The organism is Streptomyces macrosporus (assembly GCF_039533145.1).
GTDB classification, from domain to species: domain Bacteria; phylum Actinomycetota; class Actinomycetes; order Streptomycetales; family Streptomycetaceae; genus Streptomyces; species Streptomyces macrosporus.
In genome coordinates, this window is sequence record NZ_BAAASZ010000052.1 from 112,560 (window position 1) to 215,313 (window position 102,754).

Genomic DNA, 102,754 nt, shown 5'->3' on the forward strand with positions numbered 1-102,754 from the left:
CCGGGATACAAGCAGGGGATCAACGAGGTGGCCTTCAAGGGGTACTGAGCCGTCCCCGCGTGTGTCGTCTCCGGAGGTCGGGAGGGGCGGCGTGCCCGACCGGATCCGCCGGGGACGACACCCTCCCCTCGGCCCGTGGGGCCCAGGGGAGCGGGCAGGGTCCGTAGGACGGCGAGGCCGTGCGTCAGGAAGCGCCGTCGTTCTCGCTGTCGTCCCCGTTGTTCTCGCCTTCTCCTGGCGCGCGGGCCCCGCTCCGCACCCGGGGCAACGGAGCCGTGGCCGGGGTCGGATTCGGATTGCCGCCGGTGCCGTTGCCGTTGTTCCGACGGCGGACATCGGCTCCCGGCGGGCGCTGTCCACGGCACGGGCGCAGGCGTCCGTCGCTCGGACCGCATCCATCGCCCGTGTTGATTGCCGCCCGCACCGTGGAGGCAGTAGAAATACTCACCACGAGCAGTGCAGTGGTGGCCACGGCAAGAGCCGCCTACTTCCGCAGGAAAGCCCTGACCAGCCCCTCTCCCTTGTATGGTTGATTAGCTTGATCCCCTTGCCCGGCATACGCGTTCCTCACACAACAGCGGGGGCGACCACGGCATGACCCGCGAAAACGCGTCGGACAGTCCGAGCGATCGGGAACTTCTCGCTCGCCATGTCGCAGGCGATCCCCACGCCTTCGGCGAGATAGTGCGGCGGCATCGCGACCGGCTGTGGGCAGTCGCCCTGCGGGTCCTGGGGGACCGCGAGGAGGCCGCCGACGCCGTCCAGGACGCCTTCGTCTCCGCCTACCGGGCCGCCCACACCTTCCGGGGCCAGTCGGCCGTCACCACCTGGCTGCACCGCATCACCGTCAACGCCTGCCTGGACCGCGCCCGCAAGGCCGCCAGCCGCCGCACCTCGCCCGTGGCCGAGCCCGAGCGACTGGAGCAGCTCCTGGAGCCGCACGAGTCCGCGGCCGTGCCGGCCGAGCGGTGGGATCTCCAGCGTCAGCTCATCGCCGCGCTCTCCGAGCTGCCGCCCGAGCAGCGAGCGGCGCTCGTTCTCGTCGACATGCAGGGCTATCCGGTCGCCGAGGCCGCCCGGATCCTCGGCGTCGCGGTCGGCACCATCAAGAGCCGCTGCGCCCGGGGGCGGGCCCGTCTGCTGCCGCTGGTGGCCCATCTGCGGTCCGGTGGGCCGAGAGGGGATACCCCACCGGGCAGCGGGGGAAGGAACCGGACGCTGGGGACGTCCGTCCCAGCGGCAAGAGAGAAGCCAGACACCGGGGCCGTGAAGGGCGGAGGTGAACACGCATGACATCCCCGTCTTCCGCGTCGTTCGGCACGGACGAACATCCCGAGGTCGCCGAGATCTCCGCTCTTGCCGAGGGGCTGCTCCCTCCGGAGCGCTCGGCCGACGTACGCGCTCACCTGTCCGACTGCGACCTGTGCGCGGACGTGCAGGTCTCCCTGGAGGAGATCCGCAGTGCCCTGGGCACTCTCCCGGGGCCGGTCCGGATGCCGTCCGATGTCGCGGGCCGCATCGATGCCGCCTTGGCCGCGGAGGCTCTGCTCGACGCCACGGCCCCCGATTCCGGCCCCGCCTCCGACGAGGACCGGACCGACGGACGGGATCGGTCCCCGGAGGGGGAGCCGGCCGCCGTTTCACGTGAAACGCCGGCCGCACGTGTCGTTTCACGTGAAACAACCTCCGCGGGGCGATCGTCCACCCGTCCCGCGGGACACGCCCGGGGCGCGGGCGGGCCGGGACGCTCCGCACGCCGATCACGACGTTGGCGCACGGCTCTGCTCGGCACCGCGGGCGCGGCAGCCCTCATCGCCTTCGGTGCCCTGCTCCTGCCCGAGCTGCAAGCGGGCTCCTCGGGCGCCCGAACCGACAGTGGAGTCGCCTCGGACAGCACGAGCCGCTCCGAGACCGGCGTGGCCGACGAGGCCCTGGAGGCACGGATAAGGTCCCTGCTCGCGGACGGCGGGACATCCGGGAAACCGAAGCAGGGGCCGGAGAAGGCCGGACCGGACGACACCCCGGAGTTCACCACCAAGGCGAGCCCCAATGCCCCCCTGAGCACCGGCACGCCCACGATGCCGTCCTGTGTCCGTGAGGGCATCGACCGCGACGAGGTGCCGCTCGCCGTCGACAAGGACGTCTACGAGGGACGGCAGGCGTACATCGTGGTCCTGCCGCACGGGTCGGACGGCACCCGCGTGGACGCCTATGTGGTTGACGCCGACTGCGTCGGGAAGACACCTTCCGAGCCGGGCACGGTGCTCGCCACCCGTACCTATGCGCGATGACTCTGCCCACGCGCGTTACCACGGTCGGGAATGCCTTCCTCCTAGGATTCGTTGGGTGAGATGAGCCTCCCCCGAGGCCCGTCTCAGACCCATCGGCAGACCCATCGGCAGACAAGGAAGACTCCCGTGAGCGACGTCCGCAACGTGATCATCATCGGCTCCGGGCCGGCGGGCTACACCGCAGCGCTCTACACCGCCCGCGCCTCGCTGAAGCCGCTGGTCTTCGAGGGCTCGGTGACCGCAGGCGGCGCGCTGATGAACACCACCGAGGTGGAGAACTTCCCCGGTTTCCGCGACGGCATCATGGGCCCGGACCTGATGGAGAACATGCGCGCCCAGGCCGAGCGCTTCGGCGCCGAGCTGGTCGCCGACGATGTGGTCGCCGTGGACCTGACCGGCGAGATCAAGTCGGTGACCGACTCCGCGGGCACCGTGCACCGGGCCCGCGCGGTCATCGTCGCCACCGGCTCCCAGCACCGCAGGCTCGGCCTCCCCAAGGAGGAGGAGCTCTCCGGCCGCGGCGTGTCCTACTGCGCCACCTGCGACGGCTTCTTCTTCCGCAACCACCACATCGCCGTGGTCGGTGGCGGCGACACCGCGATGGAGGAGGCCACCTTCCTGTCCCGGTTCGCCGACTCGGTCACCGTCGTCCACCGTCGGGACGCCCTGCGTGCCTCCAAGGCCATGCAGGAGCGCGCCTTCGCCGACCCGAAGATCAAGTTCGCGTGGAACAGCGAGGTCGCCGAGATCCACGAGACCGACGGCAAGCTCTCGGGGCTGACCCTGCGCGACACCGTCACCGGCGAGACCTCCGAGCTGCCGGTGACCGGTCTGTTCGTCGCCATCGGACACGACCCGCGCACCGAGCTGTTCAAGGGCACCCTCGACCTGGACGACGAGGGGTACCTGAAGGTGGACGCCCCCAGCACTCGCACCAACGTCCCCGGCGTCTTCGCCGCCGGGGACGTGGTGGACCACACCTACCGCCAGGCCATCACCGCCGCCGGCACCGGCTGCTCCGCCGCCCTGGACGCCGAGCGCTACCTGGCCGCGCTGAGCGACGGCGAGGCCGTCGCCGAGCCGGAGAAGGCCGAAGAGGCCGCGGCCGCCGCCGCTCTCTGAACGACCTGCTTCCGCTCCAGCCCACACACCCGAGAACTCAAGGAGAACACCATGGCCACCCTGACCGCCACCGACGCCGACTTCGAGGACGTCGTCCTCAAGAGCGACAAGCCCGTCCTGGTCGACTTCTGGGCGGCCTGGTGCGGCCCGTGCCGTCAGATCGCCCCGTCCCTGGAGGCGATCGCCGAGGAGCAGGCCGACAAGATCACCGTCGTCAAGCTCAACATCGACGAGAACCCGGCCACCGCCGCCAAGTACGGCATCATGTCCATCCCGACGATGAACGTCTACAAGGGCGGCGAGGTCGTGAAGACCATCGTCGGTGCCAAGCCCAAGGCCGCGATCGAGCGCGACCTGGCCGAGTTCATCGGCTGACGCGTTTCACGTGAAACAGGCCCGCCCCCCGTGGGGCGGGCCTGTTGGCGTTCCGGACGGCCGCGGCCCTGCGGCCGCGTCACCGCCGGCCACGAGACGGGCACGGCGGCCCAGAGCGGTTCACAGAGGCCTGAGAGCGGGCTCCTTCTGTACGGCTCCCAACAGCCGATCGATCGCCAACTCCACGTCCTGCTTCCACGAGAGCGTCGTCCGCAGTTCCAACCTCAGCCGTGGATAGGCGTGGTGCGGGCGCACCGTCTTGAAGCCGACCGCCAGAAGGTGGTCGGCGGGGAGCAGACAGGCGGGCTCTTTCCAGCGGGCGTCCCCGAACGCCTCGATCGCCTTGAAGCCCCGCCTCAGCACATCCTTCGCCACGGCCTGCACCATCACCCGCCCCAGCCCCTGGCCCTGGTAGCCGGGCATCAGCCAGGCGGTGATCAACTGCACCGCGTCCGACGACACGGGACTGGTGGGGAATGCCGTCGAACGCGGCACATAGGCGGGCGGTGCGTAGAGCACGAAGCCCACCGGCACATCGTCGACGTAGACGACCCGCCCACAGGATCCCCACTCCAGCAGTACGGCCGATATCCAGGCTTCCTTCTCCAGATCCGGCCGTCCTGCCTTCACCGCGGCGTCGCCGCTGACGGGATCGAGCTCCCAGAAGACACACCTACGGCAGCGTTTGGGGAGGTCCGGCAGGTTGTCCAGAGTGAGAGGAACGAGTTGACGCCCCATGGAGACATCGTATCCATGGGGCGTCACTTGTCCGGGTTCTTCCGCTCACTCGTCGGTGTCGTCGTCTCCCCTGGAGAGCTGCTGCTCCAGCAATTGGTCCTCACCCGGCGCGAACTGGCTCAGAATCCGCTCCAGATCCTCCATCGAGGCGAACTCGACGACGATCTTTCCCTTCTTCTGGCCCAGGTCCACCTTCACCCGGGTGTCGAAGCGGTCCGAGAGTCGGGTCGCCAGGTGGTCCAGCGCGGGGGAGACCCGCTTGCCGGCCCGCGGTCCCCTGAACTTGGCCCGGCTCTTCGGCTTCGAGCCCATCAGGGTCACGATCTCCTCGACCGCCCGAACCGACAGCCCCTCGGCCACGATGCGGTGGGCGAGCCGGTCCTGCTCCTCGGGGTCCTCCACCGACAGCAGCGCACGGGCATGCCCTGCCGACAGCACCCCGGCCGCCACCCGCCGCTGCACCGGCGGCGAGAGCTTCAGCAAACGCAGCGTGTTGGAGACCTGCGGGCGCGAGCGGCCGATGCGGTCGGCCAGCTGGTCGTGTGTGCAGTTGAAGTCCTTCAGCAGCTGGTCGTACGCCGCCGCCTCCTCCAGGGGGTTCAGCTGGGCCCGGTGCAGGTTCTCCAGCAAGGCGTCCAGGAGGAGCTTCTCGTCCTCCGTGGCCCGGACGATCGCCGGGATCTTCTTCAGCCCGGCCTCCCGGCAGGCCCGCCAGCGCCGCTCCCCCATGATGAGCTCGTAGCGCTCCGGCCCCGTCCGGCGTACGACGACCGGCTGGAGAAGACCGACTTCCTTGATGGAGGTGACCAGTTCCGCCAGCGCGTCCTCGTCGAAGACCTCACGCGGCTGCCGGGGGTTGGGGGTGATGGCATCGATCGGCACCTCGGCGAAGTGGGCACCCGCCACCTCGCCGCCCGCCGTCCCCTCCGCGGGCGCGGTTTCACGTGAAACCGCGTTCCCCTGCCGAGTGTCGCCTGCCGGCAGGGAGGCCACCTTGGCGGCCGCCACCCCACGCCCCGGTGTGAGCACCGGAACCGCGGTGGGCGAAAGCGCCCCGTTCTCTCCCACCAACGGGCTGACACTGTCGTCCGGTCCCGCCGGGGCCGCGGGGATCAGCGCACCGAGCCCTCGGCCCAGCCCTCTACGTCGTTCCGTCACTGATTCCCCTCCACCATGTGCTGTTCCTGCTGCTTACCGGCACCTCGCAGCGCGATCTCCCGAGCCGCTTCCAGATAGGAGAGCGCACCGCTGGAACTCGGATCGTAAGTGAGAACCGTCTGCCCGTAGCTGGGCGCCTCGGAGATGCGGACCGACCTCGGGATGTTGGTGCGCAGGACCTCCTTGCCGAAGTGGCCGCGCACCTCCTCCGCCACCTGGGAGGCGAGCCGTGTCCGCCCGTCGTACATCGTGAGAAGGATCGTCGAGACATGGAGCTTGGGGTTGAGGTGCCCCTTGACCAGTTCGACGTTCCGCAGCAGCTGCCCCAGCCCCTCCAGCGCGTAGTACTCGCACTGGATCGGGATGACCACCTCCGCGCCGGCGACCAAAGCGTTGACGGTCAGCAGGCCGAGCGAGGGCGGGCAGTCGATGAAGATGTAGTCCAGCGGCTGCTCGTATGCGGAGATCGCCTTGTGCAGACGGCTCTCCCGCGCCACCAGCGAGACCAGTTCGATCTCGGCGCCGGCGAGGTCGATCGTGGCCGGGGCGCAGAAGAGCCCCTCCACCTCCCGCACCGGCTGAACGACGTCGGAGAGCGGCCTGCTGTCCACCAGAACGTCGTAGATCGAAGGCACCTCGGCGTGGTGGTCGATCCCCAGGGCTGTGGACGCGTTGCCCTGGGGGTCGAGGTCGATCACCAGGACCCGGGCTCCGTGCAGCGCCAGGGACGCGGCGAGGTTCACCGTGGTCGTGGTCTTGCCGACCCCGCCCTTCTGGTTGGCGACCACCATCACCCGAGTCTCCTCGGGGCGGGGGAGGCCCTCACCGGCCCGGTTCATCGCCGCCACCGCCTGCTGAGCGGCCCGGCCGACCGGTGCGGAGACATCCCCGTTGTACCGGGGGGTGGCGTCCATCGGGGGCGGATTCTCGCTCAGCGTTTCACGTGAAACATCCGCCGTTTCAGAACGGGGGCCCGGGACCGGATCGGTCATCGGTCCCGCGATATGGCCGTCGGACCGCAACGGTTCACTCTCCTCGACATCAGGCTCGCAATGAAGAGAGCCTGCCATGCCATCGGGGTCGGGAACCAGCGAGCCCCGCTCACCTGTGGATGAATCCACTTCCGAGCGGGGCTTGGATGAGCGCGATGCACCGTTCGAACGCCCACGATGGATGATTCCGTGCAACAGGAAGCGACGTTTCACGGGAAGCACGATGCATCCACGCTCGACCCCGGACGTGGCGACACTCCGCAGAAGGCGTCTATGGCGACTCTACGGAGTAATGGAACCCCACCTCGGGGTCACCGTCGGCGCCGGGTCCCTCGAGAACGTCCCGTCCGAGCGGCCTTCGCCCGCTTGGCGGCGAACCGCACCCCGCCCGGGCTCTCTCCGACCTCGACCCGCACCACGGTGGCCGGCGGGTCCACCAGTCCCTCGCCGACGCGGAGCACCGACGACTCCACCGCCCCGAGCTTCTGGAGCGCGGACCGGGCCGCCTTCAGTTCCTCCTCGGCCGTGTCCCCCTTGAGCGCCAGCATCTCGCCGTACGGCCGCAGCAGCGGCACACCCCATCCGGCGAGCCGGTCCAGCGGGGCCACTGCCCGGGCCGTCACCACATGCACCGGGGAGAGCGAACCGAGGACTTCCTCGGCCCGCCCCCGCACCACGGACACGTGCTCCAGCCCCAGCAGCTCGACGGTCTCCTGGAGGAAGTTCGTCCGGCGCAGCAGCGGCTCCAGCAGCGTGATCTCCAGGTCCGGACGCACCAGCGCGAGCGGCACCCCCGGCAATCCGGCGCCCGAACCGACGTCGCAGACCGTCACTCCCTCGGGCACGACCTCCGAGAGCACCGCGCAGTTCAGCAGGTGGCGCTCCCACAGGCGCGGCACTTCACGCGGCCCGATCAGTCCGCGTTTGACTCCCACCTCCGCCAGCAGCTCCGCATAGCGGACCGCGTCGGCGAAGCGATCACCGAAAACCTCCCGCGCCACCTCGGGCGCGGGAGGGAGGGTCGACGACGCGGATTCCGTCACGGCAGCACGACCACGCAGCGCTGCGGTTCCTCGCCCTCGGACTCACTGCGCAGCCCGGCCGCGGCCACGGCATCGTGGACGACCTTGCGCTCGAAGGGCGTCATGGGCTTGAGCTTCACCGGCTCGCCGGTGCGCTTCACTTCCTTCGCGGTCTTGGTGCCCAGGGCCGTCAGCTCCTGGCGCTTGCGCGCCCGGTAACCGGCGATGTCCAGCATCAGCCGGCTGCGGTCGCCGGTCTCCCGGTGCACCGCCAGCCTCGTCAGCTCCTGGAGCGCCTCCAGCACCTCACCGTCCCGGCCGACGAGCTTCTGCAGGTCCCGGCTCTCGCCGTCGCTGATGATCGACACCGCGGCACGGTCGGCCTCGACGTCCATGTCGATGTCGCCGTCGAGGTCCGCGATGTCGAGGAGCCCCTCGAGATAGTCGGCCGCGATCTCCCCTTCCTGCTCAAGACGGGTCAGGGTGTCGGCGCCCTCTGCGGTCGTGTCCGTCACGAGTGGACTCCTTACTTACTTCTTGGACGGGTGCTTGGGACGCTGCGGGCCCTTGCGCTGCCCGGACTTCTTCTTGGGCTGCTGCCTGGTCCGCGCCGGCCGGTCGCCCCCGGAGGTCTTCTCGGCCGTGGAGGGCTTCCCCTCGGCGGCCTGCTCCTCGGCCTTCTTCGCCTCCGCCTGGGCCGCGGCGGCCTGGCGCTGGGCCTTGGTCATGCGCTTGGGCTGCTGCCGGTTGGCGCGGGCGGCCTCGACGGCCTTCCTCGCCTGGACCTCCGCCGGGTCCTCCTTGAGCTTGCCCTTGGCGCGCAGCTTCTCCTGGCGCTGCTTCCAGGCCAGCGAGCCCGGCGTCGGGTTGCGCTTGATGATGTACATCTGCTGCCCGAGGGTCCACACGTTGGTGGTCAGCCAGTAGACGAGGACACCGACGGGGAAGTTGATGCCGAAGACCGCGAAGATGATCGGGAAGACGTACATCAGCATCTTCTGCTGCTGCATGAACGGCGTCTTGACCGTCAGGTCGACGTTCTTCGTCATCAGCTGCCGCTGCGTGTAGAACTGCGACGCCGACATCAGCAGGATCATGATGACGGTGACCACGCGGACGTCGGTCAGCGAGGCGTTCAGCGTCTCGACCTTGTCGGCGCTGTCCATGAAGCGGGCGGCGATCGGTGCCCCGAAGACGTGGGCCTCACGGGCGCTGCTCACCAGGTCCTGGTTGAGGACACCGACCACCTGGTTGTTGGCGATCTTGTTCAGCACCTGGTAGAGCGCCAGGAAGAACGGCGACTGCGCGAGGATCGGAAGACAGCTGGAGAGCGGGTTGGTCCCCGTCTCCTTGTACAGCTTCATCATCTCTTCCGACTGGCGCTGCCGGTCGTTCTTGTAGCGCTCCTGGATCGCCTTCATCTTCGGCTGGAGCGCCTGCATGTTCCGCGTGGCCTTGATCTGCTTCACGAAGAGCGGGATCAGGGCGATGCGGATCACGATCACCAGCGAGACGATGGACAGACCCCAGGCCCAGCCGCTGTCCTCCCCGAAGGGGATGCTGTACAGCTTGTGGAACTGGACGATGATCCAGGAAACAGCGGTATAGAGAGGACCGAGGATCGTGTCGATCGTGTCCACGAGTCAGGCTCCTTGGGCATTGGACTGGGTCCGGTGCTGCCAGCGGGCACGCAGCCGCTGATGCCAGACCGGGTGCTTCCGGGCGGGGACGTGATCGACCCCACCGGACGACCATGGGTTGCAGCGCAGAATGCGCCAGGCGGTCAGCGCCGTCCCCTTCACCGCGCCGTGTCGGTTGACGGCCTCATAGCCGTAGTGGGAACACGACGGGTAGTACTTGCACACCGGCCCGAGCAACGGGCTGATGGTCCACTGGTACAGCTTGATCAACCACAGCAGCGGGTATTTCACGAGGGGCCTCCCAGCAGCCGCTGCAGTGCGGTGTCCAGATCACGGGCCAGTTCCTCGTGCTCCGCCTCACCCGCACCGGGCAGCGCCCGTACGACCATCAGGCTACCGGGCGGCAGCACGTCGAGCCTCTCCCGGACCAGATGACGCAGACGCCGCTTGACGCGGTTGCGGACGACCGCATTGCCCACGGCCTTGCTCACGACGAAACCCGCACGCACCGGAGGAACGACTCCCTCCGCGGCGTGCGGGTCCGTACGTCCCCCGGAATCGGGCCGAGGGGATCCCCTGCGCAGATGGACGACGAGGAGCGGGCGCCCGGCCCGCCGCCCCCGACGTACCGCGACCGCGAAATCCTCGCGCCGCCTCAGCCGGTTCTCGGAGGGCAGCACGTCACGGACCCGCGGTCTGACTGGTCAGGCCGACAGACGAGCGCGGCCCTTGCTGCGGCGGGACGCGATGATCGCACGACCGGCACGGGTCCGCATGCGCAGCCGGAAACCGTGGGTCTTCGCGCGGCGGCGGTTGTTCGGCTGGAAGGTGCGCTTGCTCACTCGGGGGCTCCAGGAATTCTTGTGTCTCTGGGAGACGTGTGGGGCGCCGAATGGCTGTCACCGTGCGCCCACGAGTAGCTCGCAACGCCCGAGTGCACCGCTTCTATGATCACTAGGATCTTGCCCATCGGAGGCAGGCGGCAGCAGCCATCGACAACTCGACCTCGACACGGTACGCGGGCGCACGCCATAAGGTCAAACCAGGTCCGGCCGGGGGGTTCTGTGCACAGCCTGTGGACAACGACTTGAACCGCACGCGTCGCGCTGACTACCGTGGCTGAACTCCCATTTCTTCCCGACCGTCCCGAGAACCACACATGGGTGGGGCTGTCGGAGCCCGACCGAACCCGAACAACCCCGATCACCCCGAACAACCCCCACCCAGCGAGTGAGAGAGCGTGCCCTGTGGCTGACCTACCTGCCGATCTTGCCGCAGTGTGGCCACGCGTGCTGGAGCAGCTCCTCGCCGACGGCCAGGGCGTCGAGGCCAAGGACCAGCGGTGGCTCAAGGACTGCCAGCCCCTGGTGCTGGTGTCCGGCACCGCGCTGCTCGGCGTGCCGAACGAGTACGCCAAGGGTGTCCTGGAAGGGCGGCTCTCCCCCCTCATCACCGAAGCGCTCAGCCGCGAGTGCCAGCAGCCCATCCGCCTCGCGATCACCGTCACCGGCCCGGTCCCGGAGTCACCCGCCCCGGCGCCCCCCGCGGCTCCCGCGTCGCCCGAGCCTCCTCGGCACCACCAGCCCACACCGCGTCGTCAGCCGCTCCACTACGACGAGCGGCCCTACGACACCTCCCACGGCTCCCACGGCCCCCAGCACGAGGGCCGGCCCGAGCTGCCGAACGCGCGCCCCGCGTACCCGGACTACCCGCACGCGCCCCAGCAGCACCAGCCGGGTGCCTGGCCGCGCCCGCAGGACCCCGACGCGTGGCAGCCGCCGCGCGACCCGTACCCGTCGCAGCCCTCGTCGTACGAGCCCCCCTCCTACGACGGCCGGCACCGCGCGTCGCCCTACGACCAGCCGCCCGTGCCGCGCTACACCGGCCCCCGGGCCACCGGCCGGGGGGACTCCCCGCAGCTCCCCGCCCCCAGCGGCGCGCCCGGCCCGCTCGCCGCGCAGCCGGCGCCCGCGTCCGGTCCGGGCGAGCCGACCGCGCGGCTGAACCCGAAGTACCTCTTCGACACCTTCGTCATCGGGGCCTCCAACCGCTTCGCGCACGCCGCGGCGGTGGCCGTGGCCGAGGCGCCGGCGAAGGCGTACAACCCGCTGTTCATCTACGGCGAGTCCGGGCTGGGCAAGACGCACCTGCTGCACGCCATCGGGCACTACGCGCGCAGCCTCTACCCGGGCACGCGGGTGCGGTACGTCAGCTCGGAGGAGTTCACCAACGAGTTCATCAACTCCATCCGCGACGGCAAGGCGGACGCGTTCCGCAAGCGCTACCGCGACATGGACATCCTGCTGGTCGACGACATCCAGTTCCTGGCGAGCAAGGAGTCGACGCAGGAGGAGTTCTTCCACACCTTCAACACCCTCCACAACGCCAACAAGCAGATCGTGCTCTCCTCCGACCGGCCGCCCAAGCAGCTGGTCACCCTGGAGGACCGGCTGCGCAACCGGTTCGAGTGGGGGCTGATCACCGACGTCCAGCCGCCCGAGCTGGAGACGCGCATCGCGATCCTGCGGAAGAAGGCCGTCCAGGAGCAGCTGAACGCGCCGCCGGAGGTGCTGGAGTTCATCGCCTCCCGGATCTCGCGCAACATCCGCGAACTGGAGGGCGCGCTGATCCGGGTCACGGCCTTCGCCAGCCTCAACCGCCAGCCCGTCGACCTGGGCCTGACGGAGATCGTCCTGAAGGACCTCATCCCCGGCGGCGAGGACGCGGCGCCGGAGATCACCGCGGCGAACATCATGGCCGCGACCGCCGACTACTTCGGGCTGACGGTGGACGACCTGTGCGGCTCCTCGCGCAGCCGGGTCCTGGTCACCGCGCGGCAGATCGCCATGTACCTGTGCCGTGAGCTGACCGACCTGTCGCTGCCGAAGATCGGCGCCCAGTTCGGCGGCCGGGACCACACCACCGTGATGCACGCCGACCGCAAGATCCGCTCGATGATGGCCGAGCGGCGCTCCATCTACAACCAGGTCACCGAGCTGACCAACCGCATCAAGAACGCCTGACCGCCGGGCGTCGCCGTCCACGGCGCGCCCGTCCTCCGCGGCGCGTCGCCCTCCCCACCGCTCGGCCGAGCGGCCATCCCAGCCCCCGGGACGTCTCCCGGGGGCTTTTCTCCGTTTCCGGGAGGGCTTCCCGCTGTTCGATTCCGTGGGCCCCGAGAGGTGTGGTCCACAGATTCTCCGACTTTCTTCCGTCCACACGCTGGGGACCGGGCGGTTGTCCCGATAGCGTCCACAGGGACGATCATCGACGACCGGACGGGGCAGGTCAGCCGGGTGTGGATCTGTGTCCAAACGTTTTCCACAGGCTGTGGACGAAGCCTGTGGCCACAGCGGGCGGATCGGGTTGTCCACCGCCGACCCACAGGCTCGGCCGGGTTGTGCACAGCTTTCCCCAGCTTCTCCACAGGGCTGTCCACTGTTCGACAACACAACGCACCGTGTCACCGGTCCGTGTGAAAGGCATCACACCAAGAGGCGGGGTTGGGCTGTTGAGAAGGTGGGTAAAACTGTGGGCGGCCCTGGGGAGAAGCCACGGATCGCTGTGCATCGGCTGTGCAGAACTTCCGGATGTCCACAGCCGGCCCCTCTCCGTCCACCGGACCGCCCACAGGGGCGGTGGATAAAAATCCCGCTCTGACCTGCGTGGATCGAGTTATCCCCGATATCCACAGGCCCTACTACTACGACCACGGATATCAAGCGGGAACTTCGCTCGGAAACGGGCCCTGTGCACAACTCGGCCCGACCGCGCCTCGGGCCTCGCCCCACGACTTGACCCCGACCCGCCCCGGCTGTCAGCGGTGTGCGTCAGACTGGTCCCCGGCGACAAGCCGACGACGAACACCAGCAAGGCGAGCAGCCAGCAACAGCAGGAGGCGGCTGAAGTGAAGATCCGGGTGGAGCGTGACGTCCTCGCGGAGGCGGTGGCCTGGGCGGCCCGCAGCCTCCCGGCCCGGCCTCCGGTGCCGGTCCTCGCGGGACTGCTGCTGAAGGCGGAGGAGAGCTCGCTGAGCCTGTCCGGCTTCGACTACGAGGTCTCGGCACGGGTCTCGGTGGAGGCCGACGTGGAGGAGGAGGGGACGGTCCTCGTCTCCGGTCGCCTCCTGGCGGACATCTCCCGCGCCCTCCCCAACCGGCCCGTCGAGATTTCCACAGACGGTGTACGAGTGAGCGTCGTCTGCGGCTCCTCGCGGTTCACGCTCCACACCCTGCCTGTGGAGGAGTACCCGGCCCTTCCCCAGATGCCGAGCGCGACGGGCACGGTCCCCGGCGAGGTCTTCGCGTCCGCCGCCGCCCAGGTCGCCATCGCGGCCGGACGCGACGACACGCTGCCGGTGCTCACCGGCGTCCGGATCGAGATCGAGGGCGACACCGTCACCCTGGCGTCCACCGACCGCTACCGCTTCGCGGTCCGGGAGTTCCGGTGGAAGCCGGAGACGCCGGACGCCTCCGCGGTGGCGCTGGTGCCGGCCAAGACGCTGCTGGACACGGCGAAGTCGCTGAGCGGCGGGGACGACGTGACGCTGGCGCTGTCGGGCTCGGGCGCCGGCGAGGGCCTGATCGGTTTCGAGGGCAACGGACGGCGGACCACGACGCGGCTGCTGGAGGGCGACCTGCCGAAGTACCGCACGCTGTTCCCGACGGAGTTCAACTCGATCGCCGTGATCGAGACGGCCCCGTTCGTGGAGGCGGTCAAGCGCGTCTCGCTGGTCGCCGAGCGGAACACCCCGGTGCGGCTCTCCTTCGAGCAGGGCGTGCTGACGCTGGAGGCGGGGTCGAGCGACGACGCACAGGCCGTGGAGCGGGTGGACGCGCAGCTGGACGGCGACGACATCTCGATCGCCTTCAACCCCGGCTTCCTGCTGGAGGGCCTGAGCGCCATCGACGCGCCGGTCGCGCAGCTGTCCTTCACGACCTCGACCAAGCCCGCCCTGCTGAACGGCAAGCCCGCGGTGGACGCGGAGGCGGACGAGTCCTACAAGTACCTGATCATGCCGGTGCGGCTGTCGGGCTGAGCCCGCGGTCCCGGCCCGCCCCGGGCGGCCGGCGGGGCGAATCCCGTCCGGCCGCCCGGGGCGCCGGCCGGACACGGGGAGGGACGTTCCCGCGAGGTCGCCGCGCGGCGGCTCCGGGGGTGGCCGGGTGCGCATTCGAGCGGGGAGTGGCCGCAGGTGTGCGCCGACCCCTCGGGCGTAGGCTCGTACCCGGGTACGCAACGCTAGGACACCGTAGAAAGGCCCCTTGATGGAGCTCGGTCTCGTCGGTCTCGGCAAGATGGGCGGCAACATGCGCGAGCGCATCCGCCGTGCCGGCCACACCGTCGTCGGATACGACCGCAACCCGGATCTCGCCGATGTCGGCAGCCTCGAGGAGCTGGTGGGGGCGCTGAAGGCCCCCCGGGTGGTGTGGGTCATGGTCCCGGCCGGCGCCCCCACCCAGTCGACCATCGACGCGCTGGGCGAGCTGCTCTCCCCCGGCGACGTGGTCGTGGACGGCGGAAACTCCCGCTGGACCGATGACGAGAAGCACGCCGAACAGCTGGCGGCCAAGGGCATCGGCTTCGTCGACTGCGGGGTCTCCGGCGGTGTCTGGGGCCTGGAGAACGGCTACGCGCTGATGTACGGCGGTGACGCCGAGCACGTGGCGAAGGTGCAGCCGATCTTCGACGCGCTCAAGCCGGAGGGCGAGTTCGGCTCCGTGCACGCCGGGCGGGTGGGCGCGGGCCACTTCGCGAAGATGGTCCACAACGGCATCGAGTACGCGATGATGCAGGCCTTCGCCGAGGGCTGGGAGCTGCTGGAGGCGGCGGACGCGGTGACCGACGTCCGCGAGGTCTTCCGCTCCTGGCGGGAGGGCACGGTCATCCGTTCCTGGCTGCTCGACCTGGCCGTCCGCGCGCTGGACGACGACGAGCACCTGGCGGCGCTGCGCGGCTACGCGGCGGACTCCGGGGAGGGACGCTGGACGGTGGAGGCGGCGATCGACCACGCCGTTCCGCTGCCCGCGATCACCGCGGCGCTGTTCGCGCGGTTCTCGTCGCGTCAGGAGGACTCCCCGCAGATGAAGATGATCGCCGCACTGCGCAACCAGTTCGGCGGCCACGCGGTGACCGCCGCCGCCGGCGACGAGAAGGGCGCCGACTCGCCGGGCGCGGACGTCGTCCCGCCCGTCGGCGGCTGATCGACCTCGACGGATCCGATGCACGTCACGCATCTGTCGCTCGCCGACTTCCGGTCGTACGCCCGGGTCGAGGTCCCGCTCGATCCGGGCGTCACGGCTTTCGTCGGCCCGAACGGCCAGGGCAAGACGAACCTGGTCGAGGCCGTGGGCTACCTCGCGACCCTGGGCAGCCACCGGGTGGCCTCCGACGCGCCGCTGGTGCGGACGGGGGCCGACCGTGCCGTCATACGCGCGGCGGTCCGGCAGGGGGACCGGCAGCAACTGGTGGAGCTGGAGCTGAACCCGGGCAAGGCCAACCGCGCCCGGATCAACCGGTCCTCGCAGGTCAGGCCGCGGGACGTCCTGGGCATCGTGCGCACGGTGATGTTCGCGCCGGAGGACCTGGCGCTGGTGAAGGGCGATCCCGGGGAGCGGCGCCGTTTCCTGGACGAGCTGGTCACGGCGCGGTCGCCGCGGATGGCGGGGGTGCGGGCGGACTACGAGCGGGTGCTCAAGCAGCGGAACACCCTGTTGAAGACGGCGGCGATGGCCCGTCGGCACGGCGGCGGCTCCGGTGGCGGGGCGCTGTCCACCCTGGACGTGTGGGACCAGCATCTGGCCCGCGCCGGGGCGGAGTTGCTGGACCAGCGGATGGCGCTGGTGGCGGCGCTGGGCCCGCTGGCGGACAAGGCGTACGAGCGGTTGGCGCCGAGCGGGGGCCCGGTGGTGTTGGAGTACCGCACCCCCGTGGAGGGCGGCACGCGCGAGGAGTTGTACCAGGGGCTGCTGGCCGCGCTGGCCGACGCCCGCCGCCAGGAGATCGAGCGCGGGGTGACGCTGGTGGGCCCGCACCGCGACGATCTGGTGCTCAAGTTGGGGGAGTTGCCGGCCAAGGGGTACGCGAGCCACGGCGAGTCGTGGTCGTACGCGCTGGCGCTCCGGCTGGCCTCCTACGACCTGTTGCGGAGCGAGGGCAACGAGCCGGTGCTGGTGCTCGACGACGTCTTCGCCGAGTTGGACGCCCGGCGGCGGGACCGGCTGGCGGAGCTGGTGGCGCCCGGTGAGCAGGTGCTGGTGACGGCGGCGGTCGAGGACGACGTGCCGAAGGCGCTGGCGGGGGTGCGGTACGCGGTCGGCGGTGGGGAGGTGACTCGTCTGTGACGGAGCACGAGGGACCGGACGGGGGAGCCGGCGGGGCGGCCGACCGGTCCGCCGAGGTGAGGATTCCGGGGCCGGCCGCGGAGCCGTCGGGTGTGGACCTGGCGAGGGTGGCGTTGCGGGCGGCCCGGGAGCAGGCGCGGGCGCGCGGCACCGCGGCGCGGCAGAAGCGGGAGGCCCGCGTGGGGGGCCTGCGGTCGGGGGCGCGGCGGGACGGCCGTGATCCGCTGCCGCTGGGCGCGGCGATCGAGCGGTTGAAGACCGAGCGCGGCTGGGAGATGCCGATGGCGGTCGGTGGCGTGATGGGCCGCTGGCCGGAGCTCGTGGGGCCGGACCTGGCGCGGCACTGCGTCCCGCAGTCGTACGACGAGCAGGAGCGGGTGCTGTCGGTGCGCTGCGACTCGACGGCGTGGGCGACGCAGGTGCGGCTGCTGGCGCCGCAGCTCGTGGCGCGGCTGAACGCCGATCTCGGGCAGGGGACGGTCAAGTTGATCAAGGTGCGGGGGCCGGAGGCCCCGGACACCCGGCACGGTCCGCTGCGCGCGCCCGGCAGCAGGGGCCCCGGGGACACCTACGGCTGAGGGGCCGTGCCACCCGTTCCGGGCGGGCGGTCCGGGGGTGGGTGCGGAGGCGGCGCCGGCCCGGGAGCAAACCGGACGGAATTGCTCATTCCGTGAGGGCGCTCACAGTGATGGACCATTGACATCCGGAAGCGCTGTGGGCCGTTGTGAGCGTCTTGGGGGGCCGGTCCGCATATAGGGAGTCGGCTCATGCCGGTTCAGGGCGGCACATGAGGAGCCAGGTACCTGCAAACCCCCATCGTTGTCAGTCGTACCGGTAGACTGGAAGTACACCCGCCTCATTGCGGAACAAGTCGAACGACGCAGCCGCTCCTGCTCGCCCGGACGGGGCCCAATCCCTCCGAACGCAGGGGAAGGCTTGTGCTGTGCCAGAAAGGGCGCTTCGTGGCCGATTCCGGCAACTCCAACGAAACCTTCCCTGCTACCGGCGGGGAGTCCCCTGTCCCGTCCTCGACCCCGCCCGTCTCCGACGCCGGTGGTGGCGAGTCGTCGTACGACGCCAGTGCGATCACGGTCCTGGAGGGCCTGGACGCGGTCCGCAAGCGACCGGGCATGTACATCGGCTCCACCGGCGAGCGTGGTCTTCATCACCTCGTCTACGAGGTCGTCGACAACTCCGTCGACGAGGCGCTGGCCGGTTACGCGGACAACATCGAGGTGACGCTGCTCGCCGACGGCGGTGTCCGGGTCGTCGACAACGGCCGCGGCATCCCGGTGGGCATCGTGCCCTCGGAGGGCAAGCCGGCGGTCGAGGTCGTGCTGACGGTGCTGCACGCGGGAGGCAAGTTCGGAGGCGGCGGCTACGCGGTCTCCGGCGGTCTGCACGGCGTGGGCGTCTCGGTGGTCAACGCGCTGTCGACCCGGGTCTCGGTCGAGATCAAGCGGGACGGCTACCACTGGACGCAGGAGTACAAGATGGGCGCGCCGGTCGCCCCCCTCCAGCGGGGCGAGCCCACCGAGGAGACCGGGACGTCGGTCACCTTCTGGGCCGACGGCGACATCTTCGAGACGACCGACTACTCCTTCGAGACGCTCTCGCGCCGCTTCCAGGAGATGGCGTTCCTCAACCGCGGTCTGACGATCTCCCTGACCGACGAGCGGGAGGCCGCCAAGAAGACGGCGGGCGCGGACACCACGGACGAGGCCGAGGACGACAAGCCGCGCTCCGTCCGCTACCACTACGAGGGCGGCATCTCGGACTTCGTGCGCCACCTCAACTCCCGCAAGGGCGAACCGGTCCACCCCTCTGTGATCGACATCACGGCGGAGGACAAGGAGCGCAAGATCTCGGTGGAGATCGCGATGCAGTGGAACACCCAGTACTCCGAGGGTGTCTACAGCTTCGCCAACACCATCCACACCCACGAGGGCGGCACCCACGAGGAGGGCTTCCGCGCGGCGTTGACCGGTCTGGTCAACCGGTACGCCCGGGAGAAGAAGCTGCTGCGGGAGAAGGACGACAACCTCACCGGCGAGGACATCCGCGAGGGCCTGACGGCGATCATCTCGGTGAAGCTGGGCGAGCCGCAGTTCGAGGGCCAGACCAAGACGAAGCTGGGCAACACCGAGGCCAAGACCTTCGTCCAGAAGATCGTCCACGAGCACCTGAGCGACTGGCTGGACCGCAATCCCAACGAGGCCGCCGACATCGTCCGCAAGGGCATCCAGGCGGCCACCGCGCGCGTGGCGGCCCGCAAGGCGCGGGACCTGACGCGGCGCAAGGGCCTGCTGGAGACGGCGTCGCTGCCCGGCAAGCTGAGCGACTGCCAGTCCAACGACCCCGCCAAGTGCGAGATCTTCATCGTCGAGGGCGACTCCGCGGGCGGCAGCGCCAAGTCCGGCCGCAACCCGCAGTACCAGGCGATCCTGCCCATCCGGGGCAAGATCCTGAACGTGGAGAAGGCGCGGATCGACAAGGTCCTGCAGAACCAGGAGGTCCAGGCGCTGATCTCGGCCTTCGGCACCGGGATCCACGAGGACTTCGACATCGCCAAGCTCCGCTACCACAAGATCATCCTGATGGCGGACGCCGACGTCGACGGCCAGCACATCAACACCCTGCTGTTGACGCTGCTGTTCCGCTTCATGCGCCCGCTGGTCGAGGCCGGCCACGTCTACCTGTCCCAGCCTCCGCTGTACAAGATCAAGTGGTCGCGCGACGAGTTCGAGTACGCCTACTCCGACCGCGAGCGCGACAGCCTGATCCGGCTCGGCCGCGAGCAGGGCAAGCGCATCAAGGACGACTCGGTACAGCGCTTCAAGGGTCTGGGCGAGATGAACGCCGAGGAACTGCGCGTCACCACCATGGACCCGGCCCACCGGGTGCTGCGACAGGTGACGCTGGACGACGCGGCCGCCGCCGACGACCTGTTCTCGATCCTGATGGGCGAGGACGTGGAGGCACGGCGTTCGTTCATCCAGCGCAACGCCAAGGACGTCCGCTTCCTCGACATCTGATCAGAGTCGGCCGAACGCCGCAGAACGAAAGGGATCGACCACCCATGGCCGACGAGACTTCCCCGACCTCCTTCGACGGGGACGCCCCGGCTCCCCTCTCCGCCCCCGCCGGCACCCCGGTCAACGAGGACGCCGGGCTCCGCGTGGAGCCCGTCAGCCTCGAGACCGAGATGCAGCGCTCGTACCTCGACTACGCGATGAGCGTGATCGTCTCGCGCGCGCTGCCGGACGTCCGCGACGGCCTCAAGCCGGTGCACCGCCGCGTGCTGTACGCGATGTACGACGGCGGCTACCGGCCGGAGAAGGGCTTCTACAAGTGCGCCCGCGTCGTCGGCGACGTGATGGGCACCTACCACCCGCACGGCGACACCTCCATCTACGACGCCCTGGTCCGCCTGGCCCAGCCGTGGTCGATGCGGATGCCGCTGGTGGACTCCAACGGCAACTTCGGCTCGCCGGGCAACGACCCGGCCGCGGCCATGCGGTACACCGAGTGCAAGATGGCGCCGCTGGCCATGGAGATGCTCCGGGACATCGACGAGGAGACCGTCGACTTCCAGGACAACTACGACGGCCGCAACCAGGAGCCGACCGTCCTGCCGTCGCGCATCCCCAACCTGCTGATCAACGGTTCGGCGGGCATCGCGGTCGGCATGGCCACCAACATCCCCCCGCACAACCTGCGCGAGGTCGCCGCCGGCGCCCAGTGGTACCTGGAGCACCCGGACGCCACCAGCGAGGAACTGCTGGAGGCGCTGCTGGAGCGCATCAAGGGCCCCGACTTCCCCACCGGCGCGCTGGTGGTGGGCCACAAGGGCATCGAGGAGGCGTACCGCACCGGCCGCGGCTCGATCACGATGCGCGCGGTGGTCGAGGTGGAGGAGATCCACGGTCGCCAGTGCCTGGTCGTCACCGAACTGCCGTACCAGGTCAACCCGGACAACCTGGCGCTGAAGATCGCCGAGTTGGTCAAGGACGGGAAGATCGCCGGCATCGCGGACGTCCGCGACGAGACGTCCTCCCGCACCGGTCAGCGACTGGTGATCGTCCTCAAGCGGGACGCGGTCGCCAAGGTCGTGCTGAACAACCTCTACAAGCACACCGACCTGCAGACCAACTTCGGCGCCAACATGCTGGCCCTGGTCGACGGGGTGCCGCGCACGCTGTCGCTGGACGCCTTCATCCGCAACTGGGTCAACCACCAGATCGACGTCATCGTCCGCCGCACCCGCTACCGGCTGCGCAAGGCCGAGGAGCGCGCCCACATCCTGCGCGGTCTGCTCAAGGCGCTGGACGCGATCGACGAGGTCATCGCCCTGATCCGGCGCAGCCACACCGTGGAGGTGGCGCGTTCGGGCCTGATGGGCCTGCTGGCCATCGACGAGATCCAGGCGAACGCGATCCTGGAGATGCAGCTCCGGCGCCTGGCGGCCCTGGAGCGGCAGAAGATCACCGCCGAGCACGACGAACTCCAGGCGAAGATCGACGAGTACAACGCGATCCTGGCCTCGCCCGAGCGGCAGCGACGGATCATCAGCGAGGAACTGGCCGCGATCGTCGAGAAGTTCGGCGACGACCGGCGCAGCAAGCTGGTGCCCTTCGAGGGCGACATGTCCATCGAGGACCTGATCGCCGAGGAGGACATCGTCGTCACCATCACGCGCGGCGGCTACGTCAAGCGGACGAAGACCGACGACTACCGTTCGCAGAAGCGCGGCGGCAAGGGCGTGCGGGGCACGAAGCTGAAGGAAGACGACATCGTCGACCACTTCTTCGTCACCACCACCCACCACTGGCTGCTGTTCTTCACCAACAAGGGCCGGGTGTACCGGGCCAAGGCGTACGAACTGCCGGACGCCGGGCGGGACGCGCGCGGTCAGCACGTCGCCAACCTGCTGGCGTTCCAGCCGGACGAGACGATCGCCCAGGTCCTGGCGATCCGCGACTACGAGGCCGCGCCGTACCTGGTGTTGGGCACCAAGTCGGGTCTGGTGAAGAAGACTCCACTGAAGGACTACGATTCGCCGCGCTCCGGAGGCGTCATCGCCATCAACCTCCGGGAGTTGGAGGGCGGCGGCGAGGACGAGCTGATCGGCGCGGAGCTGGTCTCGCCGGAGGACGACCTGCTGCTGATCAGCAAGAAGGCGCAGTCCATCCGGTTCACCGCCACCGACGAGGCGCTGCGCCCGATGGGACGTGCCACCTCGGGCGTGAAGGGCATGAGTTTCCGCGAAGGGGACGAGCTGCTCTCGATGAATGTCGTGCGGCCCGGTACGTTCGTGTTCACCGCCACCGACGGCGGGTACGCGAAGCGCACGGCCGTGGACGAGTACCGCGTGCAGGGCCGTGGCGGTCTGGGCATCAAGGCTGCCAAGATCGTCGAGGATCGCGGCTCGCTGGTGGGAGCTCTGGTGGTCGAGGAGACGGACGAGATCCTCGCCATCACCCTCGGGGGCGGCGTGATCCGCACGCGGGTCGACGAGGTCAGGGAGACGGGCCGTGACACGATGGGCGTCCAACTGATCAACCTCGGCAAGCGCGACGCGGTGGTCGGCATCGCACGCAACGCCGAGGCCGGCCGCGAGGCCGAGGAGGTCGACGCCGAGGAGGGCACCGCGGAGGCCGCGGAAGCGTCTTCCTCGGAGACGGCGGCCGAGACGGCTCCGGACAACGAGGAGTAGGCAGATCGTGAGTGGAACCACGGGCGCCGCCAGGGGCGGCAACGGTAATGGCGGCGCCCGTGGGCCGGCCGCTGACGACGCTCGCCACCAGGGCGAATCCCACCGTGGGGGAACAACCGTGACCAGTGCCCACCCGCAACCGCAACCGCAGGCCCAGCCGCACGCGGGCGCGCAGCAGCCGCACCATCCGCCGCAGGCGTACCCGGCCCCGCCGGGCAGCACGCCGCCGCCCCGGTCGGCACAGCCGCAGCCGGACCGTCCGGACGACCTCCGGCAGGACGTCGTGCGCCGGCCGCGTACGGGGGCCCGTACGGTCCCCAGGACCCGCAAGGCGCGGCTGAGGGTGGCCAAGGTCGACCCGTGGTCGGTGATGAAGGTCGGCTTCCTGCTCTCGATCGCGCTGGGGATCTGCACGATCGTCGCGGTGGCCGTGCTGTGGATGGTGATGGACGCCATGGGGGTGTTCACCGCCGTCGGCGGGACGGTCAGCGAGGCCACGTCCACGGACGGGGGCGGGGGCTTCGACCTGGAGGGTTTCCTGTCCCTGCCCCGGGTGCTGACCTTCACCTCCGTCATAGCGGTGATCGACGTGGTGCTGGCGACGGCGCTGGCCACCCTGGGCGCCTTCATCTACAACCTCTCCGCCGGGTTCGTGGGCGGTGTCGAGGTGACGCTCGCGGAGGACGAGTGACCGCTCCGGCGGCGTCTCCCGGCCCCGGTCGGAAGCCGATTTTGGGACGCGGCTGAAGTGCGCTAATCTTTCCGTGCAGCGCGGGGCTATAGCTCAGACGGTTAGAGCGCTTCCCTGATAAGGAAGAGGCCACAGGTTCAAGTCCTGTTAGCCCCACCACTGCGGAAACGCAGGCCGGACGCCCGGAACCTCTCTGGAGGTACCGGGCTTTCGCCGTCTCCGGGGGGTGTTCCGTCCCCCGTCCCTCGGTCCGCGCACCGGCCGTCGACCGTCCGGACCTGCTCTGATGCCCCGTCCGGGTCGATCACCCGGTGCCGGAGGCCGCACGGGTATCATCGGCGCCAGTAGGTCCCAACGTCTATGAAGGACGAGGTAGCGCGGTGAAGAAGCTTCTCCTGATCGCACTGGCCGCCGTTGGCGGGCTCCTCGTGTACCGCCAGATCCAGGCGGACCGCGCCGAGCAGGATCTGTGGACGGAGGCGACCGACTCCGTGTCCGCAGGCTCCGGCGCCTGAGAGCGACAATTCCCAGTCTTCGAGCGAGGTCCCGGCCGGTCGGCCGGGACCTCGCCGTTTTCCGTCCGCGCCCGGGCCGTGCCGCGGCCCGGACACGGGCGGGGACGGCGGCTCGGCGGGAAGCGCCGGTGCGCCGGCGACAGCGGTGACAGGGGCGGGGCAGGATGGTCCGGCCCGGCCGCCACCGCGCCGGCGGGCGGGGCCGGCACGACCGAGACGACGAGGGGTGGCGTGTGGTGAAGGGGCGCACGATGAGGAGCGGACTGGCCGCCACGGCGGCGCTGTGCGCGGTCGCGGCGCTGCCGGGAGGGGCCGCGGCGGCGGACGGCCCGGACGGGGTGCCCGCCTACCGGACGGCCGAGGACGCCCGACCCGTCACGGGAGGCGAGAGCAGCGCCGAGGGGCCGACGATCACGCCAGGCTTCTACACCGACGAGATCGGGCCGGGGCAGCGGAAGTACTACAGCGCCACGCTGGACGGTGCCTCGAACGCCTGGATATCCGCCGTCGCCCTGCCCGAGCCGGGCAGCGAGGTGGACATGACCGACGGCATCAAGGTCGCCCTGAGGGCCGCCGACGGCACCGTCTGCGGCAACTCCGGCGTCGACTTCGGGGACGACGACGCGGCCCGGCCGATCGCCGACCACGCCCGGCGCGTGATCAGGGAGGACGGCTACTGCCAGGAGGCGGGGGTCTACCACTTCTCCGTGGAGCGGGAGGGCCGGGCGGGCTCCGACCCCGCCCCCTGGCCGGTGGAGATCCGCTTCATGGAGGAGCCGGGGCTGAGGAACCCCGTCCCCGCCGCCCCGCCCGACGCGCGGACGTCCGTCCCGCCGGGACCGCCGTCCGGACAGGCCAGGCGCATCGTGGGCGGCACCGGCTTCAACGACGCCGCGAGCATGGGCGAGGGCAACTGGAAGGACCGGCTGCGGCCCGGCGAGACCCGCTTCTACCGGGTGCCGGTCGACTGGGGCCAACAACTCTTCACCACCGTGGAGTTCGGCACGACCGGGGCCGACGGCGCCCCCTTCGTCGGCGGCGCCTTCCGGGTGGACCTCTACAACCCGGCCCGGGGGCGGGTCACCGGCAGGGGAGTGGGCTACCAGGCGGACCGGCCCGCCGCGTTCACCCTGGAGACCCGGCGCGTCGACTTCGCCAACCGCTACGCCGGCACCGCGGAGATCGGCGGCATGTGCTTCGCCGGGTGGTACTACATCGCGGTGCACGCCCACGAGGGACTGGGCGAGTCCGTCGAGGGGTCGGTGCCGGTGGTGCTGCGCACCACCGTCGAGGGCACCCCCCGGGACGCGCCCGCGTACGTCGGGGACGCCGTCGAGGCGGGCTTCGGGGTGGACGAGGAGGACCGGGAGGCCGCCGCCAAGGGGCTGAGCGCGGCGGAGGCCGAGGCCGACGGCACGCTGCGGCTGGTGGGCTGGGCCGGGGTCGGGACCGGGACCGCGCTGATCGTCGGGTTGGGCCTGTGGACGCTCCTCGCCCGCCGGAGCGTCCGCCCGCGGTGATCCCGGGGCCGGCGCCGGACCGTCCTCAGGACCGCGTCAGTGCCCAGACCCCCACGGCGATGCACAGCAGGGCGAACACCAGGACCGGGACCGCCACCTTCGGAGGCGGCCCCGGACGCCGTACGGGCGCCGGAGCGGGCGCGGGAACGGGCGCCGGAGGAGCGGCGTACGCGGACACGGGCCGGTACCCGTCGGTGTACGGCCGCGTCGGAGGCGTCGACGGCGTCGACGGTGTCGGAGGCGTCCCGGTGTGGGGCGGCGCCGGATACGGCCGGGACCGGACCCACGGCTGCGGCTGTACGGGGGACGGTGTCGGCGGGGTACCCGGTTGTTCCGGATAGGGCGGCGTCTCCTGGGCGGGCGGCGCGAGACGGAAGCCGCCGGTGTCCGAGGGCGAGGGCGTGGACGAGGGCGTGGGCGGCGCGGTGGGCCCGTGGGGCGCCCCGGCCGCGCGGCGGGCCCCGGCGCCCCGGCCGCCCTCGGGGCCGTCCGGCCCGAACCCCGGCGGCAGCGGACCGATCTGGTCGAAGACCTCGATGACCTCCTGCTCCGCCGTGGAGTCGGTGGGAAGCAGCTCCACGGCGGACGCCAGCGCCTTGCGCACGCCCGTCGCCGTACGGAACCGGGCCTCCGGATCGGGGTGCAGCAGGAGGCCGAGCACCTGCCACAGCGGCTCCGGGATGCCCTGCGGGGTCGGGGGCACCCCGCCGGTGTAGGCCTCCACCAGCGCCTGGGAGTCCGGTTTCCGACCGGTCAGCAGGTACAGCGCGACCAGCCCGACCGCGTACAGGTCGGCGGGGAAGTCCGGCTCGGCGCCCAGGAGTTGCTCGGGCGCGAAGTAGCCCGGCGTGCCGACCACGTGGTCGGCCTCCGTCAGCCGGGGTTCGCCCTTGCGCATCGCGACGCCGAAGTCGGACAGCCGCACATGGGGACGGCCGGTGCCGGTGGCCTCCAGCAGGACGTTGGCGGGTTTGATGTCGCGGTGCACCACGTCCTCGGCGTGCACCGCGGACAGTCCGGACAGCAACTGGTCGAGCAGGGTGCACACATAAGTGGGCGGCAGCGGGCCGTAGTCGCCGATGAGGTGCGCGAGCGAGCCGCCGCGGACCAGGTCCATGGTGAACAGGACCTTGTCGTCGTCGGCGGCCCAGCTCGTCGGGGCCAGGACGTGCGGGTGGTCGATGCGCAGCGCCTGCTCGCGGACGAACCGCAGCAGGGTGTGCGCGTCGCTCTGTTGGAGGACCTTGGCGGCCACGTACCGCCTGCGCCGGTGGTCCCAGGTGCGCCAGACCGCGCCGACGCCGCCGCGTCCGATCGGATCGACCAGCTCGTACCGGCCGGCGAAGACCTCACCCATCGCGCCGCGCCCGCCCCCGTCGCCGTGTCCCCGTCCCCGTGCCCGTCCCCGCGTCCGTCACGTCCCGCCCCGGTCTCGTCCCTCGGGCCCGCTCAGGCCTGGTGGGCCTCGTAGTGCCGGACCGCGTCCGCGGTCTTCCCGGCGCCGTACACCCGCAGGAACTCCGCCAGTTCCGGGTGGGTGGCGGCGAGGGAGTCGGAGGCGTCGATGATGTCGGCCGCGTCGGCGACCGAACGCAGCAGCGCCTGGATCTCGCGGACCACGCGCTTGACGGTCGTCGCCTGACCGCCGGAGGGCGTGGTGTGGGTGGTGGTGCTCAGCACGTTGCCGCCGGCGGTGCGGCGGATCTCCTCCATGCGCTGGGTGGCCTCGGCGGCGGTGACTATGCCCTTGCTGACCTCGGCGGCCAGCTCCTGGAGCGCCTGCACCCGCTGGACGACGGCGGGGTTGCCGATCTTCGCGCGCTGACCGCTCATCAGCTGGGAGAGCATGGGGGCGGACAGTCCGAGAACCGTCGCCAACCGGGCCTGGTTGAGGCCCAGGTCGTCGATGAGCCGGCGGAAGAGGGTGCCCAGGGGCTCGCCGTACCACTGGCTCTGCAGTTCCCTCGCCCGCGCGGTGGCCTCCTGCTGTGCTGCGTCCATGGCATCTCCCCTGTCTCCCCGGGTGTCCGCTTCGCTGGAGCGAACTTGCGGAGAATCCTACGGAGAGGGCGGACGCGGAGCGATACCCGGTCGGAACGAACGCCGGTCATTGGGTACTCTGGTGGCGTCGGGGCTTTAGCTCAGTTGGTAGAGCGCTGTCTTTGCATGGCAGATGTCAGGGGTTCGACTCCCCTAAGCTCCACACCACGACAGGCCCGGTGCCGGTGGACCTCACGGGTCCTCGGCACCGGGCCTGCGCCGTGCGAGGGAGGTGCGCGAACGCGCGGAGGCGGGCGCCGTCAGCGCTGCTCGTCGGACGAGGTGGTCTCGGCTTCCCGGTTCTCGCCGCTGCCGTCGGCGAGGGCGGTGCCGCCCCCGACCTCGGTGGCGGCCGGAGGCTCGACCAGCCAGTCGGGGTTGGACTGCCGGTCCCACCACTTCCAGGCGGCCGCCGCGCCGCCGGCGACGAGACCGACCACCGTCAGACGCTTGAGCACCATGCCCGTACGGGCCCGACGGGCCCGGCGCCGTGCGAGCTTGCGGATGTCGGCCGCGGTCAGTTCGCCGCGCAGTGCGGCGACGGCCGCCGCCGAGCGGGCCAGCGCCGCCTCCCGCGCCGGCCCGGCCATGGCACGGGCGGCCTCGACGCGGGGCGCGGCGAACTCGCCGGCCACCCGTGCGGCCTCGCGGGTGCGTCGGGCCGCGCGGGAGGCGGCCATGTCGACCGCCGGGGGCAGTGTCTCGCGTACGTGCACCAGCCGCGGGGCGATGTGGGAGGCGTACTGCCCACGCACGGCGGACGTGGCCTGTCCGGCGGCGAGGCTCACCTTCGGCGCCACCACCTCCGCGGCGTGCCGCACGGTCTCCATCGCGTTGTCGGTCGCGCTGCGCACGCTGTCCATGCGGGTCACGGGATCTCCTCCTCATCGGTGGCGTGATTTTCTCCGCCTTCCACCAGTGCTGAAGATCATGCCTGTACAACGGTGACGAGGCATGTCCCAACGGGCATCCGGGCTATACCGGATGTTCGGTCCGGGCATCCCGGGGACGCCGAGCGCCGGCGGCACGGTTCGGCGGTGGATGCGGGGTACTCGGGCTGTGCGAGGATCGGGGGGTTACGAACCGGCAGATGGAAGGTAGATCGTGGCCGAGCAGCTCTACGCCACCCTGAAGACGAACCACGGCGACATCACCGTCCGGCTCTTCCCGGACCACGCGCCGAAGACGGTCAAGAACTTCGTCGAACTCGCCGAAGGCAAGCGCGAGTGGACCCACCCGGCCACCGGCAGGAAGTCCACCGACAGGCTGTACGACGGCACGGTCTTCCACCGGGTGATCAGCGGTTTCATGATCCAGGGCGGTGACCCGCTGGGCAACGGCACCGGCGGCCCCGGATACGAGTTCGGCGACGAGTTCCACCCGGACCTGTCCTTCAACCGGCCGTACCTGCTGGCGATGGCCAACGCCGGTCCGGGCACCAACGGGTCGCAGTTCTTCATCACCGTCTCCCCGACCGCCTGGCTGACCGGCAAGCACACCATCTTCGGAGAGGTGGCCGACGCGGGGAGCCAGAAGGTCGTGGACTCCATCGCGAGCACGCAGACCAACCCGCGCACCGACCGTCCGCTGCAGGACGTCGTGATCGAGAGGGTCGTCGTCGAGCGTCGCTGACCCGGCGGCCGGCGACCGCCGGATCCGCCGCTTCACGGATCGGGGAACCCGCCGCCCCGCCTGGCCGTAGGACAGGTGGGGCGGTGTTCGTCGTCCGTGCGCCGTGTCCGTACGCCGAGTGCGTACGTGGTGTCCGTACGCGAGGGGGCGAGGGGTGTGGCCATGGAGGACCAGCAGGGGCAGGCCCGGCCGGAGCCGGCGCGCTGCTACCGGCATCCGGACCGGGAGACCGGGATCTCCTGCGTCCGCTGCGACCGTCCGGTCTGTCCGGAGTGCATGATCCCGGCGTCCGTCGGCTTCCAGTGCCCCGAGTGCGTCCGCGGCGGCTCGGGGACGGGCCACGCTCCGGGGGCGTCCCGTCCGCGCACCCTGGCGGGCGGCACCGTCGCCGCCGATCCGCGGCTGGTCACCAAGGTGCTGCTGGGGATCAACGTGGCGGTGTTCGTCGCGGTGCTCACGGCCGGCGACCGGCTGGTCGACGCGCTGGCGATGGTGGGCCACGCCTTCGACCCGGCCACGGCCGAGTGGATCGGGGTCGCGGACGGCGAGTGGTACCGGATGCTGACCTCGGCCTTCCTCCACCAGGAGCCCTGGCACATCGGCTTCAACATGCTGGCGCTGTGGTGGCTCGGCCCGCAGCTGGAGGCGGCCCTGGGCCGCTGGCGGTACCTGGCGCTGTACCTGCTGTCCGCGCTGGGCGGCAGCACCCTGACGTACCTGCTCGCCGCGCAGAACCAGATGTCACTGGGCGCCTCGGGCGCGATCTTCGGCCTGTTCGGGGCGACCGCCGTGCTGATGCGGCGGATGCGCTACGACATGCGCCCGATCCTGGTGCTGCTGGCGATCAACCTGGCGATCACCTTCACCTTCTCCGGCATCGCCTGGGAGGCCCACCTCGGTGGGCTGGTGGTGGGAGCGGTCGTCGCCTACGCGATGGTGCACGCGCCGCGCGACCGGCGGGCACTGGTGCAGTACGGCACCTGCGCGGTGGTGCTGCTGGGCGTCGTCGTCGCGTGCGCGGTCCGTACGGCGGAGCTGATCGGCTGAGGGCGGACACGGCTGTGGCCATGGGTTATCCACAGCAGGTGACCGATCCTGTGCACGGTGTGGGCAGGCCGAAGCGGCGCCTGTGGGCAGGCGCGTTTTCCCAGCAAGGCAGGGGTGAACCGGGTCCCCTACGAGGGGGCACCAGTCATAACGACAGTCGAGCCGAAGAAGTTATCCACAGATCTTCGTAAGTTTTCCCAGGGCTGTGGAAGACCTGTGGATAACGCGGTTCGGGCGCGACTACTTCCACTGGGTGGAGACGACGAACCCCGCCGCGATGAAGCCGAAGCCCACCACGATGTTCCAGTTGCCGAGCGACTCGACCGGCAGGTCGCCCGTCGTCACGTAGAAGACGACGATCCATGCGAGGCCGACCAGGAACAGCGCCAGCATCAGCGGAGCGACCCAGCTCCGCCCCGAGTTGAGGTTGATGTTCGCGGCCTGCTTCGCCGGCGGCGGCGTGAAATCGTCCTTCTTGCGGATCCGTGACTTCGGCACGAGGGACTCTCCTGTCGATGCGCTGCGTGACTGCGCTGGCCTGCTCCGCAGTGCCCTCCCCCGATCGGTCCGGCTCCGGGCTCGGAGAGGCACCGGGGAGGGGGCGTTGCCTCAGTCCGTTAGCGTAGTACCTCCGCGCGCTGGAAGGAGACATGGGTAAGGTGACGAATTCCCGCTTCCGGCCCGTCAGGCTCGCGACCGCCGGTGTCTTCGCCCTGGCCGGTTTCCTCTTCTGGGCGAGTTTCAACACCGCCCAGGGCACCGACCTGCGCACCGACGACTCGATGCTGCGTCTGACCGACCTCATCCAGGAGCGCAGCCACGACAACCAGGAGCTGGACTCCTCCGTGGCCCGGCTCCGCCGGGAGGTCGACGCCCTCGCCCGCCGCGACAGCGGCGGCACCGAGGCCGAGAAGCGCGACTTCGAGGAGCTGGAGAGGGCCGCGGGCACCCGGAAGCTCTCCGGCCCCGGCCTCACCGTCACCCTCGACGACGCCCCGCCCGACGCCGGCCCCCGGATGCCCGGCATCCCCGATCCCCAGCCCAACGACCTCGTCGTCCACCAGCAGGACCTCCAGGCCGTGGTGAACGCCCTGTGGGAGGGCGGCGCCCGCGGCATCAAGGTCATGGACCAGCGGCTGATCTCCACCAGCGCGGTGCGCTGCGTCGGCAACACCCTGATCCTCCAGGGCCGCCTGTACTCCCCGCCGTACACCATCACCGCCGTCGGCGACACCGAGGAGCTGCGCGCCGCCCTGGACCGGGCGCCGGCCGTGCGGAACTACCGCGAGTACGTCGACGCCTACGGCCTGGGCTGGTCCGTGGACGAACACGACAGGACGACGCTCCCCGGGTACACCGGCGCGGTGGATCTGCGCCAGGCCGAGCCGGTGGGGTGAACGCCGCGGCGTCCCGGGCCGCGCCCTCTCCCGACCCCCCGGGCGCCGAAGCCCTGTAGCGTCGGACGCATTGCGCCGCTTGGGGCCCCCGGCGAGCCCGCGGACCCGTACTCTGGGTGCGCGAGAGAAAGAAGGGACGGCAACACGGCATGTACGGCTGGATCTGGCGGCATCTGCCGGGCAACACGCTGGTACGCGCGCTGATCTCGCTCGTACTGGTCCTGGCGGTCGTCTACGTGCTCTTCCAGTACGTCTTCCCCTGGGCGGAGCCACTGCTGCCGTTCAGCGACGGCACGCTCGACGAGAGGCGGGAGGGCTGATCCGATGAGCGCGCGCGTCCTGGTCGTCGACAACTACGACAGCTTCGTCTTCAACCTCGTCCAGTACCTCTACCAACTCGGCGCCGAGTGCGAGGTGCTCCGCAACGACGAGGTCCGCCTCGAACAGGTGGAGAGCTTCGACGGGGTGCTCCTCTCCCCCGGCCCCGGCACGCCCGAGGAGGCGGGGGTCTGCGTCGAGTCGGTGCGGCACTGCGCCGCGACCGGGGTCCCCGTCTTCGGGGTCTGCCTGGGGATGCAGTCCATGGCCGTGGCGTACGGCGGCGTGGTGGGCCGGGCGCCGGAGCTGCTGCACGGCAAGACCTCGCCGGTCCACCACGAGGGCGTGGGCGTCTTCGCCGGACTGCCCTCCCCCTTCACCGCGACCCGCTACCACTCGCTGGCGGTCGAGCCCGACACCGTGCCCGCGGAGCTGGAGGTCACCGCCCGGACGGAGACGGGCGTCGTGATGGGCCTGCGCCACCGCGAACTGCCGGTGGAGGGCGTGCAGTTCCACCCCGAGTCCGTGCTGACCGAGTGGGGCCACCGGATGCTCGCCAACTGGCTCGCGCGGTGCGGGGACACGGGGGCCGTCGAACGGTCCCTGGGGTTGGCCCCCGTGGTCGGGACGTGACGGCCCTGCGTCCGGAGGGCACGTACGGGAGCGACCCGCACAGCGGCGACCCGTACGATCCCTACGCAGAACCGGGCGCGTTCGAGGCCGCGGTGGGACGGCTGGCCGACCCGCTGAACGATCCGCTGCCGGGCCGGGAGCAGACGCCTCCCGAGCCCTACCCGGGGGGGTATCCGGAGGCGTATCCGCCCTACCGGGAGCCGCGGCGGTACGACGCGTACCCGACGGGCGCGCCCACCCCGGCGGACCCCTACGCGCCGGGTGTCCACGCGCCGGGCGCCCACGTCACGGAGGCGGCCCCCGCACCGGAACCGGCCGTGGCGCCGGAACCGGCCCCCGCTCCCGCCCCCGATCCGGTGCCCGTCCCCGTCCCCGACGACGAGACGATGCTGCTGCGCCGGGCCGAGGAGCCGCTCCCGGCGCGTCCGGAGCCCGTCCGGCCCCCGGACGGCGGCCGGGCCGCGCGGCGGCGGGCCCGGCAGGGCCGGCAGGGCCGACGTGCCCAGCAGGGCAGGCGGGCTCGGCGGGCCCAGCGGGAGAGCCCGATGGTGATCGCCAGCCGGGTCGTCGGCGAGTTGTTCATCACCCTCGGCGTGGTGATGCTGCTGTTCGTCTCCTACCAACTGTGGTGGACGAACGTGATCGCCGACCGCCAGGCCGGCGACGAGGCGAAGAAGCTCGAACAGCAGTGGGAGGACAAGGGCGGGGACCGCGACCCCGGCGTCTTCTCCCCCGGCCAGGGCTTCGCGATCATGCACATCCCCCGGCTGGACGTGAAGGTGCCCATCGCCGAGGGGGTCGACGAGAACGGCGTCCTCGACCGCGGCATGGTCGGCCACTACGCCGAGGAGCCCCTGAAGACCGCGATGCCCTGGGACAAGACGGGCAACTTCGCGGTGGCCGGACACCGCAACACCCACGGCGAGCCGTTCCGCTACATCAACAAGCTCGATCCGGGCGACCCCATCGTCGTCGAGACCCGGGACACCTACTACATCTACGAGATGACCAGCCGTCTCGACTCCACCCTGCCGTCGAACGTCGGCGTCATCGATCCCGTGCCGGCGGAGTCCGGTTTCACCGAACCCGGGCGGTACATCACCCTGACCACCTGTACTCCGGAGTTCACCTCGAAGTACCGCCTGATCGTCTGGGGGAAAATGGTCGAGGAACGCCCCAGAAGCGAGGGGAAGCCGGACGCGCTCGTCCGATAGCCTGCGCGCGGGGGAGGAACGGTGGAGACAGGCGGGCGGTGCGTCGAGTGGCAGTGATCGACCAGGAGAGCGAGCCGGAGACGGGATCGACCCCGGCTCCCGGGCCCCGCCGGCGCAGACGCGCCGGGGTGGCCGTCGTCGTCAGCGTGCTGGGCGAGTTGCTGATCACGGCCGGCGTGATACTGGGCCTCTTCGTCGTCTACTCGCTGTGGTGGACGAACGTGGTCGCCAACCGCGAGGCCGAACGCGACGGCGCCGAGGTGCGCGAGCACTGGGCCCAGGACGGGCCGGGCGGCGCCGAGAGGGAGTTCGACCCCGGAGAGGGCGTCGGCTTCCTGCACGTCCCCTCGATGGGCGACGAGGTGCTGATCAAGAAGGGCACCTCCACCAAGGAGCTCAACAAGGGCGTCGCCGGCTACTACACCGATCCGGTGGACGCCACGCCGCCCTGGGAGGGCGACGGCAACTTCTCGCTGGCCGCGCACCGCGACGGGCACGGCGCCAAGTTCCACGACATCCACAAGATCGAAAAGGGCGATCCGATCGTCGTCGAGACCGAGGACACCTGGTACGTCTACAAGGTCTACGAGATCCTGCCGAAGACGTCCAAGTACAACGTCGAGGTGCTCGCGGACGTCCCGAAGGAGTCGGGGAAGAAGGAGAAGGGGAAGTACATCACCCTGACGACCTGCACCCCCGTGCTCACCTCCGACTACCGCTACATCGTGTGGGGCGAGCTGGTGCGCGCCGAGAGCGTGGACGAGCGCCGCACCCCGCCCGAGGAACTCCGCTAGCGGCGCGACGAACCGAACCGCCGCGGCGAACCGAACCGCGAAGCCCGAGGCCCGACCGGCAGGAGCCGGTCGGGCCTCGGGCTTGTCACGGATGTGTGCCGGACGACGGGCGGCGGTCAGTCGTCGTCGCCGCCGTTCCTCCCCTGGAAGAAACCGCCCGGTCCACCGCCGTTGCCGCCGTTCCCACCGTTGCCGCCGTCCCCGCCGATGGCGATCACGGTGATCTGATCGCCCTTCTTCAGCTGGGAGCCGGCTCCCGGGTTGGTGCCGACGACCGAGGCGTTCCCGTCCTGGGAACCCTGGACCTGGACCTGGAGGCCCATGTCCTCGAGCGTCTTGCGCGCGTCCTTGAGCGACTGGCCCTGGAGGTTCGGGACGGTGACCGGCTGCTCCGCGGGAGCCTTGGTCACGGTCAGGGTGATCTTGGAGCCGGGCTCCGCCTTGGTGTTGGCGGGGAGGCTCTGCGCGATCACCGTGTTCGCCGGCTTGGAGCCGTCCTCCTGCTCGACCTTCTCCACGACGAAGCCCAGGGCCTCCAACTGGCTCTTGGCCGAGTCGAAGTTCTGGTCGACGACGTTCGGCACGGTCGGGCGCTCGTCCTCCTGAGCCACGGTCAGGGTGACCGTGGAGCCGGGCTTGGCCTTCTCCCCGCCCGCCGGGTTCTGCTCGACGACCGTGCCGGCCGGCTGCTCGGAGACCTGCGGCTTGCGCACGACCTCGAAGCCGGCGTCCCGCAGCTCCCGCTCGGCGTCGTCGGCGTCCTCGCCGACCACGTCCTGGACCTCGATCTCGCTGGGCCCCTTGGACATGATCAGCGTGATCGTGGTGCCCTCGGGGACCCGCGTCCCCTCCTTCGGGTCGGTCCTGCAGACCGTGTTCTTCTTCTGGTCGCAGAACTCGCTCGGCCCCTTGGCGACCTCCAGTCTGGAGTTCTCCGCCGCCCGCTGGGCCTCGGAGAAGCCGAGGCCGACGAGATCGGGCACGAGCGGGTCGTTCTCGGTGGGACTGAAGATCACCTTGCCGATGAAGACCGCGCCCACCAGGACCAGGATGCCGCCGAGCACCAGCAGGGCCGTGGAGAGGTGGTTCTTCCGGCCCTGGCGCCGCCGGTCGGGCCGCTCGTCGTAGCCGTAGCCGCCGTCGTCGTCGCGCATCGGCGGCAGCATGGACGTCTGACCGGCCGCCGGGGACGCGGCGCGCAGGGCGGCGGTGGGCTGGTCCTCGGGGCGGTAGCCCCCGCCCGCCCCGTAGGACGCCGCTCCCATCGCCGCCGCGGCGCCGACCGGCTGGCCGTCGAGGGCCGCCTCGATGTCGGCGCGCATCTCGTCGGCGGACTGGTAGCGGTAGTCCGGGTCCTTCACCAGCGCCTTGAGGACGATGGCGTCCATCTCGGGCGTGATCTCGGGGTCGAAGACGCTCGGCGGCTGCGGCTCCTCCCGCACGTGCTGGTAGGCGACCGCGACGGGGGAGTCGCCCACGAAGGGCGGCCGCACGGTCAGCAGCTCGTACAGCAGGCAGCCCGTGGAGTACAGGTCGGAGCGGGCGTCCACGGTCTCGCCCTTGGCCTGCTCCGGGGAGAGGTACTGGGCGGTGCCGATGACGGCCGCGGTCTGGGTCATCGTCATGCCGGAGTCGCCCATGGCGCGGGCGATGCCGAAGTCCATCACCTTGACCTGGCCGCTGCGCGTCAGCATGACGTTCGCGGGCTTGATGTCGCGGTGGACGATGCCGTTGCGGTGGGAGTACTCCAGGGCCTGCAGGATGCCGACGCACATCTCCAGCGAGCGCTCGGGCAGCAGCTTGCGGCCGGAGTGGAGCAGCTCGCGGAGGGTGGAGCCGTCGACGTACTCCATGACGATGTACGGGATGGAGACCCCGTCGACGTAGTCCTCGCCGGTGTCGTAGACGGCGACGATCGCCGGGTGGTTGAGCGAGGCGGCCGACTGGGCCTCACGACGGAAGCGGGCCTGGAACGTGGGGTCCCGGGCGAGGTCCACCCGGAGCGTCTTCACCGCGACGGTACGGCCCAGACGGGTGTCGTGGGCGAGGTAGACCTCGGCCATACCGCCTCGGCCGAGCACCGAGCCCAGCTCGTACCGGCCGCCGAGGCGACGCGGCTCTTCCATAGTCTCCAGCCCTCTCTTCGTCCTGACCGTCTCCCTGCGGTCCGGCGGTGCTGCTCGGCATACCGTACCCGGACCGGGTGAAGAGTCGGGAACGCGGCTGCTGACGCGACCCCGGCGGTCAGGTCACCTCTTGCCGTCGAGCGCGGCCTCCATCATCGCCTTCGCGACCGGGGCGGCCAGCTTGCTGCCCGCGATGTCGTCGCGGAGGACGTTGGCGCTCTCGATCACCACCGCGACGGCGATGGGCGAGGACCCGTCGCCGGTCTTGGCGTAGGAGATGAACCAGGCGTACGGGTTCTTGCTGTTGTTCTCGCCGTGCTGGGCGGTACCGGTCTTGCCACCGACTGTGACGCCGTCGATCTGGGCGGTGGTTCCGGTGCCCTTCTCGACGACCGTCTCCATCATCTGCTGGAGCTTCTGGGCGTTCTCCGGCGAGACCGCCTGGCCGATCTCCTCGGGGGTGTGCTCCTCGACGACGTTGAGGTTCGGCGCGACGAGCTGGTCGACCATGTACGGCTGCATCAGCTTGCCGTCGTTGGCGACGGCGGCGGCGACCATGGCCATCTGGAGGGGGGTGGCGCGGTTGGACGCCTGGCCGATGCCCGCCATGGCGTTCTGCGGCCGGTTGTCCTCGGGGTAGACCGACTCGGCGGCGCGGACCGGGACGAAGTGCTCCTTGTTGAACCCGAACCGCTCGGAGTACTCGATCATCTCCTCGTTGCCGATCTCGTGGCTGATCTTGGCGAAGACGGTGTTGCAGGACCACTGCATGGCCACCCGCAGCGAGGCGTCCTTGCAGGGGTGGTTGCCGTCGTTGCCCAGGTCGGTCACGGTGTCCGGGAGGCGGTACGGGTCCGGGGTCTCGGTCTTCTCGTCGATGTCGTACATGCCGCTCTCCAGCGCCGCGGCGGCGGTGACGACCTTGAAGGTCGAGCCCGGCGGGTAGGTCTGGCGCAGCGCCCGGTTGAGCATCGGCTCGTCGGGGTTCTGGTCCTTCTGGAGGGACTCCCAGGCCTTCCCGTCCTTGGAGGAGTTGCCCGCGAAGGTGGAGGGGTCGTACGAGGGGGTGCTGACCAGGCCGAGGATGGCCCCGGTCTCGGGGTCGATCGCCACGGCCGCGCCCTTCTTGTCGCCCATGGCCTCGAAGGCGGCCTTCTGGACCTTGGCGTTGAGCGTCGTGACGACGTTGCCGCCCTTCTGGTCCTTGCCGGTCAGCATGTCGATGGTGCGGTTGAAGAACAGCCGGTCGTCGTCGCCGGTGAGGATGTCGTCGTAGATGTTCTCGAGCTGGTTGGTGCCGTACGCCTGGGAGGCGAACCCGGTCACCGGCGCCCACATCTTGCCGTTCCTGTACGTCCGCTTGAACTTGAAGTCGGTGCCCTCGACCTCGGTCGAGCCGGTGATGGCCTTGCCGTCGACGATGATGTTGCCGCGCGGCTGCCCGTAGCGCTCGATGGCGACGCGACGGTTCTTCGGGTGGTTCTGCAATTCGTCGGCCTGGGCGAACTGGATCCAGTTGGCGCGGATCATCAGGGCGACCATGAGCAGACCGCAGAAGATGGCGATACGGCGCAGGGGCTTGTTCACGATCGGACCACCTGGGTCATCTCGGCATCGGGTGAGGACACGGGGGCGGGGGCGGGGCGCCGCGCGGTGTCGCTGATCTTCAGCAGGATCGCCACGAGCGCCCAGTTGGCGATGACCGACGAACCGCCTTGTGCCATGAAGGGCATGGTCATACCGGTCAGCGGGATCAGGGACATGACGCCGCCCGCCACGACGAAGACCTGGATGGCGAAGGCCGCGGAGAGGCCGACGGCCAACAGCTTGCCGAACGGGTCGCGGGCGGCCAGGGCGGTGCGGATGCCCCGCTCGACGAGCAGGCCGTACAGCAGCAGGATCGCCATGACGCCGGTCAGGCCCAGTTCCTCGCCCACGGTGGCGAAGATGTAGTCGCTCTTGGCGGCGAAGCCGATCAGGTCGGAGTGGCCCTGGCCCAGCCCGGCGCCGAGGATGCCCCCGGAGCCGAAGGCCCACATGGCGGCCGCGGGCTGGTTGACGTTCCCGGTCTCGCGGACGACGTGGAAGGGGTCGAGCCAGTCCTGGACGCGGCTCTGGACGTGGGGCTCGAAGCTGGCCACGGCCACGGCGCCCACGACGGCCAGGGTGAGGCCGAAGAGGATCCAGCTCGTCCGCTCGGTGGCCACGTACAGCATGACCACGAAGAGGCCGAAGAAGAGGAGCGAGGTGCCCAGGTCGGTCTCGAAGACCAGGATGAGGACGCTCAGCGCCCAGATCACCAGGATCGGGCCGAGGTCGCGACCGCGCGGCAGGTACAGGCCCATGAAGCGGCGGCTGGCCAGCGCGAGGGCGTCTCTTTTGACCATCAGGTAGCCGGCGAAGAACACCGCGATGATGATCTTGGCGAACTCGCCGGGCTGGATGGACATGCCGCCGATGGTGATCCAGATCTTGGCGCCGTAGACCGCCGGGAAGAACATCGGCAGGATCAGCAGGACCAGCGCCACGACCATGGAGATGTAGGTGTAGCGCTGCAGGATGCGGTGGTCCTTGAGGAAGATCAGCACACCCAGGAAGAGCGCTATGCCCAGCGCGGACCACATGAGCTGGCTGGGAGCGGCGGCCGCGTCCGGGAGCCGCTCGGACTGGTCGAGTCTCCAGATCAGGATCAGGCCGAGCCCGTTGAGGAGCGTGGCGATGGGCAGCATCAGCGGATCGGCGTACGGCGCGAACTTCCGCACCACCAGGTGGGCCACGCCGGCGAGCAGGCCGAGGCCGAAGCCGTAGCCCAACATTCCGGCGGGCAGCTCGCCGTCGAGGGCCAGGCCCACGTTGGCGTAGGCGAACACCGGGACGAGCACGGCGAAGACGAGCATCGCCAGCTCGGTGTTGCGGCGGCTGGGCAGCCCTCCCGAGGAGATCGTCGTGTTGCTGCCGGTGACGTGACTGGTGCTCATGGAGTGCGGCCCCCTATGGCGTGGTGCACTGCTTGGCGAGCTTCTGCTGTTCCTCCGGAAGGGTGGGGCCGGGGGTCGGAGCGGTGGAGCTCTGGCTGACGCTGGCGGTGGTGGCGGTGGTGGCCGAGACGGTGGACGGACCGGTGGTCGGCCCGCCGGTCGGGGTGGGGGTCGGCGTCTGCTTGCCGGCCTCCTCGCCCGCTCCGGCGCCGTCCTGGGTGGAGGAGTCCTTCTCGGCCTCCGCGCGTTCCCGGCTCTGCTGCTGCTCGGCGACGATCTTGCAGACCTCGGCCTGTTCCCTCAGCTTCTCCAGCCGGTCCTCGGCCTGGGCGAGGCTCCCCATGGAGATGCCTTCCCTGACCTCGTTGCGCTGGTAGACCGGGAGGTACTTGAGTTCGACCGCGGAGCGCCGCTCGAGCTCGCTCAGCGAGAACCAGCCGAGCTTCTGGCTGAGACCGCGGTAGATCGCGACGCGGTCGCCCTCGGCGCCCACGTAGTACTGGGTCTGCACCCACCGCCAGCCGCCGTACAGGCCGCCGCCGATGACGCCCAGGACGAGCGCGAGCAGCAGCGTCCGCTTGAACCACTTCCACCCTCTGCGGGGCTTGGTGAGGTCTCCCTCGGCGTACGCGCCGAACGTTCCGCCGGGCGGCGGGCCCCCGACCGGGCCGCCGCTGCCGGGCGGGCCGAAGCTGCCCTGCGGGCCGTCGGGGGCCTGCTGCTGGGGCACGCCGCGGCCGAGTTCGGCGGCGCGGGCGGCCGGGGTCTGGAGGGTGCCGGAGTCGCCGAGCTGGTGCTGGTTCTCGGCGACGGCGCCCACGATGACCGGGGTGTCGTTGAGCCGGCCGGCGAGGGTGTCGTTGTCGTCGACGTCGAGGACGTCCGCGACGATGCAGGTGATGTTGTCCGGCCCGCCGCCGCGCAGGGCGAGCTGGATCAGCTCCTGCACGGTCTCGTGCGGCCCCTGGTAGCTGGCGAGGGTCTCCTCCATCGTCTGGTGGCTGACGACGCCGGACAGACCGTCGGAGCACAGCAGGTAGCGGTCCCCGGGGCGCACCTCGCGGATGGACAGGTCGGGTTCGACGCGGTCGCCGCTGCCCAGCGCGCGCATCAGCAGGGAGCGCTGCGGATGGGTGGTGGCCTCCTCCTCGGTGATCCGGCCCTCGTCCACCAGGCGCTGGACCCAGGTGTGGTCCTGGGTGATCTGGGTGAGCTGGCCGTCGCGCAGCAGGTAGGCGCGGGAGTCGCCGACGTGGACCAGACCGAGCCGCCGACCGGTCCACAGCAGGGCGGTGAGCGTGGTGCCCATGCCCTCCAGCTGCGGGTCCTCCTCGACCATGATCCGCAGCTGCTCGTTGGCGCGCTGCACGGCGGTGCCGAGGGAGGTGAGGAGGTCGGAACCGGGGATGTCGTCGTCCAACTGGACGAGGATGGAGATCACCTCGGAGCTGGCGACCTCTCCGGCGGCCTGGCCGCCCATGCCGTCGGCGATCGCGAGCAGCCGGGGCCCGGCGTAGCCGGAGTCCTCGTTGCCCTCGCGGATCATGCCTTTGTGCGATCCGGCGGCAAAGCGCAGTGACAGACTCATGCGCACCTCGCCCGTCGGCTCCGGGTACATCCGCACGGTGCCCACCCTCCGGTCGTCATGGTCGTTCACTACTTCCGCAGCTCGATGACCGTCTTGCCGATGCGGATCGGCGCGCCGGGCGGGATCGGCGTCGGTGTGGTGAGCCGGGTCCGGTCGAGATACGTGCCGTTGGTGGACCCCAGGTCCTCGACGATCCACTGGCCGTCACGGTCCGGGTAGATCCTGGCATGGCGGCTGGAGGCGTAGTCGTCGTCCAGCACGATCGTCGAGTCGTGGGCCCGGCCGAGGGTGATGGTCTGTCCCTGCAGGGCCACGGTGGTGCCGGTGAGCGAGCCCTCGGTCACCACGAGTTTGGTCGGAGCGCCGCGGCGCCGGCCGCCGCCGCGGCCGGAGGGCTGCGGCGCCTGGCGCGGCTGGGGCGGACGCTGGCCCTCGCCGCGGCGGGTAGTGCGTTGGGTCACGCGGGTGCCGAAGAGGTCGCTCCTGATGACCTGCACGGTCACGATGACGAACAGCCACAGTACGGCGAGAAAGCCCAACCGCATGACCGTCAGGGTCAGCTCTGACATTGCCCCCGCTTCACCCTTCGGCTTGCCGGTAAATGATCGTGGTGCTGCCCACGACGATGCGTGAGCCGTCGCGGAGCGTAGCGCGCGTGGTGTGCTGTCCGTCCACCACGATGCCGTTGGTGGAGCCCAGGTCCTGGATCGTCGTGGGATTCCCGGCCCGGATCTCGCAGTGGCGCCGGGAGACTCCGGGGTCGTCGATCCGCACGTCGGTCTCGGTGGAGCGGCCCAGCACCATGGTGGGGCGGGAGATCTGGTGGCGGGTGCCGTTGATCTCGATCCAGCGACGGGTCTGGACGGGCGGCAGCGATCCCGCCCCGCCGGGAGCCCCGGGCGGCGGGGAGGCCGGCATGGGCGGCATGCCGGCGGGACGCTGCGGCGGGTAGCCGTAGCCGCCGGGTCCGCCGCGCGGGGGCTGGGACGGGGGCTGGGAGGTGCTGGCGGCGAGCGTGCGGCTGCGGACGCGGTACAGGCCGGTGTCGAGGTCCTCCGCCTTCTCCAGGTGGACCTTGACCGAGCCCATGAAGGTGTACCGCTGCTGCTTGGCGTACTCGCGCACCATGCCGGCCAGTTCCTCGCCGAGCTGTCCGGAGTAGGGGCTGAGGCGCTCGTAGTCCGGGGCGCTGAGTTCGACGATGAAGTCGTTGGGGACGACGGTTCGTTCGCGGTTCCAGATGGTGGCGTTGTTGTCGCACTCGCGCTGGAGGGCACCCGCGATCTCGACGGGCTGCACCTCGGACTTGAACACCTTGGCGAAGGTGCCGTTGACGAGACCCTCGAGACGCTGCTCGAAGCGCTTCAGTACTCCCACGGTGCACCTCCTTCCCCGATGCCCTCGGCTCTAGTGCGCTGGGCGCACACGACGCGTTGCCTCCGATACTGCTTACTGATCGTATCCACGCGCGAGGAAAACGGCTGGTTCCCCACCGGGGCCCGGCGCGCGGGTGTCAACCCTCACACGGATCGTAGAGGGGGGACGGGACCAGTGTCCCAAACCGTGGGCCGTCGATACGGGTGTGAGACCACCCCGGACGACGTGCTAATGTTCTGGGTGTCGCCAGGGGCTCCCGGCGAACCGGACGAGAGCAGTCCGGGGAGTGTGGGAGAATCTAAGCGGCAGCACCCATGCGCGGGTGGCGGAATAGGCAGACGCGCTGGATTCAGGTTCCAGTGCCCGAAAGGGCGTGGGGGTTCAACTCCCCCCTCGCGCACAGAGAGAACGCGGAGCGGGTCTCTCACAGTGACCAACATCACTGTGGGGGGCCCGCTTCGCCGTGTGCGGTCCGTCGGTGGTGACTGACGGCCGCACGGGTAGGCGAGTACCTTCTTGACCGTTCTCGACCGCCGGTCGTTCCGTTCGCCGCCGGTCGTCGAAGGAAGCGCGCAGGGGGTGGGGGCCGTGGCCGAGAGGCTGCCGTACGTGCCGGGTTTCGCGGACCGGCGGAACCGGGAGTCGCCGAGGCGGGTCGGCAAGGCGCTGAGGGACGCGGTGCCCCGGGCCGCGCACGCGAGGTTCTCCGAGGTTCCGGGGCGGCCGGACGCGCCGGCCGCCGTCGAGGAGTCCAACCGCGGCAGGATCGAGGAGCTGGTCCCGATCCGGGTCGGACGGATGGTCGCCTCGCCCTTCGCCTTCCTGCGCGGTTCGGCCGGCCTGATGGCGTACGACCTGGCGCACGGCACCCCCGTCACCGGGGTCGGCGCGCAGATCTGCGGGGACGCGCACGCCGCGAACTTCGGCCTCTACGGGGACGCCCGGGGCGGGCTGACCATCGACCTCAACGACTTCGACGAGACCGTGCGCGGCCCCTGGGAATGGGACCTCAAGCGGCTGGCCGCCTCCCTGGTGCTGGCCGGGCGCGAGGCGGGGCTGGGCGAGGACGTCTGCCTCCGGGCCGCCTACGACGCGGCCGGGGCGTACCGGCGCACGGTGCGGTTGCTGGCGAGGATGTCGGCGGCCGACGCCTGGAACGCCGTCGCGGACGAGGAGCTGGTCTCGCACACCGACGCCCACGACCTGCTGGGCACCCTGGAGCGGGTCGCCGACAAGGCCCGGCGCAACACCAGCGCGCGTTTCGCCGCCAAGTCCACCCGGGAGACCGACGACGGCGGTCGCGTCTTCGTGGACGCCCCGCCCGTGCTGCGGAGGGCGTCCGACGCGGAGGCGGCGGCCGTGGCCGCCTCGCTGGAGGAGTACCTGGGGACGCTGCCGGAGGACCGGCTGCCGCTCCTGGCCCGGTACGCGGTCCACGACGTGGCGTTCCGGGTCGTCGGCACCGGCAGCGTGGGCACCCGCTCGTACGTCGTGCTGCTCCTGGACCACCTGGGCAAGCCGCTGGTGCTCCAGGTGAAGGAGGCGCGTCCCTCGGTGCTGCGGCCGTACACGGCCCTGGTCGGCCTCCCCGAGCCGGAGCCGGAGCACGAGGGCCGCCGGGTGGTGCTGGGACAGCAGCGGATGCAGGTGGTCTCCGACACACTGCTGGGCTGGACGACGGTCGAGGGGCGGCCCTACCAGGTGCGGCAGTTCCGCAACCGCAAGGGCAGCGTGGACCCGGCGGCGCTGTCCGCCGACGAGATCGACGACTACGGGCGGATGACCGGGGCCCTGCTGGCCCGCGCGCACTCCCACAGCGCCGACCCGCGCGTCCTGGCGGGCTACTGCGGCAAGACGGACGAGCTGGACGAGGCGGTGGCCGCCTTCGCCACGGCCTACGCGGACCGCACGGAGAAGGACCACGCGGAGCTGGTGGCCGCCGTGCGCGCCGGGCGGCTGCCCGCCGAGCCGGGCGTGTGACCGGGCCCGGACCGGGCCCGTGACGGGGAACCGCGGCGGCGGGGGTGTGACGGCACGGGGGCCCGGAGCCGTAGGCTGGCCGGATGACGCCGCGGTTCCCTCCGGGTGCTCCCCGGGGCGGGGGCGCGGCGGAAACCCCGGCAGGGGGCGCCGTGAACCGCCATCGCGAGGAAGCCAGTGAATCCGGAAGCCCAGCAGGAAGCCCGGCAGGCCGAGCGACAGGCCGTCGAACGTCTCGAGCGCGCCGTCCGCGCCGCCGAGAACGCGCTCATCGAGTACGAGATCGCCGTGGAGACCTTCCGCGTCGAGGTGGAGAACTTCTCACGCCTGCACGAACAGCGCCTCGGACCGCTGTACGGCCGGATCGAGGAGCTGGACGTCCTGATCGCGGAGGCCGTGGCCGCGCGCACCGGCGACCCGGAGGACGTGCGCCGGGCGCAGGCGGCGCGGGCGACCTTCCTGCCGATGCCGGCCGTGGAGGAGCTCTACCAGGGCTGGATGGACTCCACGGGGATGCCGCCGGAGGCCGTCGCGATGCTCACCGAGCAGCGGGTGAGGCCGCCGGAGCGGGTGCGGCCCGGTGAGAAGGCCCGGCGCCTGTACCGCGAGCTGGTCCGTGCCGCGCACCCGGACCTGGCCCAGGAGGAGGCGGAGCGGACGCGGCGCGAGGAGTTCATGACCCGGGTGAACAAGGCGTACGCCGACGGGGACGAGGAACTGCTCGCGGAGCTGACCGAGGAGTGGGCGGCGGGGCCGCGCGATCCCGAGGAGCGGGAGGCGCTCCGCAGCGAGGAGCTGTACGCGCGCCTGGAGTGGCTGGCGCGGCGCAAGGAGCTGCTGACCGAGGTCGCCGCCGAACTGGAGGCCGGGGCGATCGGCTCCATGCTCAAGCTGGCGGGCGACGACCCGGACGGCCTGTTGGAGGAGATCGCCGAGGGGCTGCGCGCGAAGATCGCCGAGCGGGAGGCGCGGCTGGCCGAGCTGACCGCTCCGGCCGGGCCGGTGGACCGGACGGGCCAGGCGGGTCGGGCGGGCTTCGGCGGGGCGTTCTAGGTTCGGCTCGTATCCGGCCGGTTCCGCGGTCGGAGCGTTGTGAGTGTGCGAGACGGCACCGGAGGGCCGGTGCCGGAGGAAGGGGCGTGACCCTGTGCAGTACGGCCGATTTCCGGCGGTGGACGCCGCGGCGGTGCCGTCCGACGGTCTCCTGCTGGACGTCCGGGAGAACGACGAGTGGGCGGCCGGGCACGCCGAGGGAGCCCTGCACGTCCCGATGAGCGAGTTCGTGGAGCGGCTGGGCGAGGTGACCGAGAAGGCCGCGGACCGGAGGGTGTACGTGGTCTGCCGGGTCGGCGGCCGGTCCGCTCAGGTCACGCAGTACCTGCTGGCGCAGGGCGTGGACGCGGTGAACGTCGAGGGCGGCATGATGGCCTGGGAGGCGGCCGGTCGGCCGCTGGTGAACGACGGGCAGGGGCCGGCCCACGTGCTGTGAGGGACGCGTCCCCGCCCGCCCGCGTGGGCGAGCGGGGACGCGGCGTGTCGGGCCGTGTCGGGTCGTGTCGGGCCGCGTCAGGCGTCGAAGTCCACCTCGACCGTCTCGGTGGCCGGACGCGACTGGCAGGCCAGTACGTACCCGGCCGACACCTCGTCCGGCTCCAGCGCGAAGTTGCGGTCCATGCGCACCTCGCCGGAGACCAGCTTCACGCGGCAGGTGCCGCACACCCCGCCCTTGCAGGCGTACGGGGCGTCGGAGCGGTTGCGCAGCACCGTCTCCAGCAGCGTCTCGCCGTCCCCGACGGGCCAGACGCCCATCCGGCCGCCGAGCGTCGCGGTGAGTTTCGCGCCGGCGGGCGCGGACCGGGCGGAGGCCCGGGCCCCCGTCTCCGAGGGGGTGTCGTCCACGTGGAAGATCTCCTGGTGGATCGCGGAGGCCGGCACCCCGAGCGCGGTCAGCGCGCGCTCCGCGCCGTCGACCAGACCGTGCGGCCCGCACAGGAACCAGCCGTCGACGTCCGCCACCGGCAGCAGGGCGGGCAGCAGGGAGACGAGGCGCTCGGTGTCGAGCCGCCCGGTGGGCAGGCCCGCCTGCCGCTCCTCGCGGGAGAGCGTGTGCACCAGGTGGAAGCGGTCGGGGTGGCGGTCCTTCAGCTCGGCGACCTCCTCCAGGAACATCGCCGACGCCGCGGTGCGGTCGCTGCGGACCAGGCAGAACCGGGCGTCCGGTCGCTCGGCGAGGAGGGTGGAGGCGATGGACAGCACCGGGGTGATGCCGCTGCCGCCGACGATCGCCGCGAAACGGCCCGGCCGCGGGCGCAGCGTGAAGCGGCCCGTCGGGGGCATCACCTCGACCGTGTCCCCGGCGGACAGCTCCTTGAGGGCGTAGGTGGAGAACGCCCCGCCCTCCACCAGCCGGATGCCGACCCTCAGGACCGGCTCGCCGGGGGGCGGCACGGCCGGGGCGCAGATCGAGTACGTGCGGCGCACCTCCACGCCGTCCAGCTCGCGGCGGAGCGTGACGTGCTGGCCGGGGACGTGGCGGAAGGTGTCGTGGAGCTCGGGCGGCACCGCGAACGTCACGGCCACCGAGTCGTCCGTGAGCCGCTCGACCGCGCGGACCCGGAGCGGATGGAATCTCATGTCAGCTCCTTGAAGTGGTCGAACGGCTCCCGACAGGAGGCGCAGCGGCGCAGCGCCTTGCAGGCGGTGGAGGAGAAGCGGCTGAGCAGGGTGGTGTCGGTGGAGCCGCAGTGGGGGCAGCGGATGGCGAGGTCCACCGCGACCGGACCGCCGTGCCCGGAGCCGGCCGCGCCGTGCCGGGGCGGGGCGATCCCGAACTCCGCCAGCTTGCGGCGGCCCTCGGCGGTGATCGCGTCCGTCGTCCAGGGCGGGGAGAGGACCGTGCGGACGGTCACCTCCGCCACGCCGTGCTCGCGCAGCGCCCGCTCGACGTCGGCGGCCATCGCCTCGACGGCCGGGCAGCCGGTGTAGGTCGGGGTCAGCTCGACCTCCACCCGGCCCGGCCCGACGACGTGGAGGCCGCGCAGGATGCCCAGGTCGGACAGCGTCAGCACCGGCAGCTCCGGATCGGGGACGGAGCCCGCGATCCGGCGCAGCTCCTCTTCCAGCCCGGTCGTCCCGGTCGTCTCGGTGCGGGCGGTCACCACGACGCCCCCGGGTGGCTGCGGTGCAGGTGCTGCATCTCGGCGAGCATCCGGCCGAACGGCTCGGTGTGGATGCCCTGCCGTCCGGCGCCGGCGGCCCAGGAGGCGGCCTGTGGCCCTTCGGGGAGGGAGAGGCCGGCGCGCCCCAGCACGTCGGCGATGCGCCGCGTCCACTGCTCGCGCACGTCGTCCCAGTCGACCGCCAGGCCCTCCACCGGCTGGAACAGCTCGCCGGTGTAGCGCCACAGCTCGTCCAGCGCGGTTCGCATCCGCTCGCGGCTGACGTCCGTGCCGTCGCCCAGCCGCAGCGTCCAGTGCTCGGCGTGGTCGCGGTGGTAGGCGACCTCCTTGACGGCCTTCGCGGCCAGCGCGGCGAGCTCGGCCGGCTCGTCCTCGCCCGTGGCCAGCCGCTCGTAGAGCAGCTCCTGCCAGGTGGAGAAGTACAGCTGGCGGGCGATGGTGTGCGCGAAGTCGCCGTTGGGCCGCTCCACGAGCTGGACGTTGGTGAACTCCCGCTCCTCGCGGAGGTAGGCCAACTCGTCCTCGTCGCCCACCATCGACAGCAGGGCGCGGGCCTGGCCCAGCAGGTCCAGCGCGATGTTGGCGAGGGCGACCTCCTCCTCCAGGACGGGGGCGTGTCCGGCCCACTCCCCCAGGCGCTGGGAGAGGACCAGGGCGTCGTCGCCGAGGGCCAGCGCGGCCGTGCGGGGAACGCTCACAGGTGCTGCACCCCCTCGGGGACCTCGTAGAAGGTGGGGTGGCGGTAGGGCTTGTCGGCGGCGGGCTCGAAGAACGGGTCCTTCTCGTCGGGCGAGGAGGCGGTGATCGCGGCCGAGGGCACCACCCAGATCGAGACGCCCTCCGACCGCCGCGTGTACAGGTCCCGCGCGTTGCGCAGGGCCATCTCGGCGTCGGGCGCGTGGAGGCTCCCGGCGTGGGTGTGGGACAGGCCGCGCCTGCTGCGGACGAAGACCTCCCACAGGGGCCATTCGCTGGTGGTCATGCCGCCGTCCTTCCGTTCCGGCCCTGCTCTCCGTGCTTGCGGGCGTACGCCGCCGCGGCCTCGCGCACCCAGGCACCCTCCTCGTGGGCGCGGCGCCGCTGGTTCAGCCGCTGCTCGTTGCAGGGGCCGTTGCCGCGCAGCACCTCGTTGAACTCGTCCCAGTCGATCGGCCCGTAGTCGTAGTGGCCGCGCTCCTCGTTCCAGCGCAGCTCCGGGTCGGGCAGGGTCAGCCCGAGGGACTCGGCCTGGGGGACGCAGATGTCCACGAACCGCTGGCGCAGCTCGTCGTTGGAGTGCCGCTTGATCTTCCAGGCCATGGAGCGCGCGGAGTGCTTCGACTCGTTGTCGGGCGGGCCGAACATCATCAGCGACGGCCACCACCAGCGGTTGACGGCGTCCTGCGCCATCGCGTGCTGGGCCGGCGTGCCCCGGCTCAGCGCGAGCAGCAGCTCGTACCCCTGGCGCTGGTGGAAGGACTCCTCCTTGCAGATGCGGACCATGGCCCGCGCGTACGGCCCGTAGGAGCAGCGGCACAGCGGCACCTGGTTGGTGATCGCCGCGCCGTCCACCAGCCAGCCGATCGCGCCGACGTCGGCCCAGGTCAGGGTGGGGTAGTTGAAGATCGAGGAGTACTTCTGGCGTCCGGAGTGCAGCTTGTCGAGCAGTTCGTCGCGGCCGACGCCCAGCGTCTCGGCGGCGCTGTAGAGGTACAGCCCGTGCCCGGCCTCGTCCTGCACCTTGGCCATCAGGATCGCCTTGCGGCGCAGCGAGGGCGCCCGCGTGATCCAGTTGGCCTCCGGCTGCATGCCGATGATCTCGGAATGGGCGTGCTGGGCCATCTGGCGCACCAGCGTCGCGCGGTAGGCGTCGGGCATCCAGTCGCGCGGCTCGATCCGCTCGTCCGCGGCGATGGCGGCGTCGAACGCCTTCTCGTACGCCTCGGGACCTCCGCCCTGGTCCGTCTCCGGCAGCAGCGTCGTCATGCACAGCCCCCTTGCTCCAGGCGAGGAACCAACCGACCGATCGTTCGGTTCAATGGTCGCCGGCGAGGCCCGGGGGTGTCAAGGCTGTGGACAACCTCGGTAAGGTCGGCCCGGACGCGGTGGGCGCGGGGGCGGCCGACACGGCGCGGGACACGGGCAACCGGACGCGGACGCGACGGGCCGGGCCGGGCCGGACACGGCGGATCGGGCACGACGGATCGGCGCATCGGATCGGGGAGGGCATGGAGCCACAAGCGCGGACGCACCGGGAGACGCACCGGGAGGGGACGTCGCCGTCGGGCGTGATGGCGCTCCCGCCCGTGGCCCGGACGGTCGTCGCGGTCGTGCTGGGGGCCGTCGCCGTGTTCGTCGCGGTCCACCTGACGGCGGTCTTCCTGCACGTCGCCCCGTCGAACACCGTCAGCAGGCAGTACGGCGAGGCGGTCGAGGAGTACGTCTACCCGGAGTTCGAGCAGAACTGGAAGCTGTTCGCGCCCAACCCGCTCCAGCAGAACATCGCCGTCCACGCCCGCGCCGAGGTGCTCCGGCCGGACGGCACCACCGAGCGGACCGGCTGGGTGGACCTGTCGGCCATGGACGCCGAGGGCATCCGCGGCAACCCCTTCCCCAGCCACACCGAACAGAACGAGCTGCGCCGCGCCTGGGACTTCTTCACCGGTTCGCACGACGCGGAGAACCGGCCGAACGGCCTGCGCGGCGAGCTCTCCGAGGAGTACCTGCGGCGGATCGTGATGCTGCGCTTCGGGCCCGAGCTCAACGGCGGAGAGGTCAGGCGCGTCCAGGTGCGGTCGGCGACCACGCCGGTCGCCCCGCCGCCGTGGAGCGGCGAGAGCATCGACACCGAGACCACGTACCGGACGCTGCCCTGGTGGGCGGTCGACCGCTCGGACGTTCCGGAGGGCAAGTGACGCAGTCCGAAACCGGCGGGACCGGCCCGTCCGTCCCCGCCGTCCCCGAGCCCCGGGCCGCGGAGGACGCCGAGAGGGAGGGGGCGCGGGACGCCGAGAGGGAGGGCGCTCCGCGGCCGTCCCGGGACCCGGACCCGGACTCGGTCCGCTCCCTGGCGCGGCGGTTCGCCGCGAGTGCCGACCGCGCGGTCGTCGCCGGCGTCACCAAGGTCACCGACCGTGCCCTGGGCCCGTACCAGACCGCGGTCGTGCGGATCGGGTTCTCCTTCACCTGGCTGGCCTTCCTGCTGTTCGAGTGGCCGAACCGGCGCGAGCTGTACGGGCCGGACGGCCCCTGGAGCTGGGAGCTGGGCAGCAGGCTGGTCGAGAGCAACCATGCCTTCACGGTGCTGCTGTGGTCCGACGGCACCCTCTGGTTCGAGACCGTCTACGCGCTCGCGGTGCTCGCCTCCGCCGCCCTGCTGGTCGGTTGGCGGACCCGGACGATGTCGGTCCTCTTCATGATCGGCGTGCTCTCGCTCCAGAACCGCAGCGTCTTCATGGGCGACGGCGGCGACAACGTCGTCCACCTGATGGCGATGTACCTGGTGCTCACCCGGTGCGGCCGGGTCTGGTCCCTGGACGCCCGCCGGCGGGCCCGGCGCCCCGCGGACGACCCGGGCACCGATCCGCTGGGCATCGCGCTGTGGGCGGTGCTGGGGACGGCCCTGCTGGTGGCCACCGTGCGCGGCGAGGTCGGCTGGTTCGGCGAGGACGGCCCGGTGCCCTTCGTCGGCTGGGCGACCGTCCTGTGGAGCCTGTGGCTGGTGTACGGCCTGTGGTGGTGCGTACGGCCCACCCGACCCGCCGGCGCGGACGCGGGGGAGGACGGCGGCGCGGACGCGGGCGAGGACCGCGGGGCGGAGACGGGGCGGAAGGCCGACGTCCGCCGCCTGATGGACATCCTCGGCAACGTGGTCCACAACGCCGCCCTGCTGGTGATCATGGCCGAGGTCTGCCTGATCTACGCGACCGCCGGCTGGTACAAGATCCAGGGCTCGCGCTGGCAGGACGGCACCGCCGTCTACTACCCCCTGAACCTGGACTACTTCGCCCCCTGGCCCGCCCTCTCCGAGGTATTGGGAAGCAGCGGACCGATGGTCATGGTGCTGAGCTACGGCACGGTGATCGTCCAGGTCGCCTTCCCCTTCACCCTCTTCAACCGCCGGGTGAAGAACGTGCTGCTCGCCCTGATGATCCTGGAGCACGCCTCCATCGCCGTCGTCCTCGGGCTGCCGTTCTTCTCGCTCGCCATGATCGCCGCCGACGCCGTCTTCCTGCCGACGGTCTTCCTGGTCTGGCTGGGCGGCCGGGCGGCGCGGCTGGGCCGTCGCCTCCGCCTCCGTCCGCGCTCGCGGGGAGCGGCGGAGCGGGAGGAGACGGACGGCGCCTCCGGCCCCGCACGTACCCTCGTGGGGTGAACGGCAGCGAGACCAGGCCCCGGGGGGCGGACGGCGATCCGACGGACGGCGAGCCGGTGCAGTACGACGAGGGCTACGGACCGCAGGTGGGGGTCGGCCCTCATCCCGAGCCGTGGCCCACGGACGAGCGGTACGACCCCGAACTGCTGGCCCACGGCGACCGGCGCAACGTCGTCGACCGCTACCGCTACTGGCGGCGCGAGGCGATCGTCGCCGACCTCGACACCCGGCGGCACGACTTCCACGTCGCGGTGGAGAACTGGACCCACGACTTCAACATCGGCAGCGTCGTCCGCACCGCCAACGCCTTCCTCGCCGGGAAGGTCCACATCGTCGGCAAGCGCCGCTGGAACCGGCGCGGCGCGATGGTCACCGACCGGTACCAGCACATCGTCCACCACCCGGACGTGGCGGCCCTCGCCGACTGGGCGCGCGCCGAGGGGCTGCCGATCATCGGCATCGACAACCTCCCCGGCGCGGTGCCGCTGGAGACCACCGAGCTGCCGCGCCGCTGCGTGCTGCTGTTCGGACAGGAGGGGCCGGGACTGACCGAGGAGGCGTGGAAGCACGCCGAGAAGGTCTGCTCCATCGCCCAGTTCGGCTCCACCCGGTCCATCAACGCGGGCGCGGCGGCGGCCATCGCCATGCACGCCTGGATCCGCGCGCACGCCGAGATCGGCTGACCGCCCGGATCGACCGACCGCCGCGCCCCTCGACGGTCCGCCCTCAAGCGGCGGGCGCGACGGGCGGGTTGGCGGGGGAGAACTCCGGGGCGCTCCAGCGCGGTCCGCCGCCGCGGGCGAACTCGACCACACCGGTGACCGTGAAGTCCACGATCCGCTGGGCGCCGGGGACGGCCGCGGCGCGGGAGGCGGACCAGTCCACCCGGGCCTCGCCGGTGACCTGGAGGAACCCGCCGGTGGACCAGTCGGGGAAGAGCAGCCCGGCGGCCGGGTTCTGCTCCAGGTTGCCCAGCGTCATGTACATCGAGTTGCCCCGGTACTCCGGCCAGCACAGCCGGTCCGGCCCCAGGACCCGGACGAAGCCCGGATTGCCGCCCCGGTGCGAGGCGTCGGCCGAGCCGTCCTCCGCCGCCGTCGCGACGAAGAAGGTGTCGGCGGCGGCGATCGCCTCCCGCTGCCGGGGAGCGAGCGCGTCCCCGCGGACGGGGGCCGGGCCGTCCTCCGGTGGCGGGTGCTCCCCGGTGACCGAGCGGCGCTGGATGTACTTGGGGCAGTTCGAGTAGACCTGCTCCGTGGTGATCCGCAGGCCCGCGCCGTCCGGGCGCGCGGTGCCGTTGAACCGCATCCGGCGGCGGGTGGCCGGCTCGACGGCGATCGCGCCGACGTGCGCCGGGCCCGCGCCCAGCGGACCGGCCAGCGGATCGCCGGGGCGCGGCAGGCCGCGGACGACGACGGTCCGCTCGTCCACGGCCTCGACGAATCCGGGCGGACCGGTCAGCGGTGACGCCCACAGCCGGCCCTCGACGTCCGCCGCGCCCAGGACGAGCAGGCGGCGTTCGGCGAGGAAGGCCGCCGCGACGGGCGGGACGGTGCCGTGGATGCTCCGACCCACGTGGTCGGCCGCTTCGGCGGCGCCCGCCCGGCGTTGCACGGCGCGCTCGCCCGGGTGGTAGACGGTCGTCGCCTCGGTCGTCGTCATGGTGTGCCCGCTCCTCCTCGCGTCCTCGCGTCGCCGTCTCGCGGCTCTGTCGTCCCGTGGCTCCGGCCGGGCCGAGGCTCAGAAGAAGCCGCAGGTGGGCGCGGTGCCGCTGGGGGCGGGCGCCTCGTCGGCGCCGGCGGGGGAGTAGATCTCCAGCCGGATGCCGTCGGGGTCGGTGAAGAAGATCCCGCCGGACGCGGCGCCCTCGCCGTGCGGGACGACGCCGTCGTAGGCGAACTCGGCGCCCACCTCGCGCAGGACGGACTCGACGGCCCGCACCTCCTCGACCGTGTCGACCTGGAACGACAGGTGGTGCAGGCCCGGACGGCCGGTCGCGAAGCCGCCCTCGCTCTGCTGCCAGAGGGTGACCACGAGCTGCCCGTCGCGGGTGAGGAAGGCCCAGCGGCGGTCGCCGTCGCGGCCCTCGTGGGCGGCCTCGAAGCCGAAGACCCGCCGGTAGAAGGCGAGGGAGCGGTCGAGGTCGGTGACGTTCAGGCCGACGTGGCCGGTGCGCAGGGTGGCCGGTGCGGCGGTCGTACGGGTCGCGCTGGACATGGGGGTCCCCCTCTTTCGGTGGTCGCCGGCCGATCCGGACTAACCGTTACCGCTGAACATAGGGGTTAGATTCGTGGGCGTCAACCGGTACAAGGGTCTATAGGGGTTAGAGGGTTAGGATGGGGCCATGCCTGCCGACGACCCGCGCCCGCTGATCGGCGAACCGCTCTCGCTGGACCTGCTGAACACCCGCTGGGTGGAGGACGGCGCGGCCCGGGACCTGCTCACCGGGGTCGACGGACTCGCGATCTGGCTGGGGTCGGCGGGCCTGGCCGACCGCTGCGTCGCCGACGAGGCGGCGCTCGCCGCCGTGCTGCGGGCGCGCGAGGCGCTGGCCGCGGCCGTCGCCGACCCCGCCGGGCCCTCCGAGGAGGCGCGCGCGGGGCTCAACGAGGTCCTGGCACACGGAAGGGTCCGCCGGGTGCTGTCACCCGACGGACCCCACGACGACGTCGAGGCCGACCCGCCCGCCTGGCTGGCCGCCTGGCTGGCCGTCGACGACTATCTGCGACTGTTGAGGCTCGACCCGACCCGCATCCGCCGCTGCGCGCATCCGAAGTGCGTGCTGCACTTCTTCGACACCTCGCAGAACCGCAGGCGGCGGTGGTGCTCGATGGCGGTCTGCGGCAACCGGGCCAAGGCGTCCCGGCACTACGCCCGCACCCGGGACTGACCACCCGGGACCGACCACTCGGGGCCGACCGGGCGCGGGCGTGGCCGGGAGGACGGAAGGCGTCAGGCCGGGCGGCGCACCTCCACCATGCGGAAGCGGCTCGCCACGAAGGCGCCGTCGCACAGCGCCGCGTTGGCCGCCGGGTTGCCGCCGGAGCCGTGGAAGTCGGAGAACGCCGCGGTCTGGTTGACGTACACCCCGCCCGTGAGGTTCAGCGAGAGCTGGGCGCACTCCTCCAGGCAGGCGTCCTCGACCAGCCGCTCCACCTCCGGCGAGGTGGTGTACGCCCCGACCGTCATCGCGCCCTTCTCCCGGACGGTGCGGCGCAGCAGGGCGACCGCGTCGGCGGTGGAGTCCACGGCGACGGCGAAGGACACCGGGCCGAAGCACTCCGACATGCAGACCGACGCCGACTCCGGCCCGGCGCCGTCCAGCTTGACGATCACCGGGGTGCGGACCGTGGCGTCGGGGAACTCCGGGTGGGTCACCGCGCGGGAGGCGAGGGCGACCTCGCCCAGCTCCGCCGCGCCCTCCAGCCGCTCCCGCACCCCCGGGTTGACGATCGCGCCCAGCAGCGCGACCGCCCGCTGGTCGTCGCCGAGCAGTTTGTCCACCGCGCCCGCCAGGTCGGAGACCACCTCGTCGTAGGACTTGTGGCCCGCGTCGGTGTCGATGCCGTCCCGCGGGATCAGCAGGTTCTGCGGGGTGGTGCACATCTGGCCGCTGTAGAGGGAGAGGGAGAAGGCCAGGTTGCCCAGCATGCCGCGATAGTCGTCGGTGGAGTCCACGATCACCGTGTTGACCCCGGCCTTCTCGGTGAAGACCTGGGCCTGGCGGGCGTTGGCCTCCAGCCAGTCGCCGAAGGACGTCGAGCCGGTGTAGTCGACGATCCGGACCTCGGGGCGGACGGCCAGCTCCTTCGCGATGCCCTCGCCGTCCCGCTCGGCGGCCAGCGCCACCAGGTTCGGGTCGAAGCCGGCCTCGGCGAGCGTCTCGCGGGCGACCCGCACCGTCAGGGCGAGCGGGAGGACCGCGCGCGGGTGCGGCTTGACCAGCACCGGGTTGCCCGTGGCCAGGGAGGCGAACAGCCCCGGGTAGCCGTTCCAGGTCGGGAAGGTGTTGCAGCCGATCAGCAGCGAGACGCCCCGCGGCACCGCGGTGAAGCGCTTGGTCAGCCGGAGCGGGTCCCGCTTGCCCTGCGGCTTCGTCCACCCCGCCTCCGCCGGGACGCGGGTCTGCTCGACGTAGGCGTACGCCACCGCCTCCAGGCCGCGGTCCTGGGCGTGCGGGCCGCCGGCCTGCATCGCCATCAGGTACGCCTGCCCGCTGGTGTGCATCACCGCGTGGGCGAACTCGTGGGTGCGCGCGTTGATCCGGGCCAGGATCTCCAGACACACCGCCGCCCGGACCTCGGGACCCGCGTCCCGCCAGGCCGGCATCGCGGCGCGCATCGCGGGCAGCAGCACGTCGACGTCGACGTGGGGGTACTCGGTGCCCAGCTTCAGGCCGTACGGCGAGACCTCGCCGGCCACCCAGCCGTCCGTGCCGGGCTGGTCCAGGTCGAAGCGGGTGCCGAGCAGCGCGTCGAACGCGGCCTTGCCCTCCGCGGCGCCCAGGGAGCCGTGCTCCTCGCCGTATGCCTTGGGGTGCTCCGGATAGGGGGACCAGTAGTCCCTGGTGCGGATCGCCTCCAGCGCCCGGTCCAGCGTGGGGCGGTGCTTCTCCACGAGCTGCGCCGGGACCGCCGGCGGGGCCTGGGTGGGTGCGGTGGCCATCGGGACCAACTCCTCGTCGAGCGGGTGTACGGGCTGCGCGCACGCGGGCAGTGCGCGTCCGGACGGACAGGTAGATACTGCTACCGAACGATCGGTCGGGCAAGGGGGAGCGGAGACCTGTGGATAACATCGGGGCCATGCCAGCCAAGCCGTCAGCCAAGGCGCCCCGGCGCGACACCTACACGCCCGAATCGCTCCTCGCGGTGGCCGTGGAGGTCTTCAACGAGCGTGGGTACGACGGCACTTCCATGGAGCACCTCTCCCGCGCGGCCGGGATCTCCAAGTCGTCCATCTACCACCACGTGCGGAGCAAGGAGGAGCTGCTGCGCCGGGCGATATCCCGCGCGCTCGACGGCCTCTTCGCCGTGCTGGACGAGCCGGAGGCCCGCGAGGGGCGGGCGATCGAACGGCTGGAACACGTCACCCGCCGCACCGTCGGGGTCCTGACGGCCGAGCTGCCCTACGTCACGCTGCTGCTGCGGGTGCGCGGCAACACCCGCACCGAGCGCTGGGCGATGGAGCGCCGCCGCGAGTTCGACCACCGGGTCGCCGAGCTGCTGAAGGCCGCCGTCGCCGAGGGGGACCTCCGCGCCGACCTCGACGCCCGGCTGACGACGCGGCTGCTCTTCGGAATGATCAACTCCGTCGTGGAGTGGTACCGACCCCTGCCCGGCGGCGCCTCCGACGGCGAGCGGATCGCCGACACGGTCGTGCGGCTCGCCTTCGAGGGCCTGCGCGGGCAGTAGGCGGGAGGAAGCGATCCGGCTCACGGCTCCGGTTCGAGGTCGGTCTCCTCGAAGACCAGGAGCGTACGGGTGCTCAGCACCTCCGGAATCGCCTGGATGCGGGTGAGCACCAACTCCCGCAGCGCCCGGTTGTCGGCGGTGTGCACCAGCAGCAGGACGTCGAAGTCCCCGCTGACCAGCGCGATGTGCGCGGCTCCGGGAAGCGCCTTGAGCTTCTCGCGCACCGTGCGCCAGGAGTTCTGCACGATCTTCAGCGTGATGTACGCCGAGGCTCCCTGGCCGGCCCGCTCGTGGTCGACGCGGGCCGCGAAGCCGCGTATCACCCCGTCCTCGACCAGGCGGTTGATCCGGGCGTAGGCGTTCGCCCGCGACACGTGCACCCGCTCGGCCACCGACCGTATCGACGCTCTGCCGTCCAGTTGCAGCATCCGCAGGATGGCCCGGTCGACCGGGTCGAGCGGACGGGCCGCCGGCCGGTGGTCACTCTCCGGTTCCACGGGAGCCATCCGTTCTTCCGACATGGCCTGCCGCCTCCCCTCGATGGACGTCCTGCCGACATCCCACGCGTTGCAGAACCGTTTGTCCACAGGGCCTCCCCACCCGTAGCCAAAATGCGCCAGTGACCGAACAATCGGTAGGGAAGCCCGTCACCCTGCGTGGCTCCGCGTTCGCGATGCCCCCTACCAGGAGGTGCACGACATGACGGTCCTGGAACAGCCAGGCGCCTACCGCCCCGCGCCGCCCCCCGCCTGGCAACCGCGCACCGATCCCGCGCCGCTGCTGCCGGACCCGGAGCCGTACCGGCTGCTGGGCACCGGCGCCGACCTGGACCCGGAGCTCCTCGGGACGCTGTACGGGCACCTGGTGAGGGGCCGCCGCTACAACCGGCAGGCCACCGCGCTCACCAAACAGGGCCGGCTCGCCGTCTACCCCTCCTCCACCGGGCAGGAGGCGTGCGAGGTGGCCGCCGCGCTGGTCCTGGAGGAGCGCGACTGGCTCTTCCCCAGCTACCGCGACACCCTCGCCGCCGTCGCCCGCGGCATGGACCCGGCCGAGGCGCTCGGCCTCCTCCGCGGCGACTGGCACACCGGGTACGACCCCCACGAGCACCGCGTCGCCCCGCTGTCCACCCCCCTGGCCACCCATCTCCCGCACGCCGTCGGGCTCGCCCACGCCGCCCGCCTCAAGGGCGACGACGTGGTGGCCCTGGCCATGGTCGGCGACGGCGGGACGAGCGAGGGCGACTTCCACGAGGCCCTGAACTTCGCCGCCGTCTGGCGCACCCCGACCGTCTTCCTCGTCCAGAACAACGGCTTCGCGATCTCCGTCCCCCTGGCCAAGCAGACCGCCGCGCCCTCGCTGGCCCACAAGGCCGTCGGCTACGGCATCCCGGGCCGGCTGGTGGACGGCAACGACGTCGTCGCCGTCCACCGGGTGCTCTCCGAGGCCGTCGAGCGCGCCCGGCGCGGGGAGGGCCCCACCCTCGTGGAGGCGGTCACCTACCGGCTGGACGCCCACACCAACGCCGACGACGCCACCCGGTACCGCGACGACGCCGAGGTCGAGACCTGGCGCGAACACGACCCCGTGGCGCTGCTGGAGCGCGAGATGACCGCCCGCGGCCTGCTCGACGAGGCCGGGAAGGCCAGGGCGCACGAGGAGGCCGAGGAGATGGCGGCGCGGCTGCGCGCGCGGATGAACGAGGACCCGGTGCTCGACCCGATGGCCCTCTTCGACCACGTCTACGCGGAGAAGACCGCGCAACTGAGGGAGCAGGCCGAGCGGCTGCGCGCCGAACTGGAGGCCGAGGAGAGCGCCGAGGACGGCCAGGAGGGGGACGAGCGATGACGACCGCCACCACCGGAACGGGGAAGGGCGCCCGGAGGTCCGGAGCCGCCCGGGCCGCCGGCAAGCCCGCCACCATGGCCCAGGCCCTCACCCGCGCCCTGCGCGACGCCATGGCCGAGGACCCGTCCGTCCACGTCCTCGGCGAGGACGTGGGCACGCTCGGCGGCGTCTTCCGGATCACCGACGGCCTGGCGGCGGAGTTCGGCGACGACCGCTGCACCGACACCCCGCTGGCCGAGGCCGGCATCCTGGGCACGGCCGTCGGCATGGCGATGTACGGGCTGCGGCCCGTGGTGGAGATGCAGTTCGACGCCTTCGCCTACCCGGCGTTCGAGCAACTCCTCAGCCACGTCGCCAAGATGCGCAACCGCACCCGCGGCGCGCTGCCGCTGCCCATCACGATCCGCGTGCCCTACGGCGGCGGGATCGGCGGCGTGGAGCACCACAGCGACTCCTCCGAGGCGTACTACATGGCCACCCCCGGCCTCCACGTGGTGACCCCGGCGACCGTGGCCGACGCCTACGGGCTGCTGCGGGCCGCCATCGCCTCCGACGACCCGGTGGTCTTCCTGGAGCCCAAGCGGCTGTACTGGTCGAAGGCCGACTGGTCGCCCGAGGCGCCGGAGCCGGTCGAGCCCATCGGTCGCGCCCGGGTCCGCCGCGCGGGGACGTCCGCGACGCTGGTCACCTACGGGCCGTCGGTGCCGGTCTGCCTGGAGGCGGCCGAGGCCGCCCGCGAGGAGGGCTGGGACCTGGAGGTCGTCGACCTGCGCTCCCTGGTGCCCTTCGACGACGAGACGGTCTGCGCGTCGGTGCGGCGCACCGGGCGGGCCGTGGTCGTCCACGAGGCGAGCGCGTTCGGCGGCCCCGGCGGCGAGATCGCCGCCCGGATCACCGAGCGCTGCTTCCACCACCTGGAGGCGCCGGTGCTGCGCGTGGCCGGGTTCGACATCCCCTACCCGCCGCCCATGCTGGAGCGGTACCACCTGCCCGGCGTGGACCGGGTGCTGGACGCCGTCGCCCGGCTCCAGTGGGAGTCGGAGTGGACCGAGCGGCCCGAGGCGTTCGGCGGGGGTGACCACTGATGCCCGAGGTCCGCGAGTTCACCCTGCCCGACCTGGGCGAGGGGCTGACCGAGGCCGAGATCGTCCGCTGGCTGGTGTCCGTCGGCGACGTCGTCGCCGTGGACCAGCCGGTCGTGGAGGTCGAGACGGCCAAGGCGATGGTCGAGGTGCCCTGCCCGTACGGCGGTGTGGTCACCGCCCGGTTCGGCGACGAGGGCGCCGAGATCCCCGTCGGCGCGCCCCTGATCACGGTGGCCGTCGGCGCGCCCTCCGAGGACGGCGGGGGCTCCCGCGCGGAGTCCGGCGCCGGGGCGCCCGCCGCGTCGCGTGCCGAGTCACGGGCCGAAGGAGCCGCCGGGGCGGAGCCGGAGCGCTCGGGGAACGTCCTGGTGGGCTACGGCACGGGCGCCCCCGCGGCCCGCCGGCGCCGGGTCCGCCCGACGGCCCCCACGCCCTCCCCCGCCCCCGTGGCCGCCCCCGCCGCCACGCCCGCCGACACCCGGCCCCCCGCCGGACCCGTCGCCGTGATCTCGCCGCTGGTGCGGCGGCTCGCGCGGGAGCACGGGCTCGACCTGCGCCGGATCACCGGCACCGGTCCGCAGGGGTTGATCCTGCGGGCCGACGTCGAGAGGGCCGTCGAGCGGGCCGCCGAGACGGCCGCGGTCCGCACGGCCGCGCCGGTCGACACCGCTCCCGTCCCCGCCGCGTCCGCCGCGGCCCTCGCGTCCGGCGAGCGCGTCCCCCTGCGCGGCGTGCGCGGCGCGGTCGCCGAGAAGCTCGCCACCTCCCGGCGCGAGATCCCCGACGCGACCTGCTGGGTGGACGCCGACGCCACCGAACTGCTCGCCGCCCGGCGGGCGATGAACGCCGCGGGACCCAAGATCTCCCTGCTGGCGCTCCTCGCCCGGATCTGCACGGCCGCCCTCGCCCGCTTCCCCGAACTGAACGCGACGGTGGACACGGCCGCCCGCGAGATCGTCCGACTCCCCGACGTGCACCTGGGCTTCGCCGCCCAGACCGAGCGCGGGCTCGTGGTGCCCGTCGTGCGGAACGCCCACGAACGCAACGCCACCGACCTCACCGAGGAGATCGCCCGGCTCACCGAGGCCGCCCGCGCGGGGACGTTGAAACCGGCCGAGCTGACCGGCGGCACCTTCACCCTCAACAACTACGGGGTGTTCGGGGTGGACGGCTCGACGCCGATCATCAACCACCCCGAGGCGGCGATGCTCGGCGTCGGACGCATCACCCCCAAGCCGTGGGTGCACGAAGGGGAGCTGGCGGTGCGCCACGTCGTCCAGCTCTCGCTCACCTTCGACCACCGGGTGTGCGACGGCGGCACGGCGGGCGGCTTCCTGCGGTACGTGGCCGACTGCGTCGAGCACCCGGCCGTACTGCTGCGCACCCTGTGAGAGCCATACTCGTGGGGTGACCCACGTGTACGACGCCCTCGTCATCGCGGGCGGCGCGGCCCGTCGGCTCGACGGAGCGGACAAACCGGCCCTCACCGTCGGGGGCCGGTCCCTGCTCGACCGGGTGCTCCACGCCTGCGCGGACGCGGCGCGGACCGTGGTCGTCGGTCCGCGCCGGCCGACCGCGCGCCCGGTGGACTGGGTGCGCGAACAGCCGCCCGGCGGCGGGCCGTTGGCCGCGCTCGACGCCGGGCTGCGCCGCGCCGACCGCGAGACGGTGCTGGTGCTCTCCGCCGACCTGCCGTTCCTGACGTCCGCCACCGTGCGGACGCTGCTGGAGGGCGCGGCGGACCTGGCCGAGGACGGCGACGGCGTGATCGTCGACGACGGCCGCGACCAACCCCTCCTCGGCGCCTACCGCGCCGAGTCCCTCCGGCGCGAACTGGCCCTCCTCGCCGCCGAACACGGGCGGCTCGCGGGTCTTCCCCTGCGGCTGCTCACCGCCGACCTGTCGCTGCGCCGCGTCGCCCCGGCCGACCCCCACGAGTCCCTGGACTGCGACACCTGGGAGGAACTCGCCGCGGCCCGCTCGCGGATCAGGGAGCATGGGCGTGTGCTGAACGAATGGATGACCGCCGTCAAGGCCGACCTGGGCATCGACCTCGACGTCGACACCGCCCTCCTCCTGGACCTCGCCCGGGACGCCGCGCACGGCGTGGCCCGTCCCGCCGCCCCGCTGACGACCTTCCTCGTCGGGTACGCGGCGGCCCGCGCGGGCGGAAGCGCCGAGGACGTCGCCGCCGCCGCGCGGAAGGCCGCCGAGCTCGCCCGCCGCTGGGTCGAGGAGGAGAAGCCGGGGACGGGCCCGGAGGGAAGGTAGAGCCGGATGAGCGGCGACGAACTGGCCGACGCCCTCGCCCTGGCCAACGGCCACCGGACCGGCCGCGCCCTCCGCGGCGAGCCGCGTCACGGCACACCCTCCGACAGCGCTTCCCGGAGCGGCGCTTCCCAGGGCGGTGCCTCCGACCACGGTGCCTCCGACGGCGCCTCCCACGGCGCCGGCCGTCCGCACGCCGAACCGGCGCACGGGACGGCGGAGGGCGCGGAGGACGTGCGGCACCTCGCCTGGCCGCGGGCCCGGGCCGTGGCCGCCCGCGCCGGTGCCGAGCGGCGTGCCGAACCCGTCACCCTGCCCCTGGAGAGCGCCCTCGGCCACCGTCTCGCCGAGCCCCTGACCGCGCTCACCGACCTGCCGGCGTTCGACACCTCGGCCATGGACGGCTGGGCCGTCTCCGGCCCCGGCCCCTGGGAGCTCGCGGACCCGGGGGACGCCCCCGGCGTCCTGGCCGGGGACGACGCCCCGCCCCCGCTCGCCGACGGCCACGCCGTCCGCATCGCCACCGGCGCCCGCGTTCCGCCGGGGGCCACCGCCGTGCTCCGCTCCGAGTACGGCCGGGTGCGCGACCGCCGGCTGCGCGCCCCCAGGGCGCCCCAGCACGGCGCCGACATCCGCCCGCGCGGCCAGGAGTGCCGCCGGGGCGACCACCTGCTGTCCGCCGGCGCGCGGATCACCCCGGCCGTGCTCGGCCTCGCCGCCGCGGCGGGCTGGGACGAGCTGCCCGTCCTGCGCCGGCCCCGCGCGGAGGTGCTGGTCCTGGGCGACGAACTGCTGACGTCCGGCCGTCCCGAGGGCGGCCGGGTGCGCGACGCGCTCGGCCCGATGGTCGGCCCCTGGCTGGCGGCCCTGGGCGTCGAGGTGACCTCCACCCGCCGGCTGGGCGACGACGCCGAGGCGCTGTACGCGGCGCTGGCCGACACCACCGCCGACCTCGTCGTCACCACCGGCGGCACGGCGTCCGGACCCGTCGACCACGTCCACCCCGCGCTGCGCCGGCTGGGCGCGACGCTGCTGGTGGACGGCGTGGCCGTGCGCCCCGGACATCCGATGCTGCTGGCGCGGCTGCCCGCCGGAGCGCACCTCGTCGGGCTGCCGGGCAACCCCCTGGCGGCCGTGTCGGGGCTGCTCACCCTCGCCGAGCCGCTGCTGCGGGCCGCTCCCGGGGCCGGACCGTCCGACACCCCGTTCGCCGAGCCGTCCGTCGAGCCGCCCACCGCCCCGCTCCTGGGCGAGGTGCACGGCCACCCCCGTGACACGCGCCTGGTCCCCGTCGTGCAGGATGGCCGGGGTGTACGGTCCCTGCGTTTCACCGGTCCCGCGATGCTGCGGGGCATCGCCACGGCCACCGCTCTCGCGGTCGTCCCGCCCGGCGGTGCCGCGCCGGGCACCGGCGTGCGCCTCCTGAGACTTCCGTGGGCGTGACGGCATGAAGAGAATCCCGCTGGACGAGCTGCAACACCACGTGCAGCTCCCCGAGCCGGTCGCCGGGCCGCTGCGCCAGGTGGCGAAGCGGTTGGTGGCCGCGGCGGTCGTCCTGCTCTCGACGGTGTTCCTGGTCTACCTGGACCGCGAGGAGTACGGGGACAACGCGGACGGCAAGGTGTCCCTCCTGGACTGCTTCTACTACGCCACCGTCACCCTCTCCACCACCGGGTACGGCGACATCACCCCGGTCAGCGACAGCGCCCGTCTGATCAACGTCCTGGTCGTCACGCCGCTGCGCGTCCTGTTCCTGATCATCCTCATCGGCACCACTCTGGAGGTGCTGGCGGAACGGACCCGCGAGCAGTGGCGCCTGGCCCGTTGGAGGTCCACCTTGCGCGATCACACCGTCATCATCGGGTTCGGCACGAAGGGCCGGTCCGCCGCCGAGACGCTGATCTCGACGGGAATCCCCCAGGACCAGATAGTGATCGTCGACCCGAGCCGGAAGGTCATCGAGGCGGCCGGCGCCGCCGGGTTCACCGGGGTCGTCGGCGACGCGACCCGCAGCGACGTGCTGCTGCGGGCGGAGTTGCAGCGCGCGGGACAGGTGATCATCGCCACCCAGCGCGACGACACCGCGGTCCTGGTGACGCTCACCGCGCGCCAGCTCAACCGGAACCTGCGGATCGTCGCGGCGGTGCGGGAGGAGGAGAACGCGCCGCTGCTGCGCCAGTCCGGCGCCGACTCCGTGATCACCAGCGCCAGCGCCGCGGGCCGTCTGCTCGGCATGTCCATGTTGAGCCCGAGCGCGGGCGCGGTGATGGAGGACCTGATCCACCAGGGCACGGGCCTGAACCTCACCGAGCGCCCGGTCACCAAGGCCGAGGTCGGCCACTCCCCGCGCGAGTGCAAGGACCTGGTGGTCTCCGTGGTGCGCGGCCACCGGGTGCTGGGCTTCGACGACCCGGAGGCGGCCAAGTTGGAACTCACCGACCGCCTCGTCGTCATCCGGCGGGCCTCGCCCTCGCAGGCCGTCGTCCTTCCCAACGATCCACGGAGGTAGCGTCACCCCATGCACGCGATCACCATCGCCGAACCCGGCGGCCCCGACGTCCTCGTCTGGGCCGAGGTCGACGACCCCGAGCCCGGTGAGGGCGAGGTGCTGGTCGAGGTGGCGGCGAGCGCCGTCAACCGCGCCGACCTCCTCCAGCGGCAGGGCTTCTACGACCCGCCGCCCGGCACCTCCCCCTACCCCGGACTGGAGTGCGCGGGACGGATCGCGGCGCTCGGCCCCGGGGTCGACGGCTGGCGGGTCGGCGACGAGGTGTGCGCGCTGCTGGCCGGCGGCGGGTACGCCGAGAAGGTGGTCGTGCCGCAGGGCCAGCTCCTGCCGCTGCCCGAGGGGCCCGACGGCCCCCTCGACCCGGCCACGGCCGCGGCGCTCCCGGAGGTGGCCTGCACGGTCTGGTCGAACGTCTTCATGATCGCCGGGCTGAAGGAGGGCGAGACGCTGCTGGTCCACGGCGGCGCCAGCGGCATCGGCACCATGGCGATCCAGCTCGCCAAGGCCGCCGGCGCCCGGGTGGCGGTCACCGCGGGCAGCCCGGAGAAGCTGCGGCGCTGCGCGGAGCTGGGCGCGGACATCCTGATCGACTACCGCGAGCAGGACTTCGTCGAGGAGGTCAGGGAGGCCACGGCCGGGCACGGCGCGGACGTCGTCCTGGACATCATCGGCGCCAAGTACCTGGAGCGGAACGTGAAGGTGCTCGCCACCGGCGGCCGCGTCGCGATCATCGGCCTCCAGGGCGGGCGCAACGGGGAACTCCCCCTGGGGACGCTGCTCGCCAAGCGCGGCACCATCACGGCCACCACCCTGCGGGCCCGCCCGGTGTCCGAGAAGGCGGAGATCGTCGCGGCGGTGCGGGAGCACGTCTGGCCGCTGATCGCCTCCGGCCGCGTCCGCCCCGTCGTGGACCGGACGGTGCCGATGAGTCATGCCGCCCAGGCGCACCGGGTACTCGAACAGAGCGATCATGTCGGCAAGGTCGTTCTCACGGTTTGAGAACCGTTGGGGTTCCGTTGTCCCGTCGTTGGTCCGTCCGAGATGCCGGACTCACGCGATCGTGTGACCCTTGTTACACCACTGGATGCTTGGTACGGGAGGGGGCGTAGCGGTGAGAGAGACCGCGATCACCCTGTTGGCCTGCGCGATGGTGCTCCTTCCGGCGCCCGCCGCACTGGCCGCCCAGCACACGGCGGCCGTCCTGGCCGCCCCCGGCAACGGCCAGAGCGCCGTGGAGCCCAGAGCGGAGCAGCAGAGCCCCACACCCACGCCCTCCCCCACCGGCGACGCCGACCGGCCGGACGACCGGCCGTCGTTCCCCTCGTGGCCGTCCATGCCGCCGTGGCCGCCGGACGGCTCCGAGCCCACGCCGATCCCCACCCCGACGTCCACCCCGCCCCCCACGCCGACGCCCACGTCCGGCGAGCCCTCCGGCGAGCCGTCCGGCTCGCCGTCGGAGGAGGAGAGCGACCACCAGGACGTCCAGGCCGGACTGCGGCAGCCCGAGACGTCCGCCGGGCCGGACGCGGGCCGGACCCCGCCGGGGTGGACGGAGCAGGTGAGCGACCGGGGCACCGGCACCGTCGAGGACGACCACGGCGACGACGGGGACGGCGCGAGCGACGGCACGGGCACCGAGAACCGGGCCGCGACGCCCGTCACCGGACAGCTGCTGCCCGTGCTGCCGCTGGGCGCCGGGCTGACCTTCCTCGGTCTGGGACTGGCCTCCTTCGCCCTGCGGCTGCGCCGCTGAACGCCGCCGACCGCCGTCGAACACCACCGGACGCCGCCGGACGCCCCACCAGCGGCGTCCGGCGGCGTCCGACGGCCCGGGGGATCACCCGGCGGGCGCGGCGGCGAGGGATGCAGAATGGGGTTATGACACAGCCGATGAACGAACGGTCGCACGAGGGCCGGCAGGTCCTGGTCGTCGGCCCGGACGGAATGGCCCTCGGCAGCACCGGCCACGCGAGTGGTGACGGTGATGCCGAAGAGGAGTCACGCGAGACCCCCGTGACGGAGATGGTCGAGCAGCCCGCGAAGGTCATGCGGATCGGCAGCATGATCAAGCAGCTCCTGGAGGAGGTCAAGTCCGCTCCTCTGGACGAGGCGAGCCGGGCGCGACTCAAGGAGATCCACGCCAGCTCCGTCAAGGAGCTGGAGGACGGCCTGGCGCCCGAGCTGATCGAGGAACTGGAGCGGATCTCGCTGCCGTTCACCGACGACGCGGTGCCCTCGGAGGCCGAGCTGCGCATCGCGCAGGCCCAGCTCGTGGGCTGGCTGGAGGGCCTGTTCCACGGCATCCAGACGGCGCTGTTCGCCCAGCAGATGGCGGCGCGCGCCCAGTTGGAACAGATGCGCCGGGCGCTTCCGGCGGGCGTGGTGCCCGACGACAAGGACGTCGACGGGCGCGGCCACACCCGCTCGGGCCCCTACCTCTGAGCCACCTCCGAGCCACCTCCGAGCTCCGGCCCACCACCCCACACGGACGCCTCGGGCCCGGCACGCGGATCGCGTGCCGGGCCCGAGGCGCGTGTCGTGCGCGGCGCCCGAGACGGCCGTCAGGCCGCCGGGTTGCCCGTGGAGACGGTCAGGGTGATCTTGTCTTCCTTGGGGTCGAACGCCTCGTACGGCTTCGGGGACTGTTCGAGGACGGTGTTCTTGCCGTACAGGTTCTCGTCCTCGTACTCGACGTCGTCCAGGACCCAGCCCGCCTCGCGGATGCAGGTCTTCACCGAGTCCAGGTGCTTGTAGGTGAGGTCGGGCATGCTCTTCTTGCCCTTCTCGAAGATGCTCTCCGTGGCATCCGTGCACTTGGCGGCGTCGACGGTCTTCGTCTTGTCCTCGTCCTTGAAGCCGCCGTCCTCGTCCTCCGCCTCGTCGGCGTTGTCGTTGTCGGTGCTCTGCCCGCCGGTGTCGCCGCCGCCGGTGCCTCCCGTGTCGCCGCCGGTGGTGCCCGCGGGCTGCTCCGTCGACTGGACGGGGGTCCGGGAGTCGTTCGCCTGGTTCCCGCCGTTGCCGCCGTCCCCGCCGTTGAGCGCGATGACGATGATCAGGGCCGAGACGGCGATGATCGCGGCGACGGCCGAGCCGACGAGCACCGTGGTGTTCCTGCGACCGCCCCCGGACGAGGCGGACGACGGGCCGTTGTACGGCGGCGGGGTGGGGGCACCGCCCTGGTGCGCGTACGGACCCGGCGTCGGGGTCGAGTACGCCGGGGCGGGCGGCGGTGTGGACGGCCCGTAGCCGCCGTGGGCGTTGTGGGCGTAGGGGGGCTGGTAGGGCTGCTGCACGCCGCCGTGCGGGGGCGGGGTGCCGGTGGTGTCCACCGGCGGGAAGACCGACTGGGCGACCGCCGCGCCGCTCTGCGCCGGACCGCCGTTGACGATCAGCGGGGTGGTGTTCGAGGCCGGCACCGAGTTGCGGACGCGCTCGCACTCCTCGCGCATCGCCTCGGCGGTCGGGAACCGCTCGTTGGGGTTCTTCCGCAGCGCCCGCGCGATCAGCGCGTCCACCGCCGGCGGCAGCGACCGGTTGATCGAGGACGGGACGGGCGGCTCCTCCTGGACGTGCGCGTACGCGATGGCCAGCGGCGAGTCGGCGTCGAAGGGGAGCCGTCCGGTGAGCAGCTCGAAGAGCATGACGCCCACCGAGTACAGGTCGGAGCGGGCGTCCACGCCGCGCCCCAGCGCCTGCTCGGGGGAGAGGTACTGCGGGGTGCCGACGACCATGCCGGTCTGGGTCATCGAGGTGACGCCGGACTGCATCGCGCGGGCGATGCCGAAGTCCATCACCTTGACCACGCCGCGCCGGTTCAGCATCACGTTGCCCGGCTTGATGTCGCGGTGCACCAGGCCCATCTCGTGGCTGGCCTCCAGCGCGGCGAGCACGTCGGCGGCGATCTTCAGCGCCTTGTCGCTCGGCATCGCGCCGAACTGCGCCACGTCCTCGTCGAGCACCGAGCGCAGCGGCTTGCCCTCGACGTACTCCATGACGATGTAGGGGACGAGCGCGCCGCCGATCTCGTCCTCGCCGGAGTCGAAGACCGAGACGATGTTGGTGTGGGTGAGCTTGGCCACTGCCTGCGCCTCGCGGCGGAAGCGCTCGCGGAAGGACGCCTCGCGTCCCAGCTCGGTGTGGAGGGTCTTGACCGCGACCTGCCGGTCGAGCACGGAGTCGTAGGCGAGGTGCACCGAGGCCATGCCGCCCTGACCGAGCAGGTCCCGTAGCTGGTAGCGCCCGCCGCCGACAGTGCGGCCCTGGTGACCACCGGCCCGTGCGCCGTCGTCGCTCATCTGCCTGCTTCCCCCTCGGCGCCGCAGGACTGCCGTTGTGGACCTGCGCGTGTACGGTTGTTCTCTGCTGGTGCTGCCGATGTGCTCTTGTCGTCCGACGGTGTCCGCCAGCGTCGTCGCCCGGGACACCCGACTACCGGCCAAGTCTGCCCCAGCGGTCGGACACGTCAAGCCGCTTGCCCGTTCCGTGACACGATGCGCGCATACGCGTCACACCCGCGTCTCCCGGGGCGTCCGACATCGTAACTTGCCAGCTCGCGGCCGGACCGGGTTGGATGGTCGGTCACTGCCCACCGCTCTCCGCACCACCCACCGCGCCGCTCTCTTCGCTCCGACCGAGGGGCTCGGCCCCCGGACCCTGTTAGCGTGCACAAGGAGCAGAGCGTACGGACCCGCACTCACGCGGACCTGATCTACGGCGAGGACTGATGGCACAGACACAAGCCGCCGGAGGGCCTTCGGAGCCCGACGAGACAGCTGGCGGGGTGTCCGGATCGCCCGATTCGTCGGAATTCTGGCCCAATGGCGGCACGGTGGGCGACGGACGGTACCGCCTCACCCGCCGCCTCGGCCGCGGCGGCATGGCGGAGGTGTTCGCGGCCGAGGACGTGCGCCTGGGCCGGACCGTGGCCGTCAAGCTGATGCGCTCCGACCTCGCCGAGGACCCGGTGGCCAAGGCGCGCTTCACCCGCGAGGCGCAGTCCGTCGCCGGACTCAACCACCACGCCGTGGTGGCCGTCTACGACTCCGGCGAGGACGTGGTCGACGGCAACACCGTGCCGTACATCGTCATGGAGCTGGTCGAGGGCCGCACCATCCGCGACCTGCTGGTGAACGCCGAGGCGCCCCCGCCCGAGCAGGCGCTGATCATCGTCTCCGGGGTGCTGGAGGCGCTCGCCTACAGCCACCAGCACGGCATCGTGCACCGGGACATCAAGCCCGCCAACGTCATCATCACCAACAACGGCGCCGTGAAGGTGATGGACTTCGGCATCGCCCGCGCCCTCCACGGCGCGTCCACCACCATGACCCAGACCGGCATGGTGATGGGCACCCCGCAGTACCTCTCCCCCGAGCAGGCGCTCGGCAAGACGGTGGACGCCCGCTCCGACCTGTACGCGACGGGCTGCCTCCTCTACGAGCTCCTCGCGCTGCGCCCGCCGTTCACCGGCGAGACGCCGCTCTCGGTGGTCTACCAGCACGTCCAGGACGAGCCGGTGCCGCCGTCGGAGGTCTCCGACGCGGTGCCGCCGGAGCTGGACGGCCTGGTGATGCGCGCCCTGGCCAAGGACCCGGACGACCGCTTCCAGACCGCCGAGGAGATGCGCGGCCTGGTGCAGTACGCGCTGCGGATGCTCCAGGAGCAGGGCAGCCACACCGGCGGCCTGTGGAACACCGGCATGGTCGTCTCCACCGGCGCCACGCCCGCCATGGGCACCCCCGCCGCGTACGCGCAGGGCGCCGAGACCTTCGCCGGCGCCACGGACGCCACCCGGGTCGGCCCGCCGCTGCTGATGGGCAACCCCGCCGGCCCGTACGACAACGGCGGCGCCTACGACGGGAGCGGCGGATACGGCGACGACCGCAGGGGCGGCAGCGGCCTGAAGTACGCGTTGATCGCCTTCTTCGCCGTCCTCGCCGTCACCGCGGGCATCTTCTTCGCCCTCCAGGGCGGCGGGGGCGACGACGAGCCGAAGACCCCGAGCAAGACCACCAGCGCGCCCACGGACAAGGAGAGCTCCTCCGAACCCACCGAGGAGGAGCCGAGCGAGGAGCCGACGCAGGAGGACACCAACCCGGGCGGCTCGGGCGGCTGGTCGGACAACGGCGGCTCCGGCCAGTGGCCCAGCAGCCCGCAGCCCTCCCCGACGCCCACGCCGAGCGGCGACCCCACCGACACCACCGGCGGCACCGGCACGAACGGCGGCCAGGACGGCGGCACCGACCAGGGCGGCACGGAGAACGGTGGCACCGACCAGGGCGGCACCGAGAACGGCGGCACCGACCAGGGCGGCACCGAGAACGGCGGCACCACCACCGGCGGCACCGGCGGCAGCCCGGGAGGCAGCACCACGGACGGCGGCGCCGGTGAGCCGCCGATCGGCGGGAACGACGGCAGCGCCACCGGCAGCTGAGCCCCAATACCACGTACCGGCCGCGGTTTCACGCCGTGATCGGGTGGTCGCCGCAGGTGACCTACGATGCGGCTCGTGCAGTCTCGTGATCTTCCCGGCACCACCCTCACCACGCTGGTGCGCCGCTACGGCGCCGGGGAGCCGCTCTCCTGCGAGCCGGTGGCCCAAGGGCTGTTGAACCGGGGCTACCGGCTGTCCACCACCCGCGGCCGGTTCTTCCTCAAGCACCACCTCGACGGCGACCCCGGCGCCCCGGACCGCATCGAGCACCAGCACCGCGTCACCGCCCGCCTCGGCGACCTCGGCCTTCCGGTCGTCCCGCCCGTCCAGGACGCCTCCGGCCGGACCGTCGCCGTCGTCGGCGGCCGGTGCTACGCCCTCCACCCGTGGGTGGAGGGCCGGCACCGCGACGGCGGCGAGCTCTCCCCGGCCCAGTCCCGCCGGCTGGGGGCGCTGCTCGGCCTGGTGCACGTCGGGCTGGAGCGGGTCGTGCCCGCGGACGGGGCCGAGCGCACCGCCCACGCCAGCGCCGACCCCGAGGAGACCTTCGCCCTCGTGGACGAGCTGCTCGCCCGCATCCGCGCCCGCCGCCGGCGCGACTGCTTCGACGAGCTGGCCGAACACCGGCTGCGCGAACGCCGGGCGCTGCTGCGCCGGCACGCCCACCGCCGTCCGCCGGCCGGGGCCGAGCCGGTCGCGGGGTGGGTGCACGGCGACTTCCACCCCCTGAACCTCCTCTACCGGGACCGGGAGCCCTGGGAGCCCGTCGCGATCGTGGACTGGGACCGGCTCGCCGTCCAGCCGCGCGCGGAGGAGGCCGTCCGCGCCGCCGCGATCTTCTTCCTGCGGCCCGGAGGCGCCCTGGACCTGGTCAAGATCCGCGCCTACGCCCGTGCCTACCGCGCGGTCACCGGGGCCGACGCGGACGAGATGGCCGCGGCCGTGCACCGGGTGTGGTGGGAGCGGCTCAACGACTTCTGGATGCTGCGCTGGCGCTACCACCTCCGCGACCGCCGCACCGACCCGCAGTTCCCGGCCGCCGCCGCGCTGGTGGTGTGGTGGACCGACCGCTACGCGGAGGTCCGCGACGCCTTCTGCGCGTAACCGCCCTCCACGCGGCGCGTCCGCCGATCCCCCACCAACCGGGCGTCACTCTCGCACGACTCTTCCCGTGTCCTCTTCACCGGGATACCGTGCCCCTGTCCCGGCGCTCGCGAGGCTGTGACCAGTGATGTTCCAGGCTTCTGCGATTTACTTGGAAATCCAAGGAAAATTGCAGGTCAGGGGCCCTTCGCACACATGCGGAGGTACTGGGTAACGTGCTGACTGCGGGCCGTCGAACGGGACACCTGTCACCGCTCGGTTCCGTCCGCGCCGCACCCAACCCCGTGGGCCGTACGGAATCGGGCGAGCCTCTCCCCACCACCGGTGGGGAAACCCCAGGCTCCCCGGCGACCCCGGGGGCCGGACAGACGGAGGAGCACACGTGACCGTGGAGAGCACTGCCGCGCGCAGCAAGCCGCGTCGCAGCAGCGGAAAGCGCACCACGACGAGCGGCACCAGGAAACGCTCGCAGGCGGCCGCGCGCCCCGAACTCGTACAACTGCTGACGCCGGAGGGCGAGCGGGTCGAGCACCCCGACTACTCGGTGGACCTCACCCCGGACGAGCTGCGCGGCCTGTACCGCGACATGGTCCTCACCCGCCGTTTCGACGCGGAGGCCACCGCGCTCCAGCGTCAGGGCGAGCTGGGCCTGTGGGCTTCGCTGCTGGGCCAGGAGGCGGCCCAGATCGGTTCCGGACGGGCTCTGCGGGACGACGACTACGTCTTCCCCACCTACCGCGAGCACGGTGTGGCCTGGTGCCGCGGGGTGGACCCGACCAACCTGCTGGGGATGTTCCGCGGGGTGAACAACGGCGGGTGGGACCCGACCACCAACAACTTCCACCTCTACACCATCGTGATCGGCTCCCAGGCGCTGCACGCCACCGGCTACGCGATGGGCGTCGCCAAGGACGGCGCGGACAGCGCGGTGATCGCCTACTTCGGCGACGGCGCGTCCAGCCAGGGCGACGTGGCCGAGGCGTTCACCTTCTCCGCGGTCTACAACGCGCCGGTCGTGTTCTTCTGCCAGAACAACCAGTGGGCGATCTCCGAGCCCACCGAGCGCCAGTCCCGCGTGCCGATCTACCAGCGCGCCGCCGGCTTCGGCTTCCCCGGCGTCCGCGTGGACGGCAACGACGTGCTGGCCGTGCTGGCCGTGACCCGGGCCGCCCTGGAGCACGCCCGCTCCGGCCAGGGCCCGATGCTGGTCGAGGCGTTCACCTACCGGATGGGCGCCCACACCACCTCCGACGACCCCACCCGCTACCGCAAGGACGCCGAGCGCGCGGAGTGGGAGGCCAAGGACCCGATCCTGCGGATGCGCACCCACCTGGAGAAGGAGGGCCTGATCGACGCCGACTGGCTCTCCGAGCTCGACAGGGAGAGCGACGCGCTGGCCCAGCGGGTCCGCGAGGCCATCCGGACCATGCCGGACCCGGACACCATGGCCATCTTCGAGAACGTCTACGCCGACGGACACGCTCTGGTGGACGAGGAGCGCGTCCGGTTCGCCGAGTACCTGGCGTCCTTCGCCGACGAGGAGGGCCGCTGAGATGGCCACCACGACCACGCGCACCCTGCCCCTGGCCAAGGCTCTCAACGAGTCGCTGCGGAAGGCCCTGGACACCGACCCCAAGGTCCTGATCATGGGAGAGGACGTCGGCAAGCTCGGCGGCGTCTTCCGCATCACCGACGGATTGCAGAAGGACTTCGGCGAGGGCCGGGTCATCGACACCCCGCTGGCCGAGTCCGGCATCATCGGCACCGCGATCGGCCTGGCCCTGCGCGGCTACCGGCCGGTGGCGGAGATCCAGTTCGACGGGTTCGTCTTCCCCGCCTACGACCAGATCGTCACCCAGCTCGCCAAGATGCACGCCCGCGCGCTGGGCAAGGTCAAGCTGCCGGTCGTCGTCCGCATCCCCTACGGCGGCGGCATCGGCGCGGTGGAGCACCACAGCGAGTCGCCCGAGGCGCTGTTCGCGCACGTGGCCGGGTTGAAGGTGGTCTCGCCGTCCAACGCCTCGGACGCCTACTGGATGCTCCAGCAGGCGATCGCCTCCGACGACCCGGTGATCTTCTTCGAGCCCAAGCGGCGCTACTGGGACAAGGGCGAGGTCGACACCGAGGCCATTCCCGGCCCGCTGCACCAGGCCGCCGTGGCCCGCGAGGGCACCGACCTGACCCTGGTGGCCTACGGCCCGATGGTGAAGACCTGCCTGGAGGCGGCCGCCGCCGCCGAGGAGGAGGGCAGGTCGCTGGAGGTCGTGGACCTGCGGTCGATCTCCCCGATCGACTTCGACACCGTCCAGGCGTCGGTGGAGAAGACGGGACGGCTGGTGGTGGTGCACGAGGCTCCGGTGTTCTTCGGCTCGGGCGCGGAGCTGGCGGCCCGGATCACCGAGCGGTGCTTCTACCACCTGGAGGCGCCGGTGCTGCGGGTCGGCGGCTTCCACGCCCCGTACCCCCCGGCCAGGCTGGAGGAGGAGTACCTGCCCAACCTGGACCGGGTGCTCGAAGCGGTCGACCGTGCGCTGGCGTACTGAGAACAGGGCTGAGGAGAGTCGTGACGATGACTGATACGGCTACCGCCGGGGCCGCGGCCCAGCGCATCCGCGAGTTCAAGATGCCGGACGTGGGCGAAGGGCTCACCGAGGCCGAGATCCTCAAGTGGTACGTCCGCCCCGGGGACCCGGTGACGGACGGGCAGGTGGTGTGCGAGGTCGAGACGGCCAAGGCCGCCGTGGAGCTGCCGATCCCGTTCACCGGCGTGGTCCACGAGCTGCGCTTCGACGAGGGCACCACCGTGGACGTCGGCACGCCGATCATCACGGTGGACACCGATCCCTCGGCCGGTCCCGAGACCGCGCCCGCGGCCCCCGCCGAGACCGCGCCCGCGCCGTCCGCCGAGCCGGCCGGGTCGGAGAACGGCACCGGGGCGGGCAAGCGCCAACCGGTGCTGGTGGGGTACGGGGTCGCCACCGGCTCGACGAAGCGGCGCCCGCGCAAGCAGCCCGCCGCGCAGGCGCAGGCCGCGCAGTCCGCCGTCCAGGCGGAGCTGAACGGCACCCCCACGCCCGTCACCGAGGCGCCCGCGGTGCCGGTCGCCGACGAGCCGTCCGCGGCGCGCCCGCTGGCCAAGCCGCCGGTGCGCAAGCTCGCCAAGGACCTGGGCATCGACCTGGCCACGGTCGTGCCCACCGGCGAGGGCGGGATCATCACCCGTGAGGACGTGCGCGCCGCCGCCGCGGCGGCGGCCGCGCCCGCCGCCGAGCCGCGTCCGGCCCCCCAGGAGCCCGCGGCCCCGGCCGCCCCGGCTCCGGCCCCGGCGATCTCCGCCGGGGAGCGCGAGCGGCGGGTGCCGATCAAGGGCGTGCGCAAGGCGACGGCCCAGGCGATGGTCGCCAGCGCCTTCACCGCGCCGCACGTCACGGAGTTCGTCACCGTCGACGTCACCCGCACCATGAAGCTGGTCCAGGAGCTCAAGCAGGACCCGGACATGGCGGGCCTGCGGGTGAACCCGCTGCTGCTGGTGGCCAAGGCGTTCCTGACCGCGATCCGCCGCAACCCGGAGATCAACGCCTCCTGGGACGAGGCCAACCAGGAGATCGTCCACAAGGAGTACGTGAACCTGGGCATCGCCGCGGCCACCCCGCGCGGTCTGATCGTGCCGAACATCAAGGACGCGCACGCCAAGACCCTGCCGGAGCTGGCCAGGGCCCTGGGCGAGCTGGTGGCCACCGCCAAGGAGGGCAGGACGCCCCCGGCGGACATGCAGGGCGGCACGGTCACCATCACCAACGTCGGCGTCTTCGGCGTCGACACCGGCACCCCGATCCTCAACCCCGGGGAGTCGGCGATCCTCGCCTTCGGCCAGGTCAAGCTCCAGCCGTGGGTCCACAAGGGCAAGGTCAAGCCGCGGCAGGTCACCACCCTGGCGCTCTCCTTCGACCACCGTCTGGTCGACGGCGAGCTGGGCTCCAAGGTGCTGGCCGACACCGCGGCCGTCCTGGAGAACCCCAGGCGCCTGATCACCTGGAACTGACCCGACGCGGGACCGGTCCCCGAGGGGCCCGGCGCACGGTGTGCGCCGGGCCCCTTCGCGTGTGCTTCCGCTCCTGCCTCCCCGTGCGCTCCCGGCGCTTCCGCGTGCACTCCCACATGGCGGACACGGAAGGGGGACGCATACCTGTTGTATCTATGATGTGCGCATGCCTACCGTGCCATCCGCCGTCGTCAAGCCGCCGCCCGCAGCCGAACGCGTCTACGCGCACGTCAAGCAGGCCGTCCTGGAACGCCACTACGAGGGCGGCTCCCTCCTCACCGAGGGCGAGCTGGCCGAGGCGGTCGGGGTCTCCCGCACGCCCGTGCGCGAGGCGCTGCTGCGGCTGGAGGCCGAGGGGCTGCTCCGGCTCTACCCGAAGAAGGGCGCGCTCGTCCTGCCCGTCTCCGCGCAGGAGATCGGCGACGTCGTCGAGACCCGGCTGCTGGTCGAGGAGCACGCCGTCCGCAAGGTCCTCCCCGCGCCGCGCGAGCTGCTCGACCGGCTCGCCGAACTCCTGGAGCGGCAGCGGCGGCAGGCCGAGACCGGCGACCTGGCCGCGATGGCCGTCACCGACCGCTGCTTCCACGCCACCATCGTCGAGGCGGCCGGCAACCAGATCCTGGCCCGCCTCTACGACCAGCTCCGCGACCGTCAGCTCCGCATGGGCGTCGCCGTGATGCACTCCCACCCCGACCGGATCGCCAAGAACATCACCGAGCACACCGAGATCCACCGGGCCCTGTGCACCGGTGACGCCGAGGCGGTCGCCGCGGCGGTGCGCGGCCACGTGGGCTCCGTACGGCACCTGCTGCGCGGTGAGGTCCGGTGAGCGACGGGAAGAACAGCGGCAAGAGCAGCGGGAAGAACGGCCGGCGGAGAAGGGCCGCCCCGAGCGAGACCGGCGCCGAGGCCCTGCTGGGCGGTCCCAGAGCCGTCTTCGTCTGGGGACTCGGGGTCGCCGTCTACTTCACGGCCATCACCTACCGCACCAGCCTGGGCGTCGCCGGCATCGACGCGGCCGACCGCTTCGGCATCAACGCCTCCGCGCTGTCGACCTTCTCGATCCTCCAGCTCCTGGTCTACGCCGGGATGCAGATACCCGTCGGCCTGCTGGTGGACCGCTGGGGCACCAAGAAGGTCCTCACGCTGGGCGTCGTCCTCTTCACCACCGGACAGTTCGCCTTCGCGCTGTCCGACTCGTACGCCATGGCGCTCGCCGCCCGCGCCCTGCTCGGCTGCGGGGACGCGATGACGTTCATCAGCGTGCTGCGGCTGGGCGCGCGGTGGTTCCCGCCCCGCTACGGGCCGCTGATCGCCCAGGTGGCCGCCTTGTTCGGCATGGCGGGCAACCTGGTGACGACCCTGCTGCTGGCCCGCGTGCTGGCCTCCGCCGGCTGGACGCCCACCTTCGCGGGCAGCGCCGTGCTGGGCGTCGTGGTGCTGGTGCTGGTGCTGGTCTTCCTGAAGGACCAGCCCGAGGGCCTGGAACCGGACCCCGAACCCGAGCCCGCCCACCACGCCGGCGGGTACGTGCGCCGTCAGATCGCCGCCGCCTGGCGGGAGCCGGGCACCCGGCTGGGCATGTGGGTGCACTTCACCACCCAGTTCCCCGGCATGGTCTTCCTGCTGCTGTGGGGGCTGCCGTTCCTGGTCGAGGCGCAGGGCCGCTCGCGGGCCGAGGCGAGCACCCTGCTGACCGTGGTGGTCCTGTCCAACATGGCGATCGGCCTCGTCTACGGCCAGGTCATCGCCCGGCACCACAGGGCGCGGGCGCCGCTGGCGCTGGGCACGGTGCTGGCCACCGCGGCCGTCTGGGCGATGGCGCTCCTCTGGCCGGGACACGCCCCGATGGGGGTGCTGGTGGTGCTCTGCTTGGTGCTCGGAGCCTGCGGCCCCGGCTCGATGATCGGCTTCGACTTCGCCCGTCCCGCCAACCCGCCCGAGCGGCAGGGCACCGCGTCGGGCATCGTCAACATCGGAGGCTTCACCGCCTCCATGACCACGCTGCTGGCCGTGGGCGTCCTGCTGGACGCGACCGGCGGCGACTACCGGATCGCGTTCGCGTCCGTCTTCGTCCTCCAGGCGGTGGGCACCGTCCAGATCCTCCGGCTGCGCGGCAGGGCGCACCGCCGCGAGCGCGAACGGGTGGTGGCCAGCCGCGTCGAGGCGGTGCACGTGCCGGTCTGACGCCCCGTGTCCCCCGGGACGGCGGTCCGATGTCCCGTGTCCCCCGGGGCGGCGGTCCGATGTCCCGTGTCCCCCGGGACGGCGCCCCCGGGGGTCAGGGCGTGACGGCGAAGTGGGCGAGGATGGCGTCCGCGAGCTCCTGGTCGCCCTCGACCTTCAGGTGCTCGCGCACCGCCGAGGGCCGCACCCGTCCGCAGGCCAGCCGCATGTAGGTCTCCCAGTCCGTCGCCAGGGTGACCGCGGGCCCCAGCGAGACGCTGCCGTCCACCGTGCCCCGGCCCTGGGCGTCGACGCGGACGGTCCGCATGAACTCCAGCGGCCCGCTCACGTCGACGACGACCGCCGAGTTCGGCGGCGCCCCGGCGTCCTTGGCGACCACCTTGGGCAGCGCCTCCAGCAGCACGTCCCGGGCGACGAGCGCGCCGGGGGAGTCCAGGTTGCCGGGCTTGCCCAGGGCCCGCCGCAGGTCCTGCTCGTGCACCCACACGTCGAACGCCCGAATCCGCAGGGCCTGCTCCAGGGTCGTCTCCCGACCCAGGGGGTCCGTCACCTTCGCCGACGGGTCGCGCTTCTCGTTCCGCAACTGGCGCGACCGGCGGATGATCGTGTACTCCAGCTCGCTCGTCATCTCCGGCGCCGTGTGGCAGCGCCGGACGTCCACCTGGACCTCCAGACGGCGGCTGACCTCGTCCTTCACATGGAACAGGTCGCGCGGCAGCGTGTGGATCGGCCGGGGGTCGCCCAGCATCTCGCACTCCGAGCCGATGACATGGGAGACGACGTCCCGGACCGACCACCCCGGACAGTCGGTCGCTCGGTTCCACTCGCCTTCGACCAGCGGGGAGACCAGCTCGGATATCGCCTCGATGGAGTGGGCCCAGGCGTCGGCATAGGGCTGAAGGCTTGGGTGGTCGATCAACGGGACCCCTCGGATACGTGCTGGATACGTGTGGATGGTGTGGGTTCGCGGTTTGGGTGCTCTCAAGTTACGCTGCGCACGGGCAGCCTGACAGGCCTTTTGAGTGACGATCGTAGGCTGCTTTCGAGCAGCGTTTGACCCCCTCGGAGCCTTGGACGGTGGTACGGTGCGCGCCTCCCTCATCCAGATCGGTGTGAACCAGGACGAAACGGTCGAAGCGCGCCGTGCGCGGGTGGCGGCCCTCGTCAGGGAACAGTCCGCCGCCGACCTCGTCGTCCTGCCGGAGCTGTGGACGGTCGGCGCCTTCGCCGTCGACTCCTTCCGGGCGGAGGCCGAGCCGGTGCGCGGCCCCGGCGCGCGGACGGCCGAGGCGATGTCCGAAGCGGCCCGCGAGGCGCGCGTCTGGCTGCACGCCGGGTCCGTGGTCGAACGCGCCACCGGGGAGTCCGGGGAGACGGTCCTCTACAACACCGCGCTGGTCTTCTCCCCCGACGGCGACCTCGCCGCCACGTACCGCAAGATCCACCGCTTCGGCTTCGACCGGGGCGAGGCCGCCCTGATGTCCGCCGGCACCGCACCGGTCACGGTCCCCCTGCCCGACACCACGCTGGGCCTGGCCACCTGCTACGACCTGCGCTTCCCCGAGCTGTTCCGCGCCCTGACGCGGGACGGCGCGGAGCTCCTGGTCGTCCCGGCGGGCTGGCCCGCCCGCCGCGCCGCCCACTGGTCCCTGCTGGCCCGCGCCCGCGCCGTGGAGAACCAGTCCTACGTCCTGGCCTGCGGCACCGCGGGCACCCACGCGGGCGTCCCCCAGGCGGGCCGGAGCGTGATCGTCGACCCCTGGGGCGAGACGCTGGCCGAGGCGGAGGACGCCGAGGAGCGGGTCGTCACCGCCGACCTGGACCCGGCGTACGTCGCCAAGGTCCGCGCGGACTTCCCCGTCCTGCGGGACCGCGTACTGCCCTGAGCCCCGCCGGCCGCCGGGCCCGCGGCTACCGGGCCGTCCGGCCCGCCAGGTCGTCGAGGATCGCGGCGGTGGCGGTGGCCCCGAAGCGCTCGGCCCCCGCCTCGACCATCTCCAGCAGCAGGTCGAGGGTGCGCACCCCGCCCGCCGCCTTGACCTTCACGCGCTCCGGGACGTGGGCCCGCATCAGCCGGACGTCCGCCAGGGTGGCGCCGCCCGGGGCGAAGCCGGTGGAGGTCTTCACGTAGTCCGCGCCGGCCTCCGCGCTCAGCCGGCAGGCCCTGATCTTCTCCTCGTCGGTGAGGTAGGCGTTCTCGAAGACGACCTTGACGAGGGCGTCCCCCTCCCGGGCCGCCTCGACGACGGCGCGGACGTCCTCGGCCACCGCGCGGTCCTCGCCGCCGCGGAGCCGCCCGATGTCGAGCACCATGTCCAGCTCCCGCGCCCCGTCGGCGAGCGCGGTACGGGCCTCGGCCACCTTCACGGCCGTGGTGGACGAGCCGTGCGGGAAGCCGACCACGGTGCCCACCAGGACGTCGGTGCCGGACAGCTCCCGGGCGGCCCGTGCCACGTCGACCGGCTTCACGCAGACCGAGGCCACGTCGTAGCGGGCGGCGAGCGCGCAGCCCTCCAGCACGTCGCGCGCGGTCAGCTCCGGACGCAGCAGCGAGTGGTCGATCATCTTGGCGACCCGGGCGGTGTCGAGTCCGGCACGGTCCATGGTGCCGCTCCTGTTCTGTGCTCGGTCGGGGGTGGTCGGAAGGGGCACGACCCTAACAGGAAGCTGTCTATACAGCTAGACAGCCACGTTCCTTCTAGGGTGGTGGCCGGACAGGAAGACCGGCCGGGAGACAGGGAAGCCTCGATGGAAACGGACTTCGCCCCCAGGTACCACCGGATCGAGCAGGCGCTCCGCGCCCGCCTCGCCGGGCGGCGTCCCCACGACCCCCTCCCCTCGGAGAGCGAACTGTGCGCGGAGTTCGGGGTGAGCCGGATGACCGCGCGGGCGGCCGTGCAGCGGCTGGTGGCGGAGGGGCTGGTGTACCGGGTCCCGGGGCGGGGGACGTTCGTGGCCGAGCCCCCCACCCACCGCCGGGCGGAGAACCTGGTCGGGTTCGGCGAGGAGACGCGCCGCCGCGGGCGCCGGCCCTCCTCCCGCCTCGTCTCCGCGCTGCGCCGCCCGGCCACCGAGGAGGAGGCGAACCGGCTGCTGCTGGGCGGGCCGCCGGCGCACGTGGTGGAGATCGGCCGGGTACGGCTGGCCGACGGCGTCCCCACCGCCCTGGAGCGGGCCGTCTTCCCCGACGAGCTCTCCGCCCTGCTGGACGCCGACCTCGCGACCGCCTCCCTGCACCGCACCCTGGTGGACCTGGGCCGGACCCCCACCCGCGGCCACTCCTCCATCAGGGCGGCCGCGGCGAGCGAGGAGGAGGCCGGGCTGCTCTCCGTCGCCCCGGGCGCTCCCCTGCTCGTCGAGGCGCGCCTGATCCTGGACCAGGACGGGCGCCCGCTGGAACTCACCGAGTCCCGCTACGTCGGCGAGCGGTACGCCCTGGACGTCGCCTTCGACGTCGACATCGCAGCGCACGGGCCCGGCGAGGTCTGAGTACCCGTACTCATGTGGCCCCGCCGGACCCGCGCCACCCTGTGACCATGACCACACCACCGGTACAGCGGCCCATGACGGCCGCGTTCTTCGTACAGGCCGTCCTCTCCTTCGGACTCTCCCTGCTCGCCGTGGCGCTCGGTGTCGCCTACATGCCCATGGGCCCCTGGGAGCGCGGTTTCCTGGCGCTCGGCGTCCTCTTCCTGGTCTCCTCCACCTTCACGCTGGCCAAGTGCGTCCGGGACCGGCAGGAGATGCAGGAGATGACCAGCCGGGTGGACAAGGCACGGCTGGACAAGCTGATCACCGAACACGACCCGTTCGACCCCAAGAACCTCTGACCCGCCCGCCCGGTTGCCGGGCAGGCGCGGCCACGCGCCGGCCGGCGCACACCACCGGCGGCCCGCACACCACCGGCGGCACGGTGCCGTCCAGGGCCGACAACGGGCAGCGGGATGGGGCGCGCACGGGCGTGACACCATGGGGGGCATGACCAAGCGAGCACGCGTTCGAGCCCCTGAGCTGCGCGGACGCACCTGGATCAACACCGGCGGCAAGGAGCTGACGCTCGCGGACCTCCGAGGTCACATCGTGATCTTGGATTTCTGGACCTTCTGCTGCATCAACTGTCTGCACGTCCTGGACGAGCTGCGCGAGCTGGAGGAGCGGCACCGCGACACCGTGGTGATCGTCGGCGTCCACTCGCCGAAGTTCGTCCACGAGGCCGAGCACCAGGCCGTCGTCGACGCCGTCGAGCGCTACGAGGTGCACCACCCCGTCCTGGACGACCCGGAGCTGGCGACGTGGAAGCAGTACGCGGTGCGTGCCTGGCCCACGCTCGTCGTCGTCGACCCCGAGGGGTACGTCGTCGCCCAGCACGCCGGCGAGGGCCACGCCCACGCCATCGAGAAGCTGGTGGAGGAGCTGGAGGCCGAGCACGGCGCCAAGGGCACCCTGCGGCGCGGCGACGGGCCGTACGTGCCGCCGGAGCCGGAGCCGACCGATCTGCGCTTCCCCGGCAAGGCGCTCGTCCTGCCCTCGGGGAACGTGCTGGTCAGCGACACCACCCGGCACCAGCTCGTGGAGCTGGAGCCGGACGGGGAGACCGTGGTGCGGCGCGTCGGCGCCGGGGAGCGGGGGCTGGCGGACGGGCCGGCGGAGAAGGCGCGGTTCAGCGAGCCGCAGGGCCTGGCGCTGCTGCCCGACGGCTCGGTGGTGGTCGCGGACACCGTCAACCACGCGCTGCGGCGCTACGACCCGGTCGGCGGCGAGGTGACCACGCTCGCCGGCACCGGCCGCCAGTGGTGGCAGGGCTCGGCGACCTCCGGGCCGGCGCGCGAGGTGGACCTCTCCTCGCCGTGGGACGTGGCCTGGTGGGCGGACCGGGTGTGGATCGCGATGGCCGGCATCCACCAGTTGTGGACGTACGACCCGGCCACCGGGACCGTGGCCGTCGCGGCGGGCACCACCAACGAGGGCCTGGTCGACGGTCCGGCCGACCGGGCGTGGTTCGCGCAGCCGTCCGGGCTCGCGGCGGCCGGCGACCGGCTGTGGGTGGCCGACTCCGAGACCTCCGCCCTGCGCTGGATCGAGCGCGACGCCCGTACGGAGGAGGGTGCCGACGGCGGTGGCTTCGCCGTCCGCACGGCCGTCGGCACCGGGCTGTTCGACTTCGGCCACCGTGACGGGGCCGCCGAACAGGCCCTGTTCCAGCACCCGTTGGGCGTCACCGTCCTGCCCGACGGCTCGGTGGCGGTGTGCGACACCTACAACCACGCGCTGCGCCGCTACGACCCGGCCGCCGACGAGGTGACCACGCTCGCCACGGACCTGCGCGAGCCGTCCGGGGCGGTCCTCCTCGACGACGACATCCTCGTCGTGGAGTCCGCCCGCCACCGGCTGACCCGGCTGCGGCTGCCGGAGGAGGCCGTGCGGGTCGAGTCGGTGGCCCACCGCACGCGGCGCGAGGCGACCGAGGTGGCGCCCGGGCGGCTCCGGCTGGACGTGGTCTTCCAGGCCCCGCCCGGCCAGAAGCTCGACGAGCGCTACGGCCCCTCCACCCGGCTGCTGGTCAGCGCCACCCCGCCGGAGCTGCTGGCGGACGGCGCGGGCCAGGGGACCGACCTGGCGCGGGAGTTGACGCTCGCCGACGGCGTCACCGAGGGCGTGCTGCACGTCTCGGCGATGGCCGCGTCCTGCGACGACGACCCGGACGTCGAGTACCCGGCCTGCCACGTCCACCAGCAGGACTGGGGCGTTCCGGTGCGCGTCACCCCGGACGGGGTCTCCCGGCTGCCGCTGGTCCTGGCGGGGATGGACGACCGGGACGCCGCGGAGGCGTGACGCGGGCGCGTTCCCGCGCGTGCGGCCCGGCCGTTGCCACGGCCGGGCCGCACGCGTGTCGACACCTCGCCCGCGAGGGGGAGTCGACGGCGCGTCAGGCGCGCCACTCGTGGCGGTGGGTCTCCTCCACGACCGGTGCCGCCGGGCTCGGCGGCTGTACGCGGCGGCGCTTGAAGATGCTGACGTACGAGGCCAGCCCGATGAAGCCGACCGCCATCAGGATCAGGCCGACCAGGTCGAGGTTGACCCCGGAGATGTCCCAGTCCACCGCGAAGGCCAGGATCGCGCCCACCGCGATCAGCACGATGGTCAGTGCCATGCCCATGGATAACCGCCTCCGTCCGGCTGGTTGAGGGCTCGTCCAACCAGCCGGGTACCCCGAGACGGCCCGGACATTCGGGACGTCCGGGGACGCGGCGGACCGGACGCCCCGTCAGAAGGCCCGCGCGGGGCCCGTCTCGGCCCTCCGGGTCAGCCTTCCAGGAAGGCCACCAGGGTGTTCGCCAGCAGGTGGGGGTCGTCGGCGCCGCACAGCTCCCGCGCCGAGTGCATCGACAGGATCGCCACGCCGATGTCCACGGTGGTGATGCCGTGGCGCGCGGCGGTGATCGGACCGATCGTCGTCCCGCAGGGCATGGCGTTGTTGGAGACGAACGACTGCCACGGCACCTCGGCCCGCTCGCAGGCCGCGGCGAAGATCGCGCGTCCGGTGCCGTCGGTGGCGTAGCGCTGGTTGACGTTCACCTTGAGGATCGGGCCGCCGTTGGGCAGCGGGTGGTGGCCCGGCTCGTGGCGCTCGGGGTAGTTGGGGTGGACGGCGTGGCCGGTGTCCGACGACATGCAGACGCTGCCCGCGTACGCCCGCGCGCGGTCCTCCGGGCCGCCGCCGCGCGCGAGGACGGAACGTTCCAGCACCCTGCCCAGCAGCGGGCCCTCGGCGCCGGTGTCGGACTGGCTGCCGTTCTCCTCGTGGTCGAAGGCGGCCAGCACCGGGATGTACGACAGGCCGCCGCCGTTCTCCCGGTCCCGCTCGGCGACGGCGACCAGCGCGGCGGTGGCGGCGTGGACGGAGAGCAGGTTGTCCAGCCGCGGCGCGGCGAGCAGTTCGCGGTCGCGGCCGAGGCGGGCGGGCGGCTCGACGCTGTGGACCATCAGGTCCCAGCCGGCGATGTCCGCGGCCCGCAGCCCGGCCTCGTCGGCGAGGAAGGCCATCAGGTCGCCCTCGTGCGGCTCGCCCAGGCCCCACACGGGCGTCATGTGGCGCTGCCGGTCCAGCTTCAGCCCGTCGTTGGCCTGCCGGTCCAGGTGGATGGCGAGCTGGGGGACGCGCAGCAGCGGACGGTCGACGTTCACCAGGTGGGTGGAGCCGTCGCGCAGCGTCAGCCGTCCGGCCAGGCCCAGGTCGCGGTCGAGCCAGGTGTTGAGCAGGGCGCCGCCGTAGATCTCGACGGCGATCTGCCGCCAGCCGACCGAGCCGGTGTCCGGGATGGGCTTGACGCGCAGGTTCGGGGAGTCGGTGTGGGCGCCGACGATCCGGAAGGGGGTGACGGCCGTGGCGCCCTCGGGGACGTACCAGGCGATGATCGCGCCGCCGCGCAGCACGTACCGCCCGCCGCTGCCGCCCTCCCAGGCGTCGGTCTCGGCCACCTGCTGGAAGCCCGCCTTCTCCAGCCGTTCGGCGGCGTTCGCCACCGCGTGGTACGGGGTGGGCGATGCCTTGAGGAAGGACACCAGGTCGTCGGTGTGTCCACGGTCGAAACGGCTGGGGTTGCTCATGGGTCCCAGCATACGAACGCCGGGAACGGCGAGGGGCCCCGTTCCCCCCTGACCCGGGAACGAGGCCCCCTCACCGCGGAGCCCGCCCGCCGTCACCGGCGGGCGGACCCCAGGCGTGTGCGGAAGCGCCGTCGGCGCGTGCCGTCAGAACGCCTCTTCGGGCAGCTCCATCACCGACAGGTCGGTGGCCTCGGCGATCTGCCGCTGGACCGCCAGGCCCGGCAGGACGTTGGCCGCGAAGAACTTCGCCGCCGCGATCTTGCCCTGGTAGAAGGACTTGTCCTTGGCCGAGGCGCCGGGGAGCTTGTCGACGGCGACGGCCGCGCCCTTGAGGAGCAGGTAGCCGACGACGACGTCGCCGGCGGCCATCAGCAGGCGGGTGGTGTTCAGGCCGACCTTGTAGATGGACTTCACGTCCTTCTCGGTGGCGGCCAGGTCGGTCAGCATGGTGCCGACGATCGCCTCCAGGTCCCCGGCGGCCTTGGCGAGCAGGTCGCGGGCCTCGGCCAGCTCCTCGCCGCCGGCGGCCTCGGCCAGGAACTTCTTGATCTCCTCGGACATCGCGGTCAGGGCCTGGCCCTGGTCGCGGACGATCTTCCGGAAGAAGAAGTCCTGGCCCTGGATGGCCGTGGTGCCCTCGTAGAGGGTGTCGATCTTGGAGTCCCGGATGTACTGCTCGATCGGGTACTCCTGCAGGTAGCCGGAGCCGCCCAGGGTCTGCAGGGACTGCGCGAGCTGCTCGTAGGACTTCTCCGAGCCGTAGCCCTTGACGATCGGCAGCAGCAGGTCGTTCAGGCGCTTGGCGGCGGAGGCGTCCTCGCCGGCGGCCTCCTTCGCCAGGACCTCGTCCTGCACGGCGGCGGTGTAGAGCACCAGGGAGCGCATGCCCTCGGCGTACGCCTTCTGCGTCATCAGCGAGCGGCGCACGTCGGGGTGGTGGGTGATGGTGACGCGCGGGGCGGTCTTGTCCGTGAACTGGGCCAAGTCGGCGCCCTGGACGCGCTGCTTGGCGTACTCCAGCGCGTTGAGGTAGCCGGTGGACAGGGTGGCGATGGCCTTCGTGCCGACCATCATCCGCGCGAACTCGATGATCTTGAACATCTGGCGGATGCCGTCGTGCTTCTCGCCCAGCAGCCAGCCCTTGGCGGGGTGGTTGGCGCCGAAGGTCATCTCGCAGGTGTTGGAGACGCGCAGGCCCATCTTGTGCTCGACGTTGGTGGCGTAGACGCCGTTGCGCTCGCCGAGCTCGCCGGTGTCCCAGTCGAAGTCGTACTTCGGGACGATGAACAGGGACAGGCCCTTGGTGCCCGGACCGTGGCCCTCGGGGCGGGCGAGGACGAAGTGGACGATGTTCTCGGACATGTCGTGCTCGCCCGAGGTGATGAAGCGCTTGACGCCCTCGATGTGCCAGGAGCCGTCCTCCTGCTTGACGGCCTTGGTGCGGCCCGCGCCCACGTCGGAGCCCGCGTCGGGCTCGGTGAGGACCATGGTGGAGCCCCACTGCTTGTCCGCCATGAGCTTGGCTATCTTCTTCTGCTCCTCGGTGCCCTCGTCGTACAGGACACCGGCGAAGGCGGGGCCGGACGCGTACATCCAGACGGCGGGGTTGGAGCCGAGGATCGTCTCGGCGAAGGCCCACAGCAGGGAGCGCGGGACGGTGGTGCCGCCGATCTCCTCCGGGATGCCCAGCCGCCACCACTCGGCGTCCATGTACGCCTGGTAGCTCTTCTTGAAGGACGCCGGGACCGGTGCGGTGTTGGTCTCCGGGTCGAACACCGGCGGGTTGCGGTCGGCGTCCTCGAAGGAGGCGGCCAGCTCGTTCTCGGCCAGACGCGCGATCTCGGACAGAACGCTCTTGGCGGTCTCGACGTCCATCTCCGCGAACGGGCCGGTGCCGTACACCGTGTCGCGGCCGAGGACCTCGAAGAGGTTGAACTCGATGTCGCGGAGATTCGACTTGTAGTGCCCCATGGCGACGGCTCCGTAGTGGATAGGGAGGAGGGTCCTCACATACGCGTACCAGTAAGTAGCTGTCATCATGCTACCCGTCGGTAATAAGAATCAACCCCGATCCGCCCGACTGTGACCGAACCCTCCGAGGAGCCTCCGGGACGGACCGGTCCGATCCCGATCGGGACCGTTTCCGAACCCGGCCCGGAATGCGACCCGGAACCCGGTCCCGACCCCGTTGCCGGACCCGGCCGGAAGGCGCTCCCGCCGGGGGTGGAGGCGGCTCGGGAGTCGATACCCTTGCGTCCATGTACGGCTACGACCAGACCGGAAACGCGGGCCGGCACGCCGGTCACACCGGCCACCCCGGACACGGCGGACACCCCGGGCACGGCGCGCACGCCGGACAGCAGCACTACGCCTCCCAGCAGCCGCCGCCCGCCTACGGCCAGCAGCAGCCGCTCTATCCGGAGCCGTCGCCGCCGTCCCTCGCCGAGGCCGTACGGGCCTTCACCACGGGCGCGATGTCCGCCGAGGACTTCCAGGCGATCTTCGCCACGTCCAAGGTGTACTGCCCGCGCGGCGACACCCCCGGCTTCCTGGCCCTACACAACACCCAGCAGCCGGTGATCCCGATGTTCACCACCCTCAAGGAGCTGCGCGCGTACGCGGGCAAGGACTCGAAGTACTTCGTGATCACCGGAGCCGAGGTGCTCGACCTGCTGCCCTCGGGCTACGGCTTCGTGCTGGACATGGAGGGCGACCACCGGATCGTCTTCGACGCCAAGGCGGTGGAGGAGATGGTCGACTTCGCGATGCGCCGGATGTACGGCTGATCTTCCACCGGGGCGCGCGCCGGAGCGCGCGGGTACGGCACAGACGCCCTGGTTAAATGTTGAACGTTTAACTACTATGGATCTCCCACCCCGCCGAGGAGGTCCCCATGCCCGCGATCACCGTCGAGAACCCGCTCGCCCTGCCGCGCGTCCCCGTACCCGGCGAGGAGGCCAGACCCCGGCCCGTGCTCGCGGTGACCACCGCCCCCAGCGGCTTCGAGGGGGAGGGCTTCCCCGTGCGCCGCGCCTTCGCGGGCATCGACTACCGGCACCTCGACCCGTTCATCATGATGGATCACATGGGCGAGGTGGACTACGCGCCCGGGGAGCCCAAGGGCACCCCGTGGCACCCCCACCGGGGCTTCGAGACCGTCACCTACCTGATCGACGGCAGCTTCGTCCACCGGGACTCCGCGGGCGGCGGCGGCGTGATCAACGACGGCGACACCCAGTGGATGACGGCCGGAGCCGGCCTGCTCCACATCGAGACGCCGCCGGAGGAGCTGGTCGTCAACGGCGGCCTCTTCCACGGCGTCCAGCTCTGGGTGAACCTGCCGGCCAAGGACAAGATGACCACCCCCCGCTACCAGGACATCGGCGGCGGCCGGGTGAAGCTCCTCAGCTCCGCCGACGGCGGCGCGCTGCTGAGGCTGATCGCCGGCGACCTCGCGGGCCACTCCGGTCCGGGCGTCACCCACACCCCGATCACCATGATCCACGTCACGGTCAGCCCCGGGGCCGAGGTCACGCTCCCCTGGCGCGAGGACTTCAACGCCCTCGCCTACGTCCTGGCCGGCCGCGGCACGGTCGGCGCCGAGCGCCGCCCGATCGCACTGGGCCAGGCGGCGGTCTTCGGCCCGGGCTCCTCCGCGCCGGAGGCCGGGGGAGGGACGCTGACCCTGGGCGCCGACCGGTCCCAGGACTCCCACACCCCGCGGCTGGAGGTCATCCTGCTGGGCGGCCGCCCCATCCGGGAGCCGATGGCCCACTACGGGCCGTTCGTGATGAACAGCCACGCCGAGCTGGTCCAGGCGTTCGAGGACTTCAAGGCGGGCCGGCTGGGCCGCGTCCCGGCCGACCACCTCTGAGGGCCCGCGCCCCAGGACGCGCCCCCGCCCCGCCCGGGGCGGGGTCAGGCGTCCACGGGCGACTCCGCGCCCTCGTGGATCTCGAACCAGATGCTCTTGCCCTCGCCCCTGGGCTCCACGCCCCAGGCGTGCGCCACCATCTCCATCAGCAGCAGGCCCCGGCCGCGGGAGGCCAGCTCGCCGGGGTTGCGGCGGTGGGGCAGCTCGTCGCTGCGGTCGGCGACCTCCACGCGCAGCCGGCGCGAGCCGTGCTCGCCGGTCAGCTCGGCGACCACGGTGGCGTCCCCGTCCGTGTGGACCAGGGCGTTGGTCAGCAGCTCCGACAGCAGCAGGACGGCACCCTCCACCTGGTCCTCGACCGCCCAGTCGTACAGCAGCTCGCGCAACTGGTGGCGGGCGTCGGCGATCCGGGCCGGCTCGTCCTGGCCCACGGGTATGACGACGCGGCGGCTGGGCGCGCGCCAGCGCGGCGGCGCGGTGGCTCCGTCGCGGCCCAGCAGCAGCAGCGCGATGTCGTCCTCGTGCACGCCGGGCCGGCGCCCGACGCCGGTGCCGGTCATGTGGCGCTTCGGCGGTCCGTGCATGGTGCGGATCAACGCGTCGGCGAGCGCCTCCAGCGAGCTCTCGGAGTAGGACGCCAGCGCCCTCAGCAGCCGCTCCCAGCCGGTCTCGTAGTCCAGGCCGCCCGCCTCGACCAGCCCGTCGGTGCACAGCAGCAGCGTCTGGCCCCGCTCCAGCACCAGACGGGTGACCGGGTAGTCCGTGTCCGCGTCGACGCCCAGCGGCGGCCCGGGCGCCACCGACGGGGTCAGCACCGTGCCGTCGGTCAGGCGGACGACGGGATCGGGGTGGCCCGCCCGCGCGATGTCGAGCGTGCCCGTGGCCGGGTCGACCTCCACGTACAGGCAGGTGGCGAAGCGGTGGTCGTCCTCGACGTCCTTCGTCTCCTCCTCGGACAGGTACGCCCCGTCGTCCTCCAGCAGCTCCGACAGGAAGCGGCTCGTGCGGGAGAGCACCGCGTCGGGCCGGTGCCCCTCGGAGGCGTAGGCCCGCAGCGCGATCCGCAACTGCGTCATGATCCCCGCGGCCCGTACGTCGTGCCCCTGCACGTCGCCGATGACCAGGGCCGTGCGCCCGGACGGCAGCGCGATCACGTCGTACCAGTCGCCGCCCACCTGGAGACCGCCGCCGACCGGCATGTACCGGCCGGCCAGCCTCATGCCCGGGACGGTCGGCCGACGGCCGGTGCGCATGGTGCGCTGGAGGCTGTCCGCCAGCTCCCGCTTGGACTCCTGGACGTACACCCGCGACAGCGACTGCGCGAGCATCCGCGCCACCGTGGTCAGGACGTACCGCTCGTCCGGGGTGAAGGCGACCGGCTCCCGGAACGCGACCAGCCAGGAGCCGATCGACCGCCCTCCCACCATCAGCGGCAGGTAGGCCCAGGCGCGGTTGCCGTAGGTCTCGATGAAGGACCACGCCGCGGCGAACCGGCGGCGGTACTCGTCGGGGGAGGACAGGTAGACGGCCCGGCCCGTGCGGGCCACCACGGCGGCCGGATACTCGCTGTCCATCGGGATGTCCTGGAACAGCCGCTCCGCCCCGGAGTGCGGCCCGTAGGCGCCGATGGGGACCAGCCGGTCGCCCCTCACCCCGAAGACGGCCAGGTCGGAGGGGGAGAAGCCGGGCATCGACAGCTCTCCGGCGACCCGCAGCACCTCGGTCGTGGTCTGGGCCGCGGCCAGCGCCATGCCCGCCTCCATCAGGAACGTCTCGCGGGACCGCCGCAGGTCTTCGCTGATCGGCGTCTGCGCGCCGGGGGACCGCACGGTGGGGGTCTCCCCGGCGGGCTCCGGGGGTTCGAGGGGGGCGGCTTCGGCCTCCTCCGGCGAGAGTTCGGGGTGTTCCCGGACGGGCCGGGACGCCTCGGCGATCAGGCCGTACAGCACCAGGCCCCTCAGGTCCGGTTCCGGCTCCACGGACTGGTCGGCGGGGGCCATCCGGATGCGCACGTACCGCACGACCGAGCCGTCCTCCGCCACGACCCGCATCAGCACCTGGGCGATGGTGCCCTCGGTGGCCACCAGGGCGGAGATGTTGTGCAGCTCGGCGTAGTCGATGGGGTGGAAGCGGATGCGCAGGTCGTCCTCGCGGAGGGTGGTCGGCTCGGGCGGCAGCCCCAGCAGCCGGGCGGCGGTGGCGTCCAGGGTGCTCAGACCCGTGTCGTTGTCCCAACGCCACAGACCGGTCCTGGTGGCCGCCAGCATGTCCTCGATGCGCACTTTTCCACTTTATGTGGATATCGCGGGGGGCACCCGACAGAGGAGGGCCGGGCGGTAGTCTGAGGCGTGTGTGTCCGCGCTTCGGGGCTCGTGCGCCACGTTCCCCGAGGCGACCCGGACGGGCCCGGCGACACACCCGGCCGGTGTCCCGGCAGCCGCCCGACCAACGACCCGACAACCTGACGACTTGGACGAATGATGCATCGGTACCGGTCCCACACCTGCGGCGAGCTCCGTACGGCGGACATCGGCAAGGACGTCCGCCTCTCCGGCTGGCTGCACAATCGGCGGAACCTGGGCGGCATCCTCTTCATCGATCTCCGGGACCACTACGGCATCGTCCAGCTCGTCGTCCGCCCGGACACCGCGCCGTACGAGGCCCTGAGCTCGATCTCCAAGGAGTCCGTCGTCCGCGTCGACGGCCAGGTCGTCGCCCGCGGCGAGGAGAACGTCAACCCCGAGCTGCCCACCGGCGAGATCGAGATCGAGGTCGCCGAGGTGGAGGTGCTGGGCGGCGCCGACCCGCTGCCCTTCACGATCAACACCGAGGACGGCGTCAACGAGGAGCGGCGCCTGGAGTACCGCTTCCTCGACCTGCGCCGCGAGCGGATGCACCGCAACATCATGCTGCGCTCGGCGGTCATCGCGACCCTGCGCCAGAAGATGACCGCGCTCGGCTTCAACGAGCTGGCCACCCCGATCCTGTCGGCCACCTCCCCCGAGGGCGCCCGCGACTTCCTGGTGCCCTCCCGGCTGCACCCGGGCAAGTTCTACGCGCTGCCGCAGGCCCCGCAGCAGTTCAAGCAGCTGCTGATGATCGCGGGCTTCGACCGCTACTTCCAGATCGCGCCCTGCTTCCGCGACGAGGACGCCCGCGCCGACCGCTCGCCGGGCGAGTTCTACCAGCTCGACGTCGAGATGAGCTTCGTGGAGCAGGAGGACGTCTTCGGCGTCATCGAGAAGGTGATGACCGAGGTCTTCGAGGAGTACGGCGGCGGTCGCCACGTCACCTCGCCCTTCCCGCGCATCCCGTTCCGCGAGGCGATGCTGAAGTACGGCACCGACAAGCCGGATCTGCGGGTCAAGCTGGAACTGGTCGACGTCTCCGAGGTCTTCGCCGGCTCGGACTTCAAGGCGTTCGCCGGCAAGCACGTCCGCGCCCTGGCCGTCCCCGACACCGCCGACCAGCCGCGCAAGTTCTTCGACCAGATGGGCGAGTTCGCCGTCGAGCAGGGCGCCAAGGGCCTGGCCTGGGTCCGCGTCGGCGACGAGTCCAAGCTGACCGGCCCGATCGCCAAGTTCCTCACCGAGGACGACGTCTCCGCGCTGCTGTCCAAGCTAGACGCCAAGCCGGGCACGGCGATCTTCTTCGGCGCGGGCGAGTTCGACGAGGTCTCCAAGATCATGGGCGCGGTCCGCGTCGAGGCCGCGCGCCGCACCGGCCACTTCGAGGAGAACGTCTTCCGCTTCTGCTGGATCGTCGACTTCCCGATGTTCGAGCGGAATGAGGACACCGGCGCGATCGAGTTCTCCCACAACCCGTTCTCCATGCCGCAGGGCGGCCTGGAGGCGCTGGAGACCAAGGACCCGCTGGACGTCCTGGCCTGGCAGTACGACATCGTCTGCAACGGCGTCGAGCTGTCCTCGGGCGCGATCCGGAACCACGAGCCGGAGATCATGTACAAGGCGTTCGAGATCGCCGGGTACAGCCGCGAGGAGGTGGAGCGCGAGTTCGGCGGCATGCTCCGCGCCTTCCACTACGGCGCCCCGCCGCACGGCGGCATCGCCCCGGGCGTGGACCGCATCGTGATGCTGCTGGCCGACGAGCCCAACATCCGCGAGACCATCGCCTTCCCGCTCAACGGCAACGCCCAGGACCTGCTGATGGGCGCCCCGAGCGAGGTCGACGAGGCCCGCCTGAAGGAGCTCCACATCTCGGTGCGGAAGCCTCCGCAGGCGAAGTAGCCGCGACGCTCGGTGGGGGGCGGGAACCGTGACCGGTTCCCGCCCCCCACCGCGTCCGGGCGTCCCACCGGACGTGTTCCACCGGGCACCCCTCACAGGAAGCGGCGGACCGGCACGGTGGCGGCCTCCCGGACCCGTTGCAGGACCGGCCGCCTCCGCCACCGCCGGCCCTCGATCCGGACGCTCCTGGTCAGGTCCTCCTCGAAGTGTCCGTCCAGCGTCGCGGTGAAGTCCTCGTCCAGGACGGCGAGCATGACCTCCTCGTCGTGGTCGAGCGAGCGCCGGTTGAGGTTGGTGGAGCCCACCAGCGCGGCGACCCCGTCGACCGTCACGATCTTGGCGTGCATCATCGTCGGCCGGTACTCCCAGATCCGCACCCCGCACGCGGTGAGCCGCTCGTAGTACCGCTGCCCGGCGAGTTGGCACACCCGCTGGTCGGTGTACCGGCCCGGCAGCAGGACGTCCACCGCCACCCCGCGTCGCGCGGTGGCGCACAGCAGCTCCACGAAGTACGGGTCGGGCGCGAAGTACGCGGTGGCCAACCGCACCCGCTCCTGCGCGCTCTCCAGCACCACCCGCAGCAGCGTCTGCATGTCCTGCCAGCCGAAGCTGGCCGAGCCGCGCACCACCTGCACCACCGCGTCGCCCCGCGGCTCGTGCTCGGTGAAGCGGTCCCGCTCGTCGAAGAGGACGGGCGCGCACTCGGCCCAGTTCTGCGCGAAGGCGGCGGCGATGCCGTCCACGGCCGGGCCGCGCACCTGGACGTGGGTGTCGCGCCACTCGTGCTCGTCGCGGGCGTCGCCGCACCACTCCTCGGCTATCCCCACCCCGCCGGTGTAGGCCACCTTCTCGTCCACGACCAGCACCTTGCGGTGGCAGCGGTGGTTCTGCTTCAGCGGCGAGAGCCACATCGGCTTGCGGAACCAGACCACCTGCACCCCGGCCCGGTCCATCAGTTCCAGCAGGTCCCGCTCGATCAGCCGGCACCCGAAGCCGTCCAGCAGCAGCCGCACCCGGACGCCCGCGCGGGCGCGGTCGGCGAGCGCGTCGGCGAACTCCCGGGCGATCGCGCCGCGCCAGTACACGAACGTCATCATGTCGACGGTGTGCTCGGCGGACCGGATGCTCTCCAGCATCGCCGGGAAGATCTCGTCGCCGTTGCGCAGCGGAACCAGGGCGTTGCCCTCGGTCGCCGCGATCCCGATCAACCGCTCCAGCCGCCTGCGCAGCCGCAGCTTGCGGTTCTCCGTGCGTCTTCCTGCCTGGTCGTGGCCGGTGTCCATGGCGCCTTCCCCGAGAGATCCCGACGGAAATCGAAAGTCCTGCCGGAATCCGTATGCCCAGCCTTCGCCGGCACAGGAACGGGAGGGGACGGAAAGCGCCACCGCCGTCCCGCCCGGCGGACGGCGGATCGTCGCGTTCCGTTCGCCGGCCGTGTCACCCTGACAGAGGGTGCCGCCGATCGACGGGACACCCTCACCGGGAGGTGCACACCCATGGGGTCGTCCCTGGAGTTCGCCCTGGGGTCCGCCGTGGTGGTCGTCACCGGGGTGATGGCCTCGGGAAAGACCACCGTCGCCCAGGAACTGGCCGAGCACCTGCCACGCACCGTGCACGTGCGGGGCGACATGTTCCGCCGGATGATCGTCTCCGGCAGGGAGGAACTGCTGCCCCAGCCCGACGAGACCCCCGAGGCCGTCGTCCAGCTCCGCCTGCGCCACCGCCTGTCCGCCACCGTGGCCGACATCTACGCGGAGGCCGGGTGGACCGCCGTCGTCCAGGACGTCCTCCTCGGCAAGGACCTGGCCGAGTACGTCGGGACGGTGCGTACGCGCCCGCTGTACGTGGTCGTGCTCGCGCCGCGCCCCGAGACGGTGGTGGTCCGGGAGGAGGAGCGGGAGAAGACGGGCTACGGCATGTGGACGGTGGAGGAGCTCGACCGCGTCCTGCGCGAGGAGACCCCGCGCGTCGGCCTGTGGCTGGACAACTCCGACCAGACCCCCGAGGAGACGGTGGCGGCGATCCTCGCCGACCTCGACACCGCCCGCATCCCCGACTGACCCGGTCGCCCCGGCCGGTCCGCCCCCGTGACATCGGCGGCTCGGAGGGCGGCGAACGTCGAGGCCGAGCGGAAGTCCCGGCCGAAGGTGCCGGAACCGACCCGGGACCGGCCCGCCGCACACGGGCCCGGTCCCCACGGTCGCGCCCGCCCGCTCAGGCCCCGGCGTCTCCGGTGACGCTCCACCGGCCGACCTCGCGGTAGGCGGAGTCGTAGACGTCCGAGCCGTCGCCGGGCTTCAGGTCGTAGTGGTGGAGGTTCCCGCCCCAGTAGCGCAGGATCCGCCCCAGCTCACGGACGGTGTCCTCACCGGGCTCCATGCCGTCGAGGTCGACTTCGAGAAGGAACTTCATTCAGAGCCTCCGCTCCCGGATGTGGTCGATGCGCTCGCCGGCTCGCGGGTTCAATTGTTTCATTGAACTTCCCAGTGAGACTTTCGGCGGAGAATTCCTTTCTTTGCACGAGAGTTTCTCCGGGCAGTCTCAAAGGGCGTCGAATGCCCAGAGGTCATCTCCGAGGCTCGGGCGCACCGTCCCACAGAGCGATGGAGTGGGCGGCGACGAGGGCGCCGACACGGGTCAGGACGTCGTCGGCGGGCAGCGGGTCGAGGCGGCGCCCGTCGCGCAGGCGCAGGGCCACCCGGCCGTCGGCGGCCTCCCTGGCGCCGATCACCGCCTGGTAGGGGACGAGCCGGGCGGCCCGGACACGTGCGCCCAGGCTCCCCCGCTCCGGCCCCGCGACCTCGGCGCGCAGCCCCCGGTCGACGCACTGCCGCACGAACTCCTCGGCGTGGGGCAGTTCGGCCTCGGAGACGGGGAGGACCACCAGTTGGACGGGGGCGAACCAGGCCGGGAAGGCGCCGCCGTACAGTTCGACGAGGTGCGCGACGACCCTCTCCACACTGCCGATGACGCTCCGGTGGACCATGACCGGCCGGTGTTCGGCGCCGTCCGGGCCGATGTAGCGCAGGTCGAACCGTTCGGGCTGGTGGAAGTCGATCTGGACGGTGGACAGGGTGGACTCCCGTCCGGCGCTGTCGGCGACCTGGACGTCGATCCTGGGGCCGTAGAACGCCGCCTCGCCCTCGACGGCCTCGTACGCCAGGCCGGAGCGGTCGAGGACGTCGGTCAGCAGCGCGGTGGCCCGCCGCCACATCTCCGGGGCGTCGACGTACTTCCCGCCGGGACCGGGGAGCGAGAGCCGGTGGCGGACGGGGCGGATGCCGAGCACCCGGTACGCCCGGCGGATCAGGTCCAGGGCGGCGCTCGCCTCGCCGACGGCCTGGTCGAGGGTGCAGAAGACGTGCGCGTCGTTGAGGTGGATCGCCCGCACGCGGGTCAGCCCACCCAGCACGCCCGAGAGCTCGGAGCGGTACATGCCGCCCAACTCGGCCAGGCGCAGCGGGAGTTCGCGGTGGCTGCGGGAACGGGAGCGGTAGATCAGCGCGTGGTGGGGACACAGGCTCGGCCGCAGGACGACCTGCTCCCCGCCGAGGTTCATCGGGGGGAACATGTCCTCGCCGTAGAGGGACCAGTGCCCGGAGATCTCGTACAGCTCCCGTTTCCCGAGCACGGGCGAGTGGACGTGCCGGTAGCCCGCCCGGCGCTCCTCGGCGCGGACGTACTCCTCTTTCCGCCGGGGCGGGTCAGGGCCGGGCGAGATCGGCGAAGGCCCGGTGGAAGGCGGCCCGCGTCGGCGAGTCGGCGCGGCGGTCGAGGACGGCGAAGACGACGTGCGCGAACCGGTCGGCGAACCGGCCGCCGGCCGCCAGGTGGGTGCGGAACGCGTCGGCGACGACCGCCGGGTCGTTCCGGAACACGCCGCAGCCCCACGCGCCCAGCACGAGCGCTCGGTAGTCGTGCGCCGCGGCCACTTCGAGGACCCGCTCGGCGCGCGTGCGCAGCGCGCCCGGGATGCGGCCGGCCTCCTCGGGGGCGCGGTTCCCGATGACGCCGGCGTTGGGCGCGGGCGAGACGAGGAAACCGACCTCGAACGGCTCGTCGAGCAGTGCCCCGCGGTCGTCGCGGAACACCGGCACGCCCGGCGCGTGGATGACCCGGTCGCTGTAGAAGGCGCTGCGCTCCGCCCGGTGGTGCTCGTAGTACTCGGGGGCGCGCAGCAGGCAGGCGTAGAGCGCGGAGGCTCGGCACAGCGCCTCCTCCTGCGCCTGCGCCCCGTTGAGGTAGCCGCCGCCCGGGTTGCGCGCGGAGGCGAAGTCGAGGACCGCCACCGGGCCCGGACCGTCCGCGACGAGCCTGCGGGCGGCCTCCAGGCTGCTCTCCCCGGTCACCTCGACGACGGTGGGCGCGGAGTTCCGCGCCGGGGGTTCCGGCACCGGCACCGGCTCGGGCCCGAACAGCCCGGTTCCCTCCATCGCGGCGGCGACGGCCGCGGCGATGGACACCTCCCGGCCCCCGGGCGCCGTGTACCGGCCCCGTTCGACGATCTCCTCGGTCTGCTTCGCGATGCCGCGCAGCCGTGCGCTCACGATCGCTCCCCCGTGTGGTGCATGGGGGAGATCGTCGGCGACCGGCGGCCCGCGCGCAACGGGGTTTCCCGGGCCCCGGGCCACTCAGGAGCCGGACCACCCGCGCCGGCACAGCACCAGCCGGTAGCCGTCCGGGTCCTCGACGGTGACGCCCCACGCGTTCCAGTACGGGTTCGGGGACGCCACGCGCCGGCCGCCGTGCTCCTCCAGCCGCGCCACCGCCTCCTCGGGCACGGGACCGTCGAGGTAGACCACCAGCAGGTCCTCCTCGGTGGGACGCGGCTCGACCGGGTGGGCCCGGTCGTGGACGAGCTCCAGGTGCCAGGAGGCGTCCGGCCACCCCAGCATCAACAGGTCGTGCTCGCCGGGGCGTTCGCCGCCCTCGGCCCGGTACAGCACGCTCAGCCCCAGCCCGTCCCTCCAGAAGCGTTCCGCCGCCGCGAGGTCGCGGGACGGGCGGGCGATACGGATGTGACTGCGGCCGTCGACGGGCACGGGCTTCCCTCCGGAGGTGGCGGTTGCGTCCGGAAGCGTAGGGACGCGGTGGTCCGTGGCGCATCGGCCGTCGGCCCTACGTTCCGGGGACGGGGCCGTCGGGAAGCGGACCCCCTCGGCGGTCCTCTCGGGAGCGTCGGGTGCGCGTGGACGCGTCGTCGGGAGCAGGAGCGCCCATGCCGTACAGCGTGACCTCGACGGGCAGCGCCCCGGGCTTCTCGACGATCGGCGAACACACCCGGGGCCAGGGCAACCCCCCGTGGCCGCAGCCCAGAGGAGGCACGGCGATGCTCGCCGGTCCCGGTTCGCCGACGAGACGTACGAGGTCGTCCAGGCCGTCCTCGACGTCCCGGAGCCGGGACGTGTTCCGCCGGTGCCGTTTCGTGGATCGGGGCCTGCGCGTCGTCGTGCGGCGGGTTCCCGCTGGACTCGACGATCACGGCCGCGCGCCTCCTTCCCCCCGCCGGCGGTGCCGTGCCCCTGCGTTCCCCCGGAGGTACCAGCCGGGTCCGACACGGAGTCCGGTACCGGTGCGGGCGGGGAAGGGCGGTGAGCCCGTTCCCGGACGCCGACGGGTGAGGAGGAACGGACGCGGACGGCGGGGAACCGTGGTGTGATGGCGCCGTGAGCCGCGCCGCAGAAGAGACCAACCGCCGTATGCTCCGGGCGCGGGACGCGATGGACCGCGCCTACGCGCAGCCGCTGGACGTCCCGGCCCTGGCCCGGATCGTCCACGTGTCGGAGGCGCACTTCACGCGCACCTTCCGGGCCGTGTTCGGCGAGACGCCGCACCGCTACCTGCAGCGCCGCCGTGTCGAGCGTGCGATGTTCCTGCTGCGGGAGACCGACCGCAGCGTGACGGACATCTGCTTCGACGTCGGCTTCGGCAGCCCGGGAACCTTCAGCCGCACGTTCCGCGACATCGTCGGCCGGTCGCCGAGGACGTACCGGAGGGAAGCGGCGTCCGCGGGCGTGCCGACGTGCTTCACGATGGCGTGGACCCGGCCGAGCGCCTGACCGTACCGCCCTTCGATCGAGCAGTTTTGGACAAGTTTCCGTCCGCCCCACCCCGTAGCGTGGCGCGCATGTTCACCGCGATCACGCATTCGGCGATATACGTCCTCGACCAGGACGAGGCCCTCGACTTCTACGTCGGCAAGCTCGGTCTGGAGGTGGTCGCCGACGTCGACATGGGCTTCATGCGCTGGCTGACCGTCAGCGTCCCCGGCCGGCCGGACCGCCAGATCCTGCTGGAGAAGCCGGGCACTCCGGCGATGTCCGAGGAGACGGCGCGGCAGGTCCGCGAGTTGGTGACCAAGGGCGCGATGGGCGGCTGGCTCATCCTCACCACGGACGACTGCCACACGACGTACAAGACGCTGCTGGACCGGGGCGTCGAGTTCACCGAGGAGCCCACCGAGCGCCCCTACGGGATCGACTGCGGCCTCCGCGACCCCTTCGGCAACCGCATCCGCTTCACCCAGCCGAAGGGCTGAGGCCCGGTCACACGGCCTCTCGGGAAAGCCCCGCCCCGGACGCGCGGTCGGTCCGCACGCTCCACCGGCCGTCGAGACGGGTGAGGCGGAGCGGGTGGTCGAAGCACGTGCCGATCCGGTCGTCGGTGAGTACCTCGTCGACCGGGCCGGAGGCCAGGCACCGCCCCTCGCGCAGCAGCAGCGCGTGCGTCGTGCCGGGCGGGAGTTCCTCCAGGTGGTGGGTGACCAGGACCGACGCCAGTTCCGGGTGGGCGCGGTGGAGCGTGTCGAGCCGATCGACGAGCTGTTCGCGGCCGGCGACGTCCAGGCCGGTCGCGGGCTCGTCGAGCAGCAGCAGCCGCGGTCTGGGCATGAGCGCCCGCGCGATCAGCGCGCGGCCCCTCTCGCCCTGGGAGAGGGTCGGCCACCGTGCCTCGCGGCGGTGGCCGAGGCCGAGCAGGTCGACGAGGCGGTCGGCCTCGGCGGTCTGCTCCGGCGTCGGGTGCCACCGGGGGACCCGCTCGACGGTGTTGGTCAGCCCGGTCAGCACCACGTCCCGGACCTTCAGCGGGGTGCGCAGGGGGTGCCGCGGGTCCACGTGCCCGACGTGGGAGCGCAGTTCGCGCAGGTCGACCCGGCCCAGCCGGTGGCCCAGGACCTCGACCGTGCCGCAGGTGGGGTGGGTGAGCGCGCCCAGGAGGCCGAGCAGGGTGCTCTTGCCCGCGCCGTTGGGGCCGAGCAGCGCCCAGTGCTCCCCGGACCGCACCGTCAGCGAGATCTCGGACAGGATCGGGGAGCCGTCGCGGACGAGGTCCACGCCGTCCACGCGGAGCACCGGTGCCGTGGTCACGGGCGGGCTCCCCTCGCGGGGGGCGGCGGCCGGCGGGAGGTCGCCGGACGGGGTGCGCGGGGCGGGGGACGCCGCGGTCGGGGAGGGCGGAGCCATGGAACGGACCTCTTTCACTCGGCCGTACGGTGACCGGCGCGGCGCGGCACCCGTCGCGGGGAGCCGGTCGTGTCAGGCCCCGCGGCGGCGACCGAGGACGAGGAGCACGCGCTGTGACACGTCGGGTACGGTAACCGGAAACAACTCCTCGGACAACCTGAGGAGTTCGGGGAAGGGGGAAGGCCGGATGTCCTTGGAGGCCCTGCGGCCGACGCCGCTGGTCGAGCAGGCGGCCGAGCGGCTGCGCGAGCAGATCACCGAGGGCCGCTGGCCCGTCGGGACGAAGCTCCCCGGCGAGACGTCCCTGGCCAAGGCCCTCGGCGTGGGACGGTCGACGGTCCGCGAGGCGCTCCGCGCGCTCGCCGGCGCCGGGCTCGTGCGGGCGCGTCAGGGCGCCGGCGTCTTCGTCGTCGCCACCGGGCCCCGGGAGGACCTGGCCGACCAGCTCCGTCGGGCGGCCGTCACCGACGTCTACGAGGTCCGGATGCTCCTGGAGGTCGAGGCCGCGCAACTGGCCGCGCGGCGCCGCACCGAGGAGGACGTCGCCGCCGTGCGCGCGGCCCTGGACCGGCGCCGCGCGGCCGCGGACGGCGACAACGCCGGGTTCGTCGACGCCGACATCGCTCTCCACGCGGCCGTGGTCGACGCGGCGCACAACCCCGTGCTCACCCGGCTGTTCACCGAGTTCGCGCCCCTGCTGCGCCAAGGGCTGATCGACCTGCTGGACCTCCTCCGCCTGCGCTCCGACGACCCGAACCACGGGGACGACTCCCACGCCGCCCTCGTGGACGCCGTCGTGCGGGGGGACGCCGAGGAGGCCGGGCGCGTCCTGCGGGAGGAGCTGGAGCGGACGCTCGCCCGGCTCCACGCCGTCTGACGCGCGACGGCCCCCGACCGT

97 protein-coding genes, 3 tRNA genes and 2 pseudogenes (1 of these 102 running past the window's edge) are annotated in these 102,754 nt (G+C 72.1%); 60 read left to right on the plus strand and 42 right to left on the minus strand.

Going from position 1 to position 102,754, the window contains the following annotated elements:
- The 5 genes from ABD335_RS29855 to trxA form a co-directional block, all read left to right on the plus strand.
- Positions 1-48, plus strand: partial view of a protein kinase family protein gene (locus ABD335_RS29855; RefSeq protein ID WP_344329128.1) — the 3' end only. It extends 1,740 nt beyond the left edge of the window; the window shows 48 of its 1,788 coding nt (coding positions 1,741-1,788); the start codon falls outside the window, past its left edge; it ends in the stop codon at positions 46-48.
- Between the two features lie 546 nt (positions 49-594).
- Positions 595-1,293 (plus strand): RNA polymerase sigma factor SigM, encoded by a 699-nt coding sequence (gene sigM, locus ABD335_RS29860; RefSeq protein ID WP_344329129.1) that lies wholly within the window; start codon positions 595-597, stop codon positions 1,291-1,293.
- Positions 1,290-2,291 (plus strand): anti-sigma factor family protein, encoded by a 1,002-nt coding sequence (locus ABD335_RS29865; RefSeq protein WP_344329130.1) that lies wholly within the window; start codon positions 1,290-1,292, stop codon positions 2,289-2,291. Before sigM ends, ABD335_RS29865 begins: the two co-directional genes overlap by 4 nt.
- Before the next feature lie 126 nt (positions 2,292-2,417).
- Positions 2,418-3,413: a thioredoxin-disulfide reductase gene (gene trxB / locus ABD335_RS29870; protein WP_344329131.1), complete on the plus strand. Its 996-nt coding sequence runs from the start codon at positions 2,418-2,420 to the stop codon at positions 3,411-3,413.
- A 51-nt stretch (positions 3,414-3,464) separates the two neighbouring features.
- Positions 3,465-3,788, plus strand: a complete 324-nt coding sequence (gene trxA, locus ABD335_RS29875) for a thioredoxin (protein WP_344329132.1) — start codon at positions 3,465-3,467, stop codon at positions 3,786-3,788.
- 120 nt (positions 3,789-3,908) lie between these two features.
- Here trxA and ABD335_RS29880 read toward each other — a convergent pair whose 3' ends face one another.
- The 9 genes from ABD335_RS29880 to rpmH all read right to left on the minus strand — a co-directional run bounded on the left by ABD335_RS29880 (position 3,909) and on the right by rpmH (position 10,180).
- Entirely contained in the window at positions 3,909-4,526 is a 618-nt protein-coding gene (locus tag ABD335_RS29880; protein ID WP_344329133.1) for a GNAT family N-acetyltransferase, read from the minus strand.
- Positions 4,527-4,571: 45 nt separating this feature from the next.
- Entirely contained in the window at positions 4,572-5,684 is a 1,113-nt protein-coding gene (locus tag ABD335_RS29885; RefSeq protein ID WP_344329135.1) for a ParB/RepB/Spo0J family partition protein, read from the minus strand.
- Positions 5,681-6,754: a ParA family protein gene (locus tag ABD335_RS29890; RefSeq protein WP_344329392.1), complete on the minus strand. Its 1,074-nt coding sequence runs from the start codon at positions 6,752-6,754 to the stop codon at positions 5,681-5,683. Before ABD335_RS29890 ends, ABD335_RS29885 begins: the two co-directional genes overlap by 4 nt.
- A 233-nt stretch (positions 6,755-6,987) precedes the next feature.
- Positions 6,988-7,719 (minus strand): 16S rRNA (guanine(527)-N(7))-methyltransferase RsmG, encoded by a 732-nt coding sequence (rsmG, locus tag ABD335_RS29895; RefSeq protein ID WP_344329136.1) that lies wholly within the window; start codon positions 7,717-7,719, stop codon positions 6,988-6,990.
- Positions 7,716-8,213, minus strand: a complete 498-nt coding sequence (locus ABD335_RS29900; protein WP_344329138.1) for a Jag family protein — start codon at positions 8,211-8,213, stop codon at positions 7,716-7,718. Before ABD335_RS29900 ends, rsmG begins: the two co-directional genes overlap by 4 nt.
- 15 nt (positions 8,214-8,228) lie before the next feature.
- The gene (yidC, locus tag ABD335_RS29905; RefSeq protein ID WP_344329394.1) at positions 8,229-9,329 is read right to left on the minus strand and encodes a membrane protein insertase YidC; all 1,101 of its coding nucleotides are present in this window, start codon (positions 9,327-9,329) and stop codon (positions 8,229-8,231) included.
- 12 nt (positions 9,330-9,341) lie between these two features.
- Complete coding sequence (gene yidD / locus ABD335_RS29910; protein ID WP_344329140.1) at positions 9,342-9,629, minus strand: membrane protein insertion efficiency factor YidD; 288 nt, start codon at positions 9,627-9,629, stop codon at positions 9,342-9,344.
- Entirely contained in the window at positions 9,626-10,018 is a 393-nt protein-coding gene (gene rnpA, locus ABD335_RS29915) for a ribonuclease P protein component (RefSeq protein ID WP_344329142.1), read from the minus strand. Before rnpA ends, yidD begins: the two co-directional genes overlap by 4 nt.
- A gap of 24 nt (positions 10,019-10,042) precedes the next feature.
- A complete protein-coding gene (gene rpmH / locus ABD335_RS29920) occupies positions 10,043-10,180 on the minus strand; it encodes a 50S ribosomal protein L34 (protein ID WP_031511218.1) in 138 nt (45 codons plus the stop codon).
- Positions 10,181-10,585: 405 nt separating this feature from the next.
- On the opposite strand from rpmH, the gene dnaA reads away from it, so the two are divergent.
- The 11 genes from dnaA to ABD335_RS29975 all read left to right on the plus strand — a co-directional run bounded on the left by dnaA (position 10,586) and on the right by ABD335_RS29975 (position 25,123).
- Positions 10,586-12,361 (plus strand): chromosomal replication initiator protein DnaA, encoded by a 1,776-nt coding sequence (gene dnaA, locus ABD335_RS29925; protein WP_344329144.1) that lies wholly within the window; start codon positions 10,586-10,588, stop codon positions 12,359-12,361.
- 884 nt (positions 12,362-13,245) lie between these two features.
- Positions 13,246-14,376 (plus strand): DNA polymerase III subunit beta, encoded by a 1,131-nt coding sequence (dnaN, locus tag ABD335_RS29930; protein ID WP_344329395.1) that lies wholly within the window; start codon positions 13,246-13,248, stop codon positions 14,374-14,376.
- Between the two features lie 229 nt (positions 14,377-14,605).
- Positions 14,606-15,541 carry a phosphogluconate dehydrogenase (NAD(+)-dependent, decarboxylating) gene (gene gnd, locus ABD335_RS29935; RefSeq protein WP_344329397.1) on the plus strand — a complete coding sequence of 312 codons (936 nt, stop codon included), beginning with the start codon at positions 14,606-14,608 and terminating at the stop codon, positions 15,539-15,541.
- A gap of 18 nt (positions 15,542-15,559) precedes the next feature.
- Positions 15,560-16,681, plus strand: a complete 1,122-nt coding sequence (gene recF / locus ABD335_RS29940; protein WP_344329146.1) for a DNA replication/repair protein RecF — start codon at positions 15,560-15,562, stop codon at positions 16,679-16,681.
- A gap of 56 nt (positions 16,682-16,737) precedes the next feature.
- On the plus strand, positions 16,738-17,259 hold the full coding sequence (locus ABD335_RS29945; RefSeq protein ID WP_344329398.1) for a DciA family protein: 522 nt from the start codon (positions 16,738-16,740) through the stop codon (positions 17,257-17,259).
- Positions 17,260-17,619: 360 nt separating this feature from the next.
- On the plus strand, positions 17,620-19,716 hold the full coding sequence (gene gyrB / locus ABD335_RS29950) for a DNA topoisomerase (ATP-hydrolyzing) subunit B (protein ID WP_344329149.1): 2,097 nt from the start codon (positions 17,620-17,622) through the stop codon (positions 19,714-19,716).
- Between the two features lie 44 nt (positions 19,717-19,760).
- Complete coding sequence (gene gyrA, locus ABD335_RS29955) at positions 19,761-22,397, plus strand: DNA gyrase subunit A (RefSeq protein ID WP_344329151.1); 2,637 nt, start codon at positions 19,761-19,763, stop codon at positions 22,395-22,397.
- Positions 22,398-22,404: 7 nt separating this feature from the next.
- On the plus strand, positions 22,405-23,088 hold the full coding sequence (locus ABD335_RS29960; RefSeq protein ID WP_344329154.1) for a DUF3566 domain-containing protein: 684 nt from the start codon (positions 22,405-22,407) through the stop codon (positions 23,086-23,088).
- 82 nt (positions 23,089-23,170) lie between these two features.
- Positions 23,171-23,247 (plus strand) — tRNA-Ile (locus ABD335_RS29965).
- A 221-nt stretch (positions 23,248-23,468) separates the two neighbouring features.
- Positions 23,469-23,603 carry a DLW-39 family protein gene (locus tag ABD335_RS29970; RefSeq protein WP_344329156.1) on the plus strand — a complete coding sequence of 45 codons (135 nt, stop codon included), beginning with the start codon at positions 23,469-23,471 and terminating at the stop codon, positions 23,601-23,603.
- Positions 23,604-23,854: 251 nt separating this feature from the next.
- Complete coding sequence (locus ABD335_RS29975) at positions 23,855-25,123, plus strand: PDZ domain-containing protein (RefSeq protein ID WP_344329158.1); 1,269 nt, start codon at positions 23,855-23,857, stop codon at positions 25,121-25,123.
- Positions 25,124-25,148: 25 nt separating this feature from the next.
- Here the strand turns inward: ABD335_RS29975 and ABD335_RS29980 are convergent, their stop codons facing one another.
- A complete protein-coding gene (locus tag ABD335_RS29980) occupies positions 25,149-26,480 on the minus strand; it encodes a serine/threonine-protein kinase (protein ID WP_344329161.1) in 1,332 nt (443 codons plus the stop codon).
- 92 nt (positions 26,481-26,572) lie between these two features.
- Entirely contained in the window at positions 26,573-27,124 is a 552-nt protein-coding gene (locus ABD335_RS29985) for a helix-turn-helix domain-containing protein (RefSeq protein ID WP_344329163.1), read from the minus strand.
- Between the two features lie 129 nt (positions 27,125-27,253).
- Here ABD335_RS29985 and ABD335_RS29990 point away from each other — a divergent pair.
- A tRNA-Ala gene (locus ABD335_RS29990) sits at positions 27,254-27,326 on the plus strand.
- Positions 27,327-27,423: 97 nt separating this feature from the next.
- Here ABD335_RS29990 and ABD335_RS29995 read toward each other — a convergent pair.
- Positions 27,424-28,035: a DUF5324 family protein gene (locus tag ABD335_RS29995; RefSeq protein ID WP_344329165.1), complete on the minus strand. Its 612-nt coding sequence runs from the start codon at positions 28,033-28,035 to the stop codon at positions 27,424-27,426.
- A gap of 232 nt (positions 28,036-28,267) precedes the next feature.
- On the opposite strand from ABD335_RS29995, the gene ABD335_RS30000 reads away from it, so the two are divergent.
- Positions 28,268-28,795: a peptidylprolyl isomerase gene (locus tag ABD335_RS30000; RefSeq protein ID WP_344329167.1), complete on the plus strand. Its 528-nt coding sequence runs from the start codon at positions 28,268-28,270 to the stop codon at positions 28,793-28,795.
- Between the two features lie 162 nt (positions 28,796-28,957).
- Positions 28,958-29,842, plus strand: coding sequence for a rhomboid family intramembrane serine protease (locus ABD335_RS30005; protein ID WP_344329170.1), 885 nt, complete (start codon positions 28,958-28,960; stop codon positions 29,840-29,842).
- Between the two features lie 240 nt (positions 29,843-30,082).
- Here ABD335_RS30005 and crgA read toward each other — a convergent pair whose 3' ends face one another.
- Positions 30,083-30,340 (minus strand): cell division protein CrgA, encoded by a 258-nt coding sequence (gene crgA / locus ABD335_RS30010; protein ID WP_344329172.1) that lies wholly within the window; start codon positions 30,338-30,340, stop codon positions 30,083-30,085.
- Between the two features lie 152 nt (positions 30,341-30,492).
- Between crgA and ABD335_RS30015 the strand changes: the two genes are divergently transcribed.
- From ABD335_RS30015 to ABD335_RS30035, 5 genes are all read left to right on the plus strand, one after another.
- A complete protein-coding gene (locus ABD335_RS30015; protein ID WP_344329174.1) occupies positions 30,493-31,239 on the plus strand; it encodes a DUF881 domain-containing protein in 747 nt (248 codons plus the stop codon).
- A 116-nt stretch (positions 31,240-31,355) separates the two neighbouring features.
- Positions 31,356-31,559: a hypothetical protein gene (locus ABD335_RS30020; protein WP_344329408.1), complete on the plus strand. Its 204-nt coding sequence runs from the start codon at positions 31,356-31,358 to the stop codon at positions 31,557-31,559.
- A gap of 4 nt (positions 31,560-31,563) precedes the next feature.
- Positions 31,564-32,190: an aminodeoxychorismate/anthranilate synthase component II gene (locus ABD335_RS30025; protein WP_344329176.1), complete on the plus strand. Its 627-nt coding sequence runs from the start codon at positions 31,564-31,566 to the stop codon at positions 32,188-32,190.
- A gap of 5 nt (positions 32,191-32,195) precedes the next feature.
- Positions 32,196-33,404, plus strand: a complete 1,209-nt coding sequence (locus ABD335_RS30030) for a class E sortase (RefSeq protein ID WP_425583791.1) — start codon at positions 32,196-32,198, stop codon at positions 33,402-33,404.
- Positions 33,405-33,451: 47 nt separating this feature from the next.
- The gene (locus ABD335_RS30035) at positions 33,452-34,198 is read left to right on the plus strand and encodes a class E sortase (RefSeq protein ID WP_344329181.1); all 747 of its coding nucleotides are present in this window, start codon (positions 33,452-33,454) and stop codon (positions 34,196-34,198) included.
- 116 nt (positions 34,199-34,314) lie between these two features.
- Here the strand turns inward: ABD335_RS30035 and pknB are convergent, their stop codons facing one another.
- The 6 genes from pknB to ABD335_RS30065 form a co-directional block, all read right to left on the minus strand.
- Positions 34,315-36,324, minus strand: a complete 2,010-nt coding sequence (gene pknB / locus ABD335_RS30040) for a Stk1 family PASTA domain-containing Ser/Thr kinase (RefSeq protein WP_344329183.1) — start codon at positions 36,322-36,324, stop codon at positions 34,315-34,317.
- A 123-nt stretch (positions 36,325-36,447) separates the two neighbouring features.
- Positions 36,448-37,911: a peptidoglycan D,D-transpeptidase FtsI family protein gene (locus ABD335_RS30045; RefSeq protein WP_344329185.1), complete on the minus strand. Its 1,464-nt coding sequence runs from the start codon at positions 37,909-37,911 to the stop codon at positions 36,448-36,450.
- Positions 37,908-39,302: an FtsW/RodA/SpoVE family cell cycle protein gene (locus tag ABD335_RS30050; RefSeq protein ID WP_344329187.1), complete on the minus strand. Its 1,395-nt coding sequence runs from the start codon at positions 39,300-39,302 to the stop codon at positions 37,908-37,910. The genes ABD335_RS30045 and ABD335_RS30050 overlap by 4 nt, the downstream gene beginning before the upstream one ends.
- A 13-nt stretch (positions 39,303-39,315) precedes the next feature.
- On the minus strand, positions 39,316-40,890 hold the full coding sequence (locus tag ABD335_RS30055; RefSeq protein ID WP_344329190.1) for a Stp1/IreP family PP2C-type Ser/Thr phosphatase: 1,575 nt from the start codon (positions 40,888-40,890) through the stop codon (positions 39,316-39,318).
- A 68-nt stretch (positions 40,891-40,958) separates the two neighbouring features.
- Positions 40,959-41,459, minus strand: coding sequence for an FHA domain-containing protein FhaB/FipA (locus ABD335_RS30060; protein WP_344329192.1), 501 nt, complete (start codon positions 41,457-41,459; stop codon positions 40,959-40,961).
- A 10-nt stretch (positions 41,460-41,469) separates the two neighbouring features.
- A complete protein-coding gene (locus ABD335_RS30065) occupies positions 41,470-42,267 on the minus strand; it encodes an FHA domain-containing protein (protein ID WP_344329194.1) in 798 nt (265 codons plus the stop codon).
- Positions 42,268-42,583: 316 nt separating this feature from the next.
- Between ABD335_RS30065 and ABD335_RS30070 the strand changes: the two genes are divergently transcribed.
- The 4 genes from ABD335_RS30070 to ABD335_RS30085 all read left to right on the plus strand — a co-directional run bounded on the left by ABD335_RS30070 (position 42,584) and on the right by ABD335_RS30085 (position 45,736).
- A tRNA-Leu gene (locus ABD335_RS30070) sits at positions 42,584-42,667 on the plus strand.
- Between the two features lie 188 nt (positions 42,668-42,855).
- Positions 42,856-44,247, plus strand: a complete 1,392-nt coding sequence (locus ABD335_RS30075) for a DUF2252 domain-containing protein (RefSeq protein WP_344329197.1) — start codon at positions 42,856-42,858, stop codon at positions 44,245-44,247.
- Positions 44,248-44,424: 177 nt separating this feature from the next.
- Positions 44,425-45,300 carry a hypothetical protein gene (locus ABD335_RS30080; protein WP_344329199.1) on the plus strand — a complete coding sequence of 292 codons (876 nt, stop codon included), beginning with the start codon at positions 44,425-44,427 and terminating at the stop codon, positions 45,298-45,300.
- 94 nt (positions 45,301-45,394) lie between these two features.
- Positions 45,395-45,736, plus strand: coding sequence for a rhodanese-like domain-containing protein (locus ABD335_RS30085; RefSeq protein ID WP_344329201.1), 342 nt, complete (start codon positions 45,395-45,397; stop codon positions 45,734-45,736).
- A 77-nt stretch (positions 45,737-45,813) separates the two neighbouring features.
- On the opposite strand, the gene ABD335_RS30090 is transcribed toward ABD335_RS30085, so the two are convergent.
- The 5 genes from ABD335_RS30090 to paaA are packed head-to-tail and all read right to left on the minus strand — an operon-like array spanning position 45,814 to position 49,391.
- A complete protein-coding gene (locus ABD335_RS30090; RefSeq protein WP_344329203.1) occupies positions 45,814-46,881 on the minus strand; it encodes a 2Fe-2S iron-sulfur cluster-binding protein in 1,068 nt (355 codons plus the stop codon).
- On the minus strand, positions 46,878-47,405 hold the full coding sequence (gene paaD, locus ABD335_RS30095) for a 1,2-phenylacetyl-CoA epoxidase subunit PaaD (RefSeq protein WP_344329205.1): 528 nt from the start codon (positions 47,403-47,405) through the stop codon (positions 46,878-46,880). Before paaD ends, ABD335_RS30090 begins: the two co-directional genes overlap by 4 nt.
- The gene (paaC, locus tag ABD335_RS30100; RefSeq protein ID WP_344329207.1) at positions 47,402-48,124 is read right to left on the minus strand and encodes a 1,2-phenylacetyl-CoA epoxidase subunit PaaC; all 723 of its coding nucleotides are present in this window, start codon (positions 48,122-48,124) and stop codon (positions 47,402-47,404) included. Before paaC ends, paaD begins: the two co-directional genes overlap by 4 nt.
- A complete protein-coding gene (gene paaB, locus ABD335_RS30105) occupies positions 48,121-48,408 on the minus strand; it encodes a 1,2-phenylacetyl-CoA epoxidase subunit PaaB (protein WP_324919593.1) in 288 nt (95 codons plus the stop codon). The genes paaC and paaB overlap by 4 nt, the downstream gene beginning before the upstream one ends.
- Positions 48,405-49,391, minus strand: coding sequence for a 1,2-phenylacetyl-CoA epoxidase subunit PaaA (gene paaA / locus ABD335_RS30110; RefSeq protein ID WP_344329212.1), 987 nt, complete (start codon positions 49,389-49,391; stop codon positions 48,405-48,407). The genes paaB and paaA overlap by 4 nt, the downstream gene beginning before the upstream one ends.
- Positions 49,392-49,633: 242 nt before the next feature.
- On the opposite strand from paaA, the gene ABD335_RS30115 reads away from it, so the two are divergent.
- The 3 genes from ABD335_RS30115 (at position 49,634) to ABD335_RS30125 (ending at position 52,463) form a co-directional block, all read left to right on the plus strand.
- Positions 49,634-50,320 (plus strand): DUF5819 family protein, encoded by a 687-nt coding sequence (locus ABD335_RS30115; RefSeq protein WP_344329214.1) that lies wholly within the window; start codon positions 49,634-49,636, stop codon positions 50,318-50,320.
- A gap of 152 nt (positions 50,321-50,472) precedes the next feature.
- Positions 50,473-51,780, plus strand: a complete 1,308-nt coding sequence (locus ABD335_RS30120; protein ID WP_344329399.1) for an HTTM domain-containing protein — start codon at positions 50,473-50,475, stop codon at positions 51,778-51,780.
- Positions 51,777-52,463, plus strand: coding sequence for a TrmH family RNA methyltransferase (locus ABD335_RS30125; RefSeq protein ID WP_344329216.1), 687 nt, complete (start codon positions 51,777-51,779; stop codon positions 52,461-52,463). Before ABD335_RS30120 ends, ABD335_RS30125 begins: the two co-directional genes overlap by 4 nt.
- Positions 52,464-52,506: 43 nt before the next feature.
- Here ABD335_RS30125 and ABD335_RS30130 read toward each other — a convergent pair whose 3' ends face one another.
- Positions 52,507-53,442 (minus strand): pyridoxamine 5'-phosphate oxidase family protein, encoded by a 936-nt coding sequence (locus tag ABD335_RS30130; RefSeq protein ID WP_344329218.1) that lies wholly within the window; start codon positions 53,440-53,442, stop codon positions 52,507-52,509.
- Positions 53,443-53,520: 78 nt separating this feature from the next.
- Complete coding sequence (locus ABD335_RS30135) at positions 53,521-53,997, minus strand: VOC family protein (protein WP_344329222.1); 477 nt, start codon at positions 53,995-53,997, stop codon at positions 53,521-53,523.
- A gap of 127 nt (positions 53,998-54,124) precedes the next feature.
- Here ABD335_RS30135 and ABD335_RS30140 point away from each other — a divergent pair, with 127 nt between their 5' ends.
- Positions 54,125-54,670, plus strand: coding sequence for a CGNR zinc finger domain-containing protein (locus ABD335_RS30140; protein WP_344329224.1), 546 nt, complete (start codon positions 54,125-54,127; stop codon positions 54,668-54,670).
- Between the two features lie 62 nt (positions 54,671-54,732).
- On the opposite strand, the gene paaN is transcribed toward ABD335_RS30140, so the two are convergent.
- Entirely contained in the window at positions 54,733-56,445 is a 1,713-nt protein-coding gene (gene paaN, locus ABD335_RS30145; protein ID WP_344329226.1) for a phenylacetic acid degradation protein PaaN, read from the minus strand.
- A 137-nt stretch (positions 56,446-56,582) separates the two neighbouring features.
- On the opposite strand from paaN, the gene ABD335_RS30150 reads away from it, so the two are divergent.
- Positions 56,583-57,191, plus strand: coding sequence for a TetR/AcrR family transcriptional regulator (locus tag ABD335_RS30150; protein WP_344329229.1), 609 nt, complete (start codon positions 56,583-56,585; stop codon positions 57,189-57,191).
- Positions 57,192-57,211: 20 nt separating this feature from the next.
- Here ABD335_RS30150 and ABD335_RS30155 read toward each other — a convergent pair whose 3' ends face one another.
- Positions 57,212-57,712, minus strand: a complete 501-nt coding sequence (locus ABD335_RS30155) for an Lrp/AsnC family transcriptional regulator (RefSeq protein ID WP_344329232.1) — start codon at positions 57,710-57,712, stop codon at positions 57,212-57,214.
- Between the two features lie 178 nt (positions 57,713-57,890).
- On the opposite strand from ABD335_RS30155, the gene pdhA (ABD335_RS30160) reads away from it, so the two are divergent.
- The 9 genes from pdhA (ABD335_RS30160) to ABD335_RS30200 all read left to right on the plus strand — a co-directional run bounded on the left by pdhA (ABD335_RS30160) (position 57,891) and on the right by ABD335_RS30200 (position 67,343).
- Entirely contained in the window at positions 57,891-59,039 is a 1,149-nt protein-coding gene (gene pdhA / locus ABD335_RS30160; protein WP_344329235.1) for a pyruvate dehydrogenase (acetyl-transferring) E1 component subunit alpha, read from the plus strand.
- Positions 59,036-60,124: an alpha-ketoacid dehydrogenase subunit beta gene (locus ABD335_RS30165; protein ID WP_344329237.1), complete on the plus strand. Its 1,089-nt coding sequence runs from the start codon at positions 59,036-59,038 to the stop codon at positions 60,122-60,124. The genes pdhA (ABD335_RS30160) and ABD335_RS30165 overlap by 4 nt, the downstream gene beginning before the upstream one ends.
- On the plus strand, positions 60,124-61,515 hold the full coding sequence (locus ABD335_RS30170; RefSeq protein WP_344329240.1) for a dihydrolipoamide acetyltransferase family protein: 1,392 nt from the start codon (positions 60,124-60,126) through the stop codon (positions 61,513-61,515). Before ABD335_RS30165 ends, ABD335_RS30170 begins: the two co-directional genes overlap by 1 nt.
- A gap of 16 nt (positions 61,516-61,531) precedes the next feature.
- Entirely contained in the window at positions 61,532-62,395 is an 864-nt protein-coding gene (locus ABD335_RS30175; RefSeq protein WP_344329244.1) for an NTP transferase domain-containing protein, read from the plus strand.
- A 6-nt stretch (positions 62,396-62,401) separates the two neighbouring features.
- A complete protein-coding gene (locus tag ABD335_RS30180; protein WP_344329247.1) occupies positions 62,402-63,835 on the plus strand; it encodes a molybdopterin molybdotransferase MoeA in 1,434 nt (477 codons plus the stop codon).
- Positions 63,836-63,839: 4 nt separating this feature from the next.
- Positions 63,840-64,901 (plus strand): potassium channel family protein, encoded by a 1,062-nt coding sequence (locus ABD335_RS30185; RefSeq protein WP_344329250.1) that lies wholly within the window; start codon positions 63,840-63,842, stop codon positions 64,899-64,901.
- A gap of 9 nt (positions 64,902-64,910) precedes the next feature.
- Positions 64,911-65,900 carry an NAD(P)H-quinone oxidoreductase gene (locus ABD335_RS30190; protein ID WP_344329252.1) on the plus strand — a complete coding sequence of 330 codons (990 nt, stop codon included), beginning with the start codon at positions 64,911-64,913 and terminating at the stop codon, positions 65,898-65,900.
- Between the two features lie 112 nt (positions 65,901-66,012).
- Positions 66,013-66,654, plus strand: coding sequence for a hypothetical protein (locus ABD335_RS30195; protein ID WP_344329255.1), 642 nt, complete (start codon positions 66,013-66,015; stop codon positions 66,652-66,654).
- Between the two features lie 125 nt (positions 66,655-66,779).
- Positions 66,780-67,343, plus strand: a complete 564-nt coding sequence (locus ABD335_RS30200; protein WP_344329258.1) for a bacterial proteasome activator family protein — start codon at positions 66,780-66,782, stop codon at positions 67,341-67,343.
- Positions 67,344-67,462: 119 nt separating this feature from the next.
- Here the strand turns inward: ABD335_RS30200 and ABD335_RS30205 are convergent, their stop codons facing one another.
- On the minus strand, positions 67,463-69,196 hold the full coding sequence (locus tag ABD335_RS30205) for a protein kinase domain-containing protein (protein WP_344329261.1): 1,734 nt from the start codon (positions 69,194-69,196) through the stop codon (positions 67,463-67,465).
- A gap of 428 nt (positions 69,197-69,624) precedes the next feature.
- On the opposite strand from ABD335_RS30205, the gene ABD335_RS30210 reads away from it, so the two are divergent.
- The 7 genes from ABD335_RS30210 (at position 69,625) to ABD335_RS30240 (ending at position 78,664) form a co-directional block, all read left to right on the plus strand.
- The gene (locus tag ABD335_RS30210; RefSeq protein WP_344329263.1) at positions 69,625-71,331 is read left to right on the plus strand and encodes a protein kinase domain-containing protein; all 1,707 of its coding nucleotides are present in this window, start codon (positions 69,625-69,627) and stop codon (positions 71,329-71,331) included.
- A gap of 66 nt (positions 71,332-71,397) precedes the next feature.
- A complete protein-coding gene (locus ABD335_RS30215; RefSeq protein WP_425583786.1) occupies positions 71,398-72,435 on the plus strand; it encodes a phosphotransferase in 1,038 nt (345 codons plus the stop codon).
- A 382-nt stretch (positions 72,436-72,817) separates the two neighbouring features.
- Positions 72,818-73,987, plus strand: coding sequence for a pyruvate dehydrogenase (acetyl-transferring) E1 component subunit alpha (gene pdhA / locus ABD335_RS30220; RefSeq protein WP_344329267.1), 1,170 nt, complete (start codon positions 72,818-72,820; stop codon positions 73,985-73,987).
- Between the two features lies 1 nt (position 73,988).
- Positions 73,989-74,978: an alpha-ketoacid dehydrogenase subunit beta gene (locus tag ABD335_RS30225; protein ID WP_344329269.1), complete on the plus strand. Its 990-nt coding sequence runs from the start codon at positions 73,989-73,991 to the stop codon at positions 74,976-74,978.
- Between the two features lie 26 nt (positions 74,979-75,004).
- Entirely contained in the window at positions 75,005-76,477 is a 1,473-nt protein-coding gene (locus tag ABD335_RS30230) for a dihydrolipoamide acetyltransferase family protein (protein ID WP_344329272.1), read from the plus strand.
- Positions 76,478-76,643: 166 nt separating this feature from the next.
- Entirely contained in the window at positions 76,644-77,306 is a 663-nt protein-coding gene (locus ABD335_RS30235) for a GntR family transcriptional regulator (RefSeq protein WP_344329274.1), read from the plus strand.
- A gap of 83 nt (positions 77,307-77,389) precedes the next feature.
- Positions 77,390-78,664 (plus strand): MFS transporter, encoded by a 1,275-nt coding sequence (locus tag ABD335_RS30240; RefSeq protein ID WP_344329401.1) that lies wholly within the window; start codon positions 77,390-77,392, stop codon positions 78,662-78,664.
- A 94-nt stretch (positions 78,665-78,758) separates the two neighbouring features.
- On the opposite strand, the gene ABD335_RS30245 is transcribed toward ABD335_RS30240, so the two are convergent.
- A complete protein-coding gene (locus tag ABD335_RS30245) occupies positions 78,759-79,583 on the minus strand; it encodes a maleylpyruvate isomerase family mycothiol-dependent enzyme (protein WP_344329275.1) in 825 nt (274 codons plus the stop codon).
- A gap of 166 nt (positions 79,584-79,749) precedes the next feature.
- On the opposite strand from ABD335_RS30245, the gene ABD335_RS30250 reads away from it, so the two are divergent.
- Positions 79,750-80,550: a carbon-nitrogen family hydrolase gene (locus ABD335_RS30250; protein WP_344329277.1), complete on the plus strand. Its 801-nt coding sequence runs from the start codon at positions 79,750-79,752 to the stop codon at positions 80,548-80,550.
- Between the two features lie 25 nt (positions 80,551-80,575).
- On the opposite strand, the gene deoC is transcribed toward ABD335_RS30250, so the two are convergent.
- Positions 80,576-81,268 carry a deoxyribose-phosphate aldolase gene (gene deoC, locus ABD335_RS30255; protein ID WP_344329278.1) on the minus strand — a complete coding sequence of 231 codons (693 nt, stop codon included), beginning with the start codon at positions 81,266-81,268 and terminating at the stop codon, positions 80,576-80,578.
- A 144-nt stretch (positions 81,269-81,412) separates the two neighbouring features.
- Here deoC and ABD335_RS30260 point away from each other — a divergent pair, with 144 nt between their 5' ends.
- The 3 genes from ABD335_RS30260 to ABD335_RS30270 all read left to right on the plus strand — a co-directional run bounded on the left by ABD335_RS30260 (position 81,413) and on the right by ABD335_RS30270 (position 84,496).
- The gene (locus tag ABD335_RS30260) at positions 81,413-82,153 is read left to right on the plus strand and encodes a GntR family transcriptional regulator (protein ID WP_344329280.1); all 741 of its coding nucleotides are present in this window, start codon (positions 81,413-81,415) and stop codon (positions 82,151-82,153) included.
- 47 nt (positions 82,154-82,200) lie between these two features.
- A complete protein-coding gene (locus ABD335_RS30265) occupies positions 82,201-82,494 on the plus strand; it encodes a YiaA/YiaB family inner membrane protein (RefSeq protein ID WP_344329282.1) in 294 nt (97 codons plus the stop codon).
- 148 nt (positions 82,495-82,642) lie between these two features.
- Positions 82,643-84,496 (plus strand): NHL domain-containing thioredoxin family protein, encoded by a 1,854-nt coding sequence (locus ABD335_RS30270; RefSeq protein WP_344329283.1) that lies wholly within the window; start codon positions 82,643-82,645, stop codon positions 84,494-84,496.
- 94 nt (positions 84,497-84,590) lie between these two features.
- On the opposite strand, the gene ABD335_RS30275 is transcribed toward ABD335_RS30270, so the two are convergent.
- From ABD335_RS30275 to ABD335_RS30285, 3 genes are all read right to left on the minus strand, one after another.
- A complete protein-coding gene (locus ABD335_RS30275) occupies positions 84,591-84,821 on the minus strand; it encodes a DUF6458 family protein (protein WP_344329285.1) in 231 nt (76 codons plus the stop codon).
- A gap of 146 nt (positions 84,822-84,967) precedes the next feature.
- The gene (locus tag ABD335_RS30280; protein ID WP_344329287.1) at positions 84,968-86,272 is read right to left on the minus strand and encodes a M18 family aminopeptidase; all 1,305 of its coding nucleotides are present in this window, start codon (positions 86,270-86,272) and stop codon (positions 84,968-84,970) included.
- Between the two features lie 144 nt (positions 86,273-86,416).
- Entirely contained in the window at positions 86,417-88,243 is a 1,827-nt protein-coding gene (locus tag ABD335_RS30285) for an acyl-CoA dehydrogenase (RefSeq protein ID WP_344329402.1), read from the minus strand.
- Positions 88,244-88,530: 287 nt separating this feature from the next.
- Here ABD335_RS30285 and ABD335_RS30290 point away from each other — a divergent pair, with 287 nt between their 5' ends.
- On the plus strand, positions 88,531-89,058 hold the full coding sequence (locus ABD335_RS30290; RefSeq protein WP_344329289.1) for an SseB family protein: 528 nt from the start codon (positions 88,531-88,533) through the stop codon (positions 89,056-89,058).
- A gap of 107 nt (positions 89,059-89,165) precedes the next feature.
- Positions 89,166-90,146, plus strand: a complete 981-nt coding sequence (locus ABD335_RS30295) for a pirin family protein (protein ID WP_344329290.1) — start codon at positions 89,166-89,168, stop codon at positions 90,144-90,146.
- Positions 90,147-90,190: 44 nt separating this feature from the next.
- On the opposite strand, the gene ABD335_RS30300 is transcribed toward ABD335_RS30295, so the two are convergent.
- Positions 90,191-92,428, minus strand: coding sequence for a SpoIIE family protein phosphatase (locus tag ABD335_RS30300; RefSeq protein WP_344329292.1), 2,238 nt, complete (start codon positions 92,426-92,428; stop codon positions 90,191-90,193).
- Positions 92,429-92,626: 198 nt separating this feature from the next.
- Between ABD335_RS30300 and aspS the strand changes: the two genes are divergently transcribed.
- Positions 92,627-94,393 (plus strand): aspartate--tRNA ligase, encoded by a 1,767-nt coding sequence (aspS, locus tag ABD335_RS30305; protein WP_344329404.1) that lies wholly within the window; start codon positions 92,627-92,629, stop codon positions 94,391-94,393.
- A gap of 92 nt (positions 94,394-94,485) precedes the next feature.
- Here the strand turns inward: aspS and ABD335_RS30310 are convergent, their stop codons facing one another.
- Complete coding sequence (locus ABD335_RS30310) at positions 94,486-95,676, minus strand: phospholipase D-like domain-containing protein (protein WP_344329294.1); 1,191 nt, start codon at positions 95,674-95,676, stop codon at positions 94,486-94,488.
- 213 nt (positions 95,677-95,889) lie between these two features.
- Here ABD335_RS30310 and ABD335_RS30315 point away from each other — a divergent pair, with 213 nt between their 5' ends.
- Positions 95,890-96,453, plus strand: a complete 564-nt coding sequence (locus ABD335_RS30315; protein ID WP_344329296.1) for an AAA family ATPase — start codon at positions 95,890-95,892, stop codon at positions 96,451-96,453.
- 154 nt (positions 96,454-96,607) lie between these two features.
- Here the strand turns inward: ABD335_RS30315 and ABD335_RS30320 are convergent, their stop codons facing one another.
- From ABD335_RS30320 to ABD335_RS31005, 5 genes and pseudogenes are all read right to left on the minus strand, one after another.
- Positions 96,608-96,805, minus strand: a complete 198-nt coding sequence (locus tag ABD335_RS30320) for a hypothetical protein (protein ID WP_344329298.1) — start codon at positions 96,803-96,805, stop codon at positions 96,608-96,610.
- 154 nt (positions 96,806-96,959) lie between these two features.
- Positions 96,960-98,081, minus strand: a pseudogene (locus ABD335_RS30325) (aminoacyl--tRNA ligase-related protein); the annotation flags it as partial.
- 16 nt (positions 98,082-98,097) lie between these two features.
- On the minus strand, positions 98,098-98,940 hold the full coding sequence (locus tag ABD335_RS30330; protein ID WP_344329299.1) for a TIGR02452 family protein: 843 nt from the start codon (positions 98,938-98,940) through the stop codon (positions 98,098-98,100).
- A gap of 84 nt (positions 98,941-99,024) precedes the next feature.
- On the minus strand, positions 99,025-99,435 hold the full coding sequence (locus tag ABD335_RS30335) for a VOC family protein (protein WP_344329300.1): 411 nt from the start codon (positions 99,433-99,435) through the stop codon (positions 99,025-99,027).
- Positions 99,436-99,511: 76 nt separating this feature from the next.
- Positions 99,512-99,808 (minus strand): annotated as a pseudogene (locus ABD335_RS31005) (macro domain-containing protein); the annotation flags it as partial.
- Positions 99,809-100,059: 251 nt separating this feature from the next.
- On the opposite strand from ABD335_RS31005, the gene ABD335_RS30340 reads away from it, so the two are divergent.
- Together ABD335_RS30340 and ABD335_RS30345 are read left to right on the plus strand one after the other, a co-directional pair.
- Positions 100,060-100,452, plus strand: coding sequence for a helix-turn-helix domain-containing protein (locus ABD335_RS30340; protein WP_344329303.1), 393 nt, complete (start codon positions 100,060-100,062; stop codon positions 100,450-100,452).
- A 68-nt stretch (positions 100,453-100,520) separates the two neighbouring features.
- Positions 100,521-100,931 carry a VOC family protein gene (locus tag ABD335_RS30345; protein ID WP_344329304.1) on the plus strand — a complete coding sequence of 137 codons (411 nt, stop codon included), beginning with the start codon at positions 100,521-100,523 and terminating at the stop codon, positions 100,929-100,931.
- 7 nt (positions 100,932-100,938) lie between these two features.
- Here the strand turns inward: ABD335_RS30345 and ABD335_RS30350 are convergent, their stop codons facing one another.
- Positions 100,939-101,760 (minus strand): ABC transporter ATP-binding protein, encoded by an 822-nt coding sequence (locus ABD335_RS30350; protein WP_344329305.1) that lies wholly within the window; start codon positions 101,758-101,760, stop codon positions 100,939-100,941.
- Positions 101,761-102,043: 283 nt separating this feature from the next.
- Here ABD335_RS30350 and ABD335_RS30355 point away from each other — a divergent pair, with 283 nt between their 5' ends.
- Positions 102,044-102,733: a FadR/GntR family transcriptional regulator gene (locus ABD335_RS30355; RefSeq protein ID WP_344329307.1), complete on the plus strand. Its 690-nt coding sequence runs from the start codon at positions 102,044-102,046 to the stop codon at positions 102,731-102,733.
- Positions 102,734-102,754 lie beyond the last annotated feature (21 nt).

What these genes read in the sequence shown, in the direction of transcription:
- ABD335_RS30265 (WP_344329282.1), top strand. Translation starts at nt 82,201, where the DNA reads ATGACCACACCACCGGTACAGCGGCCCATGACGGCCGCGTTCTTCGTA.
- ABD335_RS29880 (WP_344329133.1), bottom strand. Translation starts at nt 4,526, where the DNA reads ATGGGGCGTCAACTCGTTCCTCTCACTCTGGACAACCTGCCGGACCTC.
- ABD335_RS30205 (WP_344329261.1), bottom strand. Translation starts at nt 69,196, where the DNA reads ATGAGCGACGACGGCGCACGGGCCGGTGGTCACCAGGGCCGCACTGTC.
- ABD335_RS29975 (WP_344329158.1), top strand. Translation starts at nt 23,855, where the DNA reads ATGAGGAGCGGACTGGCCGCCACGGCGGCGCTGTGCGCGGTCGCGGCG.
- deoC (WP_344329278.1), bottom strand. Translation starts at nt 81,268, where the DNA reads ATGGACCGTGCCGGACTCGACACCGCCCGGGTCGCCAAGATGATCGAC.
- recF (WP_344329146.1), top strand. Translation starts at nt 15,560, where the DNA reads ATGCACGTCACGCATCTGTCGCTCGCCGACTTCCGGTCGTACGCCCGG.
- ABD335_RS30215 (WP_425583786.1), top strand. Translation starts at nt 71,398, where the DNA reads ATGCGGCTCGTGCAGTCTCGTGATCTTCCCGGCACCACCCTCACCACG.
- ABD335_RS30345 (WP_344329304.1), top strand. Translation starts at nt 100,521, where the DNA reads ATGTTCACCGCGATCACGCATTCGGCGATATACGTCCTCGACCAGGAC.
- ABD335_RS30055 (WP_344329190.1), bottom strand. Translation starts at nt 40,890, where the DNA reads ATGAGTCTGTCACTGCGCTTTGCCGCCGGATCGCACAAAGGCATGATC.
- ABD335_RS30355 (WP_344329307.1), top strand. Translation starts at nt 102,044, where the DNA reads ATGTCCTTGGAGGCCCTGCGGCCGACGCCGCTGGTCGAGCAGGCGGCC.
- ABD335_RS30090 (WP_344329203.1), bottom strand. Translation starts at nt 46,881, where the DNA reads ATGAGATTCCATCCGCTCCGGGTCCGCGCGGTCGAGCGGCTCACGGAC.
- ABD335_RS30280 (WP_344329287.1), bottom strand. Translation starts at nt 86,272, where the DNA reads ATGAGCAACCCCAGCCGTTTCGACCGTGGACACACCGACGACCTGGTG.
- ABD335_RS30005 (WP_344329170.1), top strand. Translation starts at nt 28,958, where the DNA reads ATGGAGGACCAGCAGGGGCAGGCCCGGCCGGAGCCGGCGCGCTGCTAC.
- ABD335_RS30050 (WP_344329187.1), bottom strand. Translation starts at nt 39,302, where the DNA reads ATGAGCACCAGTCACGTCACCGGCAGCAACACGACGATCTCCTCGGGA.
- ABD335_RS30230 (WP_344329272.1), top strand. Translation starts at nt 75,005, where the DNA reads ATGACTGATACGGCTACCGCCGGGGCCGCGGCCCAGCGCATCCGCGAG.
- trxA (WP_344329132.1), top strand. Translation starts at nt 3,465, where the DNA reads ATGGCCACCCTGACCGCCACCGACGCCGACTTCGAGGACGTCGTCCTC.
- ABD335_RS30180 (WP_344329247.1), top strand. Translation starts at nt 62,402, where the DNA reads ATGAGCGGCGACGAACTGGCCGACGCCCTCGCCCTGGCCAACGGCCAC.
- ABD335_RS30115 (WP_344329214.1), top strand. Translation starts at nt 49,634, where the DNA reads ATGGAGCCACAAGCGCGGACGCACCGGGAGACGCACCGGGAGGGGACG.
- ABD335_RS30025 (WP_344329176.1), top strand. Translation starts at nt 31,564, where the DNA reads ATGAGCGCGCGCGTCCTGGTCGTCGACAACTACGACAGCTTCGTCTTC.
- ABD335_RS29980 (WP_344329161.1), bottom strand. Translation starts at nt 26,480, where the DNA reads ATGGGTGAGGTCTTCGCCGGCCGGTACGAGCTGGTCGATCCGATCGGA.
- ABD335_RS30290 (WP_344329289.1), top strand. Translation starts at nt 88,531, where the DNA reads ATGTACGGCTACGACCAGACCGGAAACGCGGGCCGGCACGCCGGTCAC.
- pknB (WP_344329183.1), bottom strand. Translation starts at nt 36,324, where the DNA reads ATGGAAGAGCCGCGTCGCCTCGGCGGCCGGTACGAGCTGGGCTCGGTG.
- paaN (WP_344329226.1), bottom strand. Translation starts at nt 56,445, where the DNA reads ATGGCCACCGCACCCACCCAGGCCCCGCCGGCGGTCCCGGCGCAGCTC.
- sigM (WP_344329129.1), top strand. Translation starts at nt 595, where the DNA reads ATGACCCGCGAAAACGCGTCGGACAGTCCGAGCGATCGGGAACTTCTC.
- ABD335_RS30210 (WP_344329263.1), top strand. Translation starts at nt 69,625, where the DNA reads ATGGCACAGACACAAGCCGCCGGAGGGCCTTCGGAGCCCGACGAGACA.
- ABD335_RS30150 (WP_344329229.1), top strand. Translation starts at nt 56,583, where the DNA reads ATGCCAGCCAAGCCGTCAGCCAAGGCGCCCCGGCGCGACACCTACACG.
- ABD335_RS30260 (WP_344329280.1), top strand. Translation starts at nt 81,413, where the DNA reads ATGGAAACGGACTTCGCCCCCAGGTACCACCGGATCGAGCAGGCGCTC.
- ABD335_RS30060 (WP_344329192.1), bottom strand. Translation starts at nt 41,459, where the DNA reads ATGTCAGAGCTGACCCTGACGGTCATGCGGTTGGGCTTTCTCGCCGTA.
- gnd (WP_344329397.1), top strand. Translation starts at nt 14,606, where the DNA reads ATGGAGCTCGGTCTCGTCGGTCTCGGCAAGATGGGCGGCAACATGCGC.
- gyrA (WP_344329151.1), top strand. Translation starts at nt 19,761, where the DNA reads ATGGCCGACGAGACTTCCCCGACCTCCTTCGACGGGGACGCCCCGGCT.
- ABD335_RS30170 (WP_344329240.1), top strand. Translation starts at nt 60,124, where the DNA reads ATGCCCGAGGTCCGCGAGTTCACCCTGCCCGACCTGGGCGAGGGGCTG.
- ABD335_RS30165 (WP_344329237.1), top strand. Translation starts at nt 59,036, where the DNA reads ATGACGACCGCCACCACCGGAACGGGGAAGGGCGCCCGGAGGTCCGGA.
- ABD335_RS30155 (WP_344329232.1), bottom strand. Translation starts at nt 57,712, where the DNA reads ATGTCGGAAGAACGGATGGCTCCCGTGGAACCGGAGAGTGACCACCGG.
- ABD335_RS30190 (WP_344329252.1), top strand. Translation starts at nt 64,911, where the DNA reads ATGCACGCGATCACCATCGCCGAACCCGGCGGCCCCGACGTCCTCGTC.
- aspS (WP_344329404.1), top strand. Translation starts at nt 92,627, where the DNA reads ATGCATCGGTACCGGTCCCACACCTGCGGCGAGCTCCGTACGGCGGAC.
- pdhA (WP_344329235.1), top strand. Translation starts at nt 57,891, where the DNA reads ATGACGGTCCTGGAACAGCCAGGCGCCTACCGCCCCGCGCCGCCCCCC.
- ABD335_RS29890 (WP_344329392.1), bottom strand. Translation starts at nt 6,754, where the DNA reads ATGGCAGGCTCTCTTCATTGCGAGCCTGATGTCGAGGAGAGTGAACCG.
- paaB (WP_324919593.1), bottom strand. Translation starts at nt 48,408, where the DNA reads ATGACCACCAGCGAATGGCCCCTGTGGGAGGTCTTCGTCCGCAGCAGG.
- ABD335_RS30295 (WP_344329290.1), top strand. Translation starts at nt 89,166, where the DNA reads ATGCCCGCGATCACCGTCGAGAACCCGCTCGCCCTGCCGCGCGTCCCC.
- ABD335_RS29865 (WP_344329130.1), top strand. Translation starts at nt 1,290, where the DNA reads ATGACATCCCCGTCTTCCGCGTCGTTCGGCACGGACGAACATCCCGAG.
- ABD335_RS30130 (WP_344329218.1), bottom strand. Translation starts at nt 53,442, where the DNA reads ATGACGACGACCGAGGCGACGACCGTCTACCACCCGGGCGAGCGCGCC.
- ABD335_RS30315 (WP_344329296.1), top strand. Translation starts at nt 95,890, where the DNA reads ATGGGGTCGTCCCTGGAGTTCGCCCTGGGGTCCGCCGTGGTGGTCGTC.
- ABD335_RS30320 (WP_344329298.1), bottom strand. Translation starts at nt 96,805, where the DNA reads ATGAAGTTCCTTCTCGAAGTCGACCTCGACGGCATGGAGCCCGGTGAG.
- ABD335_RS30200 (WP_344329258.1), top strand. Translation starts at nt 66,780, where the DNA reads ATGACACAGCCGATGAACGAACGGTCGCACGAGGGCCGGCAGGTCCTG.
- ABD335_RS30140 (WP_344329224.1), top strand. Translation starts at nt 54,125, where the DNA reads ATGCCTGCCGACGACCCGCGCCCGCTGATCGGCGAACCGCTCTCGCTG.
- ABD335_RS30235 (WP_344329274.1), top strand. Translation starts at nt 76,644, where the DNA reads ATGCCTACCGTGCCATCCGCCGTCGTCAAGCCGCCGCCCGCAGCCGAA.
- ABD335_RS30270 (WP_344329283.1), top strand. Translation starts at nt 82,643, where the DNA reads ATGACCAAGCGAGCACGCGTTCGAGCCCCTGAGCTGCGCGGACGCACC.
- ABD335_RS30185 (WP_344329250.1), top strand. Translation starts at nt 63,840, where the DNA reads ATGAAGAGAATCCCGCTGGACGAGCTGCAACACCACGTGCAGCTCCCC.
- ABD335_RS30275 (WP_344329285.1), bottom strand. Translation starts at nt 84,821, where the DNA reads ATGGGCATGGCACTGACCATCGTGCTGATCGCGGTGGGCGCGATCCTG.
- ABD335_RS30285 (WP_344329402.1), bottom strand. Translation starts at nt 88,243, where the DNA reads ATGGGGCACTACAAGTCGAATCTCCGCGACATCGAGTTCAACCTCTTC.
- ABD335_RS29985 (WP_344329163.1), bottom strand. Translation starts at nt 27,124, where the DNA reads ATGGACGCAGCACAGCAGGAGGCCACCGCGCGGGCGAGGGAACTGCAG.
- ABD335_RS30015 (WP_344329174.1), top strand. Translation starts at nt 30,493, where the DNA reads ATGGGTAAGGTGACGAATTCCCGCTTCCGGCCCGTCAGGCTCGCGACC.
- ABD335_RS30135 (WP_344329222.1), bottom strand. Translation starts at nt 53,997, where the DNA reads ATGTCCAGCGCGACCCGTACGACCGCCGCACCGGCCACCCTGCGCACC.
- paaA (WP_344329212.1), bottom strand. Translation starts at nt 49,391, where the DNA reads ATGACGACGCTGCTGCCGGAGACGGACCAGGGCGGAGGTCCCGAGGCG.
- ABD335_RS30310 (WP_344329294.1), bottom strand. Translation starts at nt 95,676, where the DNA reads ATGGACACCGGCCACGACCAGGCAGGAAGACGCACGGAGAACCGCAAG.
- ABD335_RS30225 (WP_344329269.1), top strand. Translation starts at nt 73,989, where the DNA reads ATGGCCACCACGACCACGCGCACCCTGCCCCTGGCCAAGGCTCTCAAC.